Source organism: Streptomyces sp. NPDC007875, from assembly GCF_042868035.1.
GTDB lineage: Bacteria > Actinomycetota > Actinomycetes > Streptomycetales > Streptomycetaceae > Streptomyces > Streptomyces antimycoticus.
Map to the genome: position 1 here is coordinate 305417 of NZ_JBIADZ010000008.1, position 105206 is coordinate 410622.

Below are 105206 nucleotides of genomic sequence, written 5' to 3' on the forward strand. Positions count from 1 at the left end.
CCGGTGATGGTGACGGTGTTGCCGCCGGAGGTAGGCCCCGAGGCCGGACTGAGCGCGGTGAGCACCGGAGCCGCGACCGTCGTATAGGTGAAGAACACGTTCTGGGTGCTGGTCCCCGTCGGTCCCGTGACGGTCACCTTCACCGTGCCGCTTCCCGCTGGGGTTCTGGCAGTGATCTGCGTACTGCTCACGACGACCACATGGGTGGCCAGGTTGGAACCGAACCTGATCACGGTGGCGCCGGTGAAACCGGAACCGTTGATCGTGACGGGGGTGCCCCCCGATGGATTGCCCTGAGAGGGAGTCACGCTGGTCACTACGGGAGCCATGATGCTCGTTCTCCTTCTTATGGCGTGAGGACGACCGCGCCCTGACCGGCGGCTGTCGGCCAGGGCGCGGGGGATCGGCGCTCAGCGTGTGCCACGCGGCGTTGATCCGAGCGGGGACCGTGCGGGGTGTCGTTCCTACCCGGCCACGGTCGGTGGATCAGGTGACCGTGAAGGCGGCGGGGCCGGATGTGCCACCACACGTGGTGACCGTGAAGGCTCCGGCGCCCGCGGCCGCCGCGGCGGGCACCGCGGTGACGAGGGAGGTGTCGTCGATGGGCGTGAAGGGCAGGCCCGCGAAGACGGTGGCTGCCGAGTCGGTGAACGTGACGTCGGTGACGCCGATGAGGCAGGTGGCGTCGGAGATGGTGGTCTCGGTCCCCGCCGGGCCCGTGGCGGGGGCCAGTGTGGCGGCGGTCAGACTCGGCGCGTTGTAGTAGTCGATCAGGGCGGTGCCCGCGGTGCCTGTGCCGCCGGCCGTGGTGACCGTGACCTGCTGGGTGTCGAAGCAGCCGGCCGGGGTGTGGGCCGGAGCGGTGACGGTGACCTGGGCGTTGCTGCCGCCGGCGGCGAACGCGACCGGGGTGAGGGCGCCCACGTTGACAGTGCCCCCGGCCGCGAAGCCGGTACCGAAGACCGTGATGGCACCACCGGCGGCGGGCAGGCACGTCTCGCTCAGCCCCGTGGTCGTCGGCCTCACGATGACGAAGAACGGCACCGCGTTCGTCTTGGTCCCGTTCGACAGGTTGGTGCTGACCGAGACCTGACCCGAGCACGGTGCGCTGGAGGGAACCACGAAGGTGACCAGGGTGGCGGAGACCGACGTCGGGCTGACGACGGCGCCGCCGAAGTTCACCGAGACGGTGGTGCCCAGTGCCGTGCCGTTGATGTTGACGGTAGTGCCGACCGTGCCTTGGCTGGGGGTGAGGGAGGTGATGGGCATGAGCTTTCTCCTCTTTGATCGTCTTGATCTGGTGTGTGGGTGTGCCGGGAGCGGGAGGGATGGGCAACGCGACCGTTGACCGCACCGGGTTCCGCTGTGCAGAGGTGTGGGAGGGAGATGGGCCCCACGGCCCCGGGACGCCACGGCCCTCAGCGGAGAGGGCATGACCGGTGATGGCGACTTTGAGAGTGACTCGTGCCTGGGTGCCGGCCGTAGTAGGGCGAGTCGTGCAGAGAACTGGTCGGCGCCGAGATCTACTGCGGTGCCGAAACTCTCGCTCGATGCGAGTGAACCAAAAGAGCGATAGGTGCGGAAGGTGCGAAAAGGGCGCGTGTGAAGCTCATATGACCATATGTCAATGCTTCGCGGTCATTTCCTGTGAGCCGGAGTGCGCTCTCCGCCGCCGGATCGACGCCGGTACGTTGCCGTGCCTGCTGAGGCAGGAACACACAACGGCCCCGGCCGGATGCTCCCGGCCGGGGCCTGATGGTCGTACGCGCCGCGTCCGCTACGCCGCGGCCTCCTCGGGCCGCGCCTTCTCCTGCTCCGCCTCGACCTGCTGGTTCCACTCCCGCTTCGACGCCTGCCAGCCGTCCTCGTCATGGCCGCGCCGCCAGTAACCGGAGATGGACAGCCGCTCGCGCGGGATCTGGTGCTCGAGGCGCAGATGGCGGCGGATCTCCTTCACGAAGCCCGCCTCGCCGTGGACGAAGGCGTGCACCTGCCCGGGCGGGAACTCCAGCTCCCGGACGGCCGCCACCAGCGCCTCGCCGACCGGTGCGGTGCCCCGGTGCAGCCAGCTCACCCGGGCCCCCTCGGGCACGGTGAGCTTGAGCTCCTCCGCCTCGTCCGCCACCTCGATGAACGCGTGCACCGGCACTGCGGCCGCGCCGCCCGCCAGGCTGTCGGTGAGCCGCTCCAGTGCGGCGGCGATCGCGGGCAGCGCGCTCTCGTCCCCCGCGAGCAGATGCCAGTCGGCCTCGGCGCCCGGGGCGTAGGCGCCGCCCGGCCCCATGAAGTGGATCTCCTCGCCCGGCTGGACCTGCGAGGCCCACGGCCCGGCCAGCCCCTCGTCGCCATGGGTCACGAAGTCCACCGTCAGCTCGCGGGCCGCCGGATCCCAGGCCCGGACCGTGTACGTCCGCGTGACCGGCCACTGCTCGCGCGGGAAGTCGGCGCGGATCCGCTCCAGGTCGAACGGCTCGGGGTAGGTGGCGCCCCCGGTCGGGAAGAGCAGCTTGATGTAGTGATCGGTCCACTCGCCCGCGTGGAAGTCGGCGAGGCCGTCGCCGCCCAGGACGACCCGCACCATGTGCGGGGTCAGCCGGTCGGTGCGCACCACCTGTGCGCGATGCGGCGTGCGCGTCTTACGGGCCGGACGGTCCGCCATGGCGCCTCCCTGATCAATTAGAGTTAGGTATACCTAACCTAACAGCTCACCCCTCGAGAGTGGATAGCAATCTGCGCAAAGATCCGCCCAAGCCCCACCGTTCCGCCAGCGCCTCCACGGCCCCGGGGTCGCGCGGTGACCGCGGCAGCTCCGGGTCGAAGGTCGGCAGCGCCACATCCGGGGCGACCCGCACCACCTTCGGGGCGACCTCGACATACGGCCGCGCCTCGTCCAGCCGCTTGCGCTGGGTGGGGGTCAGCTTGGCGGCGGGGTCGTCGACCGCGGCCATGATCCCGGCCAGGTCGCCAAAGGCGGCCAGCAGCTTGGCGGCGGTCTTCTCGCCGACGCCGGGCACCCCCGGCAGCCCGTCGCTGGGGTCGCCGCGCAGCAGCGCCAGATCCGCGTACCCCCGGCCGTCGACCCCGTACTTCTCGCGTACGTAGGACTCGTCGACCAGCTGTAGCGTGCCCACGCCCTTGACGGGGTAGAGCACCCGCACCCCGCGCTCGTCGTCCACCAGCTGGAACAGATCGCGGTCGCCGGTGACGATGTCGACCGGGCCGCTCGCCCGGCCCGTGAGCGTGCCGATCACATCGTCGGCCTCGTAGTCCGCGGCGCCCACTCGCGCGATGCCGATCGCGTCGAGCACCTCGTCGATCACCGGGACCTGCGGGGAGAGGGTGTCCGGCACCTCCTCCTGGTCCACCCCGGCGCCCTCCGGGGCCTCCTCGGCGACCCGGTGGGCCTTGTACGTGGGGATCAGCGCGACCCGCCAGGCCGGGCGCCAGTCGAAGTCCATGCAGGCCACCAGGTCGTCCGGGTGGTGGTCCTGGACGAGCCGGGCGATGAAGTCGAGGAGCCCGCGCACGGCGTTCACCGGCGTGCCGTCGGGGGCCCGGACCGAATCCGGCACTCCGAAATAGGCTCGGAAGTAGAGGGAGGCGGTGTCGAGGAGCATCAGGCGTCGCGTCACACCCCCGATCATGCACTACCCGACGGGCGGAACTCCTGGGATAATGTGAGCTGGATCACCGTTTGGTTTACGCCAAACCGATCAGGGCAGGCGCGCCCCCGGAGCGAACCCGTTCAGTACTTCAACTATTGCGGCGGTCCCGCGGTCCGATGCCGTGCCGCTCCACGACCCGCCGGCGGGGGTGGCGGGTCGTTTTTTGGTGCGATCTGAGAGGTACATGTGGCCACATTGCGAGCCGAACGCCTGTACAAGGTGTTCGGCAGACGACCCGATGAGGCGGTGGCGCAGCTCGAGAGCGGCGCGGACCGTGAAGAGCTCCGCGCGAGCGGGACGACAGCAGCGGTCATCGATGCCTCCTTCACCGTCGAGGAGGGTCAGATCTTCGTCGTCATGGGTCTGTCCGGATCCGGTAAGTCCACGCTGCTGCGCATGCTGAACGGACTGCTGGAGCCGACCGCGGGACGCGTGCTGTTCGACGACGACGACCTGACCGTGCTCAGCCCCAAGGATCTGCGCGAGGTGCGGTCCCGCAAGATCAGCATGGTCTTCCAGCACTTCGCCCTCTTCCCGCACCGCAGCGTGCTGGAGAACGCCGCCTACGGCCTCGAGGTGCAGGGTGTGCCGCGCGAGGAGCGCGTCCGGCGCGCCACCGAGGCGCTGGAGATGGTGGGCCTGGCCGGCTGGGAGAAGTCCTGGCCCGATGAGCTCTCCGGTGGTATGCAGCAGCGCGTCGGGCTCGCCCGCGCCCTGGCCACCGACGCCGACATGCTGCTGATGGACGAGTCCTTCAGCGCGCTCGACCCGCTGATCCGGCGCGATATGCAGGACCAGCTGCTCCAGCTGCAGAAGCGGCTCAAGAAGACCATCGTCTTCATCACCCACGACCTGAACGAGGCCATGCGGCTCGGTGACCGTATCGCCGTGATGCGCGACGGCCAGATCGTCCAGATCGGCACCGCCGAGGACATCCTGGTCACCCCGGCCAACGACTACGTCGCCTCCTTCACCCAGGACGTCGACCGCAGCCGGGTGCTCACCGCCGGTGCGATCATGGCCGAACCGAGCGAGGCACTGGGCAGCAAGACCGACGACGGCACCACGCTCCGTACCGAGCAGGACGTGCTGGCGGCCGCCCCCGCTACCGTCCCCGAGTCCACGCCGATCATCGAGCTGTTCCGGCCCTGTTCGCGCAGCGGGGTCGCGGTCGCCGTCACCGACGACGACGGTGCGCTCGTCGGCGTCGTCACCCGCGCCCGGCTGCTCGCCGTCCTCGGCGAGCCGGAGTCCGGACCCGACGGCGCGCAGCCGCCGGCCGGTGACAGCCCGGATGCGCCCCAGGCCGCCAAGAAGGTGATCACCGGTGCCTAGGCTTCAGCTCGGCGACTGGATCAACTCCGGCGTCAACTGGCTCCGAGACAATCTGAGCTGGCTCTTCGACTTCATCTCCAGCGTCGTGCAGGGCATGTACGACGGGCTGAACACCGTGCTCAGCGGCCCCGAGCCGCTGCTGTTCGCGGGCATCCTGGCGCTGCTCGCCTGGTGGCTGCGCGGGCTGCTGCCCGCCGTGCTCGCCTTCCTGGGATTCGCCCTCATCGACTCGATCGAGTTGTGGGGCGAGGCGATGAACACCCTCGCACTGGTGCTGGTCGCCGGTGTGATCACCATCGTGTTCGCGGTGCCGCTGGGCATCTGGGCCTCGCGCAACCGCGCGGTGAGCGCCGTGATCCGTCCGGTGCTGGACTTCATGCAGACGATGCCCGCCTTCGTCTACCTGATCCCCGGCATCTTCTTCTTCGGCCTCGGGGTGGTCCCCGGCGTCGTCGCCACCGTCATCTTCTCGATGCCCCCGGGCGTCCGCATGACGGAACTGGGTATCCGGCAGGTGGATGCGGAGCTGGTCGAGGCAGCCGACGCCTTCGGCACCCATCCGCGCCGCACCCTCCTGCGCGTCCAGCTCCCGCTGGCCCTGCCCACCATCATGGCGGGCGTCAACCAGGTGATCATGCTGGCGCTGTCCATGGTCGTCATCGCCGGCATGGTCGGCGCCGAGGGTCTGGGCTCCACCGTCTTCCAGGCGATCAGCTCCGTCGACGTCGCCATGGGCTTCGAGGGCGGTATCGCGGTGGTCATCCTGGCCATGTACCTGGACCGGATGACCAGCGCGCTCAACCAGCGCGTCTCCCCGCTGGCCCGCCGTGCACTGGCCAAGGAGAAGGCCAAGGCGCTCAGCGGCCTCAAGGTGCTGCACTGGCGCCCGGCGACCTCCGTCGCCATGGTCGGCGTCGTCGTCCTGGCGCTGGTCGCCGGCGGCATGAGCATGTTCGGCGGCGACGAAAAGGGACCCGAGGTTTCCGCCAACGTCGGCAAGGGCCAGTCGGTCAACATCGGATACATCAACTGGGACGAGGGCGTTGCCTCCACCTTCCTGTGGAAGGAGCTTCTGGAGCAGCGCGGCTTCAAGCCCAAGGTCCAGTCGTACGACGTCGGCGCGCTGTACACCGGCATGGCCGCGGGCAACATCGACTTCGAGACGGACTCCTGGCTGCCCACCACCCACGCCTCGTACTGGGCGAAGTACAAGAACAAGCTGGAGAACCTCGGCTCCTGGTACGGCCCCACCTCCCTGGAGGTCGCGGTGCCCTCGTACGTCAAGGGCGTCAAGACCCTGGAGGACCTGGAGAAGAAGTCCAGCACCTTCAAGAAGAAGATCGTCGGCATCGAGCCCGGTGCCGGTGAGATGAAGCTGATGCAGGACAAGGTCATGCCGGGCTACGGCCTGAACAAGAACTTCTCCCTGGTCAAGGGCTCCACCGCGGCCATGCTCTCCCAGCTGGACCGCTCCTACGCCAAGAAGGAGCCGATCGCGGTCACCCTGTGGTCCCCGCACTGGGCGTACAACAAGTACGACCTCGTCAAGCTGAAGGACCCCAAGGGCGCCTTCGGCAAGGGCGACCGCATCGACTCCCTCGCGCGCAAGGGCTTCTCCAAGGACAACCCGCAGGTCGCCAAGTGGATCAAGAACTTCAAGCTGGACGAGAAGCAGCTCACCAGCCTGGAGGCGGCGATCCAGGACGCCGGTAAGGGCAAGGAGCAGGAGGGCGTTCGCGCCTGGCTCAAGAAGAACCCGGGCCTGGTCAACAAGCTTGCCCCGGTGCCCGGCGGCGAGCAGAAGGGCAAGGACGCGGGCGCCGCGCCGAAGATCGGCTACTTCCCGTGGGACGAGGACATCGCCACCACCTACCTGTGGAAGAACGTCCTCGAGCGGCGTGGCTACAAGCCGGAGATCAAGCAGTACGACGTCGGCTCGATGTTCACCGGCATGAGCACCGGACAGGTCGATGTCGAGTTCGACGGCTGGCTACCGGTCGCCCAGAAGCAGTACTGGGACAGATACAAGAAGAACCTGGTCGACGTCGGGTCGTGGTACGACAAGACCTCCCTGGAGATCGCGGTGCCGTCCTACGTCAAGGACGTGAAGTCGCTCGCCGACCTCAAGGGGAAGGCCGGCACCTTCGGCGGCAAGATCGTCGGTATCGAACCCGGGACCGGCGAGATGAAGATCCTGAAGGGCCAGGTGCTCAAGCAGTACGGACTGGACAAGGAGTACAAGGTCAGTGACGGCTCCTCGCCGGCGATGCTGGCGGAGCTGGAGCGCTCGTACGCCAAGAAGGAGCCCGTCGCGGTCGTCTTGTGGACCCCGCACTGGGCCTACAGCAAGTACAAGCTGACCAAGCTCGCCGACCCGAAGAAGGCGTTCGGGGCCAGCAACCAGCTCCACACGCTCGCCAACAAGTCCTTCCCGAAGAAGTTCCCCGAGTTCAACGGGTGGCTGAAGAAGTGGCACATGACCGAGAAGGAACTCGCGAGCCTGGAGGCGTCGATCCAGGACGCCGGTAAGGGCAACGAGGAGAAGGGTGTCCAGAAGTGGATGGACGCTCACCCCGGCATCGTCGACAAGATGGCGCCGGTGGCTTCCTGACCTGCCACCAGGTGGTCTGCTGACCCACCGCGGACACCACGCACACACCGCGGCCCGGAGCACCCGCTCCGGGCCGCGGTGTTGTGGTCTGCGTCCTCCGGGCGGAGAAAACCGGATGACGGCCGAGGAACCGGCCCCCTACTGTCGTATCCGTGAACGCACCTCCCGGTGCGAAGACGACGGTTACTTCGGTCGATTTGGGTTCGATTCCTGAAACACCCCGCCGGTGCGGGGTGGGAAACGTACCGTCGTCGACTCTGATCTCGGGAGGCGCGCGCACGGCATCGGAGCGCCTGGTGCGCGGGCCGCGGTTACTTCCATTCCCAGAGCAGTCCGCCGCCCACTTTCGACCTCAGGCGCTGCCGACGCACCGGTGCGCCGCCTCCCTCCTATGCCCACTCGGGGGAGAGGCATGACCGCATGACGAAGTTCAACCGCGCCATCCGGCGCGCCACGGCCACGGCGACCACCACGGCCCCGACGACCACCTATGAGGGCGGCGCCGCCGTCACCCGCGACAGCAAGTCCGAACTGGTGCTCCTGGCCGTGGTGAACATGGTCGGCGAGCAGACCTTCTACGAGTCCTCCGGCGACCGCGACGACCGCTTCCGCACCCTCGTCCGCACCGTCGCCGTCGAGGACGCCGACTGGACCGCGCGCTTCATCACCTGGCTGCGCGGCGAGGCACAGATGCGCACCGCCTCGCTGGTCGCCGCCGCCGAGGCCGTCGTGGCACGTCTCGCGGCCGGGCTGCACGGCGGCAACCGCCGCATCGTGGACGCCGCGTGTCTGCGCGCCGACGAGCCCGGTGAGTTCCTCGCCTACTGGACCGCCCACCACGGCCGCGCGCTGCCCAAGCCGGTCAAGCGCGGCCTCGCCGACGCCGCCCGCCGTCTCTACACCGAGCGCTCGCTGCTCAAGCACGACACCGAAGGCCACGGCTTCCGCTTCGCCGACGTCCTGGAGCTGGTGCACGCCGCTCCGGACCCCGAAAAGCCGTGGCAGAGCGAGCTGTTCCGGCACGCCATCGACCGCCGTCACCACCGGGACGCCGCGCCCCCGGTCTCGCTGCGCGCCCTGCGCGCCCGCGCCCGGCTGACCGCCCTGCCGCAGTGGGAGCGGCGCGCCGTGCTGGAGCGCCCGGACGCCGCCGAAGCGCTCCGCAGCGCCGGGATGACCTGGGAGGCGCTCGCGGGCTGGCTGCAGGGGCCGATGGACGCGGTGGCCTGGCAGGCCGTGCTGCCCTCGATGGGCTACATGGCGCTGCTGCGCAATCTGCGCAACCTCGACGAGGCCGGGCTGCCGGACGCGGTCGCCGAGCGGGTCGCGGCACGGCTGGCCGACCCGGCGGAGGTGGCCCGCTCCCGTCAGTTCCCGTACCGCTTCCTGTCCGCGTACCGGGCCGCGCCGTCGCTGCGCTGGGGCCACGCCCTGGACCGGGCGCTGACCGCGGCCACGGCGGCCGTCCCGGCGCTGCCGGGCCGCACCCTCGTGCTGGTCGACACCTCCGGCTCCATGCAGGCGCCGGTCTCGGGCCGCGCCCAGGTGCGCCATGTGGACATCGGCGCGCTCTTCGGCGTCGCGCTCGCGCACCGCGGCTGCCAGGTGGACCTGGTCGGCTTCGCCTCCGGGCACTTCGGCCACCGGCTGACCCCGGGGGGTTCGGTGCTCCGCGACATCGAGGGATTCTGCGCGCGGATCGGCGAGGTCGGGCATGGCACGGAGACGGGGGCGGCGCTGCGGGCGGCCTACCGCGGCCACGACCGGGTGGTGATCGTCTCGGACATGCAGGCGTTCGCCCCTGCGCGCGGGGGCCGGTCCGTGCCGGTCTCGGAGGCCGTTCCGGCGCGGGTGCCGGTGTTCGGCGTCAACACCACCGGCTACGCGGCCACGTCCATCGACACCGGTCGGCCGAACCGGTACGAGATCGGCGGCTTCAGCGACAAGCTGTTCACGATGGTCGGGCTGCTGTCGGAGGGCGACCGCGGCAGCGGCGGCCGGGCCGCCTGGCCGTGGGAGGCGCTGGGGGAGGCGGCCCAGTGCGGGCCTTACGGCTCGCATCCCGGCCTTACGGCTCATGCGGGGGCCCTACGGCCCGTATCCGGCATCGCGGAACCGCGAGACCGGTCGCGCCGTACGGTGGAGCGATGAGCTCTCGCACCCCCGTACGAAGCGTGGTGTCCCTCGTGCCCTCGCTCACCGAGGCCGTCGCCGCCGCCGCGCCGGAGCTGCTGGCCGGAGTGACCGACTGGTGCACCCATCCGCCCGGCCTGGCCGCCGAGCGCATCGGCGGCACCAAGAACCCCGACACCGCCCGGATCGCCGCCCTCGCACCGGATCTCGTGATCGCCAACGAGGAGGAGAACCGCCCCTCCGACCTCGCCGCGCTGCGCGCCGCCGGTCTCGAGGTCCTGGTGACCGAAGTGCGCACCCTGGACCAGGCGTTCACCGAGCTGGAGCGGGTCCTGGTGCGCGGCTGCGGACTGGCCCGGCCCGGCTGGCTGGACGCGGCCGAGGCCGCCTGGGCGGACGTACGGGCCAGTGGCCCGGCGCGGCAGGCCGTCGTACCGGTGTGGCGGCGTCCGTGGATGGTGCTGGGCCGCGACACCTTCGCCGGTGACATCCTGGCCCGGCTGGGCGTACGGCACCTCTACAGCACGCATCCCGAGCGCTATCCCCGCATCCCGATCGAGGAGCTGACGGCGCGGAACGCGGATCTGGTGGTGCTGCCCGACGAGCCGTATCGCTTCACGGCCGACGACGGCCCCGAGGCGTTCCCCGGCCTCCCGGCGGCCCTGGTCAGCGGCCGTCACCTCACCTGGTACGGCCCCTCGCTGGCGGAGGCGCCCGCCGCCCTTACGGCCGCGTTGAGGGCGGCGCGCTGACGGTGGCGCGTTGACCGACGCGCGGACGGCAGCGTGCCAGCAGGGCGAACGCCCGGGTGGCCTCCGCTTCGAGGACGCCGGACGCCTCGGTGAGAGCGGCGGCCAGGGCCTCCTCGTGCTGGTCGTGCAGAGTGATTTTCCCTACGGGAGTTGATCCCGGCCCTCGCGAGTCCGGACCACCCCACGACGGAGGACCCTTGCTGAACGTCATCGCCGTTCCCACGACGCCCGAGGCGGCCCGAGCGGTCCGGCACCGCGCCGACGCGCTGATCGCCGCCCCGCTCCCGGACGACGCCGAGGTGCGCGGCGACTGGGTCCGCGCGCCCGGCGCCCGGGGCGGCGCGGTGATCTATGTGCACGGTGGCGGGTTCGCCCACACCATGCCCGAGGCCGAGCGGGTGATGGCCTATCGGCTGTCGAAGGCGACCGGACGCCCCGCCCTGCGGGTGGACTACCGGCTGGCGCCCGAACACCCCTATCCCGCGGCGATCGAGGACGTTCTGGCCGCCTGGCGGAGGGTGCTGGACGAGGGCGTCCCCGCCGCCGAGGTCGTACTCGCGGGTGAGTCGGCCGGGGCCACGCTGGTGCTGTCCGCCCTGCTGGAGATCGGGCGGACCGGCGGTCCGCGGCCCGGCGCCGCGGTCGTGGTCTCACCCGTCACCGACTTCGCCCTTACCGGTGCGTCGCTTGCCGCCAACGACGGTAAGGACGTCATGAGCCGGGCCGCCCTCGGCTCCATACGCGCCCAGTACCTGGCCGGCGCGCCCGCCGACCAGGCTCCGCAGTCGCCGCTGTACGGGGATCCGCGCGGGCTGCCGCCACTGCTGATCGCCGTCGGCACGGATGAGGTGCTCCTGGACGACGCCCGCCGCTTCGCCCAGGCGGCCGACGCCGCCGGGGTGAGCGTGTGCCTGGAGGAGTACGAGGACATGCCACACGCCTTCCACCTGTCCGAGCCGGGCGAGGTGCTGCTGGACCGGATCGGCCGATGGCTCGCCGACCCGGTCCGCGTCTTCACCGTCAGCGAGCCGGACGCGGGGCCCTACGCGCTCACCGGAGGCCCCGACGGCGCCCTGTGGTTCACCCTGGCCCACCAGGGCGCGATCGGCCGCAGGGACGCGGACGGCAGGATCACCGTCCACCCCGTGGGAGCCAAGCCGACGGTGATCGCCCAAGGGCCCGACGGCGCCCTGTGGTTCAGCGAGTACGGCACCCACCGCATCGGCCGGATCACCGTGGACGGCACGGCCTCCTCCTACGAACCGCCGACCGCCGACGGCGGCCCTTTCGGGATCGCCGCGGGCCCGGACGGGGCCATGTGGTTCACGCTGTCGGGTGCCGACCGCATCGGGCGGATCGCCATGGACGGCGACATCACCGAGTACCCCGCGCCCGGAGCCTTCCCGTCCGCCCTGGCGGCCGGTCCCGACGGCGCGATGTGGTTCACCCTCAACCAGGGCAACGCCATCGGCCGGATCGCCATGGACGGCCTGACGACCGCCCACCCCCTGCCGACCGAGGCCGCCGCGCCGGTGGGCATCGCCCAAGGGCCGGACGGCGCCCTGTGGTTCACCGAGATCGGCGCGGGGCAGATCGGCCGCGTCACGGTGGACGGCACCGTCACCGAGTACCCGCTGCCCGACCGCGAGGCGCGGCCGCACGCCATCACCCACGGCCCCGACGGGGCGCTGTGGTTCACCGAATGGGGCCGCGGCGGGATCGGGCGCATCACCACCGACGGCCGGATCACGGCGTACGACCTGCCCCGGGCCGACTGCGAACCGCACGGCATCGCCCCGTACGGCGGCGCGCTGTGGTGCGCCCTGGAAACGGGCTCCCTGGCCAGGCTCGACGTCCCTCGGTGACCGTCTCGGCCCCCGGCTCCGATCCTCGGTCCGCCCGCCATCCGAACCCCCGACCAGAGGAACCCCCTTGGCCGGACTCCCTTTGAGTCCGGGGCCAATTCGACCGCCAGGTTCGCGTCCTGACCGACCCCGGCCATCCGGCGCTGTCCGGCCCGCAGTGCGGTGCCCCACGAGGCCCTGAAGGCCATCGCGGAACGGGACCGGACGCCACGGGCCAGGGCGAGGCGAGGCCGCAACCGGGGCGAGGCGGCCGGGAACCAGGCGGGGGCGGGGGTGGGGCGGGGACCGGAGCCCCCGCCCCACCCCCAGCGCCCTCAGCCCTCCACGGAGCAGCAGGAGTCGCGCCGCAACAGCCGCCCCACCTCCAGCCACTCATCCGCCGACCGCCCGTGCGGCGCCGCGGCACCGGCCCCCGGGAAGGACTCGACCAGCTCGCGCTGTTCGTACGGCACCCCGCCCCGCAGCACCGACACCGTCCTTACCAGCGTGTCGAAGTCCGTGAAGGGATCGCCGTCCACGACCGTCAGATCCGCCAGCTTCCCGACCTCCAGGGTCCCCAGGTCGCGATCGGCACCGAAGGCCCGCGCCGGCAGGATGGTCGCCGTCCGCAGCGCCTCCTGCGGTGACAGCCCGAACCGGTGCAGGGCGCGCAGGGCCAGATGCAGATGGAGGCCCACCGGCACCAGCGGCTGGTCCGTCCCCAGGGCCACCACCCCGCCCTCGGCCAGAATCCGCCGGTAGACCCCGATCTCGGTGCCCAGTGTGGTGAGTTGGTCCGACGTCGGCGGCGTCCCGGCCAGCTGCCGTACGAGCGCGGTGTCCCACGGCGGCATCAGCCGGGTGACCCGCTCGTCCTCCGCCAGCGAGGGGTCCGCGCCCACCAGGGGTGAGGCCGTGAACGGCGTGGCGATGAGCCGGAAGTCGGAGGTCGCGGTGTAGATCTCCGTCACGTCCTGCTGGGAGTGCCCGGACGCCGTCGTGGCGTGCCCGTACTCCAGCCGCTGAGTGGCCTGCAGATGTGTCGTCAGGTCCTGTCCGAGCTGTATGCCCGGTGAGCACAGATGGCTGCCGGTGCGCACACCGAGCCGCTCATGTGCGAACCGGGCCGCCTCCTCCATGATCCATCCCGGCGCGCGCACGTATGTCTTGACGAAGTCCCAGTCGAGCGCGGCACCGCGCTCCAAAGAGCGCCGCAGACCGTCCCGGGTGCGATGTGCCCGGCCCATGCTGTACGCGACGCGCGGTCCGTCCAGCAGCTCGCCGGTGGCCAGCAGCCGCGGCCCGGCCAGGGCGCCCGCCGCGACGGCCTCCCTGAGGCGCGCCTGCTCATAGGCGAACCCGCCGAGGGAAACGGCCGTGGTGATGCCGTAGGCGAGCTGCAGGGCGGTCTGACGGCCGCCATAGGTGTACTGCCAGGGGTGGGTATGGGCGTCCCACAGCCCCGGGATGACGGTGCGGTCGGACGCGTCGACACGCCGTTTCGCGGGCCGCCCGGCCCGGTGGGCCTCCACGGCCGCGATGCGTCCGCCGCGCACCACGAGGTCCACGTCCTCGCGGACCGTGCCGCCCTTACTGCCGTCACGACCGGCGTCGCCCTCACCCCCGGTGCCGTCCCAGAACCGACCGGCGTGGACGACCGTGTCCGCGGGTCGCGGCCGCCGGTGGTCCAGTGGGACGCGGACCGTCCGGGCGGTGCCGCGCTCGACGTCCAGCAGTCGCAGTCGGCCCGCCGACAGATACAGGACGTGGCGGGAGTCGCCGGACCAGGAGGGATGGTCGGCGGCCTCGTCGGTCAGCCGGCGCGGCGCGCCGTCGGGAGTGCCGTCCGCCCTCACCGGCAGCAGCCACAGGGCGGACTCGACGATGAGCGCCATATGGCGGCCATCGGGGGACCAGACGGGTCCGGAGTCATAGCGGTCGGAGAGGGAGGTGTGCGGTGCGACGGCATGCTGCCTGGCCGTACCGGTGTCGGTGTCGATCACCCGGATCAGGTTGTAGCCCTCGCGGAATCGCTGGTTCAGCCGGTTGCGATCGCACAGGGCGACATAGCGTCCGTCGGGCGACCAGCTCGGCCGGCCGGGCAGTCCGCCGGCGCCCATCGGCGCGGCGAGCACCCGTTCCGTACCGGCGCCGAGATCGCGCAGGACCAGGTTTCCCGACATGTCGACACTGACGAGCCGCTTGCCGTCAGGGGAGAGCGCCGGATGCACCCTGCCGCCGGAGGCCAGCACGGTCTCCTCGCCCGAGGCGAGGTCCCGGCGGCGCGCGGCCAGCAGCCCGTCGCGGTCGTCGGCGTAGACCAGGGCGCGTCCGTCGGGCGTCCAGGTGGGGGCCAGCAGATACCGGGTGGGGGCCGCCCGTACGACCCGGCGCGGGGCGCGGCCGCCGGAGACATCGGCGACCCAGAGGGAGTTGAGGGCGGCGAAGGCCACCTTACGGCCGTCAGGAGAGAGCGCGGGCAGATGCAGCCCGCGCACCGGCCGCACCCCGCCACCGTCGAAGTCGTACCGCTTGACGCGATACCGGGGCCGGTCCACCGGGAGGGTGGCGGAGAAGGGGATCTCCTCGTACGCGACGTCCTTACGGTCGGATTCCTCACCGTTTCCGGCCGCGCCGGACCGTACCGCCGGGGAGACCCGGAACACCCGGAACCGCCCGTCGACGGTGAGCAGCAGCTCCTCCCGTGACACCCAACGGGGCGGCACGGGCTGCACATCCCCCGTGATCGCCACCGGCTCCCCGGCCACGACCAGCGTGCAGGAGGCGGCCGGGGCGGCCGTGGTCCGCAGATAGGCGAGATGGCCGTCCGCCGACACGGACGGCGTCATCACCTGGGCGTCGGCGGTGGGATCGGTGTGCTCGGCCGTGACCGGACCGGTGCCGTCGGCCCGTACGGAGGCGACCGTACGGGCGTTCAGCGTCGTCCCCGCGAGCGCACCGCGCACGAACAGCACCCGCTCGCCGTCCGCGGACCAGGTGGGGTCGAAGTCCTCCCAGGCGCCGTCCTGGAGCGGCCCGTCCTGGCCGTCCACGCCCGTGAGCCGGGTGAGCTCACCGGTGGCCACCTCCAGCACCCAGATCCGGTACGGGCTGCCCGCCACGGGGTCGCCGCCGCGCTCGGAGGCGAAGGCGATCCGGGTGCCGTCGGGCGACCAGGCCGGACCGCGGTCGTCCCACGGACCATCCGTTCGCTGGCGCAAGCCGGAGCCGTCGGGGCGCAGCGTCCAGATATGGAATCCGCCGCCCCGGTAGGCACAGACGGCCAGCAGCTTTCCATCGGGGGAGTACACCGGCCGGGTGGGCTCCAGATCGGCCGGTGTGAGCGATATCGCCTCGCCGCCCTTACGGGCGACCGACCACAGGACGTTCTGGACCTCGGCGATCATGCGGTCGCCGGACGGGGAGAGGGTCGCGGCGCCGTTGGTGGCGGCGGTGAAGGAGAGCGAGCCCGGCCGGGCCGGTGCGGCGGCGGCCGTCTCGAAGGGCAGGGTGGCCGCGGTGGCAGCGGCGGTGCCCGCGGCGGCTGCCTGCAGAAAACGCCGCCGCGACAGGGCGGAGGCGGCTGCGGAGGCGGGGGAGAGCGAAGCGTCGTGGGTGTCCAACGGTCCTCCTGGAGCAAGGGAGTTGCATGGATCAGGAGTCGATACGCGGTACCAAGCCCTTGATCGTTACACCCCCCACGCCCCGGAGGACAAGAGCGCGTCGATGCCCTTGGCTTGCGGGCCCGGCAAAGGGAGAGTGGGCTTCCGTCGGCACCCCTGCACGCCAGACCGACTCACACCAGACCCACCGGACCGACTCGCACAGACCGACCAGCACGAGACCGATCAGCACGAGACCGATCAGCACGAGACCGATCAGCACGAGACCGATCAGCACGAGACCGATCAGCACAGACACAGACCGACCAGCACCAGATCGATGTGCACCAGATCGATGAGCACCAGGAGATGAGACGGAATGCCCGACGGCGGTATCACCCACCGCACCGACCATCTGCCCATGCCCGACGGTGTGCGGGTCGCGACCTACACCTGGCTGCCGGCGAACGGCGCCCCGCGCGCGATCGTCCAGATCGCCCATGGCGCCGCCGAACACGCCCGGCGCTACGACCGGTTCGCCCGCTTCCTCGCCGCGCACGGCTATGCGGTGGTCGCCTCGGACCACCGCGGCCACGGAGCCACCGCCGAGTCGACGGGCGGCTTCGGCGTCGTGGGTGAGGAGGGCGACAGCTGGCGGGCGATCGTCTCGGATCTGCGTGCCATCGGCGACCGCGCCCGGGCCGCGCACCCCCGCGCGCCGCTGGTCCTGCTCGGCCACAGCATGGGTTCGATGCTGGCCCGCGACTGCGCCCAGGAGTACGGCGAGGAACTGGCCGGGCTGATCCTCTCCGGGACCTTCCGCTCCCTGCCGGGGGCCGAGACCGAGGAGGCGCTGGAGGGCATCGCCCAAGAGATCGCGGAACGGGGCCGGACCGCCCCGTCCACCTTCACCCCGGCCCTCTTCGCCTCGTTCAACGACCCGTACGAGTCCCTTCAGGACCGGACGGGCTTCGAGTGGCTCTCGCGCGACGCGGCGGAGGTGGCCGCGTACGCGGCGGACGAGCGGTGCGGCTTCGCGTTCAGCGCCGGGCTGTCCCTGGACTGGGTCCATGGCGTCCGTAAGATCAACGACCCGCGCCACCAGGCCCGTATCCCGGCCGCGCTGCCGGTGCATCTGGCGGTGGGCACCGAGGATCCGTGCAACCAGGGGATGACGCTCGTCTACGAACTCCTGGAGGACTTCCGCTACGGCGGCACGCGGGAGCTGAGCTGGAAGGGATACCAGGGGGCCCGCCACGAGATCCTCAACGAGACCAACCGGGACGAGGTCCAGCAGGACCTGCTGACCTGGCTGGAAAAGCACCTCTGAACCGTGGGCCGCCCGGCCCCGGCGGAGCCACCGCCTCAGCGCAGGAAGTCGGAGATGCGCTCGCGCAACGACGCCGGGTCCAGCCCCTGACCCGCGAGATGCTCGTCGATCGTGCCGTAGCGGCGCAGCTCGCGCCGGAGGATGCCCAGGCCGAGCACCCGATGCGGACGATCGGCGAGCGCGTCGTTGACGGCGGCGGTCGAGGTGCCCGCGAGATACGGCTCGACAAGCACGACATCGACTGCCGCCCCGGCTCCCGCGCCCGCCCCGGCCGTCGCTCGCAACGTCCGCTCGTCGAAGGGCCGCACCGTAGTGGCGTACAACACGGTCACATCCAGCCCCTCGACGGCCGTGAGCACGCTGTCGAGCATCGGCCCGACCGCGATCACCACGCCGCCGCGCCCCTCCCGTACGGTCAGGAAACGGCCAGGGGCGATGTCCCGAGGGGCGGAGTTGGAGTGCGCCGACAGCCGGACGTACACCGAGTCGTCACCGGCCGCGACCGCGTCCCGCAGCAGGGTCTCGGCCTCGTTCGGATGGCCGGGCACATGGACGGTCCAGCCGTCGAGCGTGTCCAGCAGGGCCACATCGCCGGGGGCCATATGGGTATAGCCGCCCGCGGGCCAGTCGTACGAACCGGCCGCGCTCACCAGCACCCCGCCCACGCCCTGATGCCCGAAGTCCAGCTTGACCTGCTCAAAGGGCCGCTCGACCAGAAAACTGGCGAAGGTGTGCAGAATCGGCCGCATCCCGGTCAGGGCCAGTCCACCGCCGACGCCGACCAGCAACTGCTCGCGGATGCCGACATTGATCACCCGGTCGGGATGCGCCCGGGCCGCGTCGATGAAGCCGTCCTTACCGATCTCCGCCAGCACGACGGCCAGCCGGGGGTCGTCGTCGAGAAGACGGGAGGCGGTGGCGGCGAAACGCTCACGCATGGTGTCCATGAAGACAGTTCCTCTCACCCTGGAAACGCATCAGACCTTGGCCTCGACCCGGGCCACCACGGCATGCGGCCGCCCTGGGTGCGGCGCGGTGTACGCCTCGTACAGCGCCTGGTGATCACGCCCGTCCACGATCGCCGTGGACCACCCCGCGGCCTCGAAGCGCGCGGCGATGCCCCCGGGCCGGCCATGGGTGGCGGAGGCGTTGTCGACAACGACCGTGTGCAGCCGCTCCAGCCCGATGGCCCCCGCATACGCGATCGCCTCGTGATTGCTGCCCTCGTCCAGCTCGGCGTCGCCGACGAGCACCCACACCGCCGCCCCGGAGAGCCCCCGCGCCCGCAACCCGAGCGCACTCCCCACGGCCAACGGCAGCCCATGCCCGAGCGAGCCACTGCTGATCTCGGCACCCGGTACGAGCACCCGATCCGGATGGTGCCCCAGCGGCGACTCGTACGCCCCGAACCCCGGCAGCAGCGACTCGGGCAGGAACCCCTTGGCGGCGAGCACGGCGTAGTACGCCATTGGCCCGTGCCCCTTGGACAGCAGGAAGCGATCCCGGTTGGGAGCATCCACGGCCTCCGGCGAGACCCGCAGCACCCGGTCGTAGAGCACCCAGACCACGTCAAGCGTCGAGGTCGCGGCCGGCCCGTGCTTCTCGTCCCCGGTCATCAGACTCATCAGCCGAGGAAGATCGTCGTACCCATGTGCGGTGTGAACGTCGGTGAAAGTCATGGACCGAGCGTGCAACTTAAACCCAACTTCAGGTCAAGCCACCTCCCCGCCAACCCCGCCACCCACAGCCCCTGCTAACGCTGAGCAACCACCCCACCCCGCTGTGCGAACACCCCAGCTGGTCCCGCCGGACTCCCGATCTTCACCCGGGGGTGGCAGCGGCCACCCCCTGAGGTGCGGTATTGTTCTTCATGCGCGGTCGGCGAGGGGAAAGCCCAAGCCGAACGAGCATCGGGACGTGGCGCAGCTTGGTAGCGCACTTGACTGGGGGTCAAGGGGTCGCAGGTTCAAATCCTGTCGTCCCGACCAGCGTTTTCGCAGGTCGGAGGCCGTTTCCGCGGGTAGCGGAAGCGGCCTTAACCGTTTCCGGGCTGGGAGCAATGGGGAGCCCTCTGGGAGCCCTCGTGCTCCCAACTCGCAGACGTGTCAACGGTGCCCGGTTTGTCCGTCACCCGATCCGGTACACCTACAGCGCCGTACCGCGCCCCTGTGTGCCGTCGTCAACCGTAGGCCCCTGGGGTCACCCGGTCGATTCGGATGCTCTCTGCATCGAGAGGCATAAGGGCCCTTGTCGGCTTTCGACCTCCTTTCAGGGTGGGAGCACGGAGTCGCGCTCCCCATGCGACAGGGATGGGGGGACTGTCGGTGATGTCGCTGAGTCGGTTTTCGCGGGCAGGTCGCACGCGGGCGTCCTGGTCGTTGCGAGCGACCTGCGTCAAGGCGAGGCAAAGCCCCTTGGCGTCCGCCGGCAGATAGGTCACTCCCAGGGCGCGAGTGCCGTATCCGGCTCTGGAGCGCTGTGGCGAGACAGTCGGCGGGGGTTTCTCGGCGAAAAACAGTGTGCCAAGCGGACAAGCGCTTGCCTGTGGGTGCCGGAATCTGTGTCACGCTATGCGACCTGCGAGTATTCGTGGATAAGGCCGCCGAGTCGGTCGCGTCGACGAATGCGAGTGTTGTCCCTGGCGATGGGCGGCTCGGGGCTGGTGAGTTGGTCTGGTGGCCGTTGTCCGAGGGATCGGTGCGGCCGGTGTCTGTTGTGGTGCTTCGTGTACTCGCCGGTGACGAGGCGGAGGTGGCGTTCTCCGGTGATCAGGATGTGGTCGGTGGCCTTGCGTCGGCATGATCCGATCCAGCGTTCGGCGATGGCGTTCATCCGTGGCACAGCGGGCAGTGTGGGTATCACGCGTATGCCGGCCGTCTGGAAGGCGGTGTCGAAGCTGGCGGTGAAGTAGGCGCCGCGGTCCCGGATGAGGAATCCGATCGACTCTGCGCGGTCACCGAGGTCCATGAGGTAGTTCCGCGCTTGCTGGGTGATCCAGGGGCCGGTCGGGTGCCGGGTGACGCCGGCGATGTGCACGCGGCGGGTGCCGTGGTCGATGAAGAACAGCACGAACCAGCGACGCAGGAAGACCGTGTCGATGTGGAAGAGGTCGGTGGCCACGATGGCGGAGGCCTGGGCTTTGAGGAAGACGGGCCAGGGTGCGCTGGGGTGCGGGGTCGATCCCGGCCTTCTGCAAGATCTCCCAGACGGTCGAGGGGCCGACTTTGCGTCCCAGGTCGAGCAGTTCGCCGTGGATCCGTCGATATCCCCACCCCGGGTTCTCCCGTGCGAGGCGCAGGACCAGCTGCCGCAGTGCTTCCGGCGTCGGCGGTCGGCCTGGACGGCGGTGTGGATAGGTCCACTTCCGGGCGACGAGGCGTGCGTGCCAGCGCGGGACCGACCGTGGAGTGACCAGCAACGCCAGCCGTGCACGCTGGTGCTTGTTCACCATCCGGAGCAGCGCTGCCATGACAGCCCGATCGCTCCAGGAAAATTGAGGTCGTGGCTGGATGCGTTGCGCGACAGTGAGCTGGTGCCGGAGCATCAAGATCTCGACGTCTTTCGCCGCACTCGACCGGGCCAGCAGCGCAAGCCATCGGAAGAGCTGACACGCGAGCTGATAGATCAGACGTATCGCCACGACCCAGCATGATGCCGCACAGCACTCGCCGGCTTCCTGTGCTCTGGCAGATCCGAGCCCGCCGGTCACCTCGGGTGACACAGTTTCCGGCACCCACAGGGACATTGAGTAACTGCCTCCCGGTTGGACGGCAATCTCGGCGTGCCTCCAGACGCCCACGCGGTGCGATCCCGCCGAGCAGTCGGCCTGCGCTGGGGCCTGAGGAGCGGCACAGGCCAGAACGCGCCCTTGCGTCCGGTCAGGAAATGCGATCAGGAAATCGCTTTAGGTGCGATTTCGGGGAGAGATCGACCTGGCCTTGTAGGAGCTAAAGGGTGCAGGCTCCAAGAGGGAAGAGCCTCGCTCGCCAATATCGCGATGTCTGGTTCGCGATGCGGGTGCGTCCTGCGTCCCAAGAGTGCGAGAGAAGCATCAGTCGCCCGGAATCCGAACGGTCACGCTGAACGGTATGCGTCTGACTCTCGCGCGATTACTGCTGTCGCCCATCACTAGCAGCCGTGCCGCTTGGGCCATGGCCCGTAGCCGTGGCCAGCTCTCCTTCGATGCCGCTTGGCGCCGAGAACGCCTGGCCAGGCACCCTGATGAGTTGGTCTACCGGCTGCACGGGCATCTCCCGCCGCAGAGCCCAAGAGCCGGACATGACAAGGGACCTGTACACGGGAAACCGAGGGCGGAACCAGGCCGCGAATACGAGACGTGAAGTCATAAGCGTTCTCACTTAAGTGACTCCTGATACAGGAGAAACGTCTGTGACGGAGGGGGAATGGATGCCTTTCGGTCATATTTTCAAAGAGGTGATTTCGCCGTTGGTGTGCGAGTGAGAATTTCTGGCATGAATCGACGCGAGCCAGGGGGAGTTCATGTCTGACTTCAGTGCTCTATCCGCGTTGCTCGGTGCCGGGCTGCCGGCCACGTTCACGTTCCTCTACCAGCGTCTTGCGAACCTTCTGGACCGGCATGGCGCACCGGAGGCCGACTTGGCGGCATCCGTGCCGCTGCGGGGCGAGTTGACCCTGCCGCTGACCGTCGATGAGGAGCGACTCGCGACGCACCGGGGAGAGCTGGAGCTGCTGCGCGATGCTCTCGGCTCGTACCACCGCGGTGAGTCGCCCGTCGACGTGGGTAATCCCGAGCTGCTACGGGTGCTGGGGCGGCTGCGCGGCAGGCTAGAGGAGCTCTACGGACAGCGGCTGACGTTCCAGGGGGAGGGGGACCGGCAGCCTTCTGGTCCCTTTTCTCGGCAGAAGATCGACACCGTGCACGGCCACGTCACCGGCATGCATGCCGACGAAACCATCAGTGGATACGCGGAGACAGACCAGGACATCACCACTGTCGCCGAAGGGGCCACAGTCACCGGCATGCGTGCCCGGAACATCGGAAGCCCTGCCAGGCGATCCCAGGATTGAATCCTCACTTCCCGTGCCAGCCTCCAGAAGGACCTCCTGTGACCTCCAGCGCCGCCTCGCCGCAAACCCCGGACGCACCCCCGGCCACTTCCCCATCCCCTGCACCACACCCCCTCTCGGCGCCCGCTCCTGACCCAACCACGGCGTCGTCCAACGCATCCGAACCTGGCGAGCATGGAGTCTCCCCTGTCCCCGGCTTCCCCGAAGACGTCCCGACACCCCAAACCCGGGAGAAGCCGGACGCTCCCACGCAACAACGAACCCCTGAAGCCGACGGCAGCTTGGAAGACACCGACCTCCACGAGGAGATCACCGAACCCGGTTGGACCGGACAGGTCAGCCAGCGTATCGGCACAAACCGCGGCACCGTCATCGGCACTCTCATCGAGCAGGGATTCCGCCGGCTACGAGGCGTCACACTGCCCCCGGCAGAAGTCGCTGCACAGCTGAAGACCTACGTCCGCAACGAAGACGACGACCAGGCCATACACAAGATCCTGAACCAATGGCCGGTCGTCGTCCTGACGGGAGTACACGGCAGTGGCCGCTTCAGTACCGCCCTTGACGTACTGGGCCGTCGTGTTGGCGAGAACATCCGCCAAGTGCGCCGGGAACCAGATGCGCCGTTCGGCATGGCAGGACTGCAAGAGACCAAGACTGGATGGATCCTGGATCTGCGCGCGGAGCAGCCTTCCGCCGGCTTCGGCCGCGAACTGGTCGAGGACGCAGACCGGCTGCCCGAGGGATCCTGTCTCGTCGTCCTGATGAGCATCACGGCATGGGCCAAATGCGGTCAGGGAGCAACGGAAATCGCCAGCCCCCTGGAAGGGCCACCACGCAAGGACATCCTGCGCAAGCAGCTGAAACAGGCTCCATTCGCCATAAACATTGAGAAATGGCTCTCGCCCGAGCCCATCAGCAGGAGCCTCGACTCCCTTCTGCCGGCGCAAGTGGCCGCCTGGGCGAATGCCATCATCACCACCGAGGACATCGAACGCCGCAACGGCCGCCCGGCATCCGACGCGTCGCCCGACACCGACTACTTCAAGGGCTTGGTCCTGGAGGTGGTCAAGGCCGCTGAAGACTGGCGCACCGAGCTTCTCAACTGGCACAACACCCATAGCGACAGCGCCTACCGCAACTACCTCCTGGCGGCCGCTGTACTGGAGGGCGCGAGCTCGGACAAGATCTACGAGGCGTCCGCCAGCCTGGCCGCGGCACTCAAAGAGACGCCCGAGCCCCGCAGCGGCCAGCAGGGGCTGGGGGTCGTCGCACTGACACACACAGCCAACGCCGACCTGCAGCCCGACGGCACCATCCGCTTCCGGTACAACAACTACGCCGAAGCAGTCGTCGACTACTTCCTCGACGACCGCCCTCACCTTCTGGAGGAGTTCACCCGCTGGACCGCTGCCCAAGTCACCACGCTGGGCGAATCAGACCTGGCTGCACCACTGGCCCAGCGAGTCAGCCACTGGACCGTGCACTACACCGCGCGCCACCGCAGGACGAGCCTCCTGCGCTCGCTGGCCGAACAATGGTCCTCCTCCTACGACGACGCCGCATGCGACCTGCTGGTGCTCGCCGCAATCGACGACCACGCCGGCGCTCTGGCCCGCAGCGCCTACCGGAGATGGGCCAAAGAGACGGACGCTCTCAGCACCGACTTCAAAGTCGTCCTCATCCAGGCCTTCCAGAGACTTGCCACCATCTACCCGACCAGCATGCTGAGCAGAATCGCTGAACTGGCCACCCCCGCACACCAGGACACCGTCCACAGCGACAAGGCCACCGCAGCCATCAGTCAGGCGCTCAACGTCTTGTGGGACCAGGACGACCAACGAGCGGCCATCCATAAGCAGCTCACCCAGTGGGCTGGGGACCACCGCAAGCCCCAGCAGTCGGCGGCACAAAGCACCTTCGCCCACCTCGCCACCCGCCGCACGCCCAACGGGCCAGCCCTCCTGACAGACTCACAGATCACGACTGAGTGGCTGACCGACATGTGGCGCAGCGCCCTGCCCACGAATGCCTGGTCCCCGATCGTGGCCCAGGCATTCGCGTACTGGATGCAGACTGCACTGGACACACCCGACTTCAGCCCCACAATTCAGCAGATCTTCCTGCACGCCGTACACCGCCCCGCTGACCCCCACTACAGCGCACCACGCATGATCGCCATGCAGAACCTTCTCTACAGCTGGACCCCCGCACCGCCCTCGCAACAACCCAGCGACGCCACCCAGTTGCGCGACCAGCTGTTGACCCGCCTGAGGGCCGAAGACCCCGCCGCACCCCCTGACGCCCATGCGCCGCAACCGTAACCGAGCTGGCTGGCCCGCTCCCCGGGCCGGCCAGCTCACCAATAACAACATCACCTACGCGCTGCCCAGCAACGCCCCCGGCTACAACTTCCAGGCACACCTGACCGGACGATGGGAGGAAACACCCGCCGCCCGGCAACACCACGACCCCCGTGCGGCAGCCACCCACCACGCCCTAGAAACGGCCCGCACCGTGAGCGGCCTGTATCCCCTTACGGAACACCAGACTGCCCAAACCCACATCAACAGCCGACTGGGCAGCTCACACGACCTCGACGATGCTCCCGTCCGCCTCCTGTGGGCCCAGGTGCAACTGACAGTTGACAGCTCAGACATCGACGCGGTCGTCTGCCTCCAGCGCCGGATGCACGACGAGGCCCAGAACGAACATGCCAACCGTCAACGTCAGCACCAGGCAGAAGAACTGCACCGAGCCCTGTCCACGACGCCCACCCTGGCGCTCGCCTACTGGCTCATCCGCCAACCCGAAGCCGCCGACCGAAACACCATCGACGCCCTCAGTCAGCTGACACGAGAAATCACTGCCTACGCCCCACATACCGCTTGGGTCCAAGTCGCCCACCTGCTCCAGACCTTCGTGCAGGACCTCCCCACGCCCGCCCGAATGAACCTCGTCGACAGCCTCGCCCAGATCTTCACCCGCTACGACCAGCCAGAACTTGCCGCCCGTCTGCGTGCCCTCGCACCGCAGATCCAGTCCGCCAACGGACACCACCCAGACAGCCCGCCAGGCGGACCGCACCTCGGCGCGTGAGGTGCTCCACGAGTCACTGATGGGCGCCGGGGTGAGCGCGGAGCGCGGGTGCCACGACCACTGCGGTGTGCTCAGTCACCGCGCGCAGCCATCTTCGGATGGCGTTGCACAGTGTCCGCCAGCCTGTGCCGCTCGAAAAGTCGTCGCTGCACGTTATGCCGCATATCGGTACTCGTTGACGACGCCACCGAGGATCCGGGTGCGCAGGACTTTGCGGGGGCTGATGTCGTGCCCCGTGGCCGGTTGGTGGTCAGCGTCGGGCGGTAACTGGTTGCGGGCTTGATGGGGTCGGTGCTGGTTGTAGTGCCGCTCATAGGCTGCAAGGACATGGCGGGCGTGGGCCTCGTTCATGATCAAGAGGTGGTCGAGGACTTCGCGTCGGATGCTGCCGATGATGCGTTCGCAGTGTGCGTTCATACGGGGAGCTTGTGGCGCACTTTTGAGGATCTCCATGTCCTCGGCCTGGAAGACGGCGTCGAATGTCTCGCCGTACTTGCCATCGCGGTCGCGCAGCAAGAAGCGCAGGGAGCCGATACGTGGGCCCAGGTCGGAGGTGAGATTCCGCGCCTGCTGCACGGCCCAGTCCTGTGTCGGGTGGGCGGTGACGCCGGTGATGTGCAGTCGCCGGGTGCCGTGCTCGAGGAGCACCAGCGCGTACAGCCGCTTGCCGAGTGCGGTGTCGATGTGGAAGAAGTCTGCCGCGATGATGCCCTCGGCTTGCGCGGTCAGGAACTCGCGCCAGGTGGGGCCTGCGCGGCGCGGCGCCGGATCGACGCCCGCGGCATGCAGGATCTCCCAGACTGTCGACGCGGCGATCCGGTGCCCGAGTCGGGTCAGCTCCCCCTGGATCCGCCGGTGCCCCCACCTCGGATTCTCCCGGGCCAGCCGTAGGACGAGTTTCTTGATCGCTGCCGTGGTGGGTGGGCGTCCGGTGCGACGGCGCGCGGTGTAGTCCCACTTCGCGGCGAGGAACCTGCGATGCCAGGCGAGCAGGGTGCCGGGGGTGACAGGGAAGATCTCACGCCAGTGGCGCCGGGGTATCAGCGAGGACAGGGCGGTGAACCAGAGCCGGTCGGCGGGCTCGTAGCGCACCGGTCCGGCTAACTGGCGGCGCAGGACCGCGTTCTCGTGCCGCAGCACCAGCAGTTCCGCGTCCTTCGCTGTCCCGCGACGGAGGAGCACCGATGGAACAGTCAGCAGGCTTCGGGTCACCTTGTACAGCAAGGGCACGATCGCGGGGGACATGATCCCAGCGGACTGGCCGTACCACTCCCACCTGCGACGACGACTTTTCGAGCGGCACAAGATATGCGGCATGACGTGCAGCGATGACTTTTCGAGCGGCACAGGGTCCGACGAGCAGTCACGGTCGGCGTGACAGCAACGCAATGTGCCCAACCACGCTATGTTACTTTTCGGTTAATTCGAGCGCCGTGTGGATGATGTGTCAAAGTACGCAAGGGCTGCCCTATGTGTCGCATGGTGCAGGTGACCGATTTTATGGGTTCATGGATTAGCGGGGGTGCGTTAGTGAGCCAGGACAAGCCAAGAGCCGGAATGTATCTGCGGCAGCTCGGTATCAAGAATTTCCGGTCGTGCTACGACATCGAGGTCGACTTCCAACCTGGCATCACGTTGCTCGTGGGCGAGAACAACTCCGGTAAGTCCAACGTCATCGAAGCGCTCCGGCTGGCCACCACACCGCTGAACCGCCGGGCCACGCGTTGGTTCGACGAGGTCGACCTGTCCCATGGCCGCGAAGGCCAGGAGGCCCAGTTTCGCGCCACCTACGACGGCCTGTCGACAGCCCAACGGGCCCACTACATCACCGCGCTCGACGTGGAATCGAACCAGGCCGCGTACACGACGACGTACAAGCGGGACGAGGTCCGGCAACAGATGCGTCCGACCGTGACCGCGGGTCCGGTGGACGGGCCGGACGCCGAGCCCGACAAGCGCGACCAGATCGCGCACGTCTACCTGGCGCCGCTGAGGGACGCGCAGCGCGAGCTGGACTCATCGGACGGGAACCGGCTGCTGCGGATCATCCGCTACCTCACCGAGGAAGACGAACAGGAAGAGTTCCGGGCGCAGGCTAACGACTCGTTCACGGAGCTCAAGAAGCATCCCGTCCTGACCGCCACGACCAAGGAGATCCAGGGCCACCTGGGCGAGCTGACCGACTCCGTCCGCGGGCAGACGGTGGAAGTCACCTTCGCCGAGTACGAGCTGCATCGCCTGGCGCGCAGTCTGCGGGTGAAGATGGCCGAGGCCGGCATTCCGCCGGCCGACCTCGCCGAGTCGGGCCTGGGCTACGCCAACCTGCTGTTCATCGCGACGGTGATCCTGGAACTGCGCAACGCCCAGCACATGGAGCTGACGCTGTTCCTCGTCGAGGAGCCCGAGGCTCACCTCCACCCGCAGCTCCAGGCCGTCCTGCTGGATTACCTCCAGGAACAGGCCGAGGCTTCCCTCAAGGACGACACCCAGGGTCCGGCCGGCCGCATTCAGGTCATCGCCAGCACGCACTCGCCCAACCTGGCCAGCAGCGTCGGCATCGAGAACGTCGTGGCCCTGCGCACGCGGGTGGACCAGGAGACCGTCCGGGATGCGAAGGGCGAGGAAAAGGTGGTCCTGCGCCGGAAGACCCAGGCGCTCCCTCTGGCCAAGCTCGCCCTGACCGACGACGAGCGACGGAAGATCAACCAGTACTTGGATGCCACTCGGGCCGGCTTGCTTTTTGCCCGTCGCGTCATTCTGGTCGAAGGCATAGCCGAGGCCGTTCTGCTGCCGGTCATCGCCCGCCACTGCGTCTTTGGCGGCGAGGACCAGGCCAAGCAGCGCCGGGACTTCCAGGGTGTCACGATCATCAACGTGGGCAGCGTCGACTTCGCCCCGTACATCACGCTGCTGCTGTCGGAGGTCAACGGCTGCCGGCTGCTGGACAAGCTGACCGTCATCACCGATGGCGACCCGGACATCCCCAAGGAGAAGAAGGCCGAGGACGGGGAGACCGAGGACGGCCAGGGCGAGGCCCAGGAGCCGACGGTCGTCCCAGCCGAAGGTGACTCCGGCGACCAGGACGCCGAACCAGAAGAGGACGAGCCGGAAGACGACGATGACGACACCGCAGTGAACAACCGCAAGGACCGGCTGACTGCTCACGCCGAGTCCATCGGGGCCGCCGACCACCTCATCGTCGCCGAGGCTCCCCACACCCTTGAGGCTGACCTTCTTGGGCCCGAGGCCAATGAGCCGCTGCTCAAGGCGGCTTTCCTGAAGCAGAAGCCGCGATCCAAGAAGAAGTGGCAGGAGATCCTCGACAACGAGCGAGGGCCTGCTTGGGGCTTCTACCTGAAGCTCCGCAAGCACAAGAAGTTCATCGGCAAGGGCGAGTTCGCGCACGATGTAGCCCTGACGATCGCCAATGGAGGGACTTTCGAGGCCCCTCAATACCTGACTGACGCCGTCCGGGGCGTCCTGACGGACGCGTCGGGTGAGGCACGTTGAACGAGGTGAAGCTCACCGACGACCAGCAGGCGCTCGTCGACGCCGAAGACAGTCTGTTCGCGGCCGCCTGCCCTGGCGCCGGCAAGACGCGCGCCATGGTCGCCCGCTTCCTCAAGCGGACCGCAGAGGAGCCCCGACGTGGGATCGCTCTGATCTCCTTCACCAACGCAGCCGTGGACGAGGTCCGACGTCGCTGTGGCAACCAGGGGGAGGCCCTGCGGACGCCCCACTTCGTTGGCACGTTCGATACCTTTATCCACCGCTTCATCGTCACCCCGCTGTACCTGAAGGCCTACCGCCGGAAGCCGAACTATGTGCAGTCCTGGCATGACGTGGCCTGCACGAGCTTTCGCTTGCGGGACATGGGACGGACGAAGAACCTGGAGCTGAAGTGGTTCGACTTTGATCCAGATGGTCGGGCTCACCTGAACTTGAACCGGGTGCCGCAGGACTTCGGGGACGCTGGGGCGCACCGCATGTTGGCGCAGCGCAAGCAGGAAACGGAAGTCAGCGCTTCCCACATTTTTGGCCGGCTCCTCAGAGCCGGGACCATCACCTGCGAGGCGGCCCGCGTTCTGGCCACGTTCTGGCTGGGCAGCGCCGAAGAGCGGACGATCCTTGAAGGGCTGCTGCGAGCTCGTTTCGCCGAGGTCATCGTGGACGAGGCGCAGGACTGTGGCCGAGAAGAGCTTGGCATCCTGGAGTTCCTCCGGGACTGCGGCGTCCGTGTGGTCATGGTCGGCGACGTCGACCAGTCGATCTACGAGTTCCGGAACGCGACCCCGGCCGTCGTCCAGGAGTTCGCTGCCAGCCTGCCCGTCCAGCTCGCGCTCGAAGACAACTGGCGCAGCTCTCCCGCCATTGTCGCCTTCAACAGTGGGCTGAGGTCCGGCCAACTCCTCGAGAGCGCTCGCGGAGAGCACTCCGTAGTGCAGACCCCGGTCCACCTGATCGAGTTCTCGGCGCTCGACCAGATCGTGCCGGCGGCGCTGGACGTCGCTGAGCAGTACAAGCTGGTCGCGGATGAACTTGTAGTCCTGTCGCATGCCGAAGCCCACGGGATGAAGGCGGCTGGCGTGGTGAGTCTGGAGGGCGCCGGGAGCAACCGGGTTCTGGCCATCGCCAACGCCGGTTGCAAGCTTAGGTCACGGGAGACGGATCCCAAGGCTCGCAAGAAGGCTGTCGACCAGGTCCAGCGGGCCATCCTGGCGGCGCTGACCGTGGGACGGGAGACACAGCACCACAGCTTTGCCGCGGTCTGCGAAGAGGTTGGTGTCGAGCCTCGGTGGCTGGAGAGCTTCGCGGTGCGGCTCGCCCTGAGTCTGGATGCCGAAGGAAAGACCCGGAGTGACTTTGCCGCCTCGGTGCGCGACTCGTTGAAGACGGCCGACTGGGGCACCGTGCTGGCCCCGGCCTCCAGCGACCTGGGCAACCTGTTCAAGGCGCCATCTGAGGGAGCCTGGGCCGGCGTCGCCAGCTTCGGCAACAACCCCTCGATCCGTTACTCCACGGTCCACGGCGTCAAGGGTATGGAGTTCCCCGGAGTCGTGCTCGTGCTGCCGGACAGGCTACGAGTGGACAAGGTCACCGAGCGCACGGTCCTGGACGACTGGGAAGGCGACCACAATACCGAGGCCCGGCGCGTCCTCTACGTCGGCGGCTCCCGGGCACAGCAGCTGCTCGTGTGCGCGGTTCATCGCAAGCACACCGACCGAGTTGCCTCGCTGCTCGACGCCAAGGGCGTTCCGTACGTCAAGGCGTAGTTCGGGAGCTTCGTGGCTCTGGCGTGGTAAGTGAAACGGGCTCGATGCACTGTGGCATCGAGCCCGACTGAGGCGGCACTCTTTCGTGTTCCAAATGCGTGGCTCACCTGCATAAACGGGAGGGGGTGGCGGTACTGGTGTTGACGCGACGCCCGGTGTCGTCCGAAAAGTTGTGCGCACATGACGCTTGATGTCCGACAATCGCCTTCTGAACAGGGAGGCACGATGGTTTCGGACATGAAGTTTGAGGACGGTACGCTGCTGCGGCTGAGGTCGCCGGAGCCGGGAGGCGTGCCGCTCCTGTCCCTGATGCCGGGCCTTGGCGCACACCGCTTGGCGGTGCGGGTCGAGGTTGAACGGCTCGACGTCGCCGAAGCCGTCAACCAAGCCACGCTCTCAGGGGAGTTGCGGGCTGCGGGTGGCCTCGGCTGGATTGGGTCGTTCCTTCCAACGCCAGTGCCGCTGCGGACCAAGGCGGACCGGGTGTCCGTGGACTTGATCGTCCCGCTCATCTCCGAGCAGGTTCTGGAGCTCGAGAGGCACCGCAATGGCCAGGACATGGCAGTCCTGCTCGATGTGGAGGGTGCCTTGCCGCAGAGCTCCGGGCACCCGTTCGCCTGTGTCCAGGAGGAGCAGCGGGTCCCGGCCAGCGTCTGGGAGAACCAGATCGAGCAGCTGGGCCTCGCCGTGTCCTTCACTGTCACCGTGCCCTTGCCGATGAACGGCGGCCCGCTCGCCACCGCCGCGAAGCACTTGCGGACGGCGGACCGGCAGATTACGGCCGGCGAGTACCCGGACGCGATCCGGGAGACCCGGCTGGCCGTGGGCGCTATGCGCAAGCTGAACATCTGGCCGCAGAACGGCAGCAAGAAGCGCGACGACCAGGACCAGGACGACCGGTACGGCATCATCCTCGACCGGCTCGCAGACCAGGCTGACGCGTACGCCGACCTGGTTCAGGCTGTCTTCACCCAGGCCAGCGGCCCCCAGCACAACGACGGCGCGATCGGCACTGCCTCGTGGGTGCGATCGGACGCCATCACGCTTAACGGCATGGCGGCTTCACTCCTGCACCGGCTTGCTGAGACGGTCCGGACCGGCGGTGCCCGGTAGCCCGATCGCCCGTGCGAGGGCGCGGGGGCTCACCTGCCCATTCTGTCCTGCGCGGTCATTAGCGAGCAGGCCGACGTGGATTCGTCGCTGCCGGCACCGGGCAGGGAGGCCTGTCACACGGACGGATGGGAAAAGCACCGGCCACCGGGCTTCTCGCCGAATAGGGTGCCGGGATGGCATGTTCCTGGACTCGACTGCACGAGTACCTCGGTCACCCGCCGGGGCCCTTGACGTACGACATGGTTGCTGAAGCAGTACAGCGCAAGCTCGCAGAGAGCGACGACCTGGACTGGAAGGAGATGGTCCCAGAGGAGGCCAAGGTCAAGGGCGAGTGGAACGAGTTCTCCAAGGATGTCGCCGCCATGGCCAACACTGCCCTTGCCGGAAACTTCATCCGTGCAGGTCAAGCAGCATGCCGGTACTCGTGGAGGATGCCGCCGAGGCGATCGCGTCGACGTATGGCGAGGCGGGATAACGTGTCCGGATCGTCGATCGGCGGGGGCAAGGAGTACAGCGGTCTGGCGTTGGCGATGCCCTGGTGTGGTCGGTGTCCGTTGTAGAAGTGCTCGAACTCGCGCAGGGTGTGGAAGAGGTGTCGCTGGTTCCAGATCAACGTCCGGTCCAGCAGTTCGCGGCGACAGGTCTGTATCCACCTTTCAGGAATCGAGTTCATCCTTGGCATCTGGATGCCGCTGAGGACGACGTCGATCCCCGCGTCCTTGAGGACGGCATCGAACAGTTCGGGGAACTTCCCGTCTCTGTCTCGGATCATGAACCGTGCCCGGCAGCCGAGGTCTTCGAGGTCCATGACGAGGTTCTTCGCCGCTTGCGCTACCCAGGAGGCGGTCGGATGCGCGGTGGCGCCCAGGACGCGGATCCGGCGACTGCCGTGTTCGATCACGACGAGCACGTACATCCGCATCCCCGACAGGGTGACTGTTTCCATGAAGTCGCAGGCCAGCAGGGCATCAGCCTGGCCACGGAGGAAGGTGGCCCAGGTACTGGAGTTCCGCTCGGGCGCCGGGTCGATGCCGGCATCCTTCAAGATCTCCCAGACAGTGGACGCGCCCACCCTCACCCCCAGCACAAGCAGCTCGCCGTGCAGACGCCTGTACCCCCAACTCGGGTTCTCCTTCGCCAGCCGCAGTACCAGGATGCGGATCGAGCGCACGGTGCGTGGCCGCCCCGGGCGTTTGGGCCGGCAGGAGGAGGCATGGCGGCGTGCGACGAGGCTGCGGTGCCAACGCAGCACCGTGTCGGGGCGTACGAGTAGCCGTAACTGTCGCAGGACGTGCATCGGCAGCCGGTGCAACAGCGCCGCCAGGTACGCTCGATCGCTCGGCCTGAACCGGATCTTGTCTTTGCCAAGTTGTCGTTCCAGCACGGTGATCTGGTGGCGCAGGGCGAGGATCTCCGCATCCTTGTCCTGGTCGGTCATCGGCAGCAGGCGAAGCATCGCGAACGCGTTCGTCACACCCAGGTAAGCCAGTCGGAGCAGCACGATCGATGATCATCATGACGCGCTGACGGCAGCTGCGCGAGAGCGCCAACTCAAGTGACCGCGGCCAGATTTCGGGAAGCGCGATGCACCGGCTCCCACCAGGACGGATGAGGTTTCCAGCAAGGGCACAGTTTTCGCAGGCAGCTCGCGCGCGGGTGTCTTGGCCGCAGTGGAGGGCTTGTGTCAAGACGTGGCAAAGCCCCTTGGTGTCCGCCGGTAGATAGGGCACTCCCAGGGCGTGAGCGCCGTAGCAGGACCTGCGGCGCTGTAAAGGGACAGTCCGCAAGGGGTGTGGCCATGTAAATAGTGTGCCAAGCGGCTATTGTCCTGAGGCGTTGTGTCTCATTGCAGTGAGCAGGAGCAACAGGTGGGATGGCAGGCGTCGTGAAGGGTGTGGGTGTCGAAAACGGTGTCACCCTATGCGACCTGCGTGTATTCGTGAAAGAGGCCGCCGAGTCGATCGCGTCGAAGGACGCGAGTGTGGTCGGTGGCGGTAGGTGGTCCGGGTTCGGTGAGCCGGTCCGGCGCCCGTTGTCCGAGGGATTGGTGTGGCCGGTGTTGGTTGTAGTGCTTCGCGTACTCATCGACGACGAGGCGTAGGTGGCGCTCTCCCGTGATCAGGATGCGGTCGGTCGCCTCGCGTCGGCATGATCCGATCCAGCGTTCCGCGATGGCGTTCATCCGCGGCACCCGGGGCAGCGTCGGAAGGACGTGCGCGCCGATCGCCTCGAAGACGGCGCCGAAGCTGTCGGTGAAGTAGGCCCCGCGATCCCGGATGAGGAACTTGACCGACTCGGCATGGTCGCCGAGGTCCATGAGGTAGTTCCGTGCTTGCTGGGTGATCCAGGGGCCGGTCGGGTGTCGGGTGATGCCGGCGATGTGCACACGCCGGGTGCCGTGGTTGATGAAGAACAGCACGAACCAGCGCCGCAGGAAGACCGTATCGATGTGGAACGGGTCGGTGGCTACGATCGCGGAGGCCTGGGCTTTGAGGAAAGCGGCCCAGGAGCAGTCCACACGCCGCGGCGACGGGTCGATCCCTGCTTGCTTCAGAATGGACCAGACGGTGGAGGCCGCGACCTTGCGACCCAGGCGGAGGAGCTCACCGTGGATGCGGCGGTATCCCCATCCCGGGTTCTCCCGCGCCAGACGCACGACCAGTTGGCGCAGGGCCTCTGGTTTGGGTGGTCGGCCCGGACGACGGGAGGGGCAGGTTCACTTCCATGCGATGAGCCGTTGTGCCAGCGAAGGACCGATCGCGGAGTGACCAGCAAGGCCACCTGGGTACGCTGCTGCTTGGTGACGAGCCGGAGCAGTGCCGCCATGACGGCTCTGTCGCTCTAGGAGAAGCGGGGCCGTGGCTGGGCACGGCGTGCGATCGCCAGTTGATGCCGAAGCATCAAGATCTCCGCGTCCTTCGAGGCATCCGAACGGGCGAGCAGGGCAAGCCATCGGAAGGCTTGGCAGGCGAGCAGGTAGATCAGCCGTATCACCACGACCAGCACGCTGCCTCAAAACGGCTCGCCGCTCCTGAGATCTGGGCAGATCCGAAGCAGCGGGTCAGCCCGGGTGGCATAATTCCCGGCACCCACAGGGCCTCTACTCACGGTTGACCGGCGGACCCACCGCAGCGCTCGCCCGTCGTGACCAGCACGGATGAGGTTTCTGGCACGTACAGCGGTGAACTGGTTCCACAGGGGTTCGAGCAGGCAAGATGGCACCGCGGGCACCGGTCCTTTGTGTGATCACTGAGCGTAGAGAACTCCACGATCACGCTAGCCCGTGGCTGTTTCATGTCCTGCACCTTCCGTCGACAAGCGGCCCCAACCATTTGCCGGTTGGTCTTAGGCTGGCGCTGCAGCACCGGTGGTCGCGGTTTTCTTCGTGTAAGTGAGCCTGCTGCGCGGAGCGCGCTGTTCCCCGGACTTGGCAGCACGGTGCTGGCTTGTGCTACCGGAGTGCGGTCAGGCGCTATATATCACCTTGATCGGCGAACGACAAGTGTACCCGAACATCGTTGCGCAGGGTGTACTGTTGATCACCCCTGGGCTGCATATATGCTCTGGTTCTCAACCTATTACCGGATTCGAGGTCTTGGTGCGTCGCACGTTGAACAAAATCGCCGCTGCCGCTGCCGTTGCTGCGTTTGCCGTATGTGTCATCGCGTCGAGCGTGGACGGCGTGAGCTCGTCCAGTCAGTCGACGACGGTGCAGGCTAGCGCGGCGCAGTGGATGTGGTGACGCTGGTAGCACCGGTAATCGCGTGATTGGCTGACCCGGTCTCTCGGCATAGGCATACCGGCTCCTGCGAGGCTCAGGAGCCGGTCAATCCCTGGCCTGCAAGGAGAGATTGAACCCCCTCTGCCTCCGCGTCCGCTTCAAGGTTTCTATAGACAGTGATTGCCTGCTCGCCGTAGTGACGTGCCATTTCGAGATTGTTAGAAGATAGGGCGGTTTGTGCGAGTCCCGCGAGTGCCTGCGCGGAGCCGAGAGGGAAGCCAGCGTCCTGGGCCACATGCAATGCTTGCCTGAAAACTGTCAGCGCGCTGCCAAGCTGTCCCGATTCGCGCTGAATATTAGCTACACCTATCAGCGCCCGCTGTCTCTCGTAGGAGTTGTCGATGCTGCGGGCGACTTCTTCCGCCATGCTGAAGTGCAGTAGGGCCTCGCGCTTTCGTCCAGTTTCCGCGTAAGCCGTGCCCATGCTAATCAGTACATTTGCTTCTCCCAGAGAGTCACTGCCAGCCCGGTGGCTGTCGAGAGCTCGTTGCAAGCAGGCAAGTGCTCGAACCGTCTGACCAGTTGCTTGATAGACGGCACCCAAATTTGTGTCCAAGATGGCGAGTTCCTGGCGGCCGCCACAGCGCTGAGCGAGTGAAAGGGACCGTTCGTAGTAGCCACGGGCGTCCTCGTAGCGTCCTTGGCGATAGTAGAGCTCGCCCATATTATTTAGGGCCCGTACCTGGCCGGACTCATCCTGGAGTTCCTCATGAATGCTAAGCATGGCCCGGACCTTATGGGCTGCTTCCTTATAGCGGCCAGCGTAATGCAGTGCTGCTCCTTGAACATTAAGGCATTCTCCTTCTCCTAACCGATCACCAACCGTCTGGTACAGATCCAGTGCCTGATCGAGTGCGCTCAAGGCCATATCGCCATAGCCCCCCGCCAGGTGGGCGCGGCCTGACTGCAGGAGAGCGTCGGCGCAGCCGCTTGGATCGTTGAGCGCCTGAAAGAGAGCTAGGGCCTCGGTCGTGCAGCTCCGGGCCTCCTGGTGCTTTCTTTGGGCCAGAACCTCCGCGCGTTCCACCAGAGTTCGGGCCAGAGCTGCCTTGTCGCCCTCTATGCGGAGGGCGGGCATTGCTGCGTCATAGAGTTCGGCCGCGATGCTCCAGGTGCCCCACAACTTGAGTGACATGGCAAGTACGTGGGGGAAGAGTGCTGCGAATCTCGGAGCCTCAGCAGCTGATGTGCGGGCGGCGGCTAGGAGATTGGCGCGTTCCAAGGCGAGCCATACTGTCGATTCGTCTGCGTTGCCGAATTGGGGCGCGTATGAGGATTCCCGCTCCGACCCTAAGGGCAGGGTGCGACGGTGTGGGTGAGCGAGCTGATCGGCACGGTGTGCGGCGGTGAGATAGTAGCGGAGGAGCCGGTCGACCGCTTGTCGACGAGCCGACTCTGGTTCCGTCTGGGAACAGATCTGGAAGGCAAAGGCGCGGGTGAGGTCGTGGAACCTGTAGCGGTCTCGTATGGGCTCGTCGAGCATGTGGCTGTCCAAAAGCTCCTCCAAGTTCTTACGCAACTGCACACCCTTCAATCCTGTGAGTGCGATTGCCGCATGAAGGGTGATATCAGGGCCTGAGTGCAGCGCAAGGAAGCGGAACAGTTGTTGCGCTGGACCGCTCAGCTCTGTGTAGGAGAACCGGAAAGCCGATGCGACGGCATCGTCGAACTCGTCCAGCGGGTCAGCCGCCTGGGTGAGCCGATCGAGGAGATGATAAAGGTCCCAGGAGTCGCGATGCCGGAAGCGGCTAGCGAGCAGCTGAATGGCGAGGGGATGGCAAGCGCACGCAGCTACGATACGTCCTAAGGCTGCGGCGTCGACGGACAACCGAGCAGGACCTGCGATCCGGGTGAAGAGCGCGACTGCCTCTGCCTCGGACAGCACGTCCAGGAAGAGGGATGAGGCACCGTCCAGTCCTGCGAGTCGGTTCCGGCAGGTTACGATCACACGGCAGGTGGGGGCACCAGGCAGTAGAGGGATGACTTGAGCAGCATCACGGGCGTTGTCCAGGATCACCAGCACACGACGCCGAGCCGTCCACTGCCGCCATTTGGCCGCGCGCTCGTCGAGCGAATCGGGCAGGTCCCCTGACAATCCGGCTGCCTGGAGTAGGACCCCGAGTGCTTCTGCGGGGTCGTAGGACGTCTGGCTACTGTAGGCGTGTAAGTTCACGTAGAATTGGCCGTCAGGATAGGACATAAGTAGCCCGTGCGCGGCGCGAATGGCCAGGGCGGTCTTGCCGATGCCTGGCATACCATGGACGACGGTGAGCGGCAGGGGCGTTATTGTGCTGTCCGGTGAGGCCGGCTCTGCAAGCAAGATGCGGAGTTCGCTGGTACGTCCAGTGAAGTCTCGGGTTGTGCGAGGAAGGTTGTTGGGAGGCAGCGCGGTATCGGATTGGATCTCCACCAGTGTACGGTCTTGTTTGAGGATGCGCTGATGGAGTTCTCGAAGATCGGGTCCGGGCTCGATCCCTTGACTGTCCCGGAGGCGTTGGCGTGTGGTCCGGTAGAGGGCAAGTGCCTCATCGGGCCGTCCGGAGCGATGGAGCGCCAACATAAGGAAACGAATCAGCTTCTGAGCAAGCGGATTCTGCGAGGTGAGCTCATGCAGCTCACCTATGAGATCTGCGTGATGTCCTAACTCGAGCTCCACCCGGATCCGTTCTTCCCGAACACGACGGTATTCCTCGATCAGCCGGGTGCGCGTCGACATGGCCCAGGCACTGGAAAACTCTGCCAATGGTTCGCCTCGCCAGAGAGATTCGGCAGTACGCAGCAGACCAACGGCCAGATCCTTCTGACCGCACGCAGTTGCTGAGCCCGCGTCCGTGCGCAGCCGTTGGAAGCGCAGCAGGTCGATATCCTCCGGGTCGACCCGGAGCTGATACAGCCCGGGGGAGGGCCGTTCCACCTGAACCAGGTCTCCGACTGCCCTTCGTAGCCGTCTGCGTAGCCGGGACAGGTAGCTGTGCAGAGTGTCCAAGGCTGTCCGGGGCGGCTCGCCGTCCCAGATGCGATCCATCAAGGTCTCAACGCTGACCGGCTCGCCCCGGGCGTGGACCAGAACGGCTAGCACGCAGCGTTCTTTCACCGATCCGAGCTTGCATCGCTGATCGTGATGCCATAGTTCAAGGGATCCAAGAGCAAGAAGTTCCACCATCGCCCCCGATGGGTGTTCTACTTCCTGCCGCCTCCGGCAGCGCCCGCACATACGCGCGGCATCAATTTACTGTCGCTGCCTATCTAGGGTAGCGGGCAGAGGCGCATGGGAGCGCGACGGGCGCACATCTCGCCATGGTCATTTCCATCACGTGGAGTGCAGGATTCCTGCAAGTCATCCATCCACCCCTGGGGGCACCTCTGTGTCAGTGACAGCAAACCGTCGCTGTCGACTGGACCGAGTGACCGGTCCGGAGGAAGGAACCGGGGGATTGATGTCGATGAGCGTGGTAACGCAAGAAGCGCACGGGCCTCATGTGCCGGTGCGTCTGGATGTCGAGCGCTGGGCCACACGCCGGATCCGTAGAAGGGTCTTGGCTGTGGTGCACACTGTGACCGCCGGGCAGCGGCTGCTCGAGGCGGTTCGTCTCCTGGAGGGTGACTGCCGCGTACAACTGTTCTTCACGTCGGCGCCTGACGTGTTCAGTAACGGTGTAGCTGCCTTCCTGGAGGAGCTCAATGGGCTGGTGCTGCCGTGGAGCCAGGCCATACGGACAGAGTTCGACCTTGCGTTGGCGGCAGGCCACGGAAGCCTCCATGAACTGTACGCTCCCGTGATCGTGCTCCCGCACGGCGCCGGGCATAACAAGATCGTGCGTGGTGCGCGCCGGGGACACCTGGTGGCGGATCGAGGCGTGTATGGCCTCAGTAGGCAGCGGCTCATTCGGGACGGTGTACTGGTACCCGAGACGATCGTTCTGGCGCATCAGGAGGAGCTCACCCGGCTCGGTCGCGAATGCCCCGAGGCTCTGCGTGCCGCGGAGGTGGTGGGCGACCCCTGCTTCGACCGCATCACCGCCAGTCTGCCCTCGCGGGCGCTGTACCGGGAGGCCCTGCGCACCAGGGCCCACCAGCGACTGGTTCTGGCCTGCTCCACCTGGGGGCCTCATTCTCTGCTGGGACAGAGGTGGGAGCTACTGGAGCGGCTGGTCAGCGAGCTGCCTCGGGAAGAGTATCGCGTTGCTGTGCTCTTGCATCCGCACGTGTGGAACGCCCACGGCGAATGGCAGATTCGTAGCTGGCTGGCCGAGCTTGCCCGCTGGGGGCTCACGGTGGTCAGCCAGTACACCGACTGGGTCGGGGCGCTTGTTGCTGCAGACTACATAGTGGGTGACCACGGCTCCGTCACGCTCTATGGGGCAATGACCGGTGCTCCTGTGCTGATGGCAAGTCTCCCCGACGCTGATGTGGATTCCGCTTCGCCAATGGCTGAGTTGAGCTCCTTCGCGCCTCGACTGCTGGACGACCGCCCGCTTCGTCGGCAGCTCAACCGCAGCTCCGCGGCATACCAGTCACATCGCTATGAGCGGGTCGCCGCTCGGATCAGCTCGGAGCCGGGCCAGTTTGCTCGCAAGATGCGTGTGCTGATGTACCGGAAGCTGCGGCTGCGGGCACCCGCCGTCCGGCCTATCACGGAGCCTGCGCGATTGCCGTCCATGGTGCGCTACGACGAGCCTGGCAGCGTCGTGTCATGACGGCGCTGACCGTTGTCCTGTCCGAGGGAGTCGTTGGGCAAGGGCCAGCGCGTCGTACTCGGGTCGTGCTGGAGCACCCGACCTCAGGTGCCATGGTCGTGGACGAGCATCTGCGTGTCGAGCTTCCCGCCCCGGACACATGGTCACTGCTCGCCGATGTGCTGTTAGCTACGGGCAGGGGGCAGCAGGACATCGCCAAGCTGCGTGCACGCAATCCGGGCGCGTTGGTGATTGCGGTACAGCGCGGCCCCAGGTGTTGGATGCGGCTTGGACCTGGCGGCCTCACACTAACCCTCCGAGCACGATCGTTATCGCCGGTTCCGCCATGGGGCATCTGGGCCTCGCTGGCCCACACCTGGCTGGTGGCCGGGCTACCGGCCAAAGCTATGGAACTGGCGGCGGTACGGCTACTGCGGCTTCAATCCACAGCATGGCCCTCCAACCGTGCGAGCTGGGCCCGCACCGCCTCGGCATCCGCCGATTCGGAACGGCTTACCGAGGAATGCAGCTCAAGCGCTTCCCGGTAGTAGTCCCGGGCGAGGCCCTGCTGTCCGCGCCGCTCGGCGAGTACGGCCAGGCTCTCCAGGGTGCGGGCCGTTTCATAGTCGGCGGCCATGCCGCGCAACGTGCTCAGCGCCGTGGAGAGCAGGTCCTCCACCGGGTCGAGGTGGTCCCGCGCGAGATACGCGCGGCCAAGTAAAGTGGCCGCGCGCGCGGCGTTGTACATGTCACCCGCTTCCCGGAGCGTGGTGTAGGCGGCATCGGCGTCCGTGGTCGCCTGCTCGAGGAGGCCCCTCGCGAGTGCGACATCGGCGAGATTCAGCCGAGCCAGTCCGCCGGCCCGTCGGTCGCCGCATGCGGGTAACTCTGTGGCGGCACGAGTGAAGAGCTTGGCCGCCTTGTCCAGCCGACCGAGTCTTTGATGTGCCAGTCCCTGATAGTTGAGCGTGCGGGCGTAGCCGAGGGCGTTTCCGCTGGTGCAAAACGTGCGTGCCGCGCGCTCGAACATCTCAAGGGCGCGCTCGTGGCTTCCCAAACCGAGTTCACCCACACCGCCGGAGGTGAGCATCCGGCACTGGGCAGCCGTGTCCCCTAACTCCTCGGCTGCCGTCAGTCCTTCCTTGTGCACGGCGCGCCACTGGTCGTAGAACTTGCGCCGCAGGAAAAGGGGCCACAGGGCGTCTGCAAGCTGCCAGGCGACGGCCGGGAAACCTGCGGGGCGTGCGCGATGTATCACGGCCATCAGGTTGGGTAGCTCAAGCTCCAGCCAGTCCAGTGCACCCTCGGCATCATCACCGAGGTCCGCCATGATCACCGGTTCAGCACCGTAGCTGCGCGGCATCGTACGATGCTGAGGATCGACGATCTCCTCGGCGCGCGTGGCAGTGGCGAGGTAGTGGTCGACCATGCGGCGCAATGCCGCGACGCGCTCCTGGGGTAATTCCTCCTCCTCGGCCTTCGAGGCGGCATGCAGCCGTACGAGATCATGGAATCGGTAGCGTTCCTCCCCAGCATCGACGAGCAGATTCGCGTCGTGGAGCAGGTCGAGTACGTCTGCCGCATCACTTGCCAGTGTTGCTCTGACCACCGGAGTTCCGAATTCCGATCCCGGGTGCAAGCCCATGAGACGGTAAAGGCGAGCGGCCTCGGGCGGCAGCCCTTGGTACGACAGGTCCAATGCCGCCCGTACATTGTGGTCGCCTTGGATGGCCAATGCCTCCAAACGGCCGCGCTCCTCGGTCAGCGCGCGCACCATGGTAGTGATCTCACGCCGTGGGCGCGCCGCAAGTCGAGCACCGGCGACACGTACCGCCAGTGGCAGCCCTGCGCACAGCTTGACCAAGGCGCGAGCTTCCTCAGGCTGGGCGGCCACGCGGCCATCGGCGAGGGTAATCTCCAGTAGCTCGACCGCCGCCTCCGTGGCGAGAGGTTCAAGATGCAGCGCGTAGCAGCCGTCTACGATCAGGCCCGGCATCCGCCAGCGGCTGGTCACGGCGGTCACGTTCTGACCGCCTGGCAGTAGCGGCCGGACCTGGGCTGCAGTGGCAGCGTCATCGAGCAGCACCACAAGCCGCCTGCTCGCCGTCAACGAACGGTACAGTGCTGCTCGATCAGCAAGGGCCGAAGGCATCTGCTTGGCCGATACGCCCAGGGTACGTAGAAAACGGCCAACCACCTCGTCGGGAGCTGCCGGTCCGTTTGGAGACTGTGCGCCCAGGTCTGCGTAGAGTTGGCCACCGGGAAAGTGAGGGCTCAGTGCGTGCAGTCAGGTCAGCGCGACTGCCGTCTTGCCAACCCCACCCAGACCGCTGACCGCGGCCAGCGCGGGATAGCCTTCGTGAGCGGTGCGCGCGCGATGCCGCTCCAGTGCGTCCAACTCCACTGTGCGGTCGGTGATGCGAACCAACGGCGGTAACTGCCATGGAATTTGCCGAATCTGCTCTTCGGCCCCAGTCTCGACGCGGTAGTGGATGCCGCCGTACACCGTTCCAGCCTGTACAGCAGCTCCGTGCACCGTGCCGCTCAACTCGTTGTGACCGTGCCCTTGCCCCCGCACCGGTTCCCCCTCCGAAGGCGTAAGTGAAGGTTCCCGTAGGACATCCTTTCCTTATATACAACCGATATCCGTCGCTCTGGGGCGATCTATCTCTTCGGCTCGATCCATGGGGTCTCAGGTGGTAGGTGTCGAAAGACGGTCGAGGCGTTCGATGAGGGGGCGATTCAGCAGGAAAATAGTATGCCAAGCAGCGGAATCGGTCAGGGCTCGTCCCTGGTAAGGCTCTGTACGGGAGCAATGCTCATGACCTGTGGATCGGAGCTCGGGGAGCACGCGAAGGGCGTACCTTCCCGAGTGATCGATTGAAGGTCACCGAGTAGGCCCGCGTTCGCAGCGCGGGTCGGGAGGGCGCGCCCGTGCTCAGCGTAGTCAATGCCGACTACGCTGTGCTGGAATCCGTGCAGGTGCCTCGCACCGGTGCCGGGCGGCCGTGGCGCAGACCCGAAACGGTCATCGCGGACAAGGCGTAGCGAGTTCGGTGCGGCTTTCGATTCCGGCTTCGAGATGAGCCATTTCGTGATCAGCGAGAGCCTTGAGCCCGGCAAGGACCCGTGCTCGGGCCAGGGCGGGGAGAGCTGCGGTGGCTTGCGCGGTCGGGAGCATCAGCAAGTCCGCTCGTCCGTCGAGGTAGGTGAGACAAGCTGCGTCGGCGCGCGTGAGGGGGTTGGTGGCTACGACATAGGTGAAGATCTGTCGGCGCCGCATCTGCACCCAGTCAACGGCGACCGGTCGAAGGACGGGTATGCCGCTTGGCGCTCCCAGGAGGATATTTTGGGCGGCTCGCTCTGGGGCCTGCCCGTTGTGGGCAGGGCCGCAGGGCACGAGCAGGTCGCTGCGGAGCTCGGCGAGGAGTAGGTGGCTGGTCTCGACGGGCACGAGTAAGGACACTGCTACCAGTGGCGGCCGCCAGTTCTCGTAGGGAGCTGTTTTCCGCATGTGCCGCTGTCGGTCAGCCGGAGTCGCGGTGGTCGGCGTGGGTGTTCGCGTCATAACCGGGCGCCTGTCACGACGGTGACGAGTTGGCGGAGGTGTTCGGGAGAGCTGGTGCTGGGGATGGGTGCGACGTGGTTCCCGAGGTGGAGCAGCCAGTTGAGAGCTGCGTCGGTATGCCCGTGCCGTGCGAGAGTGCCGGCGTCGAGGGGCCGGTACGGCACGTAGGGGATGGAGAGGTCGCGGCAGAGTTCGAGTGCCGGGTCGTGCCGGTCCCTGTTCATGTTGAGGACGTTTTGCACGGCGGCGACGGTGGTGTCGTTGGTGACGGTACGGATCTGCTGGGGCGTGACCTTCGACAGGCCGATGTGCCCGATCTTGCCCTCGTCTTTGAGGGCTTGGAGTGTGCCGATCTGGTCCGCGACGGGCACTTGGGGGTCGATGCGGTGGAGGTAGCAGAGTTCGAGCCTGTCCGTGCCCAGTCGCCGTAGGCTCGCTTCGACGCATGCGCGCAGGTAGACGGGGTGGCCGTGCGGGACCCAGGTGTCCGGGGCGGGGCGTGCCAGGCCCACTTTGGTCGCGATCAGGACGTGCTCGGGGTAGGGGTGTAAGGCATCGTGGATGAGGTGTTCGACGGTGTGGGGCCCGTAGGCGTCTGCGGTGTCGATGTGGGTGATGCCGTAGGTGTGGACGGCTTGGCGGAGCACGGTGAGTGCGGTGGCGCGGTCGGCTGGGTCGCCCCAGATGCCGGGGCCGGTCAGGCGCATCGTGCCGAAGCCGAGCCGGGAGACGGTCTTCCCGGCGAGGGTGATGGTGCCCGCGGGCGGCGTGATGGTCATACGGCGGCCTCCTGGAGGCGGAGCTGAAGGGCGCGTTCGATGGCGCGGGCCTGGCTTTCGTGGTCGCTGGTGACGCGATGGTGCGGGATCCCGTCGTCCGCCAGAAGGTCGTGGACGTGGCGGTCGACCAGGGGGCGGTAGCGGTGGTCGTAGTCGTGGCTCGGGTCGACGGGTACGTCCGGGTCGAGCACGGTCGCGAGAAGGAGGTCGTACTTCGGTGCCTGCGTCGAGGCGAGGAGTCGCAGGCGTTCCCTCTCCAGCCGGTGGGCGTGCTCGCCGCGGTGCTCAAGGGCGGCGTGGTAGTACGCGAGGGCGTCGAAGGAGGCGCGGTCGACGAGGACGACGTCGGCGCCTTGTGCTGCGGCGGCGATGTCGTCGGCGATGCCCTGCGTGATGATCCACTCGGTGGAGGCCGCGGTGTGGTGCTGCATTTTCGGCAGGCCGATGGCCGCGGCCCTTTTGGCGAGTCGGCCTGTGCGGGCCACGGTGAGCCCGTGGCCGCGCAGTTCCATCTGGATCCGCTTGAGCAGTGTCGTCTTGCCGGTGGAGTGGGTGCCGAGCACGCCGATACGGATGGGCGTCTGCTGGTGGGTCACCACAGGGTGGGGTCCTCTTCTGGCTCGGGGGCGCCTGGCAGGCCGGGCGGCACGGCCGCGGCGACGAGCTGGTCCCAGGTGTCGTAGTGGCTGGCCATGGCGATGAGGAGCTGCGCGGTGGCGTAGGCGTCGTAGGTGGCACGGTGCCGTTGGGCGGGAGCGGCGGTGAGGTCCGGCGCGGTGTGCTTGATCAGGGAGTCGAGGGTGTAGCGGGGCAGGTCCTTGTAGGTGGCCTTGGCCAGGCGGAGGGTGTCGAGGACTCCGGCCGGTTCCCAGTTGGGCAGGTGGGCCTTGAGGACTCGGTAGTCCGTGTGGGCGTTGTGGGCGCAGATCCACGCCGTGCCCAGGAGCGCGTGAACCTGGTCGGTAAGCTCTCCCCATGCGGGGGATTGCGCCAGGAGTCCGTTGGTCAGGCCGTGGATCCCGGCGGCGCGGGGGGTGACGGGACGGGGTGGGCGGATGAGCCACGCTCCGGCCGTGCTGGTGTCTGGCCCGCCGTCGCGTACGGGAAGGGCGGCCACCTCGACCAGATCGGGCGGGTTGGCGCCGTTGCCTTCGACGTCTACGACGAACAGGGTGGGCCAGGGGTCGAAGTTCATGGTGCGGGGGTTCCGTTCTCCATCGGCCAGCCGATGGGGGCGCGGCCGTGCTGGCGGTAGTGGTGAGGCTTCTCGCGGTCGTGGCACTGGTAGCCGTAGCCGTGCTGGAGGTAGTAGCGCGGCGGCTCGTCCAGGCCCTCCACGATGATGGCCCTGTCTGTGATCTCAACGGGCCCGGTCGCGCCAAGGGTTCGGGCGCTTTCGGTGACGTCCGCGAGGTCGGGTTTGTCCCAGGCCGCGTGGCACAGCGCGAGCTGCTTTTCCGGACAGATGTCGCACAGCTCGCGGACGCCGTAGTGGCCGTTGTAGTCGGCCTCTCCGTGGGCGTAGGCCACGCCGCAGCTCGTCTTGCGGAACAACGCTCCCCACGGGGCGGAGACGTCCTCGAGGCTGCGGAAGGCATCGAGCACCCGTCGCTCGGCCACTTCGGGAAGGATCTTGCGCCGGGCGGTGTCCTCGTACGGCGTGGGCAGACCGTGCGCCTGGTAGTAGGCGGCGATCTCCTGGCGGTAGAACAGGCCGGTGAAGACGGTGGCGTGCGCGTGTCGGGACAGCTCGCGCGCCCGCTCCAGATGGGCGTCGGAGTCGTTGAGACCGGGGACGATCGGCCGCCAGTACAGGATGGTGCGGTACAGCTCGGCGTGCTCGTAGAGGGTGCGCAGGCTCTCGGCGGCGATCTGGGAGTCCACCGGCTCGATGGCCTCGTGGTCGATGCCGGAGTGGGTGACTAGCACGGTCAGGCGCAGGTTCTCGTAGCTGTTGAGGGCCGCGCAGTCCTCCGGGAAAACGCGCCAGCGGGTGATGACCAGGACATGGTTGGTCAAGCCCCGCTCGTCCAGGCGCCGCAGCACAGTGAACAGGTGCGGCTTGACGGCCGGCAGCATGGGGTCGGTCGCCCGGTTCAAGAGCTGGATCGGCGTGGTGTGCGGCCGGAAGTACGGATGCTCCACGAGCGCGGTGACCGCCTCTTCGTCACTCACCAGCCGACGGGGGACCTTCATCTCGAAATTGCCGAAGGTGTGCCGGATGCAGTAACCACAGTCCAGCGGGCAGCCGACGATCCAGTTCAAGGAGAGCCCGGACTTGCGGTACTCGATCACATCCGCCAGAGCAGGCTTCAACTCCCCGATCTTTTCCGTGGGGAGGATTGGTAAGGGGCGTTGCTGGTACGGCTCGCTCATGATGCCTCCAGTTCGAGGGAATGGCGTCAGGTGTTGGCAGACGTGCGCTGGCGCGGGGGACTCGGTGGGGAGAGCAGGGCGCGGCGATGGGCGCCGTACCAGGTGCCGAAGTCGCGACGGGCAGCGTCCGGATCATCGCTGGTGTGCACGAGGTTGCGGACCAGGCGCCGCTCGGCGAGCGCCGCGGCCAGACTGTCGTCCCCGAGGTCACCGCGGATGGTGCCGGGCGCGGCCCGGGTGGGGTCGAAGTGCCCCAGGAGCTGACGAAGACGGTGGTGCACGCCCGGATTTCCATGGGCCAGTGCCACCGTGACGGGGCGGTCGGCGTACTCCGCGTCCAGGCAAGCGGGGATGTCGCGGTCAGGGAACCAGTCGGCGTCCACCAGCAGATCCCAGTAGTGCACATGTGCCTGCCACGCCTGAACGGTCAGGTCGAGCCGACCCGACACCGCGACCTGGGCTGCGCCGATCCGGTCCAGGATGGCGTCCACCAGGTCGCGCTCGACCGCGTCGGGCTTGCACAGGATGACCGAGCACCGCTCGAAGTCGGGATCGGCGGGGCGACGGCCGTCCCCGAACCAGGTGCCGAAGTCGCGACGGGCAGCATCCGGATCATCGCTGGTGTGCACGAGGTTGCGGACCAGGCGCCGCTCGGCGAGCGCAACGCTCAGACTGTCGTTTCCGAGGTCGCCGCGGATCGTCCCGGCCACGGCCAGGGTGGGGTCTGTGTGCCCGACGAGTTGCCGCAGACGGGAGTGGATACCGGGCTCACCGTGGGCGAGTGCCACGGACACCGGGCGGTCGGCGAACGCCTCATCGAGGTAGGTCGGCAGATCACGGGGAGCACGCTTGGCATCTGCGAGCAGATCGCGGTACACGACGTGGGCCTGCCACGGCTGCGCCACAAGGTCCATGCCGTCCGTGACCGCGACACCACAGGCGCGGATCATGTCAAGCACGCGCGCGACCAGGCCGCGTTCCACGCAGTCCGGCTTGCACAGGATGACCGCCCACCGGTCGAAATCGATGCCGTCGACCACGGCGCCGCTCGGTGGCTTCCGGCTCACTCCTCGCCTCCGCTCAGGGCGCCAGCGCAGGCAGACCAGCGGTGGCCCACGAGCCACCGCAAGCCCGGATCCATAGCGGTGAGAACCTCCGGGTTCACCGTGTCCACGTGTTCGTGCTCGATCTGCCGGTAGACCTCAAACAGCAGCACAGCCTGCTGCCAATAGGGATCGAGGTCCGAACTCGTGATGTGTGCCGCGCTGTAGTGGGCCTTGTTCGTGCGCAGCACCTCCTCGTGCTCAAGGACGCGCGCCACGGTCGCTGCGGTGGTGCTCGGTGGCATCGCCGGGAACGGGAACTGGATCGGCGCCGACCGGGTGACGGCTTCCACAAGGACTCGGTGGACGCGCTCGGCGTTGCGGTCGCAGATGTGGGCCGAGCCGATGAAGTGGGTGTACGAGCCCATCTCAAGGCCGAGCTGGACGGCTGCGAACTCCTGAAGCATGGTGAAGCTGAAGACGTCCGAAAGCAGGCCACAGTCGAGATCGTTGGCCCGCATGTAGCACACCATGTGCAGCCGTTCATCCCGCACCAGGAAGTGCAGCCCGGCGAGGCACGCCATATCCGGGTTGTCACTGATTGCCAGCTCGTCAGCGGCGAAGACGGGAATGTAGCCCCGCTTGCTGTCCCGCTCGCCGCGGAGCAGCTCCAGGACGCGGTCAAAGGGCGACACCGTGTCGCCGTCGGCCGGGCTGAAGATCGTGTGGCCGTATGCGGAACCACCCACGTGGATGCCGTCCCGGGAGCTGGAGCGCATGGACGGCGCGTAGTAGCCGATCATTCCAAGGTCCCTGCGGCCAGCCAGGTACCAGAGTGCTTCGGCGAAGTGGAAGACCGGATTCGCCTTACGCGCTGCCAGGAAGGGCAGTCGCTGGCGCGGGTCCGACAAGCGGAAGCTCGCGCCGATCACCTCATGGGCGTCGTTTCCACGGGCGGAGATGTGGTGATCGTGATCCTCGGATACCAGCCTCAATAAGGCCAGGTATGCCTCTTCGAGGCCGGGGAGGCTGAGGGGTGTGAGCATGATTCTCCTTGGAGGGGCAGTCGTGGCCGCGGCCGGTCGGGCGGGGATGCTGAGCCCGGCTGCCCTTGTATCCCCAAGGGCGGCAGTCGAGGGCTGCCATGGACCGAGCGCCAGCCCGGCCGTACCGGTTCGCGGTAGCACGGGGCATTTTGGTCAGGTGGCCATCGCGTCCACAGCCACCATGGCAGCGTGCTCGTCAGCCATGATCGCGTTGAAGGTGCGGTCGATGCGGTCCACGGCCTCCTCCTCACGGAAGCCCCCGAGCGTCGCCCAGTACGTCCGGCCGGCCTCGCGTGCCATCACCCATCGCGCCTGGACCCGCAAGGAGGCCGTATCGAGCAGTCCGGCCCGGAACTTGGCCGACAGGAAAGAGATCAGCCGGTTGCAATGCAGGATCTGCGTGTACTCCTCGTCGGGCAGCTTGCCCGGGGCGGTCCACATCGCCCGCAGCGCGGGGTTGGACAGCGCCTCGGTGATCAGCTCCTGGTGTATCTCCTCGGCATGAAGGGCGAGCCGCTGCCGGTTCTGCCTCTCGGACTGCACAAGATGGGCAATACCGACTGCGGCAGCGGTGAGAACGACGTATGAGGTCTTCATCCCACACCTTTCGTGGTGATCGGTTCCTTCGTGAGCCCGGTACGAAACGTCGTGCCACGGTTTCGCGCCGGGAGATTGTTTCCGCTCGGGGCACCGGGACCGGTGTCGACCGATGCCCCGAGCGGGGCCTATTCGACAGACCCCGGTCCGACTTGCCGGACGCGGTACTCCAGATCCTTGACTCGACTGGTTGCCCCCTGGGCACAGAGGCTGCTGGAGATACGGGCGGCAGCCTTCACCGCGCCCTTGATCACCTCGCAGCCGTACGAGCCTCCACGGCGTGTCCTCTGCGAGGGGCTGGAGAGCGACAGGACAGCCGCCAGCTCCCCATCGCGGCCGCACACCGCCACCGCCAGAACCAGGCCGCCCTCGTCGACGCCCTGCACCCAGCCCCGATGCCGTATACGGGAGCAAGCAAGAGCATCGTCCCCGGTCCCGTGGCCCCGGCTGAAGCCCCGCCATGCGAATACACCGACGCTGCTCGGCACCATACTCGAAGCAGTAATCGTCATCACTCCCTTAACAGGATCGCCAGATGGAGCGCGCGTAGTGGGCCCGGCGTCGTGCGGTCTCGACTTGCCGATAGGCAGTTGCCCGGACTGGTCCCGTCGGGAGATTCACCCAAGGCCCCGACAATCGAGGAGCTGGTTGCGTCACGCCGTGTCGGCCCGAGAAGACCGAACTCCCAGCCACAGTAAATGAGATGTGTCTGTGTTTGGGCGCCCAGCAGTGTCATCAGCTCACGCACTACTCTGCGCACGACGTCCGCACGGACCCCGATATTCGCAGCAATCCACCCCAGATCCTGGCCACCAGCCAAGCCGCGGAGCACTCCGTGCTGTCCTGCGCTGAGCACGATGTCCGCATCGTCGATTGACTCGGACGGGGAGATTTCCTCGAGCCTGTAGGCCCGATGCACGGCACCCGGCCTTTCGGGTGAGTGGAGCTTCGCCGAGGCATATCTCAAACAGCGGTTCACCCTGGAGGTACACACCCCCATTTCCGTGGCCGCTTCTGCCGGAGTCATACCGCTCGCTATGAGCTGGAGGGCTTCACGCTCGCGAGCAGACAGCCTCAAAGGACCAGGCAGTTGGCTAGTCACAATGGCCCTTTCCAGTTGCGATACCTATTGGTGCGATGGCACGGGGAGGCTCAGGCGGTGGTCTGTTCGGCCAGGTCATCAAAGCCCACGACCGTGCAGCCGTGGAGCGCGACGACTTCGCGGCAGGCGAGCGTCCAAGGGATTCGCGGGTCGCCATACGCCACGAGCGTGAACTGCACGCCGGCGCTGGGCACCGGTTTGAGGGGCTCGGGCGCATACACGATCCCAGCCACACCCCAGACTGTGACGTCCTCCGCCAGCACCGCCACACACCCCCGCCGCAACGGAGCGCGGCCCCGTACTGCTTCAGGGACACAGCTACCGCACACAGGCGGCGTAGAGGTCCTCTCGCCATCCGTGATCAACCTGCCAGTCACGGCGGGGAGCAAGAAGACATACCGGCCATCGGATCGATCATCAGCGGGTCGGCCGCAGTACTGGCACAGTATGTGAGTCATCGCCTGCCGCTGGCGCAAGGCGTGAACACGGTCAAGCAGTGGCCCTCCAGCCCCGGGCTTGACCGGGACCCTGATCCACAGCGCGCCCCGCCGACGGTCGGCAATGCCGTACTCATCCGCGTAACCGATCCCCATGCCGTTGCGGCCGTGCCGCGTCGTGATCGCGGGGCGGGGCGGCACGTTTTCACCTGTCCATGGAGCGATGTACGGCACGCGAACGTTGCCCGCGAAGTACTGACGCGGTCGTGGACGCCGAAGCCGAAGGGGGGCACTGGGGCAGTCCGGCGGCAGCCCGCCGGTGGTGGACGGGCACTCGTCCCGACGCATGTTCAGTCCTTTCGGATGTGTGCTCTTCGCAGGTAAAGCCCCTCTTCGGCGGCCTTGAGACCCCGCGGGGGGAACGGAAAGGAAAGCACCGAAGAGGGAGTAGCGGGTTCGCGTCACGCCTGGTGTAGCCGCCGCCCCTCCCTTCCTGGCAGTTGGAGCTGGGGCGGCGGCCGACCCTCACCAGACATGAGGGGGTCCAGTTGGCACGGTCATGAAATGACATCGATGTGCCCGGTAGGGGAAGGTCCTCCATCAGTTGTCGGCTTCCTGGACGCTCACCGTCGGAGCCACCGCCATCACGGTCTGATCCCTGTCTCACGGCGCGGGTAGAGGCGCAGCGCCTCTTCCAGACAGGAGAGAAGGTCGATCGCGCTGGGCATCTTTAGTGGAGCTCGTTCGGTGAGGTGCCACGGCGGAGTGTCCCAGCGGACCCCGTGTGTCGGCGGCAGAGTGATCCGTGCGTCAGCGCCAGACATGACCTGAACTCCAGCGAGTGGGGAGACATGAACTCCGCTGCCGCGAGCGACCAGGAACGTGCCCGTTTCGCCGCACAAGAGGCATGGCAGGGCCGTACCTCTCCGATCGAGCCGGACAAGCGCAGCTGTGGCGGCTTTGCGTGAGGTGGTCACCGCGTCGAACTTGGTGCAGGCGGCCAACAAGACGGTGCTGGAGTTGCGAGCGAAGGCATGTTGCACCTGTTCTACGTTCATCGGCTGCGCGTCGATAAACAGGGGCCAGCCGAGTAGGTCCGCATCCGCATATGTGGCCGCTAGCGCGTCCCGGCTTCTCGGGGGCCACACAGAGGTCGTCATCAACGGGCCCCCCGAGGGCTGCGCATCGCTCCGACGCGGGAGTCAACCTCCGGAGCCAGTGGTTCCCCCGACCCGCCTGCGGCGATCTGGAGGCTGGTCACCACCAGGTCGCGATCGCATGGCTTCCCGCTGGGCACCGCGTCACCAGTGCGCTCACTACTCTGTTGCCAGACCGACATCAGCGACGACGGAGCGTGGAAGCCCTGGAGGTGGATGTTGGCGCTCATTGCCGCCCTCTCTGCCAGCGGTCTCGCTTCTCATACCTCATGCACCCACGGACTCTCTGGCACTGCTCATTAGTAGGGCGCATACGTGGTCACCACCTGAGTAGTCGCTTGATCGCTCACCGCTATTAAGCTGGACAAGGTATGCGTTGGGTCACCGGCTGTGGATGAACTTACTGTGACCAAGCGGGCAAAAAAACTGACACAGAGTACGAGTTGCACACGCCGAACCACGTGGGAGCACGGCATGGCACCACAGAAGCGATCGCGCTCCAAGACAGGAACACTGACTGCCGGTCAGGGTTCCCGAGCCCGCGCTGCGGGTGGCATCGTCTGCGGCCATCTACTCAAGATCATCCGGGAGCGCATTCCGCTGACTCAGTCCCGGCTGGCCGAAGAACTCGGCATCGACACGACGACCGTCCAGAGCTGGGAATCAGGCCGGCGTTCCCTAGCGGCCGTCTCTTCCGCGCAATTCCTGCGCTTGAAGCGATGCCTGCTAGGACGCGGTGCGCAGCCAATGCTTCTGCCTCTCCTGGATCTCGCAGTCGAGGCCGACTCCGTGATCGAGTACTCACTCGATGACACGCTCAACAGTGATGACTTCACCCAGCACCCGCTGCACAGCTGGGTCTTTACCCGAGCATCGACTCACATGATCACCTGGGCCCTGACCGGTGAGCAGCCCACGGTTCTCCCCAACGCCCCCGCGTCGACTCCCCGGCGGAGGGGCCCCACGCCTGGCTCACCGCTCCTGCCAACCCCTCAGCGGGACAAGCTGTTCGCCAATCTCCGCCGCACAGCGGAGATCGCGGACCGGGCGGGGGAAGACGGCTCGCTTCTGCGCCGACAGGCGCTCTACCTGTGTGCGTACGACACCAGCGTCGACACCCACTCCTGGCTCGCTGACATGCGGGAACGCCGTCCAACTCCGCTGCGTCACGCATCGTGGACACCGGCCTGGTCCGACGCCAGGTCGGTGGCAACGTCCCTGACCCGCTATGGAGATATCGAGACGCTGCAGGCATTCATCGAGCGGGGCATGGGAGAAGACGCTAGCGAGATGGCCAACCTCAATTATTGGGCGCACTGGCTGGGCCTCGACCCGGTGCCCCGTGCAAGCGACGCGTTCATGAGCGACGTCGACGGCCGGTCCTGGGAGGCACTCCCGCTCCTTCGCAACCTTGCCGACCGGCTTGATCCGTCACGGGGCGCGGTGGATTTGAACATCCACTCGGTGTGGGCGCTGATCAGCTCGAAGCCCGGTGTTCTGTCAGCTGACCTGGAACTGCACCGCGACTTGAGCGCCCGAGTCGGCCGCCTGCTCGACAGCGATGTGATCTCACGCCAGGCCAGGCGTGAGTTGGAGAATGTGCATTACGGTCTGAGACTGAGTAGCCGGTGATCCGCTTGAAGGGGACGATCTGCATGACTGATGACCAGGCTGACAAGGGAACTGTCGGCTACCTGTTTGAGATGGGTGCCCTCAAGCGGGGAAAGAGGAGTGGCTGGTGGATCGCCGGCATCAAGGACCCCGAGACCATCGCCGAGCACTCGTTCCGCACCGCGATCATCGGCGCGGTGCTGGCGATGATGGAAGGCGCTGACCCAGCGAAGGTCGCCCTTTTGTGCACCTTCCACGACACCCAGGAGACCCGTGTCGGGGACATCCCGTGGATCGGGCGCCGCTACCTGGATGCCGCGTCGAACGAGAAGGTTACTGCCGATCAGGTCTCGAAGACGCCTCCGGCCGTAGCGGAGGGGATCAAGGCCGTGGTCCACGAGTATGAGAACGGCGACTCATTGGAGGTTCTCGTGGCACACGACGCTGACAGGCTTGAATGCATGCTTCAAGGCATGGAGTACCTGGAGCAGGGTTACCGCAATGCCCAGGAATGGGTGGACACTACGCGGGCGAAGTTGAAGACGCCCTCCGCGCTCGCGCTCGCTGAAGCGGCGCAAGGCATGTCGTCCGCCGAGTGGAAGCACATCTACCTGAGCTGACCAGCACGACGCATCCGGGCATACAGAACTATTGCGGACGCCGTCGCCACTCATCTATCGGCGCACTAGAAGCCTCGGAGTTCCAAGGCTCGGAATGCCTATTCGTCGACGATCACGCCGAGAACCTGCCGTCAGTCGAAGTCTTGGGCATCCGCGCTATCCACCACGCCACGGACCCCGCGACGACGGCCGCACTGCTCGACTCCCTACTCCTGGACGACGCCCCGACCTCACAACCAACCTTCCAGGCAGCTGTCGACCTCGGGCGTTGTGCGCGTGATCCGCACAGGGCTGTCCTGGCGTGACCTGTCAGACCGCTACGGGCGGTGGAAGACGGTCTATACACGTTTTCGCCGCTATGCGCTCTACGGGGTCTTCACTCGTGCCCTGCAGGAGGACCAGGCTTGGGCGGATGCAGCCGGGGATATCGACTGGCTGGTGCAGATCGACTCCACCATCGTCCGTGCCCATCAGCACGCCGCTGCCACAGGCCGAAAAAGGGGTCCTTCCGGCCGGACGAACCGGGCGATCACGCTCTCGACCGATCCCGAGGCGGACTGACCGCCAAGATCCACCTCGGCTGCGACGGCCGGGGCCCCTTTCGGAGACCGACTCGCCGGAGATCCTCGGCAGGAGATGTGGCGCCGAAGCGGACGACGCCCTGCTTTTCTACTACAGCCGCCATGGGCGTAGCCCCAGCCAGGGGCTGCGCCTACGCGCGAGCAATGCCCAGACGTGTCGGCTGTAGTGCCCGATTCACCCAGTCAAAGCTGCTTGGATGTTGATGTGTGAGGGCTCAGGACTTGCTTGACGTTCCGTCCTCATGACTCTTTTGACGGGGTTCTCGTGATTGCTGGCTTGGCCATGCTTTGATCCGGGTGACGGGTGCGCTGCTGGTGCGGGGGTAGACGGCCAATTCCTCGCCTTCGTGGACGACGCGGAAGTGTGTGTCCTCCACGATGACGTTCACGATCTTGCCGCGGTGCGGATAGCCGATGAGTAGCGATTGGCGGGCAACCATCACGCGACCTGTCTTGTTGACCAGCCGCTGAACGGTCAGCGGTCTGGCCGGTCTGGCGGGTGGCAGGGTGCCTGCGGCAGCTCGAACACCTTGGAGCAGTGGGAGCCTGCCTGCAGGGATGGGCAGCGGCATGGTCTTCACGACACGGCCGTTGCTGATGGAGTGGAGGAGGTGCTCGTCCATCCGTAGCAGCACACGGCTTGTGCCGTTCAGAAACCCGTCGCGGCTAGTCAGGCCGCGTGTCTGTACTCGTTGATCAGGCCGCCGAGGACGCGAGTCTGGAGTAGTCGTCGCGGAGTGCTCGAGTCGGTCAATGGTGCGGTCCGGCTGTCGGTAAGGGCGGACGTTGCGTTCGGGCCTGATGGGGGCCATGGCCGTTGTAGTGCCGGGTGTAGACGTCGAGGACGTGGCGATGATGGGGCTATTTGAATCTCCTCACCTGCTGCTCAGCCGTGGGGCAAACCTGCTCTGTTGATCTCCCCACCCTTCGGGCGACCTTGTTCGGTCCTTTCGCGTGATGTTGCCCGGCGTGTCGATTGGCCCTGGGTGTGTCGTGGAGAGCCTGCGTGAGTTACGAGTTCGGCCTGGTCGGGGGCCTGAATGCTCACGCGGGAGGAAGACGTGGACGCTCATGCTCTGCGTCGCCAGGGATGGACGATCTCGGCGATCGCGCGGCACCTGGGCCGGGACCGCAAGACGATCCGCGCCTATCTGAACGGTGAGCGAGTCCCCGGGCAGCGGCGTCAGACGCCGGATGCGTTCGTGCCGTTTCTGCCGTATTGCAGGCAGCGGCTCGCAGACGACCCCCACTTGTGGGCCTCGACGCTGTTCGACGAGGTGACCGCGCTCGGCTATCAGGGTGCGTATTCGACGTTCACGCGGGCGCTTCGCCGTTGTCAGGTCCGGCCTCATTGCGAGCCCTGCCACGCTTCCACCGGCCGCAACGTCGCGGTGATCGCGCACCCGCCGGGCGAGGAGATCCAGTTCGACTGGCTGGAGCTACCGGAGGCCCCGGAGGGGTGGGGAGTGGGTGAGCATGCCCATCTTCTGGTCGGGGCGCTCGCGCACTCGGGCCGGTGGCGGGCGGTGCTGTCGGAGTCCGAGGACTTCCCGCACCTGGTCCAGTCCCTGGACGAGGTGATGCGCAAGCTCGGCGGGACCACTCGGCGATGGCGGTTCGACCGGATGGCGACAGTCTGTTATCCCTCCAGCGGGCAGATGACCGCAGCGTTCGCCGCGGTCGCGAAGTACTACGGGGCCGGGGTGGACATCTGCCCACCTCGCCGCGGCAACCGCAAAGGCGTGGTGGAGAAGGTCAACCACTCGGCCGCTCAGCGCTGGTGGCGCACGGTTCCCGACGGGCTGACCGTGGTCCAGGCCCAGTCCGGCGTCGACAAGCTCGCTGTCCGGATGGACGAGCGGCGCCGCCGCATTGACGGTGTCGTGACCACGGTCGGTGAACTCGGCGCCGCTGAACCTCTGCTGGACATGCCGGTGAGGCCCTTCCCGGCCGAGCTGGAGGTGGAGCGAACGGTCAGCCCGCAGAGTCTGGTGCAGTTCGACGGCAACTTCTACTCCGTGCCTCCCGGACTGCCCGGGGTCCAGGTCAAGGTTCTGCACCGCCTGGGCGAGGACGACCTGCGGATCGCGACGGCGGGCCGGGCAGTGATCGCCCAGCACCGCCGGGCCCCGCGGGGCGCCGGGCAGATCGTCCGTGACGACGGTCACGTCATCGCGCTGGAGCGGGCGGTGCTGGCGTCGTTCTCCGACCGGGCGCCGTGCAAGAACAAGGTCCGCAAGCCGCCTTCGGCGGCAGCTCTCGTGGAAGCCGAGCGTCTGCGCGGGCAGACCGCGGCCGGCGATCCGGCCGAGCGGGTCGTGATCGACCTGTCCCACTATGCCGCCGTGGCCGACCGGCTGCGGAGTGTTCCCCCACCGACGAAGGAGGAGAACCCGGAGTGGGTACGTCGCCCATGCAGATGAGCGAAGCACGCCGCTTCCAGCAGCTGCGAGGCCACCTGTCCTACCTCAAACTCAACGACGCCGCCGAGGCGTTGAACCGGGTCCTGGACCAGGCCCGCGCCGAACGGATGTCGCTGACCGCGGCTCTGGAGAGGCTGCTGGAGATCGAGGTCGAGGCCACTGAAGCCCGCCGGTTGGCCGCCCGGCTCCGTTTCGCCTGCCTGCCCGAACCGTGGACACTCAACGACTTCGACTTCGCCGCTCAGCCGGGCGTCGACGAGAAACTCATCCGTGACCTGGCCACTTTGCGCTTCCTCGACGACGCCTCCAACGTGCTGTTCGTCGGCCCGCCGGGCGTCGGAAAGACCATGCTCGCGGTCGCCCTGGCCCGGGCTGCGGTCGAGGCCGGACACCGTGTCTACTTCACCACCGCAGCCGAGTTGGCCGCCAAGTGCCACAAAGCCGCACTCGAAGGCCGCTGGAAGACCTGCATGAACTTCTTCGCCGGACCGAAACTCCTGGTCATCGACGAACTCGGCTACCTCCCGCTGCCTGAAGACGGGGCCTCCGCCCTGTTCCAGGTGATCAATCAGAGGTATCTGAAATCCTCGACGATCTTGACGACGAACGTCGGGATCGCCGACTGGGCCGGCGCCTTCGGCGACGCCACGGTCGCCGCCGCGATGCTCGACCGGCTCCTGCACCGGGCCGCGGTCGCCGGTATCGACGGTCCCTCCTACCGGCTCCGCGGCCACCAGAACCAGGCCGAGGCCATCCGAGCCGGGGTGAACGCCCGTGTCTCCTGACAACATCCCCGACACCACCGAGGTCACGTCCGAGATGGCCCGTTGCTGCCCGGTCTGCACGACCGTCTTCACCGTCGCCACCGCCACCAGCCGCCAGGTCTTCTGCTCACCCACCTGCAAGGAGACCAACCGCCAGAGCAAACCCGTCCAGCAGACCTGCCCGACCTGCCAGACCGCATTCACCACCACGGTCGGCCAACGCCGGATCTACTGCTCGGACGAGTGCCGGACCACCTCCCGCACCAGCGAGGACGCCCGGGAGAAACGAACCTGCCCCGTCTGCGAGGGCCCCTTCGATGCCCTCAGGACCGTCCGCCAGATCTACTGTTCGCCGGCCTGCCGCAAAGACGCCGAACGCAGACGAGACCAAGCCCGGGACGAAGACCGGGCCCGGCGCCTCGGTGAGACACCGACACCGTCGCCACTACCGGAGTTGCCACCGCAGCCCAAACCGGTCGGCCGAGCGTCATCACGCCAACCGACCCTGGAACGCGCCCCTTGGAGCCGACCGCGACCCGGAACTGTCCGCACTGTCAGCAGCCGATCACCATCGTCGCGCTGCTTGCGACCCCGGAAGCCGCCCGCCCCTCTGTCCCCACAGCCATCCCCGACATCGTTCCGCTGCGAAGGACTCCATGACCATCCACTGACCGTCACCGCTCACCGGGCCCGCCGACCTGACGGTCGGCGGGCCCGCACCGTCAGACCGTCGAATGCAACCGGTCCAATTCGCCGCTGACCGCATCCCGCAGCACGTCATGCTGCGGACCGAGCCTGAACCGCTCATCACTCCACCGCTCATGCGGATACAGCCACACAGGCTTTCCCACCAGCTCGGCCGGCTCCCACTCGAACCGCGGCCAGACGTGGGCATGCAAGAACGGGTCCGTGTTACCGAGGATCTCCAGGTTGACCCGGCGGAAATCGGGATCCAGCCGCCGACAGGCCCGCTCAACCGCTTCCCCGAGCTGGTCCATGTCGGACAGAAACGCCAGCCGCTTTGCCTTCGGCAGGTCAGACAGCCGTTGAACACCGGGTTCGTCCACGAGGAGGACCGAGTAACCTGGCAAGAACTGAACGTCGCCGATCACCGCGAATCCCGACTCAAGCCGCCGCAGCACGGTCGGGTTCTCCCCTCGCAGAGCAGCCCCGATCCGATCAATCCGCCAGTCACCAGTCATGGCCAGAACCTACCCACAGGTGACCAAGCCCCGATCCTCGCTCCCCACCTTCCCCACACACATCAAGGACCAACCAAGTGAGGCGAGGAGCGACCACGGCCCTTTTCAGGAATCGCCATCAGCGAGCGTGGGTGTCGTTCCAGATCAGCACGTGATCGAGGAGTTCACGCCGCAGTGTCCCGATGACTCTCTCGCAGTGCGCGTTCATCCGCGGGGACCGCGGGGCGGTCTTCAGGGTTTCGATGCCCTCGGCTTCGAAGACCGCGTCGAAGGATTCGGTGTACTTGCTGTCCCGGTCGCGGATCACAAAGCGCAGCGACTCGAGGCGCACGCCCACCTCAAGAGCAAGGTTGCGGGCCTGCTGGGCCGTCCACTGCGCAGTCGGATGAGGTGACGCCGGCGATGTGGAGGCGGCGCGTGCCGTGCTCGAGGAAGACCAGCGCGTAGACCCGGCGAAGGCTTGCCAGGTCGATGTGCAGGAAGTCGCAGGCAATGATGGCCTCGGACTGGGATGTCAGGAACTCGCGCCATGTCGGCCCGCTGCGGCGGGGAGCCGGGTCGACACCGGCTGCCGTCAAGATCTTCCAGACTGTGGAGGCTCCGATCTTGACGGCAGCCGGGCGAGTTCCCCTTGGATCCTGCGGCAGCCACGCGGGTTCTCGCGTGCCAGCCGTAGCACCAGCTCCTTCACGGCTTCCGCTGTCGCCGGCCGGCCCGGCCTGGTCCGGCACTCGCTGTAGTCCCACTTGCGTGCAACGAGACGCCGATGCCAGCGGAGCAACGTCCCTGGTGTCACAGGGGGAACGCCTGCGCCCAGCGACGCCGGGGTATCAGCGAGGACAGTGCCGCTAACCACAACCGGTCCGTCCACTGGTACCGCACCGGACTCGCAAGTTGCCTGCGGAGCACCGCGTTCTCGTGCCGGAGCACGAGCAATTCGGCGTCTCTGGCCGTCTGCCGACGCAGCAACACCGCTGGGACCGAGAGCAGCTTCCGTGTGACCTGATACACCAGTGAGACGATCACCTGGACATGGTCCCAGCGCGTCCGCAGACCCCGCCAGACCACCTACGACCTGCAGCGACGCATTCCTGAACGGCACACGCTCCCACCGAGAACACCCATGACCACCAACGCTGTCCACGTAATATTCCGCATGGCCGTTTCAACATCCCCAACTCGCTGAAGGAAACGCCCACTGCCACGTTATTGCCCGAACGAGTGGCATCCCGCAGTTCTTTCACGCGCAGCAAAATGGGGTGTCCAGTTGATATCAACCCGCCGAAAATAAGGGACTGTTCGTCACTGAGGCAAGTGACAAAGGCGGCGTGTTTTGTCTCTAAATTTGGGAAGTCTCCATGTGTCATTGGAGTCGTCGATCTCGAATGCTGATTCACCTGTAGGCGGCACTCATGGTCAGAAAAATAATCCAGCGGTAGGGTAGTTCCGCTCTCGACGAGTTCACGGTGTCGTGGTCGGGTCCCAAACGCGATCAATCCGGAGGTCGTCCGCATGGCATTCATCCTCTTCAGTGCCGCATCCGTTCTTCCATTCGTCGCCCATACTGCACCGTTCGTACTCCATGAGGCGAGTGCCTCCCTGCGCTCTGGCCGTGGTCGCCATCGCCGTGTCCAGCATGGCCGACATGCTGCGCGAGGCACAGAGCGATGACCTTGGAGCGTGGTCGCCAGGAGACTGTTTGGCGCTGGAATAGTTCCACGCCTGATGCTGCAGCTCATGCTCGTGCGGCGCTCCGGCGTACCCTGGCCCAACTAGACCTGCCAGGCGAGGCAATCAGTGACGCGGTGCTCGCTGCTTCCGAACTCGTCGCTAACGCCATCGAACATGCCTGTGGTCCGTACGAAATGCGCCTATGTCGCACCGATGCCGGGCTCACCTGCGAGATCCAGGATGGTGACCCGCGCATCCCGGAGATTACCGTTTCCCCCGCAGTTGTGCCCCTAGGTTCAGAGCCTCAAGGTCCTGGCGGCGGACTCGATAACCTGACTGAATCGTTGCACGAACGAGGTAGGGGTATGTGCATCGTTAACCAACTTACCTCTGGGCGCTGGGGGTTTCGGCCTTTGGGGCCTGGGGCGAAGGTCGCATGGATGGGGATCGTCGGCTCGGGAAGCGGCTGATTCCAGACAACAAATGAATCAACGAGGGTGGTCTGTGTGGCCAGATTGACCGTCCCGTGTCCGTCAATGTACTTACGGACACGCGAAGGTCGCCAGCGTGGATGACATGCGGATGCTGCGTCCGTAGAGTCGCGGCAGTTCTGGTGCAATGGAAGGACTGGCGTGGTGAGTGATCCTCAGCGCCCTCGGGCTGTTGTGATTGTCGGAATAGTGAGAACGTGGCGATGTTTCATCTCCCGTGGGATTGGGGGCCGCAGGATGAGGGAAGCTGCCACGGTAAGTGGAGATCAGTATTCCGCTGTCGGATGTGCTTGAAAGAGGAAGGCGGAGATGGTGCGCAGATTTGGCTCTTTGAGGGCGGGCGGGCTCTCTGCAACCATCTTGGTGGTCGGAGTGTTCCTGGTTGGCTGCTCGAAGACAAATTCGAGTGCCGAGTCGCCGATCGGACATGAGGGAGAGTCATTGCCGACACTGTCTCCGAGTATGAGTGAAAGAAAAGAAGACCCTGCCTTGGCGGCTTACCGTGCGATGTGGCGTGACCTAACCGCCGCGTCGCTTACCTCCAATGCGGCCTCCCCGTCGCTGGATGACCATGCCAGGGATGGTGCTCTTGAAGTGATGAAGTACGGCTTAAAGAAGGCCAAGAAGGAAAAATTGGTTAGCAAGGGGGCGCCACTTGTAGACCCGGAGGTCGTGTCAGCGATCGATAGCGAGGTCGAGCTTCGTGACTGTGTGGATGACAGGAACTGGCTTCAGTACAAGCTCGATGGCGAATTGAAGAACAATGTTCCTGGAGGGCATTTTAGAACTGACGCAACGGTGAACCGGGTCGGCGGTGTATGGAAAGTCTCCTACCTCTACATGCACGAGGCCGGGTCGTGTTGATCGAGCATAGGGTGGCAGCACGGCTCTTGGCTGCCACCGGGTGCTTGATGATCGGAGCGACGGTGGCCCCCGTTGCATGGGCAGATGGTTCAGGCGGCCACTTTGGCGGGGTGACGTGCGCTCTTGGTGGATGCGAGGTGCGTGCTGAAGTTCGTGGCAGACGTGCCACAGGCGTTGGCCGACAACGCAGTGTTCATTCTCGGCGAGGTCTATCATCCCGTGGCAGGAGCGCTCCCTCCGGGCGACCGACGATCGCGTCGGATGGTTGGGAGCTCGATCTCGGTGAGGGTATGGGGATTCTGCCTCGCTTCGATGGCGAGAAGCCGAAGAAGTCCAGACTTAAGCATCAGCAGAAGGTGCCGGTCGAGGTTGTTGTTCGACAGGCTGTGGAGAAGTTGCGGTTGCCGAAGCCAGTGATTCGTACGAGTCCGGACGAGGATGATGTACAGGTGGTGGGGGTCCCGACATGGATGTGGGTTCAGCACAGCACTTGGACACCAGTTACTCAGACGGCTGAGGTCCCGGGGCTGAGGGTGACCGCGACAGCCAGTCCGCGCAAGGCGGTGTGGTCGATGGGGGAGGGCGGCGTGGTGACGTGCTCCGGACCCGGGACCTCGTATTCGCGCAAGTTCAGTCCGGAAAAGCCGTCACCGGATTGCGGCTACACCTACCGGACGTCGTCGTTGGCTGAGGCGGACCGGAAATTCAAGGTCTCGGTGCAGGTTGCATGGGATGTTGAGTGGCATGGCGGTGGGCAGGCTGGGCGGGTGCCAGGGTTGGTGATAACCGCCGAGAGGCCGCTTGCGGTCGATGAGGTGCAAGCAGTCGTCGTGCATTGAGAATCCGCAACAGTACGCGGTTCGGTGAGATGCCGGCTGGACCTGATCAGCGAATTCTTCTTTCCTCTGGAGCGGATTGTGGGTACCTCCATCTCGTCTCTGCGGCCGAAGCGTACGGGCACCGGGCTGCCGGGGGCGCGGCGGCCCGAAATGCAGCAGCGGCCGTCGGCGGCGACGGGCGGGGTGCGGCGCAGACCAGGATGGATCTGGGCTGGTGCGGGAACGGTAGTTGTCTCGGCCGTCGGCTTCGCACTTGTCGCCTCGTCAGTGGGCGAGCGACGAGATGCGTTGGTGCTGGCGCGAGATCTGCCGTCCGGTCATGTTCTTACGGCCGGTGACCTGCGTCGGACGGAGGTCGCTTCCGCTACTGGCGTTGTGTTTGCAGAGGACCAGGCGGAGGTGCTGGGGCGGCTGACGAGGGTGCCGCTGCTAGCTGGGTCGCTATTGGCGCCAGGGGAGTTCGGCGGGAGGAGAGCCTTTCCGCCCAAGGGCCAGTCGGAGGTGGCCTTCGCTGTTGAGGCGGGCAGCGTGTCGCCGGGCGTGGCGCGTGGTAACCGCGTCGCGGTACTGGAGGGACCCGGCGGCACGGGGGGTGGGGTCAGCGATAGGGAGGCGGCTTCGGCTGTTGTCGTGGGGACGGTGACGGGGGCAAAGGCTCCTGAGTCTCCGGGCGCTGCTCGTGTGGTGACGGTGCTGGTGGAGACGGGAGCGGTGCGTCGGGCCGCGGGCATGGAGCATCCGCGTGTGGTGGTGCTCCCTGCTGAAGGGCGGGAGGCGCCGTGAGGCGGTTGATCACAGTGGGGTCACTCAAGGGCGCGCCCGGGGTGACCACAACCGTGTTGGCCCTTGCGGCGGCTTGGCCGGACCGGGCTGATGACGGGGTGCGGCCCGTGGTCGTGGAAGCCGATGTTTCGGGTGGGGATCTCGCGGTCCGGTTCGGCTGTCCGCATACGCCGGGGTTGTTGGATGTAGCCACTGCGGCCAGGAAGGACCATCCGGGCTCGCTGCTGGGAGCGACGGCTGAACTCCAGCTCGGCGTGCGGGTGGTGGTCTCGCCGGCGGGAGGAAGGGCATGTGCTGAGGCGGTTCGTCTCGTTGCTGAGTTTGGGCAGCAGGTGCTGCTGGGCGAGGTAGGTGATCAGGGCACGGTCGTGCTGGATGTAGGCCGTCTCGGTGCGGGTGCCGAGGGGCTGCTGGACGCGGCTGAGACGGTGGTGCTGGTGTCGCGTGGTGGGGCGGATGCGCTGGCGCACGTGTATGCGTACCTGACGGAGGTCGGGCCGTTGGCGCAGCGATATGTGCTGGTTGTGATCGGCCCGTGCCCGTACGGGCCGGGCGAGATCAGCGCGACGCTCGGAGTGACGCGGGTCGTCTTCTTGCCATGGGATCCGAAGGCAGCCGCAGTCCTGGCCGGCGACTCCCATGCGGCATTGCGCATCAGCAGGTGGAAGGGGCTGCGGCTGATGACGGCGGCGCGTGAGGTGGCATGGCAGCTGAACGGGTCCGGTGAGGCGGCGCTCTCCGGACTGAGTGCCGATCTCGCGGGGCTGGGCGCCATGCCAGCTCAAGGCGGCCCTGCTCAGCATGGCCTGGCAGGGCTGGCGGCGAAGGAGGCCGACTCGTGAGCGCGATCGTGCAACGTGCTGTGTGTGGCGCTGGTGACCGGCAGCTGGCGGAGACGGTACGGCAGCGGGTAGTGGCTCGTTTGGCGGCGTATGCCGATGAGCGGGAAGCCGCTGGGCTGCCGCCCGAAGGCGAGGCTCAGCGCAGGGCAACGACGCAGCGACTGGTGGAGGAGGAACTGGCTGCGCGGGCTCGGGCAGCATTGGCCCAGGGCAGTATCGCGTTCGACCGAGCAGCGGAAGAGCGAATCGCGCAGACGGTCATCGACGCACTGTTCGGCACCGGCGCTCTGGAGCGGCTGCTGGCCGATGAGTCGGTCGAGAACATCTGCGTCAACGGGTGCGACACCGTATGGGTCCGCAGCTCGGATGGAACATGGAGCTCAGGGCCCGCGGTAGCGGCCTCGGACGCCGAGCTGGTGGAGATGGTCCGCACGCTTGCAACGAGCGTGGAGGGCGAGGAGCGCCGTTTCGACCGCGGCGTGCCCCGGCTGAATATGCAGATGCCGGACGGCTCGAGGCTGTTCGCGGTGATGGCCGTCACCGGGCGGGTGTCACTGTCGGTGCGCCGTCACCGGTTCCCTGCCGCCTCGATGGAGGATCTGGTGCGGCTCGGCGTGTGCGATGAGCCCATGGCCGCTCTTCTGTCGGCGCTGGTACGAGCGCGGAAGAACATCATCATCGGCGGCGGCACCAATGTTGGGAAGACCACCGTGCTACGCGCGTTCGCGTCCCAGATTCCTTCGACCGAGCGGCTGATCACGATCGAGGACACCTTCGAACTCGGCCTCGACGCGGATCAGGGTGCTCACCCGAATGTGGTGGCGATGCAGGCCCGGGAGCCCAACATCGAGGGCCAGGGCGCCATCGATCAGGCGGAGCTGGTGCGCTGGGGACTGCGCATGTCACCTGACCGTGTCATCGTGGGCGAGATCCGCGGCAGCGAGGTCATCCCGATGTGCAACGCGATGAGTCAGGGCAACGACGGCTCGCTGTCCACGATCCACGCTTCCACGTCCCGAGGGGTGTTCACCAAGCTCGCGGCCTACGCCGCTCAAGCCCCTGAGCGCCTGTCGTTGGAGGCGACCAACCTGCTGGTGGCCTCCGCTGTCCACTTCGTGGTGCATCTGGGGTGGGACGCCGAGGGGAAACGGGTGATCGACTCGGTACGTGAGGTCGTCGACGCCGACGGGCCGCAGCTGGTCTCGAACGAGATCTACCGTCCCGGGCCGGACGGCAGGGCTGTCCCGGCCACACCCCTGCGCGCTGAAACACTCCAGGACCTGATCGGGGCCGGGCTGCACGCCGAAGCGGCGGGCTTCACCTGGTGGGGAGCAGACCGATGACCACGGAACGGCTGGGCGAGGCAACCAGCGTCCTCGCCGCGATCCTCGGTGCCGCCTTCGGCACCGGCCTCCTGCTGATCATTATCGGTGCGCTACGCCGCCCCGTCCTCCACGACGCAGCAGCCGACGGGTGGCGGCAGCGGATGGCCAGCCGCCTCCCAGCCGCGTGGAACAGGCGCCGCCTCACCATCGCCCTGACAGCCGGAGTGGCGACGGGGGCGTTGACCAGGTGGCCTGTGGCCGCCGTGCTGACCACTGCGGCCATGCTCACCCTGCCCGGTCTCCTCGGACCGGACCGGGCCACCGCTCGGCGGACCGAGCGGCTGGAAGCCCTCGCGCTGTGGACAGAGATGATGCGCGACACCCTCTCCGCCGCTGCCGGACTGGAACAGGCTGTCCTGACCACCGCCGCCATCGCCCCCGCACCGCTGCAACGAGAACTGCATCGCTTGGCCGCATCGATCCGATCCTCCCAGCCGCTGCCCGCCGCTTTGCGGACGTTCGCCGACGAGGTGGACGACCCGCTCGCCGACGTCGTGGTCGCCGCCTTGGTGACGGCCGCTGAACGGCAGGCCAGCCAACTCGCCGCGCTCCTGGGGGAACTGGCCGACTCGGTCCGCGAACAGGTCGCCATGCGCCAGCGCATCGACGCCGGCCGCGCCAGCATCCGCACCGGCGTCAGAGTCACCGTGACCGTCACCCTCGGCATGGCCGTCGGCCTGACCGTCTTCAACCGGCCCTACCTGGACCCCTTCAACTCCCTCACGGGCCAGCTGGTCCTGGCCGTCGTCGGCGCCTTGTTCGCAGCCTCCTTCACCTGGCTCACTGCTATCGGACGTCTCCACGAACCGGTACGTCTTATCGGCCACAGCCCTGCCAAAGCTCCAGTCACTGAAGGGAGGACACGGTGATCACCGTCGTGCTGGGCGCTGCATTCGGCGCCGGACTGGTCGCCCTTGCCTACGGGCTGCGCCCACCGCGGCCCGCACTCGCCGACGTGATCGCCTCCCTCGACGCCACACCACCTTCGGCCGAGACGGGAGCACCGCATGAGGAGGCGGAATGGGCAACGCGTCTGGGCCGCAGGGCCGTGCCGCTGGTGCGGGCCCTCGGCTTTCCGACCGTGTCCCTGCGCGCAGACCTCGCCGTCTGCGGGACAGATGTGGAAAAGCACCTGGCTGGCAAAGCAACCTGCGCCGCCGCGGGACTGCTGACGCCCTGGATTGCGCTCGCTCTGGTCCGCTTCGGTGCGGGCATTGACATCGGCTGGTGGATGCCGCTGTCCGGCTCCCTGGTCCTGGCAGCCGTGCTGTTCTTCCTCCCGGACATCAGCGTGCGCAAGCAGGCAGCCGAACGCCGACAACAGATGCGGCACACGCTCACCCTCATCCTCGACCTGACCGTGATCGCTCTGGCCGGTGGAGCCGGTATCCAGCAGGCCCTGACCGACGCCGTCCAGAGCCCCCGTGGCTGGGCCGCATCCAAACTCCGCCACTCCCTGCACGTCGCCCAGCTCACCCGGACCAGCCCCTGGCAGCACCTGGGCGACCTCGGACAACACCTAGGCGTCAGCGACCTGACGGAACTCGCCGCCACACTCAACCTGGCCGGCACCGAGGGCGCCAAAGTACGCGCATCACTCGCCGCGAAGGCCCGCGCCATGCGGCGCCGCCGCCTGGCCGAGGTCGACGGAGCAGCTCAAGCGGCCACCGAGCAGATGTCCCTTCCTGTGGTGCTCCTCTTCACCGCCTTCCTCTTCCTCATCGGCTATCCAGCCCTCGCCCACGTTCTCGCAGTGACCTGACCAGCCGATACGACTGCCGAAACACCGATACCGGAGAACGATTCCTATGCTCCACCCACACCTGTGGGCACTCGCCGTGGCCCTGCGTGACCACGCCGTCCGCGTGAGGCGGCGCGCTCACGGCGACGCCGGCTACACCACCGAGACCGTGGTTGTCACCGCCCTGCTGGCCGTCCTGGCCATCACCGTGGTCGGCATCATCGTCGGCAAGGTGCTCGGCAAGGCCCACTCCATCGACCTGGGATAAGCCGGTGGACCACCTGCTGCACGGAAGGCGCGGAGCTCGCAGTGACCGGGGTTCCGCGACCACTCAGCTAGTCATCGTCGTCCCCGCGCTGCTGATGATGGCCCTGCTGGTCGTGCAGTTCGCGCTGGCCTGGCACGCCCGGCACATCGCCCAGTACGCAGCCGAACGCGCCCTTGCCGCCGCTCGAGTCCAGCACGGCAGTGCAGCCGACGGCCGCGGACGAGGCGTACGCGCCCTCGCCCAGCTCGGCAGCCGCGTCCTCACCTCGCCCTCCGTCACCGTCCGCCGCACCTCTACACGGGCGACGGTGCGTGTCCAGGGGGCGGTGATGCCGGTGGTGCCCGGGCTGCACCTGACCGCGAGCGGCACCGCATCGGGAGCGGTCGAGCGCGTCACCACCCCAGCCGGAGACGCCTCGTGAACGCGGGAAGGAGCCCCGCCTCGACGTCGGCGGACCACGGTTCGGCAGCCGTGGAGCTCGTCCTGATCACCCCGCTGCTGGTGCTCGTCCTGATGACGGTCGTCGCCTTGGGACGTCTGGCCGACGCCCGGCTCATTGTCGCCGATGCCGCCCACCAGACCGCCCGGGCTGCCTCCCTCGCCCGCACCGAAACCGGGGCCCGCGCCACCGCCCGGGACACCGCGCACGCAGCACTGCACCAGGCAGGGGCCGCATGCTCCCGGTCCCAGGTGACTCTCACCACGCGCGGGCTCCAGCCGGGCAGCGCCGTGACCGCGCACCTCACCTGCACCGTCGCGCTGGGAGACCTCACCCACACCGGCTTCCCGGGACGGGTGACCCTCACCAGCACCGCCGTTTCTCCCATCGACGTGCACCGGAGCACCCCGTGACACACCCGATGACCGTGAAGAACGCCGACGGCGGTCAGGCCACCGCGTTCATGGTCGGTGTCGCTGCCGCGCTGTGGCTGTTCGCCGGAATCGTCGTCGACGGCGGACTGGCCCTGGCCGGCAAAGCCCGCGCGCTGGATGTCGCGCAGGAGGCCGCCCGCACCGGCGCCCAGCAACTCGACATCGCCCGCCTGCGCACCGCCGACGACGTCCGGCTCCTGCACGGCAAGGCGGCCCAGGCCGCTGCCTCCTACATCACGGCGACCGGCGATACCGGCACAGCCACGGTCCGGGGCGATGAGGTCACGGTGTATGTCACCCACCACCAGCGCGCCCAGATCCTGCAACTGGTCGGTGTCCGCACCCTGACCGTCACCGCTCACGCCACCGTGCGCGCCGAACGCACCACCGAATAGGGCAACCTGCGACGCCGAAGAGGAGCGCACCCCGCATATGGCTCACCGATCCTCATCGCGCGAGCGGCTGCGCGCCATCCTCACCGTCACCGCGACGGCCACCGTCGTCCTCACTCTGCTGGGCGGCATGCCGTACGTGCTCTGGCAGGCGACCGCCGTGCCCTGGCCCGACCGCATCGCCTCCTGGCGCGAGCTCGGCGACCACCTCACGCAGCCCATCACCGACCCGGCGATGGTCGAACTCCTCGCGATGGTCGGCTGGGTGTGCTGGGCAGCCTTCGCCCTCTCCCTCCTCACAGAAGCCGCCTGGTACGCGGCACACCTCCCGCAGTTGCTGCGTGACCGTACGGCTCACACAGCACATCTGCAGACACTGCCCGTACAGCGCGCACTGGCCGCCCTGTGTATCGGCACACTCGCCCTCGCTCTGATCAGTCTCTGGCGACCCGCCGCCGCGCACGCCTACCAGCACGCTTCCGCAGACGCACTGCGCTCCCACATCGCCGCGACGGCCCCCGCCCACCCTGGACTGGCTCAGGCCAACCATCACCTGCCGCATGCGGCAGAGAAACCATCGTCGACGCGCTGTGTGGAGTACACGGTGGTGGACGGCGACACCCTGTGGACCATTGCCGAGGCACATCTCGGTGATGCGCTGAAGTGGCCACGGATCTACGCGCTGAACAAAACCCGTGTCCAGGCCGATGGCAAACGACTCACGGATCCGGACCTGATCACCCCCGGCTGGCGGCTGACCATCTCTCTCGCCTCATCCGCCTCCACACCGCGCCACCTCATCCCATCCGCGCCCTCTGCGACGTCGGGGGAACGGTCCACTCCGCATGCGCACACCGGTCCATTGCTCAACGAACGAACCGGAGGACGCAGCGAAGAAAGAGTCACTGACCACCGAGCCACCAGCGACCATGTGGCGAGCCACGCGCGGTCCGGGCCTGTCGCGATCAGCGTCGGCACAGCGGGCGTCATCGGGATCACCACTGCGGCCGGGCTCCTGGCCGCCTTGCGTTTCTACCGCTTCTACCAAAACCGCTCCCGCCGCCTCAGCCTCGATGTACAACCACCGCGGCTGAGCCCTGTAGTGGAACAAGCCGTGCTGACCGCCCGCGAAGCCGCCCTGCCGAGTGCCACCACCCCAGACCCAGGCCTGCTGGTTACCCGGCGTACCCCTCCCCAACGTGCCCAGCCTGCTCCCACGGTGACCATCGGCACCGAAAACGCAGCCGAAGTCCCACTTGAGGTTCTCGCCCTGACCGGAGGCTGCGCATGGACCGGCCCCGGCAGTGAGGCAGCTGCTCGCGCACTGCTGATCGGGATTCTCACCGCAGCCGAACGCCTCCGCCCTGGAACACCCCATGTCAGGGGACTTCTCACCCAAGATCTGGCTGACCGGCTTCTGCTAGGCATGCCGACCGTCTTCAGTGCCCTGACGCTGGCCGTGGACCTGGACCAGGCGCTGTGCCGAGCGGAAGAGCATCTCCTCGCACACGCCCATTACCGACAGGACACGCAGGAAGCCGAAATCACACCGCACCAGGCAATGGACGAGGACACGGAGGAGAACTCCGGACCCGAGATCCTCGTTCTTCTCGCCCAGCCGGACACCGCACATACCGAGCACCTCGCGGCACTGGCCAACCGGTCCACCCACAGCGCCCTCATCGTCCTCGCCCTCGGCGACCTGCCCGGCGCCGCCTCCTGGCACATCGCAGCAGACGGTGCCGTCACCGAGGAACAGGAAAGCCGCCACCGCGTCCGGGACCTGCGCCTGTTCCACCTCACCGCCCCGGCCGGCCGCGATGTCCTGGACGTCCTCCTCACAGCGCACGGCAAGCGCCCCCAGCTCCGTGTCGTTCCCGGAGCCCGAGCAACTGCCGACCCACCGCAAGATGCGGCTGCGAACGCCGGGCAGGAGCCGGAAGACGAGGTACCCGACGCCCGATCAGAACCGGCAGAGCCCGGCACACCCGGCCAGGCGCGCCAGGCCAAACCAGTCCGCCTGAACGTCCTGGGCCCCATCACCCTCTACGTGGCAGGGAACCCCGAACCCGTCGGCTCGGGGCTACGCGACGAAGTACGGGAATTCCTCGCCCTTCTCGCCGCCCACCCACGAGGACTGATCGCCGACGACATCGCACGCCACCTCCGCCTTCACGAAGACCCCGAGCAATCGGCGAAAGACCTCAAGAACCTCCGCCGCGCCGTCAGGCGCGCACTTCGCTCTGCCAGCGGCCACAGCAAAGCGGAATTCATCCAGCTCCATGGAGAATTGCATAAACTCCACCCGGCGCTGGTGGAAACCGACCTCGCCGCCTTCACTCAAAGCGTCCAGCAGGCCGCGGCCGCCACTGAAGAAACCGACCGGCTGTCCGCCCTGCGCAACGCGGTGGACCTCTACCACGGCCCTTTCGCTCACGGCGGCGACTACCCCTGGTGCGACAGTCTCCGCGAATCGCTCGCCGGCAAGGCCACTGACGCCGTCGCGCACATCGCCCACCACGCCGAGCACACCGGCGCCCAGCACGACACCGATACCGCGCTTGCCCTGCTGGAGAAGATCACCGCTCTCCACCCCACCCACGAGCTGCTCTACCAGCACGCCATCCGCCTCCACCAAACCGCCGGGCGACACGACACCGCCCGCCGTACCTTCGCCCTCCTGACGGACCATCTCAACGAACTCGGCCTCGAGCCGGATCCGGCTACCCGCGCGCTGGTGACCAGCAGCACACGCAGCTCTCCCGCCACGGATGACCAGGCGGCACATCAGGGTGGAAAGCGGCGAAGGGGCCTGGATGTCCAAGGTGGGTCGCGCGAACGGCTCAGATGAGCCGATGGCGTTTCCCCCGTCGTTTCCATCGTCGTTTCCCCCGGCGTTTCCGGGGCCGTCCTTGGACGCGACGCCTCCGCGCGGGGCATCACGGCAGGCCCGGCCGCACACGAGCCACCTGCTGGCGAGGGCGACTGTATATCGGTACAGCACAGCATCCCGATCTACCTGACCCGGCGGCCCCGGCCACCACAACTCACCCTGCAACCGCTGCCCGCTCACCTGCCCGCAACGCGTGCCCCGCTCTCAACCACCTTCCATTCCTTAACCCCACACGCTCCTCGCCGGCCGGCACATTGCAGTCGGCCGACGCCTCGAGGTGAGGCGCGGCGCACCCAGGCGCAGCCGAGGGTGGCCGCGCCGGGTGGCCGCGCCGGGTGGCCGCGCCGGGTGGCCGCGCCGGGTGGCCGCGCCGGGTGGCCGCGCCGGGTGGCCGCGCCGGGTGGCCTGGGGAAGCGTCGTCCACCCCGCCGTGCACGACGCAAAGCGTCGTGCACCCGCGAATTGCCATAAATTCCCGTCGTGAATTCGCGAGAATTCCAGCAATTCCCAGCCCGGATTGATATCGAAGCAACCCGCGAGTCGAGCTATATTGGTCGTGTTCCCGGAAATTACGGGAAAGAAATCCAGGCCAACAGGGTCCGCCTGAATACGTATTGCAGGTGGAGTATGCCCGAAAGGCTCCGGGGCTGCGAAAAGGAAAGACTGCGATGACCAGTGCCGCTCAGTTGTCTCCGACGCCCAACTCGGCCACACCGAACCCTCCGGCAGGCCCGTCGGCCTCCACAGCCCCCGTGAACGGGAAGGCGCGCCCGGGCGAGTTGCGGGCCCGTATCGCGAAGGCCCTGGTCGGAGGCCCGCCGGGGGCGCAATTCAGTGTCACGGAGCTGGTCAACATGCTGGGGCATTCCGGCGGTGCGATCGGTAACGCGTGTGAAACCCTCGTGCGCCGGGGTGAAGCGGTGCGAGTCGGTTTCAACCCCCGTATGTACCGGGCGACAGCGACCACCGCCGCAGCCGCCGCACAGGCCACGGCATCCGGGCCATCCGCCCCGGCGTGTACGCCCCCGGCCTCGCCATCCAGTGCTCGGTCGACGCCTGCCGTTGGCCCGCCGGGTGGGCGGCCCGGGCCGGTGACCCGCCCGAACGGGCAGCAGTATCACCCACGGGTGCTGGCCAACCTTCCTGATGTCGAGGCGTTGCGGCGGCTGCGCGAGGCGGGTGTGCCGGTGTTGCTCTACGGTCCGCCGGGGACGGGCAAGACCTCTCTGATCGAGGCTGCCTTTCCGGACCTGATCACGGTTGCCGGGGACGGTGACACGACGGTCGGTGACCTGATCGGGGAGTACACCCAGGATCAGCGCGGTGGTTATGAGTTCATCTACGGGCCGTTGGTGGCGGCCATGCAGGAGGGGCGGGCCCTTCTGCTGGACGATGCGACCCTGATCTCCCCGAAGGTGCTGGCGGCGCTGTATCCGGCGATGGACGGGCGGCGCCAGATCCAGGTCAAGGCGCACAAGGGTGAGACGATCACCGCCGCCGAGGGCTTCTACGTCATCGCGGGCCACAACCCTGGGGTTCACGGAGCGGTGCTGACCGAGGCCCTGGCCAGCCGGTTCTCGGTACAGGTCCAGGTGGGGTCGGACTACGACCTGGCGACCGCCTTGAAGATCAACAGGACGGCGGTACGGATCGCCCGGAACCTCGCCACCTGCCAGCAGGCCGGTGAGGTCGGCTGGGCGCCGCAACTACGCGAGTTGATTGCGTTTCAGAAGATCGCCGATGTCCTCGGTGCCGAGGCGGCGTTCGCCAATCTGGTCGGCATCGCCCCGCTCGAAGACCGCGACACGGTCGCCGAAATCGTCACCAAAGCCCTGGGTAAGCCGGTGAGCGCCCTGTCCCTGGGCCGCCAACTCTGACCCGGGTCTCCGGCTCATCGGCCACCACCCCACGCACCCCCGATGCCCGCAGAAAGGGACCGATCCGCCATGCCCGCGCAGACCACAGTCCACGTACAGCATCAGCCGCCCGCACTGTCTGAGGCCGAATGGGCCCAGGCGAGGTGGGAGGACGATGGCGGCCCGCCGTTCGAACCCGGTCCGGCCGCGCAGGCCGGGCAATGGATGCGGATCGCCGCAGCTCTGACCGGACGGCTCCCCGAACTGGCGGACCGGAAGGACGTGATTGTCACTTGCCAGCACGGCACCCGCTCCGGCGCCCCGGGCGCCTTCTACCCCACCACGGCCGAGCTGGAGATCGATGCCGCCCTCTTCGGCCCGCTGTCACCGGCCACCATCAACCCCGATCGACGCGGTGATGAGGAACGCTACCCGGTCGCCTGGGGAGTCCTGGTCCATGAGGCCGCGCACGCCGCGCACAGTATCTGGACCACCCCGCCCAATCTGCGCGGGACCGCGCTGGACAGGGCGGCACAGCTGTTGGAGGAGTCCCGCGCCGAACATGCTCATCTCACCCGCCGCCCCGCCGACCGCCCGTTCCTGCGATCGGCTGTCAACACCCTCATCCTCGCCGACATCACCGCCCAGACCCCTAGCAACCGCTGGCAGGCCGCCCAGGCGGCCGGTCTGATCCTCGCCCGTAGGGATGCCGGAATTCTCGACCCGGACGAAACCGAACCCCTTGAACAGGCCGTGACCAGCATCCTTGGTCCCGACCTGCTGGACACCCTCACCCAGATCTGGACGGCGGCCCACGCCACCGCCGACGACGACGCGCCCGGCATGCTGGATCACGCGCATGCCTGGTGCCAAGCCCTCGGCACACCAGCCACCGGACCCGAACCCACCGGTGGCGGACCAGGGGGCGAAATCGCCGAGGCCATCGGGAAAGTGACGGTACGGGTGCAGGCGAACGAAGCCGCGCAGGCCGCCGCGCAGGCGCGGGTCGCCGCCGCCCGGGCCGCCCGGGCCGAGGCGAAAGCCGCGCAGGCTGCCCACGAACGGCAAGCGGTCAAAACGGCGGAACGGGTCTTCTCGCCCGGAGCGCGACCGTTCACACCCGGCAAACCCCGCAAGGGCAACACCCCGTCCCCGGTGACCGGCACCCGGCTGCCGACCGCAGGTGAGAAGGCCGCCGCCGGACAGCTCGCCAGGGCCCTGCGCGCCGCCGCCTACCGCGAACGCACCACCACCCATACCGCCTCGGCCGCCCCGCCCGGTCGCCTCAACATGCGCCAAGCACTCGCCCGGGAGGCCCAGAAGGCGGCCGGAGCCACCCCCACGGCCACACCCTGGACCCGGACCCTGCGCCGCCCCAACCCCACACCGCCACTGCGCGTGGGGATCGCGGTCGACGTGTCCGGATCCATGAACGCCGCAGCAGACCCGATCGCCTCGGCCGCCTGGATCCTGGCCAAAGCCACCGCACTGACCGACCCCGACTCACGCACCGCCACCGTGGCCTACGACCGGGCCCTGACCGCCATCACCGCACCCGGCCGTGCCCCCACCAAGGTCACCCGCTTCGAGGCCAGAGGGCTGGGACACCGCCTCGCCGAGGCTATCGACGCCCTGTGCGCCGGGCTCGCCCTCACCCAGCCCGGAACGGGCCGCCTGCTGGTCATCGCCTCCGACGGCTACTACCACCCCGACGAAGCCAACCGCGCCGCCCAACGCATCACCACCCTGAAGGACGCTGGATGCGCGGTGCTATGGCTCGCCTTCGCCCCCGACCCGTGCCCGCTGCCGGGCGCCACGCCGCTGGAACTGACCCACCCCGCCCAGGCCATCACCGCGATCGCCAAAGCCGCGACCACCGCCCTCACCACCACCCGATAACCACCCCACCGCGCCACCCGCACCGGACCCCACACGCCCCCGGCCCACCCGGGCCGGGGCGCCGCCCCCACCCGGAACCTCGCGCCCGTTGCCTGACCGGTCGAACCCGGCACTCGCCGGACGCCGCACACCCGACGACACTATGCGTCACCCAGCCATGGAATACCCCTCGGATACGGTCGTGAATTCGCGATAATTCCAGCAATTCGCAGCCGCCATCAATGTCGACCCATTCCGAGTATCGAGCTACATTGGTCGCATTCCCGGCAATGATCGGAATCGGAAATCTGCAGAGAATTAACTCGAAGAAGCCGCTACGGGTGACATGTGCCCATGAGGCTGGGCGGTGGGAGGTGCGGCCGAATGCGGATTCAGAGGCCGTATCAAAAGCAGCCGCAAGCTAAGTGTCACCTGACGTGCCCAGCAGCCCTGGCAGAGGTCCCAACCGAAGGCCTGCTGCTCCGCCCCGACGACCGGATGACAACACGCCGCCCCCGATTTCCCTATTCCATTCACAAGGAGCGACAGCTCATGTCACATCACCATCACGCCACATGCCGCGACGCATTCCGAAGTCGACGCCACCAGCGATCGGCGCAGAACAGTGCCATTCCGGTGACCGGAGCGGCGGGACCCCGAATACCTCACAGCCCGTAACGACGCCGACAGCACAGATCCCCCACCCGATACCCCGCCAGGAGTTCATCATGCAGAATCGGAATCGCCCCAGCACACCGCGCTATCTGATCTCGCCCCGTTACCTCGCAGGGCCCGACCCCGCCGCCGTGACCACAGCTGACGACGTGCTCCTGGCAGCCGGATGGAAGGCCACCCGCGAGCCGTGCCACACCGACTACCGCGACCCCAGCGGACAGCGCCACGCGCGCCATCTCCACAGCCGGGCCGAGCACCCCGGGAAGCCTTTGATGGCCTGGGAGTTCACGGCCAGTCCCTGCCCCACCGCACGTGTGACCTGGACAGCGTGGTTCTCCCACGACACCCCACCCGAAATCACCGCCGCATTCGCCGCCGCCGTGGCCGACGACACCCCCGGGCCCACCCCCGAAGACGGTCCGCGCTACCTCCTGTTGTCGCAATCCCCGCACAAGGCCACCGAGGCACTCGCCACAGCCGGATGGATCCGCGACATCGGCCACCAAGACGACTCCTGGTACTCCCCCAACGAGCAGGCCGTCGTCATCACCGCCACCGTCCCCACCACCACCGGGAAGAGCGGAGCGAACTGGCTGTGCGCCGCCCGCCGCGCCGCCGACGCCATGGTGCTGTGGGTCGCCCTAGCCTCCCCGGCCACCCCAACCCACCTGATGGCCGCCCTATGCCGCGCCCTCACCGACCCGACACCAGTCCCGCGCCACACCCTCCCCGACCCCGAGGTCGGCGCACTGACCGTCACCCGATGCCTCTGAACACCTGCATCCCCCCAACCTGACCACCACCCACGCGAACCACCTCCCGGCAACACACCAAGCCGCCACCGCCAGCACCGGGCCACAAGGAGAACACCACCCATGACCTTCATCGCCGAACAAGCCCAGGCAGCCTCCGCATTCATCCAACAGACCGCCGCCGCCAGTGAGTACGGACCCCACCGCGGTGCCGACCACGCCCGCACCGCCGTGCGCCTCGCCAGCACCCTCGGCCTCAGCCTCCAGCACATCACCATCACCCCGGACAGCAAGCGCCGCACCACACCCGGCGAACCCCTCCTGGCCATCGCCACCTGCCCGACCACCCGTACCCAATACACCTTCCTCGCCCGCTACCCCCTCTACGAGGACGAGCCCTTCGAACTCCTCGGCCCCTGTCCCGTGTGCGCCGCACCCGTACCGCTGGCCACCGTCCGCCACCTCGCCGACCTCGGCACCCACCTGGCCACCGGACCAGCCCCACTCAGCAACGGCCCGACCCCGGCCACCTACCCCGACACTTTCGACACCGACGAAGGACACGCCCCGACCTGCCGCTACGGCGGCGCGTAGGGAAACCGGTCGAAAGGGCACCCCCATGGACAGTCCTCTCAGCAGCCCCCGGTCCCACACCAGCCCCTCCACCTTCACCGGTCCTGGCGAGACCGCCCTGCGCACCGCCTTGGGCAACGACGGCTACGCAACGCTGCGCCGCCACCGCCGCCTCACCGACACCGCGCTGGGGCCCCTGGCCGAACTGCTCTGGACCACCGCACAAGAAGCCGACCGCCTCCACGCCGAACTGCGCTACTACGCCAGGAACACCTGCGACCACGTACGCCACGTCCCAGCCCACGCGAACCAGACCGACGCCGTCCCGCTCGGATTCCTGCAACACACCAGTCGCGCCATCGACGTGAACGCCACCCGCTACGGACAACAGATGAACCAGCTCAACCTGGTCATCGAGGCCTACAAACTCGCCCTCCTCGCCGTGTAACAGGCATCTACCCGGCACTCGCCGCCTCCCGCAGGGCACCGCTGTACCCCGAGCCGCCACGGCCCACGAACAGTCCGCCGGGCACCCGCGCCCCGACGCGACTGCCGGGGCCATCTGTGCCAATCCGCAGCTCGCATCCCCGCACCACCGCCATGCGCTGCCGCGCGCACGCGCCGGACAGCACCAGATACCAGGTGAAAGGAACCGCCTCCATGGCGACGCCCGACCTCCACCACCACCGCGCCCTGGTCCACAAGATCCTCACCCAAAGCCAACGCCTCCTCATGCGCGACGCCGTCAGCGCACGATCCGCACTCGCGAGCGTGCTGAACACCGCAACCGAACACGTCTGCAACAAGCACGCCACCCGCGTCTCACCCCACCACGCCGCATGGCTCGAAGCAGAAGCCGCCTCCCACCTGATCAACGCCGCCGGATGGCAGCTCACCGGCCTGACCGACCCCACCCTCCCGCACTACTTGACCCGCCTCGACCAACGCCCCCACCCGGCACGGCTGCGCCTGCTGGACACCGCAGCCCACCGCGCCAACCCCGACCGCCCCACCACACCGCCCACCGTCTCCCTGCCCCAGCAGCGCACCGACGCCCCCACCGCAAGCCGCAGACGGGTAAACCCCTGCCCGTGCGCGTGCAACAGCGGCGGCTCCTGCGGCGGCTGCGGACACGCCGGATGCGGTGGCCGGTAACGCGATCACATGAGGAGCTCTGTCAGCGGCTTGCACGACGGCCGCTGACAGGGCCTTTCCATGCGTGCCATTGGGAGAGTCAACGGGTCGGGTCTTGCCGTGGATGATCTCGACGAGCTGTTCCAGGATTTCTGCGGCGCGTCCAGCGGTCTCGGGGTCTTCCACGGCAGATGCGGCGTGGGCGGCGGCCCGGCTGACCAAGGCGTTTGGAACCCGTTGCCGGGTTGCGGGCCGTTAGCCTGTCGGTATGTCAGAGCGTGTCATGCCCGGTCGCACGGACGGCCTGATCACCCTGGGTGCCGCGGACGCTCTGTGGGTCGATTTGACGGCCGACAGTGCTGTGCCGACGGCTTCTGGGGCATTCACCTGCTCTCCTGCCCATGCCGCGGTGGGGTACGTCCTGCTCGGCGGCCGTGTAGTGGCGACGGTGAGGGCGAGCGGCGGTCAGTGGAGTGTTTTGGAGGTTGAGGTGCGCCGGGCGGCCGCGGAACTGAACGCGGTTGGGATGGATCGGCAGGACATGGTCCGCATCGGTCCGTTTCGTGGGACGCCGAGACAGGAGTGCGACGAGGAAACGCAGCTGCGTTGGCGCCGGCGCATCACGGGGGAGCTGCAGGAGCTGGGCGGCCCCGAGCGGGCAGCACGACGTGAGGTCGGCCGGCCGTGCCATCTGGCGGGGATCGACTGGCGACAGATACTCGTGGAGCGGACCCGCGACGGGACGCAGCGGACGTGGTGGCTGCCGCGTGCTGTGGTCAGGCTGCTCGACGCGGCCGAGCACGCCGAAACGCAGTGGGTGCAAGCCGCGCGGACCCGCCAGGCAAGCACAGCCGTCACCGAGCCGCCCTCCCACCTCCGGCAGGCCCGAGACTCTGGCGGTCGGCAGACGACGAGCCCGGAGGGCTCCACCGCCTCACTGCGTCCGTACAATGCGGAGCTGGAAGGCCAGCTGTACTCGGTGCTCAGCAGGAAGCCCAGTACCTCCCGCAGAGTGGCCGGTTGGGCGTGCGCCGTCTGCCGCACCGCGCCCGCCACCGTGCTCGACCACTGCCACGAACACGGCTACGTCCGCGCCCCTGTCTGCCAGTCCTGCAACACACAGGAACGCCCCGACCACCTGTACAGCAACGACATCCGCGTGGCGAACCGCTACACACGCCTCTTCCACACCGACGCCGACGACTGGCTTCGCCACTGGCACCGCTGCCCCGGCTGCCGCGCACGCACCACCCTGCCCCTGCCGCACCTCGCCGCATGGACCGCCCACATAGCCTGCCGATCGCTGCGCCCGACCCACCGCGCCCCCGGCGGACGCGAGCCCTGCGGTGTCCTGCGCGTGTCCTGGACGGGCAGTCAGAACGCGCCCCGTTCCTGCCTGCTCACTGTCGCCGTCGATTTCTGCCCCTCCGGCGAGCACCGTGTCCTGGCGCGAGTCCCCTACCGCGAAGCCGCCGAGCGGTTTCGTCTCTGGTTGGCCGAGACGGCCCCTGCCGTGGCCGCCGCGGCCGGTCCTGACCGCTTGGACGGACTCCCCGCCCAGTTCCGGCCAGTCATCGCGGACACCAACGGCGAGGGCCTGGCACTGTTTTGAGCGGGCACAAGGAGACCTGACACCCCAACGTCACCTCGCAGCTGCCGGCCCCCGACACGGTCACCCCCCACGCTCCAGCGAAATGCGCAGCAGAGTGGGTAAGGGTAGGCGATGCGCCCCAAGGAGCTGGCCTGTTCGATGCGTCAGAACGCACTGGTAGCAGTCGGGCCCGCGCAGCCTCACAGCCGGGATCTCAGCACGCCAACCTCACAGCCCGGCGCGGTCGGGTCGAAGCCGTGCTCGACCAGTCAGCGAACCGCCAGCAGGCTTCGCAACGACCACCACGCGCGGATCACGTCGAGGTCGACGTCGGTGCCATAGCCGACGCCGACGTCGCCGAGGTGTTCCTCGTGTCCGAGCGTCAAGGTGGGTGAGTGATCTTCAGGTCGCCGTGCGTGAACACCGGAGTCCACGGCCGGAGCGCGGCATCGGCGACCTGGCGGTTGCGGGTGACCAGGTCGGCGGGCAGGACGCCGTTCGTCACGAGCCACTCGCACTCGCACTCGCCCTCGAGATCCGCCGCCAACTCGTCAAGGCCCCGGCCGGGCCACGGTGGCAACGGCGCGTCGTGCAACTTCCGGATGGCGGCACCCGCCGTGGCCCCCACGCCGCCGGCGACGCGATCGACGGCTCGCCGAGGCGGCAGAGCGCCGTCCCCGGGACCGCGGCGATCGCGAGTACGGGCGGCTTGCGCCACAGGACCTCCGGGGTCGGGACCGGCGCCAGGGCCATCGCCTCGGCCTCGACGTCGATGCGTGCCTGATCGGCGTCCACCTTCAGGAACACGTCGCCGACGCGCAGGGTCGCGCGCTCGGAGTGGGCGACGACCTTGACCTCATCCATGGCGGCCAGTGTCCCGGGATGACCGTCGACGTCGCCGGGTTTATCGCGACGCGTTCCGAACTGGCTTCTGATGACTCCAAGCTGCTCGTCCCATCACCTGAAAGCCAACAGCGAACGATCGAACACGATACGGATGGACGGTAGGTGCCGGGTACCGTCCTGACTGAGTGGCGGTACCCGGCCGCTGGTCCGTTCGTGCCGGTCTATGCCTCGCTGCTCCTGGTTGCTGCCGTGGTGATGCGGTAGGTGCGTGGGCGTTCGGTGACCTGTTCGGTGATGCCTTGCTTGGTCAGGGTGACCAGGGCGTTGGCGATGGCGCCGGAACTTTTCTCGATGATCCGGCTGATGCGTGTGGCGGTGAATGCTTCGTCGGGGTGGGCGGTGAGGTGGCCGATGACCATCTGGCGCAGGGCGCCAGGGGCGAGGCGGGTCCGGTGGCCGCTCTGGCTGGCGGTCGGCTGGGTCTCTTCCGTCTTTGTGTCCTCCGAGGCCGCCTCGCTTGTCGGAGGCTCGGACGCGGGCGTCGGCGCCGGCGCATCGTCGTTTTCTACTCCCTGCGAGGGTTCGGTCACGGAACTTCGCTCCCCGTCTTCATCAGCATCGCCGTGTTCTGATGCGTCGTCCTCGGATGCGGGGGACTCTGCAGTGGGCGCGGGGCGGTCGTGATGCTCGTTGGGCGACTCGTGGCTGTCGTCCTCAGCGGTCGGCGGCTCGTCGGTCGTGTCCGGTGAGGTGCTGGTGTCAGGGTCGGGTGTGGGTGTGGGTGTGGGTGTGGGGTACCAGTAGTTGGCGGGGCGGCCGGTGCCATCGGGGGCGGCGCTTTCTCGGTGGGCGAGGCCGGTCTGTTCGAGGTGGCGGAGGGCCTTGGTCGTGGTGGACCGGCCGACACCGGCAGCCTGGGCAAGGGCGGTGCTGGTGGTGCCGGGCTGGTTGTTCAGTGCGGCCCATACGGCGGCGGTGGCGCCGGTTAGCTGAGCGGGGTGGGGTTGGTTGGGGGTGGTTGTGGTGTTGTCGGTTTTGGTGGTGGTTGGCATGGTGGGGTCTCCCGCGTGGGGTGGTGGGTGGTTGTGGAGAGAGCCCCGGCCGGGGTTGCTCGCGGCGCGTGGCCTACGCGGTGGTCCGCGGCGACGACTATGAACGCTCTGTGGCGGCCGACTAGTCAAGCCGCTCCCGTCACCCCCGCGGGTGCTTCTTGGGGTGACCCGCCGCCGGGTGCGGGGTGAGGTGCGGGTGCTCCCGGGGTGCGCTCGGTGTCGAGCCGGGTGCGAAGTGCTCGGGCGCGGTGTTGGCCCAGGTGCAGGTGGCGGCGGAGCTGGCGGATGCTGACCGGCTGACCGGTGTGCTGGCGGGCCGCCAGATCCAGTGCGAGAGCCCGCGCGTACACATCGGCGTCTGCGTGGCTGTGTTCATCGGGCTGGTCCACGGGTCCATCGGGGGTGGGTTCGTGGCTGTCGTGGCGTGTGGTGGCCGCTGTCGGGTCCCCGTCTTCCTCATCGGTGCGCGCAGTCGGTGGTGGAGTGGGGGGTGCGGGTGCTCCCGGGGTGTTCCTGGGGTGCTCCTCGCGGTGGTGGTCGTGGGGTGCGGTGGTGGGGTGCGGGTGTGTCTGGGAGGTGCAGCGGCGGTAGGCGGCGACGGTTTCGGTCAGGCCGATGAGGAGCAGGGGTGGTACTGCGTGGAGGAGCACTCCGGCGGGGTCGGCGTGGCGGGGCCAGCCGATGTGGTCGTCGGGCCAGAGGGAGGTCCAGGTGTTCATCACGGTGGCGGCCAGGCCGGCGGACCAGCGCAGGGTGGTGGACCAGCGTGGTGGGGGGGATGTTCCAGGCGGCGAGTCGTGCGTCGGCGTAGAGGACGGTGGCGAGGGTGAGGGCGACCATCGGGTCGAGGAGGAGGGCGATGGGCCAGGGGATGTGGTGGTCGACTGCGAAGAGGGTGACGTTGACGGCGGTGAAGATGAGGGCGAGGGCGGCGATGCCGGCCAGGATGCGGACGAGCGTGCGCATCAAGGTGTCGACCTCGGCGGGGGTGGGGTGCGTGCTCACCGTGCACCGCGCGGGCTCGGGCGGGTCGCGCCTTGGTAGGTGCGGCTGGTCAGGTCTACGGGGGCTTCCCGGACGGTGGCGCCGGGGTGGGGTGCGTCGATCATGTGGTGGTGGCCGCTGTAGATGCCGACGTGCGTGACAGCGCGTGGACTGGTGCCGAAGAACAGGAGGTCGCCTGGTAGGAGGGGTGTTCCGACGGGGAGGTGGGGGTCGGCGTCGTACTGGGCTTGTGCCACGCGGGGGAGGTTGATGTTGATGGTGGCGTAGGCGGCTTTGGTGAGGCCGGAGCAGTCGAAGCCGCCTTCGGCGGGGCCGTCGCCGCCCCAGACGTAGGGGGTGCCGAGTTGGCGGCGGGCGAAGGCCACCACCTCCCGGCCGGCAGCGGAGGTTGTGGGGAGGGCGGCATAGCGTCGCGCGATCCGTAGAACGTCTGTCACGTATGCGTGGGAGGGGTTGTAGGCGTAGATCGCCCGCTCGATGTTCTTGTTGTGTCGGGCACCGTGTGTGCACAGCAGGCGGGCTGCGGCGAACACCGCGTCGACCGGGTCCCACGGCGTCGGCGGTCTGCGCCCACCGGCGGGTACCGGATGTGCGTAGAGCTTGAAGGTGGACGGTAGGAATTGCATGGGGCCCACGGCTCCTGCGGAGGATCGCATGGTGGGGTGGCGTCCGTGGTCGGTCTCGGCCTTGCCGATGCCAGCGAGGATCGTCCAGGACAGGCCCGGGCACTCGGGGGCGGCCCGCTGATACAGCGCCAGCATGCTCGCAGGGATGTCCTGCAGCGCGTTCCTGCCCGGGGCGGTGGTGGTGCCGCTGGTGCCGGGGATGAGGGAGCTGAGGAGTGCGGTGATCGCGATGGCGGCGAGCAGGGGAAGGGCGATGAGGGCGCAGCCGATCCCGGTGGTGGTCTTGGCGAGCAGGCTCATCGGCCGTCCGGCGTCGTGGGTGGCCGGGGTGGGATGGGGAGGGTGAGGGCGGTGTCGGCGTCGGTGGGGTCGATGCTGGCGGGGGTGAGGTGGGGCCAGTGGGTGGTGAGGCCGGTGAGGGTGGTGCGGCGGGCTGCGGGGTGGAGGGGTGTCCACCAGGGGCCCCAGGGGGTGTGGGTGGTGAAGTCCGCGGAGGAGGTTGCGACGTACAGGCCGAGGTCGTGCGCGGGTTGGGCGAGGCGGTGGCGGAGGGCGCGGTCGCGGGAGGCGGTGCGGGTGTGGATGAGGAGGGCGGGGCGGGTGTTGGTGGAGGTGGTGAAGGCGGCGTAGCCGGCGAGTTTGGCTTCGACGCGGGGCAGGGGCTGGGAGCCGGTGTCGTATTCGAGGAAGAACGGCAGCAGGACCGGGTTGTCCGCGTCGGGGGTGGTGGGGTCGTGCCAGTGGGCGTAGGCGTCGGGGCGGATCATGTCGTCCCAGCGTCTGGCGCAGGACCGTTCGGACAGCCATAGCGTCAGGTGGCCGTGGGTGGTGTTTGGGGTGGGGGCGGCGAGGTGGGTGAGGAGTTCGTTGACGCCGATGTCGTGGCCGAGGGATGGGGAGTAGGCGATGCGGCCGGTGGTGGTGGGGCGCCAGCCGAGGGCGGCGGGTTCGCATGCGGCGTGGGCGGCGATGACGCTGGCGCCGGTGGGGCCGAGGGTGTAGTGCTCGGGTGCGGAGCCGGTCTGGGTCAGGGGGCGGAAGGAGTCCAGGACGGCGTGGTGGTGGAGGACGCGCAGGCGCCGTTGGGCGGAGCGTTGGCTGGTGAAGGCGATGCGGGCGATCTGTGTACTGGTCAGGACGCGGTGTTCGTGGACCATGGCGGTGATCCACAGGTCGCGGGCGGTGAGGCTGCGGGTGAGGGCAGCAGGGTCCGTGCGGTGCCGTGCTGGTGTGGGCCGGGGCCGGGTGAGTGCGGCGCGCGCGGTGTAACGCGATCCGGGTCCGGAGGCGGGGCGGGGCAGAGCGGGCACGACGGTTCACCACCAGGGCATCGGCCGGGAGAAGGCCGGGTGAGCGGAAGAGGGGGCGTGGGCGGCGGATGCGGTGGTCAGGGGCGGGTGGTGCGGGTGTGGGTGCGGGCTGCTGCGGCGGTGCGGAGATCGGTGGCGCGGCCGGGGACGGGGGGTGGGAGGGGCCGGGTGGTGAGGGTGAAGGCCGGGGATTCGGCGCCGGCGGTGAGCAGGTGGGCGGCGGCTTGGTAGGGGCCGAGGTGGGCGAGGTCGTGGGCGGTGAGGGTGGGGAGGGTGTGGCGTTCCAGGGCCGAAGCGTCTTCGGGGGAGGTGTTGAAGAAGATTTTGTTGCGGGCGTTGGCGGAGATGCCTTCGCGCAGGTCGCGGGGGAGCTGGGCGAGGTGCTGGTGGGCCAGTGCCATGGACAGCCGGTAGCCGCGGGCTTCGGCGAGCATGTCCTCCAGCGGGTAGGGCAGGGTGAGGAAGTTGTGCGCCTCGTCCACGTACAGGGACGCGTCGATGCGCTGGTGTTCGGGGGTGCGGGCGCGGGCTGAGGCCGCTTGCCAGGTTCCGGCGACGATGAAGGAGCCCAGCAGCCGTGCGGTCTCCTCACCGAGAGCGCCTTTGGGGAGACGGGCGAGGAGGATGCCGCCGTCGAGGACCTGGGTGAGGTCGAAGGTGGAGGGGCCGGCGGAGATGGCGCGGCGGGCGAAGTCGCGCAGCAGGAAGGCGCGCAGCTTGTTCATTACCGGGCCGACCACGGCGGCGCGGGAGGGTTCGGACATGGACTCGTACCAGGCCCAGAAGCCGCGGAGGACGGGGTCTTTGATGGTGGGGATCAGGCGCAGGCGGTAGGCGGGCTCGCCCAGGAGCCGGGGGACGTCGGCGAGGGTGACGAGCTGACCTGTGTGGACGCGGTGTCTGAGCAGGGTCAGGCAGGCGGCACGCATGACGTCGTCGGTCCTCGGGCCCCAGAAGGCGGTGAAAATGCGGCGGAAGATGCCGGTGAGGTTATCGACGACCACGTCAATGTCGGCCCCGTCCAGCACGTTCAGGCATGGCGGGGCGTGGGAGTCATCCGGGTCGATGAGGACCAGGCGGTCGGCACAGGTGTCGGGCAGCCGGTGCAGGAGGTCGGTGACGAGGTCGCCCTTGGGATCGATGACGATCGCGCCCCGATGATTGCGGACATCGTCGAGAACGAGGTGGGCGACCAGGGTGGATTTACCGGAGCCGGTGGCGCCCATCAGATGGATGTGGTGGCGGACGTCCGCGACCGCGAGACCGACCGGGCGGCGGGCGCCGGTGTCGGAGCGGCCAAGCGGCTTGACCCCGGCGCCGGGGGTGGGCTCGGGGACCGTGGGGGGTGGGAGGACCGAACGGGCCCCCGCACGCCGCACGCCAGGGGCGTCCGCGTCGACGGGAAGATGGGCCAGGGCCGCCAGTTCCGGGACCGACAGCAGCGCCGCACGCTGCGGGAAGACCCGCCCTTCCAGCCATCGTTCGGGGCGGGCGAGCCGGGTGCGGGCGAGCCAGTTGAGTTCCGCGTACAGGCCGAACGCGGAGGCCAGCGCATGCGCACGCCCCCGCACCACATCCCGCGCACGCTCCTCCTCACCTGTGCAGGTGGCGGCGTAGGTGATGGACGTGTGCCATTGCGGGCCGGTGAGTTTCGCGGCGGACTGGCGGACCGCGGCACCGTGCTCGACATCCTGCCGCCGGGCCAGTGAGGGCTGTGGCCGGTGCAGCAGGAGCGCGCCGAGCGCGGGCAGCCGCGGGGTGGAGTACCCGGCTTTCAACCGCCGCGCGGAGCGGCGGGCCCGCCGCACAGCGGCGCCGGTTGCCGGGCGGACGAGGATCTGTACGAGCGCGGTCTCTCCCTCGCTCATGCCGGTGGCCGCCTGCAGCAGCGCCCGGAGCGGGTCGGCCGCGTGCTCGGTGCGCAGCGGCAGCACCTCTGGCCGGGCCGGGCGCAACCGCCCCGCCGTCACCACATGGCCAGGCGGGATGAGCTCCGGTGGTTCCTGGACGCGAGTGTGGGCTCCGGGCCAGGCCGCCTCCACCGCCCGCCGCACCAGCCCCAGCGGCACCGTCCCCGGCACCCACAGCCGGATCCCCAGCCCCGTCGGCGACCACGCGTACTCGAACCCCAGATGCGGCTGGCCATCGGTAAGGCGCCGCCACCACGGCCGCAGCAAACCCGCCAGCTGCGCCCACAGCACGTCACCCCCTTTGGCGGGGATCTGGGGCGGAGCGAGGATTTCGACGCAGTGTGCGTCGTCGGCGAAGCGCCGCTGGCGACTGCGCCGGATCCGGCCGCAGGCGGTGGTGACACATACGACGGCCGCCGTTGCGACCGGTACGAGCACGGGCATGTACGGGACGGCCCAGCCGAGAACGGTTCGGGCAGTGGAGGCCCAGAAGGCAGCGGGGTCGGTGAGGAAGTCCACCACCGGGCCACGGGGTACCGGGCCGGTGACGGGCGCGGTGACGGTCACTGGTTCCACGTCTCTTCGCCGAGATCGTGGTCGAGGGCGGCGTCGGGATCGGTGTCCTCGGTCCAGTGCTGGGCGGCGAGTTCTCCGGGGTCGGTGGTAATGATCTCGTGCTCCCCCGGGGCGGCCACGGAGATCAGCGCGACCTTGCGGCGTTCCCCGGCCAGCAGCAACGCCTCGCCTCTCCCGGCGGACAGCAGGAACTCCCGCTCACCGTGGGAGAGCCGGAACGAGGCGCTGATGGTGTCGATCGCTTGTGGGGCCTGCCGGAGCAGAATCTGGGTCGCCGCGTTCGCGACCACCGCCCTGCCCAGCGGCGAGGCGAGGACGTCATCTGCGTCCTGGGTGATGACGGCCAGCCCGGTCCAGTTTTTGCGAGCGGCCTTGGCCATCCGGAACAGAAAGCGTGCCCCGGCCTCGTCACGCATCAGCAGCCACGCCTCGTCCACGATCACCAGATGCTTGCCGCCCCTGGCCTGATCGGTGACCTGGCGCCAGATCGCATCCAGCGCCAGCAGCATCGCCGGAGCCTTGACCTCCTCCGGCAGCTGCCGCAGCGCGAAGACCACCAGATGGCCCGCGGTGCTCGCCGTGCTTGGGCCGTTGAAGACGCAGGCATGCGAACCGGTGACATACGGCGCCAGCCGCTCCACCAGCCCCGCAGCCACCTCACTCCCATCCTCATCCAGAACCTCCGCGAGGTCGGCAAGGACCGGCGGGGTCCGCGTCCAGGTCCGCGCATCCGCCGTGATCCCCGCCCGGGCGTAGGTGGCCAGGAGCGCCCGGTCGAGCACAGCTTCCTCCGCGCCCTTCACCTCGGCGCCGAAGAGCACAGCCAGGAAGCGGTGCAGGAACAGCACGCGCAGCGTCAGGACGTCCTCGACCTCCGCCTCGCCGTGACAAGGGAGGTCGAAGGGGTTGAGGCGTACGCCGTCGGCACCGAGCGCGACGACGTTGCCGCCGACGGTCTCGGCCAGGCGTACGTACTCGTTTTCCGGGTCGACCACGGAGGCGGTCACCCCGGTGAACAGCAGCCGCAACAGCTCCAGCTTGGCCAGATACGACTTGCCGGCCCCGGAACGGGCGAGGGTGACCGAGTTGTAGTTGTCGCATCCGAAGCGGTCCCACAACACCGGCGCGCCGGAGACGGCGTTCAGCCCGTACAGCACCTGCGACCCCGCTCCGGCCTCGCCCGCAGGGGCGGGTAGGTCGGGGCTGGCGAAGGGAAAGCAGGCGGCGAGCGCCGCGGTGTCGAAGGTGCGGCGGATCTTCAGCGTATCGATGCCCAAAGGCAGGGTGGCCAGCCAGCCGGGCAACGCCCGGTAGGTCGTCGGTGCGACCGTCAACAGCAGAGACTCCGCGACCGCTTTGACGGCGGCGACCTGCTCGGCCAAGGTCTCCTCGTCCGCGGCGTGGACGGTCATGTACAGGCCCACGTGGAAGAGCTTTCCCTCACCGCGGGCGATCCGGTAGGCGAGATCGGCCGCATCCGCGGCGGCGGCCTCGACCTCCGGATTGTCCAAGTGCCCCTTGTCGAACGCGCCGCGCCGTCCGGATTCCAGCCGGGCACGCTGCTTCTTCAGACCGGCCGCCGCCACGAGGTTGGGGACCGGTTCGATGTGGAGCGCGATGTCCAAGTGCCCGGGGAAGGCGAGGAGGGGCGCCAGCCAGCCCGGGCCGACTTCAGCCGGGTACCCGGTCACGACCAGGGTGGAGGCCAGGTGGCCCCCGATCGCGAGGGTGCGGGCATGCACCTCAAGAGCCTCCGGACCCACAGGCTGCAACAGCTCTCCGGCCCGGACGACCTCATGGTCCGCACGGCGCCGGTTTCGGGGACGTCGGATCACGTCTCGTCTCCTTGCGCTTCCGTATCGAGCGGCGGTGTAGGGGGATCGGGGTTGCAGGCGGTGTTGATCAGCGCCGTGGTCTGCTCAGGGTCGAGTGGGGTGACGCTGATACGGGCGGGAGCGAGCCCGCGAACCGCCTCCTGGAGACGCTGGATGGCCCGTCTGCTGCAGGCAGAAGGCCGGGCTCGGCGCGGCGGTGTCTCTTCCCGTGCGACAAGGACGATCTGGCGGGTCAGCAGGTCCCTGGTCCCGGCGAGATGGGCAAGGTAGTCGGCGTGCGCGCGGGCCGCCCGCTCCAGCGCCGGGTGCGGCAGAGCCGGGGCACCGTGGTGGAGCTGGTCCACCAGAGGCGCGAGATCGGTGCGGTGACAGCGCAGCAGGAGCTGGGTCGGGCCGGTCAGCGAGTTGAGCCAGCGCCCGAACCCTGCGACCAGACCCTGCTGCTCGGCACCGCTGTGCAGGTCGAAGTTGACCGGCGAGCAGACGCCCAGCGCTGCCTGCCCCTGCTCGGCCAGATCCAGCGTGCCCACCGGGCCGACACCGCGATACGGCATCCGCACCGGCACTGGCATCGGCCCGGCTGCCTTGCCCATCTCCTTGTTCACGATCTCGGGCAGCGCGGGCACGCCTTCCGGAGCGTGTACTCGCCGTTTGGGGATGCGGGCGTGAGCGAGGGCGGCGAGGAGGAACCGGTCCAGGCCGATGCCTTCCCGGGCGCCCACCGCGACCGCGGTGACCGCTCCGGCCACGGGCACCACCATCACCAGATACGCCAGCGGCGGCATGAACGGCCGCGCGAGCCAGTACCCGCCGTACAGCACCAGTACGCACCCGGCCAGGATGGCGGTCTGCCGCGCGGTGAGCGGGCCCAGCACCCGGTCAGGGCGCGCGATATCCGCCGGAATCCGGGTCGTAGCAACACCATCGTCGTACACATCTGTCATGAACACTCACCTCCGGGGCGGTTCAAGAGGAAGCCGCAACTGCACCGGGCGTACAGGCCGGACACGCACCCGCACGGCCGGAATCCGCAGCACCATCTGCCGCGAGGCCATCCGCGGAACGGACTGGCCGGCCGACGGTCGCGCGGACGAGGGCGAGGCCGAGCCGCTGGTGGTGTGTGGTCGCGGGACGCGGTCGGCCCTGATCGGCAACCAGGTCTGGACCGAGCGCGGCGGACGGGTGGAGACGCGCTGCGCGGCCACGGGCAACGTCAGCTGCCGCTTGCGCCGTGCCTGTGCGGGATGGACCACGGTGCGTGGACCCTTCTGCTGAGAAGTACCGGGTGAGGCCATTCGCGAGCCGGTGCTCAGGCGGCCCGCCGGTCCCCTCGGGAGCGTGGGCGCCGTTGTCGAGCTGGCCGCCGGGGCTCCGGCTCGGGCCGGGCCCGTGCCCGCAGGCCCGGAAGGGCTGCCGGGCGTAGGAGAGCCATTGGCTGTTCCGGGTCCCGAACCGGGCGCTCTGCTCGCCGCGGAAGCCGGGCCAGTGCCGAGCCACCTGCGGAACAGTGGCAAGCCTGGCTGTGGCCCCGGCCCTGGCGGACCTCCGCCGCCACGGCCGGGACGTCCACCCCCGCCACCGGGCCGACCACCTCCGCCAGGGCCGCGGCGCAGCAGGGATGTGCCGGGGAGGTAGCGGTCCATGAGCCTGTACAGGGCCAGGGTCCGCAGGAGGCGTACGGCGGTGGGGGCGTGGGGGTTGTGGATCGGGCTGGCGCGGAAGACGACCTGCATCGTCCAGCCGGGGATCTTGAACAACACCCAGAACAAGGCGAGCCCGGCCAGCATCGTGCCCAGCTGGTCCGAGTACGGAATCCCCAGCGCGGTGGCGCCGGGGGCGAAGAACAGCTTGAGCGCAACGATGAACGTCATCGACTGCGCGACCTGAATGACCAGGCACCCGGCGAGACCACGCCACCACAGCCGGGCCACCGGGTCGGTGAGCGGGTGGGCATGGCAGGCCAGCGCCAAAGGACCGGAGACGGCAAGCAGAGCCATGACCGCGACCCGTACGACAAAGCCGATCAGCACAGCCAGGATCAGCACGATCATGACGATCGACACGATCAGCAGATAGATCTTGAGCCCCGGGGCGCCGAACAAGGAGAAGGGAAGGGCTCGCTCGACCAGCCCCTGCCCGGCGTCAGCCGTATCGATGCCCACGATCGCGTGGGAGAGCACGTTGCCCAGGGCGATGGCCTTGCCCATCACGGTCAGCGACATCGCCGAGGCGATCATCCCGATCAGCAGGCGCGGGGCGATCTGTTTGAGCGCATACCGGGTCTGGACGGTCTCGTATCCCATCACCGTGATCCCGCCCGCGGTCACGAACAGCACGTAGATCCCGGCTGTGATGCCCATCGACCCGGCCCATAGCCGCTTCAGGTCGGCGTGCCGGGTGACGTCGGGCGTGGCGAGGAGGGTGTCGGCGAGCAGCTCCCGCAGAGGCTTCATGATCTGCTCGACGATCATCCCCAGGAACGAAGTGATCGCGTTCACGATCATCCCCGGGATGTCGAGGAAACCGTCCAGGCCCCAGCCCGCCGGGGAGCAGTCACCGCTGGTGACCTTGCAGGCAGGTGGTGTCAGCCCGGGAGCCGGTTCCAGCCTCGGCCGCTGTGAGGGTTTATGAGACGGACGGCCAGGAGCCGGACTCGGCCCGGGCGTGGCCTCGGGCCGAGTGGGACCCGCTCGGGGTTCGGGAGCGCTTGTCGCGGGCCCGGGATGGGGATGCGGTTCTGGATCGGCCGGTACGGCACGTGCCGGGAAGACCGCCGTGGAGAGCGCGACTGCCTGCGCGGGCGACCCGGTGAACGGCCCGGCTACGATGAGGAGGGCAGCGGGCGTCAGGAGCAGGACAGAGAGAAGACGGCGGCGGGTGCTGGTCATTGCCCGCCGCCGTCGTCGACGCCCACGATCTGCTTCAACAAGGCCACCAGCACCGGGGCGAGGATCGCCAGCCCGTAGCCGATCGCCGCGGCCTTCAGCGCCCGCTTGGACGCTTCAACCTCTCCCGGGTCACCCCCGGCCATGAGGTAGCGCAGGCCGCCGAAGGTGAGGAAGAGCGTGGCAAGCCCGGCGAGGAGGCCGACAACCTCATCCCGCAGATTGGAGATGACCTCCGGGATCGTGGCCACCGCCCAGACCACGGGCGGATCCGCCAACAGCAAAACGACGGTCACAGGGGTGGTGAACACCAGCCGGAGCCCACAGCGCATCAGCTGACGTGCGGTGGCCGGTCGCGGACGGAAGCGGCTGAGCATGACAGGGCACCTCCATCAGGCACGAGAACAGACAGAAAACGCGCGTACGACAGGCATGGGCGGGGTGAGCCGGATCCTTCGCCCGGGGCCGGCCTCCTTCGGCGGCTACCGGATGGCTCTCGGGGTGTCAGCACGAGACGGAGCGCCCACCCCACCCAACAACACGGCCTGACAGCGCAGGAGCGATTCACAAACAGCTCCTGCCAGGCCCGGGGCTCCTGCCGATCCAGGAGAATCGGAAGAAGCCCTCGTCTGCCCATCGATAGAGATTCCGGGGCCGGAGCGTTGACGCCCCGGCCCCGGACGTCCCCCGCATGGCTCCCTACCGGCCCTGATGACGCAGGTGAGAAGCCAGGCGCTGTTCGGCGGCAGTGCGATGCCGGTACAGCTGACGCGTACTCACCCCACGCTCACCGGCAAGCGCCCCCATCGACTCGCCCTGCAGCCGCGTGCGGGCGATCAGCTGCGCCTCGGCCACGTCCACCACCCGGGCCCGCACCGCACGAGCCAACACCTGGTACTCATCCGACACCGTCAAGCCCTCCAGGTCCTCGACGGTTGCGCGGGCACGCAGCCGTCCCAGATGGACCATCGGCTCACCCGCCTCCCGCTCCCCGCGGCGACGAGCCGCGTAGACCAGGCGGTGAACCGCGCGGTCCGCAGCCGCGAACAGCTCCCGGTCCACCCCCGGATCACCCGCATCCACCCCCGCAAGGGCGACCGCTACCGCGGCGAGAGCTTCCTGCTCGACTTCCTGACGCTCCAGATGAGCTGGGCGGGCCAGGCGGGACAGCATCCGGCGCAACACCGGAACCGTCATGGCCACGGCCACCACCGGCCACGGCTCACCGAGCTCGTGCGCGCGGCGCACGACCTCGCTCCATGTGCGTGCCCGCAGCTCGGGCCGGGTGCTGGGGTGAGCCAGCCGGACACGGATCCGGTCGACCGGCCACACCTCCTCCGACGGGTCGTCACACGCCAGGTGTGCGGGCATGGTCAGTGGCGTGGCGGTACGGGCGAGCGCGAGGAAGGACTGCTCCAGCTCCTCCAGCGGCGAGAGCCGGGCAGTGTGCGGACGGTGTACGGGGCGGTGATGCATGGCGCGACTCCTGCGAGAAGAGTTTCGGACAACTTCCGCCGCCAGCCCTTTCACCCCATCGCGCCACCACCGCCCCACCCGCGCACCACCACCGGACAACACACCGCCCCATGGACCGCCATGTGCGATGGCCCACCTCCGGCTCGGCAGCAGTGAACAGGACCAAAGCCCGTACAGAGCCGACAAGAATCGAACATGAAGAATCTTGAAATCGGCGTCCGTGCTCGGGATCTGCAGGTACTTGGCCGCTTGCGTGGATCAGCGATCTTTGAGGAGAAGGTGCAGCAGCGTCACTACGCCCACTCCGACCAAGAGGGCCGTACCGAACGAAGGATGCTCAAAGGCGACGTACACAGTGACGCTGCCCGTCAGCAACAACAGCGCCATGCGCTGATCCATCTGACCGTGCATGAGTAGAGGCCCCTTCCGAGGTGACGGCACGCCCGCGCTTTCGACGGCGCTTGGTGACGAGAGAGGCCGCGACATCGGAGCCATTACGCGGGTTCACAACAGGACCCGCGTGTTGTGCGTCACACCTGACGCGCGGGAGTGGCACCAGTCCTGGCCACAGATGGGCACAAAGGGTGGTTGCCCGTCGTCGGCATGCGCTCGAACTTCACCAGCGACCCTCCATACGCGGGCCCGCCCATGGCTCGCTCATGGCTCGCGACCGGCTCGCACCCGCGCCCACCTGCGGAATCAGAGAACCGTTCGGCCATGTCGCGTTCGATCCGTTCGGAACAGCTGGCACGCACGGCAGAAGTTGAGTGCGTAGACAGTGACAAAGGCCAGCAGCCTGAATCTCTATTGATCACGTCAGCACCAGACGGCCGGATCCCCGTACCCGGGCGCCACCAGCCGATGACGAAGTCCGACCACCAGCGCACCACCACCAGCCGCCCCGGCGCATCCCGCCCTCTGCCGACCACCGTCTGGACCCCGGCCCTGAATGACCCGAGCAAGGACGCCGCCCCCGGCGGGGTACTGCCTGGCTGGGCGTTGGACAAGATCCGCGCCGAGTTCACTCACCGACCCGGCCACCCGCCCGCGCGCCTGATCAAGATCCACATTCGCGACACCGAACCAGGCATGGACGCCCGCGCCCGCGTCACCTACCTGGCTCCCCACGAGGACCACAGCAGCGCCCGCACGGCCCCGGTACTGCTCGCGGAACTGCACCCCGACACCCTCCCCGCCCAAGACGAGCCGAACCCCGCCTGTGACCAGATGCCAGGCGCATCGGAGAACAGCTGGTCCGGATTCTTCCACCGAACTCATCGGCTCCTGCCCCGTGACGGCATCTTGCTGCTCGCCACCAGACAGCGCCGCGACGCCGGACGCCTGGCCGACCCGCTCGGATCCCTCATCGCCTCCGCCCGCACCGCCGGCTTCCGCTACCTCCAGCACATCGTCATCATCCACGGACACCCCGGCGGCGACCGCATCACGCCCACCCCGCCCGAGGGCGCACCGCCCGGACTCATCCACTCCGACCTGCTCGTGCTGTCCGCGATCACCAGCGCCTGACCGAAGGGGCACGACGCCATGTCCGACCGTGAATCGGTGTGGAACACCGCACCCACCTCCGCCCCCGCCCAGCGCGCCGACCGCTACGTGTCCGGCTCGAACGCGCACCCCGCCAAGATGCTGCCTGCGATCGCCGCCCACGCCATCCGCACCTACACCAAACCGGGTGAGCTGGTCCTGGACCCGATGTGCGGCATCGGCACCACCTTGGTCGAGGCCATTCGCCTCCACCGCCACGCCCTCGGGGTCGAGTATGAGTCCCGTTGGACCCGGATCGCCCGGGCCAACGTCGCCCAGACCATCCGGCATGTTGAGCAGGGCAGCGGCCGGGTGGTGTGCGGCGATGCCCGACAACTCACTCAGTTCATCAATGCCGATCTTCACGGCAAGGTCGCGCTGGTGGTCACCTCACCGCCATACGGACGATCGGCCCATGGCCGGGTCCACTGCACGAGCGAAACCGGCGAGCGCGGCGTGGTGAAAACGGACTACCGATACGGCCGCGACCCGCACAACCTCGCCCACGTCTCCACCGACCAACTCCTGGACGGCTTCTCCAAAATCCTCACCCAATGCCGGGCGGTACTGCGCCCGGGCGGCACCGTCGTCGTCACCACCCGGCCCTGGCGCACCCACGGCGAACTCATCGACCTGCCCTCCGGAGTCCTGGCCACCGGACAAGCCGCCGGGCTCGTCCCGGCGGAGCGCTGTGTCGCTCTCCTCGCGGGCATCCGCGACGGCCGGCTCATCGATCGTCCTTCGTTCTTCCAGCTGAAGAACGTCCGCGACGCCCGCCGCCAAGGAATCCCCCTTCACCTCGTACAGCACGAGGACGTTCTCGTCTTCACCCGCCCCGAGAAGCCCTCAGCCGCCTCCCGGCCGCTGTGCACTAATCGCCAGCCGTCCCTCAGGCCCGAGCGCTGCAATTACCGCGAAACTGGTCACGGGACCAGACAGTGAATCGGCCACAGCATCCCAACACCGCACGGCCTTGACGCCTTGCGGAGCCGGAGTGTGTGCCCGGGAGCTGGCACGCCAAGACCGGCGGCGAGGGTTCGTGTCCCGGCTCGGCACCGGCCACCCGTGCCCAACCTCGGCGATATGAGCGCCGTCGAGTGGGGCCGTGCGGAGCCCGTTTGTGTCCAAACCACCAGCGGGAACTCACCCCAACGGCCGCCCGAGCAGAGCCGGGGCGACAAGCAGAGGCGAGCGCTAACTGGGCCAGCCGGTCGTCGTTGCCCTTCCCAGAGCCGTGCATCCTGCGCTGAGCACTCACCCCGGACATCCCGACCACAGTAGGCATGCCGCTGCCGGTGAACCGGAACGGCAACCCCAGACCCGCGCACCTACCCCACTTCCAGCGGTCTCAGCCCACATGAGCCCGGAGCAGGACGGCCTACGCACCAAGATGACGCCCCGAGCTCACAGCCCCACGTGTACCGGCACCCTCACACACCCTGGAGATGCACTCCGAGGAACACCATGAAGAAACCGCACACCACAGGCGGCTCCAACAGGATGCGCCCCCCGCTGCTGACGGACCAGCCAGCCAGCACCTCCCACATCACGTCCCCTCAATCCGCACACTGCACGGCATCGACTGCTATCGCCCCGTCCCACCAACCAGACGACGAGTCAGTCACGACTTCCAGGACGGAGCCCCATCAGCCCCAGCATGGCCCGAGCCGCTTGCTCAACACCGCGGAACAGGCCGCCGCGCTGCTCCAGGTCCCAGCCTCCTGGCTGCGAAAGAAAGCGTCAGCGGACCAGATCCCCTACACCAAGATCGGACGTCATCTCAGGTTCTCCACAGATGACCTGAACGCGATCATCCGCGACGGCGCGCGAGGCCCCCGCCGCCACACCCCTTCCTAGCGGTAATCACCCGACTGGGTGGCTCCGCTCTGCCACCCCACGGAGCGTCCATGGACACCCGGCGTCAGACGGGACGCCCGAACTCATCACGTCACGAGGAGTCTGCCATGGCATGGGTCGAACGACGCGGCAGCAAATGGCGCGTGCGGTACTGGAAGCCCGACGGCAGAGCGGGCAGCATCCCCGGGTCCTTCGACACCGAACAAGCCGCCCGCAGCCATGCCGAACAACTGACCACCATCCCTGAAATCGCCGCACCTCCTGAGACCAGCCAGCCGGTACCGCCACCCACCACACCGGCCACCCGGCCCCGACCGGGAACCCAAACCACTGACCCCGAGCCTGCGGTAAGGGTGTCCGAATGGGCCGAGATCTGGTGGCAGACCGTAGACGTCGGAGCCAACACCGAAGCCTTCTACCGCAGCCTGCTCACCCGCCACATCCTGCCTCGTTGGGGCACCACCCCCGTCGACCAGATCACCCCCGCCGACATCCAGATCTGGCTCAACCGACTCCGCGACACCTACTCCGTCAGCACCATCACCAGCCTCCGCAAACTTTTCGCCATGCTCATGGCCGACGCGGTCGACAACCAACTCCTGACCACCAACCCGGTACGCCCCCGCAAACGAGGAAGAGGCCGAGTCGAACCACGGCACGAGCGTGCCTGGGCTGACGAACACCAAGTCCTGACCATCGCCCACCGGATCCTGCGCCTGGCCTCCCGAAACCAATGCTTGCTGGTGATCACCGCCGCCTACACCGGCATGCGCTGGGGGGAACTCGCCGGCCTCCACCGCGACAACCTCGACTTCACACACGGCCGCATCCACATCACCGCCGACGCCGGCGCTCTTCACGAAGTCAACGGCCACCTCACCCTCGGTCACCCCAAGACCCACGCCAGCGTCCGTACCATCACCCTCCCACCCTTCCTCACCCAACTCCTCGCCACAGACCTCGCCGCCTCCGCCAGACCCTTCGTTTTCACCACACTACGCGGCAAACACCTCCGCCGTTCCGGCTTCCAACGTCGCCTCTGGACCCCAGCGGTATGCGGCGGGCGCTATCGCGGCGAGACGTGGGACCCCGTCCAGCAGGGACTGACATTCCATGGCCTGCGACACTCCCACAAAACCTGGCTGATCGAAGACGGCGTCCCTCAAGTCGCCCAGGCACGCAGACTCGGCCACATCATGGAAGGCAAGATCGACGACATCTACTCCCACGTCACCGCAAGCATCGACGCCCGGCTCATCGCCGGTCTCGAGACCCGCTGGCACCGTGCGCTGGAACGCTATCGCCGCAACCTCGGCCCTCAAGAACCCCAGTCCATTACGTCCTGACCACGTGCGGCCGTAACTCACATCCAGCACCGCCTCGCCCGCGCGCTACACCACCGGCTCCTACGGGGTCCAGTTCACACACAGGGCCACTGTCGTGACGTCCGAGCAGAACGAACACCGGCACACTCCCCGCCCGCTGCAGCCGACAGACGGCACACGCTGTGAACCGGCCGGACTGACCGAGAGCCGAACTGCACCTGGCTTCCACCGTGCTACTGGCGGGCATGGCGAGTTCTGTCCGGCAGATTCGGCACCGGGCCTCCACGGCTAGCAGGCCACCGGGCTGGTCGGTTCCACGGTCGTCACCCACGTCCGGGCGCTCGGTGCTGGATAGAACCGGAAGCGTCCCCCGGTGTTCACACACCGGGGGACAGCGGGGCGGCAAGCCGGACGCTCCCCCGATAGAAGGGGGAGGAGACTACGAACCTGTTTGCCGCATACCTTTGGAATGGTGTACCCCACCCAATGGCACGTGCCGACCTTGCGACATCAGGTCGCCCGGACAGAACCAATGTGATCAACTGGGCAAGGCCTGCCCGAGGCCCGACCCGGCGCAGAGCTCAACGGTGGATCTTCGCACATGGGGCGACGTCGGTCTTGTTGAACTCGATGCACAACCAGGTGCCGTTCGCGAATTTACGCCCTTCGAACTTCCAGTTCACGTTCGAGAACTTCGTCATTCCTGCAGATGTGGGGGTTGCGCCCTTCCACCGAGTGACATCAGTTCGTACCCCCTTGTATACGCTGTACAGCCGTGCCTTGACACCAGTGCCGTGACCATCCATCCAGCCACCAGCCTGCTTCACCGAGAGCTTCTTGCCCTTAACTACCAATCCCACCTTGCCTTTCTTTACGGTGGCGTCGGCGTGCGCGGGCCAGGCGCCGCCGCCCAAAAGGAATCCTGTCGCAGCGACTGCACAGATCATCTTCTTCATGGTCGGCTCAACGGAACTGTTGTCAGGAGATTACGGCAGTTGACTTCTTATCACTCCATAGGCTGACTGGAGGCCTTCGCTACTGGCCTGGCAGTCTCACGATCGCTGAGCGGGTGCACGCGACAGCACCGCTCGCAAGGTCGACGATTCAGACTGAGGACAGCCGGAGCGGCAATCGGGATTGGATCAGACCCCCGAGCGGTGCCTTTCCTATCCTCACAGTCCGGGATGTCCACGTGCTGGATGATAAGCCGCACATCTGGGTGATCTTGCGTCCGTATCAGCATGAACAGCGGCAGCTTCGGTATGCCCATGCCACCCCTACTGAAGGAGTGGCATGGGAAAGATCAGGGCGGTTGCCCTTGCGGTCGCTGTCGGCGCAGCGCTGGGCCTCTCAGCGACACCAGCCTCGGCGGTGTCCGCGGCGCCGGGCGACACGGTGACGAGGACGCTCATGCAGGCGATCGCGGAACTGCCGGTCGCGGACGAGTCCCGGGCCGGGTACGAGCGCACCAAGTTCCGGCACTGGGTGGACACGGACCGGAACGGCTGTAATACACGCGCCGAGGTCCTGCTCGCCGAGGCGATCGAGCCACCCATGGTCAGCGGCCGGTGCACCATCAGCGGCGGCATCTGGCACTCGTACTACGACAACATTGACGTGCAAGGCGCCCGTGCCCTGGATATCGACCACATGGTGCCACTCGCAGAAGCCTGGGACAGCGGCGCCTCCACCTGGTCGGCGCAGGAACGCCAGGACTACGCCAACGACCTCGGCGACGCCAGATCCCTGGCGGCGGTAAGTGCTCGGGAGAACCGTTCCAAGGCCGATCAGGACCCCAGCCAGTGGCTTCCCGCTAATCCAGGAGCCCGCTGCCGGTACATCGAGGAGTGGACCGTGGTGAAGTCCCGCTGGGGCTTGTCGGCGGACCCGCGCGAAGTGACCGCGCTCACCGATCTCGCGGACAGTTGCCACGACGCCAGCATCACCTACGCACTTGCCCGCTGAAGTCAGTAGCCACGTAGTCATCGCGTAGGGGTAGGGACTGCAGCAGAGTTGGGTGACACCTGACCTGGCTTGCTGAGAGGCGGCCTGGAAGGATGTTGCAGTGCCCAAGCCGTATCCGAAGGAGTTCCGCGAAGACGTCGTGCGGGTCGCGCGCAATCGCGAGCCCGGTGTCACCCTGGAACAGATCGCCGCCGACTTCGGCGTCCACCCGATCACGCTCTCGAAGTGGCTGCGCCGCGCCGACACCGACGAGGACGCCAGGCCCGCAACGGTGTCAGGTGAGTCGGCCGAGCTGCGCGAGGCCCGCAAACGGATCCGGCTGCTGGAGCAGGAGAACGAGGTGCTCAGGAGGGCCGCGGCGTATCTGTCTCAGGCGAACCTGCCGGCAAAATGATGTACCCGCTCGTCCGCGAGCTGGCCGCCGCCGATGCCCCCCGCAGGGTGCCGGTGGCGGTGACGTCCCGGGTGCTCGGGCTGGCCCGTCAGCCCTACTACCGGTGGCTGGCCTCTCCGGTGACGGACGCGGAGCTGACCGAGGCCCACCGGGCCAACGCCCTCCGCGACGCGCACCGCGACGATCCCGAGTTCGGTCACCGCTTCCTCCTCGACGAAGCCCGCGCGGCCGGTGAGACGATGGCCGAGCGGACCGCCTGGCGGATCTGCCGGGACAACGGCTGGTGGAGCGTCTTCGGCAAGCGAAGGGGCCGCGGCAAGAACGCCAAGGCCGGACCGCCGGTCCACGACGACCGGGTGCGCCGCAACTTCACTGCCGACGGGCCGAACCGGCTGTGGCTCACGGACATTACCGAGCACGCGACCGGCGAGGGCAAGCTGTATCTGTGCGCGGTCAAGGACGTGTACTCCGGCCGCATCGTGGGCTATTCCATCGACGCCCGGATAAAGTCCCGCCTCGCGGTGGCCGCGCTGGAGTCGGCCGTTGCCCGACGCGGCCCCGCTGCAGGGTGCATTGTGCACTCCGACCGAGGATCGCAATTCCGGTCCCGGAAGGTAGCTGCCGTACTCACTCGGCACGGCCTGGTCGGCTCGATGGGCCGGGTCGGGGCCGCCGGCGACAACGCCGCGATGGAGGGCTTCTTCGCCCTGCTGCAGAACAACGTTCTCGACCGCCGTACCTGGGCCACCCGGCAGGAGCTGCGGATCGCGATCGTCACCTGGATCGAGCGGACCTACCACCGACGCCGGCGCCAGAAGCGCCTGGGCCGATTGACCCCCGTCGAGTACGAGACCATCATGACCCCACCCGCAGCCCTAGCTGCATAAACCCCGCTGTCACCCGATCATGTAGCAGTCCCGTACCTGAAGGGTGTCTTTATTGCCGTACCGTGGTTGACCTGGGGCTTTGCGATCGTCCGAGTATGGGCATGATCTCTGATCGTGGGCATGCGACTTCTCTACCTGATCTTCTGCCGCCTGCTGGGCTGCCTCCTATTGCTGGGCCGGTCGGCCGCCGCGAACAACGCCGAGATCCTCGCACTTCGCCATGAGGTCGCCGTGCTTCGTCGGCAGATCGAGCGGCCGCAGCTTTCATGGGCTGACCGTGCCGTGCTCTCCGCTCTCGCCCGGCACCTGCCACCCGCCTTGCGCCGCCATCGCCTGGTCACTCCGGGCACCCTGCTGACCTGGCACCGCCGTCTGGTGCGCTGGAAATGGCGACAGGCACCAGCCAGGCCCGGCCGTCCGCCGTTGCCGGAAGGGACCGTCGCGCTCATCCAGCGCCTGGCGAGAGAGAACCCGACCTGGGGATACGTCAGGATCCAGGGCGAACTGCGACGGCTTGGCCATCTGGTCGCCGCCGCCACCATCCGGCGCGTCCTGCGCCGCTCCGGCCTGCCGCCCGCACCGCAGCGCGCATCCCAGCGGACCTGGCGCACCTTCCTCCGCACCCAAGCCCACACGCTGCTCGCCTGCGACTTCATGCACGTGGACACCGTCTTCCTCCGACGTCTCTATGTCTTCTTCGTCATGGAGATCGCCACCCGGCGCGTCCGTGTCCTGGGCGTCACCGCCCACCCGACCAGCGCATGGGTCACCCAACTCGCCCGCAACCTGCTCATGGACCTCGAGGAGAGGGCTGGGTGCTTCCGGTTCCTCATCCGCGACCGGGACAGCAAGTTCACCGCCGCGTTCGACGCCGTCTTCGCCTGCAACGGCACAGCCGTCATCCCGACCCCGCCGCAGAGCCCACGGTCAAACGCGTTCGCCGAACGATGGATACGCACAGCCCGCGCAGAATGCACCGACCGAATCCTCATCACCGGCGAACGACACCTACGCACAGTCCTCAACCAGTACGCCGAGCACTACAGCGCGGCACGGGCCCACCGCAGCCTCGGCCTACGAGCACCCGACGACGACCCGAACGTCATCCCCCTGCCTGCTGCCACGGTCAGGCGCCGACAGGTACTTGGCGGACTGCTCAACGAGTACCACCCCACGCCATCCCGAACCGCCTCACTATCCACACGAAAGGCCCAGCTCAGCAGCCTAAATGGAATATTGACACCCTTCAGGCTTGTCCGACGAGTCGCGGCCCGGTGTTCCGCGGAAGATCACTGATGCCGATGTCGAGCGTGTGATCGTCAAGACGCTGGAAGAGACTCCGAAGAACGCAACCCACTGGTCCACCAGGTCGATGGCCGCGGCCACGGGGATGTCGCAGTCGGCCGTCTCGCGGATCTGGCGGGCGTTCGCCCTGGCCCCGCACCGCACGCAGACGTTCAAGCTGTCCACGGACCCGCTGTTCATCGACAAGGTCCGCGACGTGGTCGGGCTCTACCTCGACCCGCCGGAGAAGGCCCTGGTCCTGTGTGTGGACGAGAAGTCGCAGATCCAGGCGCTGGACCGCTCCCAGCCGGTCCTGCCGATGATGCCCGGCGTTCCCGAACGCCGCAGCCACGACTATGTCCGGGCCGGCACCACCACCTTGTTCGCCGCTTTGGAAGTGGCGACCGGGAAGGTCATCGGCTCCCTGCACCGCCGGCACCGGGCGGTGGAGTTCAAGAAGTTCCTGGCCAGGCTCGACAAGGAGATTCCGGCGGATCTCGGCGTGCACCTGATCCTGGACAACTACGCGACCCACAAGACGCCCGAGGTCAAGAAGTGGCTGCTGGCACACCCGCGCTTCCACCTGCACTTCACACCCACGAGTTCATCCTGGCTGAACCTGGTCGAGCGGTGGTTCGCCGAACTTACGCAGAAGAAGCTCAGGCGCGGCGTCCACCGCTCCGTCCAGGCTCTCGAACGCGACATTCGAGCATGGCTGACCGACTGGAACGAGCACCCACGACCGTTCATCTGGACGAAGACAGCCGACGAGATCCTCGACAAAGTCGCCGCCTACTGCCACCGAATCTCTGACTCACGTCACTAGGGTCCGTCTGCAAAGATCATCCGGGTAGATCATGGTGTCGTGGTACGTCGTCACGAACTCACTGACCAGGAGCGGGAGTTACTCGCTCCACTGATACCGCGCGCCGCTACCGGTCGGCCGCGTGTGTCGGACCGGCAGGTCATCAACGGGATGGTCTACAAGATTCGCACCGGGATCTCCTGGCGTGACCTGCCGGAACGCTACGGCCTCTGGCAGACGGTCTACACCCGCTTCCGCCGCTACGCCCTCGCCGGGGTGTTCACTCGGGCCCTGCAGCAGATCCAGACCCAGGCCGACGCGGCCGGCGACATCGACTGGCTGGTCCAGATCGACTCCACTATCGTCCGCGCCCACCAGCACGCCGCCGCCACCGGCCGAAAAGGGGGCGGCACCGGCAGGACGAACCGGACGAGCACGCCCTCGGTCGATCCCGAGGCGGGCTGTGTCCGCGTCGTTTGTAGTGACTGACACGGGCCTGGTGCTGGCGTCGGCGGCGCCATGTCGACCAGTGCAGGATGTGGTCGACCGGGGT

At 67.8% G+C, this 105206-nt stretch carries 85 protein-coding genes, 1 tRNA gene and 5 pseudogenes; 51 read left to right on the forward strand and 40 right to left on the reverse strand.

The window, feature by feature from the left end; all coding sequences use genetic code 11:
• The 4 genes from ACFYOY_RS19305 to ACFYOY_RS19320 all read right to left on the reverse strand — a co-directional run.
• Positions 1-329 (reverse strand): IPT/TIG domain-containing protein (locus ACFYOY_RS19305; protein WP_388588233.1); only part of this gene is annotated, 329 nt, incomplete at its 3' end.
• 157 nt (positions 330-486) lie between these two features.
• Positions 487-1269 carry an IPT/TIG domain-containing protein gene (locus ACFYOY_RS19310; RefSeq protein ID WP_351885761.1) on the reverse strand — a complete coding sequence of 261 codons (783 nt, stop codon included), beginning with the start codon at positions 1267-1269 and terminating at the stop codon, positions 487-489.
• A 508-nt stretch (positions 1270-1777) separates the two neighbouring features.
• Positions 1778-2659, reverse strand: coding sequence for a siderophore-interacting protein (locus tag ACFYOY_RS19315; RefSeq protein ID WP_351885758.1), 882 nt, complete (start codon positions 2657-2659; stop codon positions 1778-1780).
• Positions 2660-2705: 46 nt separating this feature from the next.
• On the reverse strand, positions 2706-3617 hold the full coding sequence (locus tag ACFYOY_RS19320; protein ID WP_388588376.1) for a 5'-3' exonuclease H3TH domain-containing protein: 912 nt from the start codon (positions 3615-3617) through the stop codon (positions 2706-2708).
• Between the two features lie 234 nt (positions 3618-3851).
• Between ACFYOY_RS19320 and ACFYOY_RS19325 the strand changes: the two genes are divergently transcribed.
• From ACFYOY_RS19325 to ACFYOY_RS19350, 6 genes and pseudogenes are all read left to right on the forward strand, one after another.
• Positions 3852-5000, forward strand: a complete 1149-nt coding sequence (locus ACFYOY_RS19325) for a glycine betaine/L-proline ABC transporter ATP-binding protein (protein WP_351885755.1) — start codon at positions 3852-3854, stop codon at positions 4998-5000.
• Complete coding sequence (locus ACFYOY_RS19330) at positions 4993-7611, forward strand: ABC transporter permease/substrate binding protein (protein WP_388588238.1); 2619 nt, start codon at positions 4993-4995, stop codon at positions 7609-7611. Before ACFYOY_RS19325 ends, ACFYOY_RS19330 begins: the two co-directional genes overlap by 8 nt.
• Before the next feature lie 420 nt (positions 7612-8031).
• Positions 8032-9762: a TROVE domain-containing protein gene (locus ACFYOY_RS19335; protein WP_351885749.1), complete on the forward strand. Its 1731-nt coding sequence runs from the start codon at positions 8032-8034 to the stop codon at positions 9760-9762.
• Entirely contained in the window at positions 9759-10496 is a 738-nt protein-coding gene (locus ACFYOY_RS19340; protein ID WP_388588241.1) for a helical backbone metal receptor, read from the forward strand. The genes ACFYOY_RS19335 and ACFYOY_RS19340 overlap by 4 nt, the downstream gene beginning before the upstream one ends.
• 353 nt (positions 10497-10849) lie before the next feature.
• Positions 10850-11431 (forward strand): annotated as a pseudogene (locus ACFYOY_RS19345) (alpha/beta hydrolase); the annotation flags it as partial.
• Positions 11432-11464: 33 nt separating this feature from the next.
• Positions 11465-12361 (forward strand): virginiamycin B lyase, encoded by an 897-nt coding sequence (locus ACFYOY_RS19350; protein WP_388588379.1) that lies wholly within the window; start codon positions 11465-11467, stop codon positions 12359-12361.
• Between the two features lie 314 nt (positions 12362-12675).
• Here the strand turns inward: ACFYOY_RS19350 and ACFYOY_RS19355 are convergent, their stop codons facing one another.
• Positions 12676-15963: an amidohydrolase family protein gene (locus ACFYOY_RS19355; RefSeq protein WP_388588244.1), complete on the reverse strand. Its 3288-nt coding sequence runs from the start codon at positions 15961-15963 to the stop codon at positions 12676-12678.
• Between the two features lie 31 nt (positions 15964-15994).
• Positions 15995-16261, reverse strand: a complete 267-nt coding sequence (locus ACFYOY_RS19360; RefSeq protein WP_388588247.1) for a hypothetical protein — start codon at positions 16259-16261, stop codon at positions 15995-15997.
• Positions 16262-16321: 60 nt separating this feature from the next.
• On the opposite strand from ACFYOY_RS19360, the gene ACFYOY_RS19365 reads away from it, so the two are divergent.
• Positions 16322-17272, forward strand: coding sequence for an alpha/beta hydrolase (locus tag ACFYOY_RS19365; protein ID WP_351885735.1), 951 nt, complete (start codon positions 16322-16324; stop codon positions 17270-17272).
• A 35-nt stretch (positions 17273-17307) separates the two neighbouring features.
• Here the strand turns inward: ACFYOY_RS19365 and ACFYOY_RS19370 are convergent, their stop codons facing one another.
• Positions 17308-18219 carry a transketolase gene (locus tag ACFYOY_RS19370; RefSeq protein ID WP_351885733.1) on the reverse strand — a complete coding sequence of 304 codons (912 nt, stop codon included), beginning with the start codon at positions 18217-18219 and terminating at the stop codon, positions 17308-17310.
• 30 nt (positions 18220-18249) lie between these two features.
• Positions 18250-18951: a transketolase gene (locus tag ACFYOY_RS19375; protein ID WP_388588251.1), complete on the reverse strand. Its 702-nt coding sequence runs from the start codon at positions 18949-18951 to the stop codon at positions 18250-18252.
• A 232-nt stretch (positions 18952-19183) separates the two neighbouring features.
• On the opposite strand from ACFYOY_RS19375, the gene ACFYOY_RS19380 reads away from it, so the two are divergent.
• Positions 19184-19260: transfer RNA gene (locus tag ACFYOY_RS19380), tRNA-Pro, on the forward strand.
• Between the two features lie 580 nt (positions 19261-19840).
• On the opposite strand, the gene ACFYOY_RS19385 is transcribed toward ACFYOY_RS19380, so the two are convergent.
• Complete coding sequence (locus tag ACFYOY_RS19385) at positions 19841-20341, reverse strand: integrase core domain-containing protein (protein ID WP_388588254.1); 501 nt, start codon at positions 20339-20341, stop codon at positions 19841-19843.
• Positions 20226-21017 (reverse strand): helix-turn-helix domain-containing protein, encoded by a 792-nt coding sequence (locus ACFYOY_RS19390; protein ID WP_388588257.1) that lies wholly within the window; start codon positions 21015-21017, stop codon positions 20226-20228. Before ACFYOY_RS19390 ends, ACFYOY_RS19385 begins: the two co-directional genes overlap by 116 nt.
• A 755-nt stretch (positions 21018-21772) precedes the next feature.
• Between ACFYOY_RS19390 and ACFYOY_RS19395 the strand changes: the two genes are divergently transcribed.
• The 3 genes from ACFYOY_RS19395 (at position 21773) to ACFYOY_RS19405 (ending at position 25420) form a co-directional block, all read left to right on the forward strand.
• Positions 21773-22321 carry a hypothetical protein gene (locus ACFYOY_RS19395; protein ID WP_208522029.1) on the forward strand — a complete coding sequence of 183 codons (549 nt, stop codon included), beginning with the start codon at positions 21773-21775 and terminating at the stop codon, positions 22319-22321.
• Positions 22322-22602: 281 nt separating this feature from the next.
• Complete coding sequence (locus ACFYOY_RS19400) at positions 22603-24645, forward strand: hypothetical protein (protein WP_388588260.1); 2043 nt, start codon at positions 22603-22605, stop codon at positions 24643-24645.
• Positions 24629-25420: a hypothetical protein gene (locus tag ACFYOY_RS19405; protein ID WP_330816570.1), complete on the forward strand. Its 792-nt coding sequence runs from the start codon at positions 24629-24631 to the stop codon at positions 25418-25420. The genes ACFYOY_RS19400 and ACFYOY_RS19405 overlap by 17 nt, the downstream gene beginning before the upstream one ends.
• Positions 25421-25573: 153 nt before the next feature.
• Here ACFYOY_RS19405 and ACFYOY_RS19410 read toward each other — a convergent pair whose 3' ends face one another.
• Entirely contained in the window at positions 25574-26665 is a 1092-nt protein-coding gene (locus ACFYOY_RS19410) for an integrase core domain-containing protein (protein ID WP_330816569.1), read from the reverse strand.
• Positions 26666-26899: 234 nt separating this feature from the next.
• On the opposite strand from ACFYOY_RS19410, the gene ACFYOY_RS19415 reads away from it, so the two are divergent.
• The 3 genes from ACFYOY_RS19415 (at position 26900) to ACFYOY_RS19425 (ending at position 31806) form a co-directional block, all read left to right on the forward strand.
• Positions 26900-28930, forward strand: a complete 2031-nt coding sequence (locus tag ACFYOY_RS19415; RefSeq protein ID WP_388588264.1) for an ATP-dependent endonuclease — start codon at positions 26900-26902, stop codon at positions 28928-28930.
• Between the two features lie 5 nt (positions 28931-28935).
• The gene (locus ACFYOY_RS19420; protein ID WP_351885714.1) at positions 28936-30693 is read left to right on the forward strand and encodes a UvrD-helicase domain-containing protein; all 1758 of its coding nucleotides are present in this window, start codon (positions 28936-28938) and stop codon (positions 30691-30693) included.
• 225 nt (positions 30694-30918) lie between these two features.
• Entirely contained in the window at positions 30919-31806 is an 888-nt protein-coding gene (locus ACFYOY_RS19425; RefSeq protein WP_351885711.1) for a hypothetical protein, read from the forward strand.
• 403 nt (positions 31807-32209) lie between these two features.
• Here ACFYOY_RS19425 and ACFYOY_RS19430 read toward each other — a convergent pair whose 3' ends face one another.
• From ACFYOY_RS19430 to ACFYOY_RS19440, 3 genes are all read right to left on the reverse strand, one after another.
• Complete coding sequence (locus ACFYOY_RS19430; protein ID WP_351885708.1) at positions 32210-33307, reverse strand: integrase core domain-containing protein; 1098 nt, start codon at positions 33305-33307, stop codon at positions 32210-32212.
• Positions 33308-33724: 417 nt separating this feature from the next.
• Entirely contained in the window at positions 33725-34462 is a 738-nt protein-coding gene (locus tag ACFYOY_RS19435) for an integrase core domain-containing protein (protein ID WP_330816564.1), read from the reverse strand.
• A 1159-nt stretch (positions 34463-35621) separates the two neighbouring features.
• A complete protein-coding gene (locus ACFYOY_RS19440; protein ID WP_388588269.1) occupies positions 35622-38681 on the reverse strand; it encodes a tetratricopeptide repeat protein in 3060 nt (1019 codons plus the stop codon).
• A gap of 349 nt (positions 38682-39030) precedes the next feature.
• Between ACFYOY_RS19440 and ACFYOY_RS19445 the strand changes: the two genes are divergently transcribed.
• On the forward strand, positions 39031-40284 hold the full coding sequence (locus ACFYOY_RS19445) for a hypothetical protein (protein WP_330816574.1): 1254 nt from the start codon (positions 39031-39033) through the stop codon (positions 40282-40284).
• Between the two features lie 418 nt (positions 40285-40702).
• On the opposite strand, the gene ACFYOY_RS19450 is transcribed toward ACFYOY_RS19445, so the two are convergent.
• The gene (locus tag ACFYOY_RS19450; protein ID WP_388588272.1) at positions 40703-42349 is read right to left on the reverse strand and encodes a tetratricopeptide repeat protein; all 1647 of its coding nucleotides are present in this window, start codon (positions 42347-42349) and stop codon (positions 40703-40705) included.
• Between the two features lie 201 nt (positions 42350-42550).
• Positions 42551-42769, reverse strand: coding sequence for a hypothetical protein (locus tag ACFYOY_RS19455; RefSeq protein WP_388588275.1), 219 nt, complete (start codon positions 42767-42769; stop codon positions 42551-42553).
• 588 nt (positions 42770-43357) lie between these two features.
• On the opposite strand from ACFYOY_RS19455, the gene ACFYOY_RS19460 reads away from it, so the two are divergent.
• Positions 43358-43696, forward strand: coding sequence for a hypothetical protein (locus ACFYOY_RS19460; RefSeq protein ID WP_330816558.1), 339 nt, complete (start codon positions 43358-43360; stop codon positions 43694-43696).
• A 131-nt stretch (positions 43697-43827) separates the two neighbouring features.
• Here the strand turns inward: ACFYOY_RS19460 and ACFYOY_RS19465 are convergent, their stop codons facing one another.
• From ACFYOY_RS19465 to ACFYOY_RS19500, 8 genes are all read right to left on the reverse strand, one after another.
• Complete coding sequence (locus ACFYOY_RS19465) at positions 43828-44610, reverse strand: aldo/keto reductase (RefSeq protein ID WP_351885698.1); 783 nt, start codon at positions 44608-44610, stop codon at positions 43828-43830.
• Complete coding sequence (locus ACFYOY_RS19470) at positions 44607-45206, reverse strand: AAA family ATPase (protein WP_388588279.1); 600 nt, start codon at positions 45204-45206, stop codon at positions 44607-44609. Before ACFYOY_RS19470 ends, ACFYOY_RS19465 begins: the two co-directional genes overlap by 4 nt.
• Positions 45203-45805, reverse strand: coding sequence for a 3'-5' exonuclease (locus ACFYOY_RS19475; RefSeq protein WP_351885695.1), 603 nt, complete (start codon positions 45803-45805; stop codon positions 45203-45205). Before ACFYOY_RS19475 ends, ACFYOY_RS19470 begins: the two co-directional genes overlap by 4 nt.
• On the reverse strand, positions 45802-46986 hold the full coding sequence (locus tag ACFYOY_RS19480; RefSeq protein WP_388588282.1) for a radical SAM protein: 1185 nt from the start codon (positions 46984-46986) through the stop codon (positions 45802-45804). The genes ACFYOY_RS19475 and ACFYOY_RS19480 overlap by 4 nt, the downstream gene beginning before the upstream one ends.
• Before the next feature lie 26 nt (positions 46987-47012).
• On the reverse strand, positions 47013-48053 hold the full coding sequence (locus ACFYOY_RS19485; RefSeq protein ID WP_351885689.1) for a nucleoside-diphosphate kinase: 1041 nt from the start codon (positions 48051-48053) through the stop codon (positions 47013-47015).
• Positions 48050-49075, reverse strand: a complete 1026-nt coding sequence (locus ACFYOY_RS19490; RefSeq protein WP_330806229.1) for a thymidylate synthase — start codon at positions 49073-49075, stop codon at positions 48050-48052. The genes ACFYOY_RS19485 and ACFYOY_RS19490 overlap by 4 nt, the downstream gene beginning before the upstream one ends.
• Positions 49076-49228: 153 nt before the next feature.
• Positions 49229-49672: a DUF6082 family protein gene (locus tag ACFYOY_RS19495; protein WP_330806228.1), complete on the reverse strand. Its 444-nt coding sequence runs from the start codon at positions 49670-49672 to the stop codon at positions 49229-49231.
• A gap of 1152 nt (positions 49673-50824) precedes the next feature.
• Positions 50825-51007 (reverse strand): hypothetical protein, encoded by a 183-nt coding sequence (locus ACFYOY_RS19500; RefSeq protein ID WP_330806226.1) that lies wholly within the window; start codon positions 51005-51007, stop codon positions 50825-50827.
• A gap of 1835 nt (positions 51008-52842) precedes the next feature.
• Here ACFYOY_RS19500 and ACFYOY_RS19505 point away from each other — a divergent pair.
• The 3 genes from ACFYOY_RS19505 (at position 52843) to ACFYOY_RS19515 (ending at position 55160) form a co-directional block, all read left to right on the forward strand.
• On the forward strand, positions 52843-54000 hold the full coding sequence (locus tag ACFYOY_RS19505) for a helix-turn-helix transcriptional regulator (RefSeq protein WP_351885681.1): 1158 nt from the start codon (positions 52843-52845) through the stop codon (positions 53998-54000).
• A 23-nt stretch (positions 54001-54023) separates the two neighbouring features.
• Positions 54024-54599 (forward strand): HD domain-containing protein, encoded by a 576-nt coding sequence (locus ACFYOY_RS19510; protein WP_330806223.1) that lies wholly within the window; start codon positions 54024-54026, stop codon positions 54597-54599.
• A 270-nt stretch (positions 54600-54869) separates the two neighbouring features.
• On the forward strand, positions 54870-55160 hold the full coding sequence (locus tag ACFYOY_RS19515; protein WP_388588290.1) for a transposase: 291 nt from the start codon (positions 54870-54872) through the stop codon (positions 55158-55160).
• Between the two features lie 235 nt (positions 55161-55395).
• On the opposite strand, the gene ACFYOY_RS19520 is transcribed toward ACFYOY_RS19515, so the two are convergent.
• Positions 55396-55803 carry a hypothetical protein gene (locus ACFYOY_RS19520; protein ID WP_330806222.1) on the reverse strand — a complete coding sequence of 136 codons (408 nt, stop codon included), beginning with the start codon at positions 55801-55803 and terminating at the stop codon, positions 55396-55398.
• A gap of 438 nt (positions 55804-56241) precedes the next feature.
• Here ACFYOY_RS19520 and ACFYOY_RS19525 point away from each other — a divergent pair, with 438 nt between their 5' ends.
• Entirely contained in the window at positions 56242-57603 is a 1362-nt protein-coding gene (locus ACFYOY_RS19525) for an IS21 family transposase (protein WP_388588293.1), read from the forward strand.
• On the forward strand, positions 57579-58388 hold the full coding sequence (gene istB / locus ACFYOY_RS19530; protein ID WP_388588296.1) for an IS21-like element helper ATPase IstB: 810 nt from the start codon (positions 57579-57581) through the stop codon (positions 58386-58388). Before ACFYOY_RS19525 ends, istB begins: the two co-directional genes overlap by 25 nt.
• A gap of 701 nt (positions 58389-59089) precedes the next feature.
• On the opposite strand, the gene ACFYOY_RS19535 is transcribed toward istB, so the two are convergent.
• Together ACFYOY_RS19535 and ACFYOY_RS19540 are read right to left on the reverse strand one after the other, a co-directional pair.
• Entirely contained in the window at positions 59090-59569 is a 480-nt protein-coding gene (locus ACFYOY_RS19535) for a diadenosine tetraphosphate hydrolase (protein WP_351885660.1), read from the reverse strand.
• A 121-nt stretch (positions 59570-59690) separates the two neighbouring features.
• Positions 59691-60595 (reverse strand): annotated as a pseudogene (locus tag ACFYOY_RS19540) (integrase); the annotation flags it as partial.
• Between the two features lie 641 nt (positions 60596-61236).
• Here ACFYOY_RS19540 and ACFYOY_RS19545 point away from each other — a divergent pair.
• The 18 genes from ACFYOY_RS19545 (at position 61237) to ACFYOY_RS19630 (ending at position 78793) form a co-directional block, all read left to right on the forward strand.
• Entirely contained in the window at positions 61237-61710 is a 474-nt protein-coding gene (locus tag ACFYOY_RS19545; RefSeq protein ID WP_351885657.1) for an ATP-binding protein, read from the forward strand.
• Positions 61711-62193: 483 nt separating this feature from the next.
• Positions 62194-62595 carry a hypothetical protein gene (locus tag ACFYOY_RS19550; protein WP_330806220.1) on the forward strand — a complete coding sequence of 134 codons (402 nt, stop codon included), beginning with the start codon at positions 62194-62196 and terminating at the stop codon, positions 62593-62595.
• A 290-nt stretch (positions 62596-62885) separates the two neighbouring features.
• Positions 62886-63434: a hypothetical protein gene (locus tag ACFYOY_RS19555; protein WP_330806219.1), complete on the forward strand. Its 549-nt coding sequence runs from the start codon at positions 62886-62888 to the stop codon at positions 63432-63434.
• A gap of 150 nt (positions 63435-63584) precedes the next feature.
• Positions 63585-64217: an SAF domain-containing protein gene (locus ACFYOY_RS19560; RefSeq protein WP_330806259.1), complete on the forward strand. Its 633-nt coding sequence runs from the start codon at positions 63585-63587 to the stop codon at positions 64215-64217.
• Positions 64218-64258: 41 nt separating this feature from the next.
• Positions 64259-65059, forward strand: a complete 801-nt coding sequence (locus tag ACFYOY_RS19565) for a hypothetical protein (RefSeq protein WP_330806218.1) — start codon at positions 64259-64261, stop codon at positions 65057-65059.
• On the forward strand, positions 65056-66402 hold the full coding sequence (locus ACFYOY_RS19570) for an ATPase, T2SS/T4P/T4SS family (RefSeq protein WP_351885652.1): 1347 nt from the start codon (positions 65056-65058) through the stop codon (positions 66400-66402). The genes ACFYOY_RS19565 and ACFYOY_RS19570 overlap by 4 nt, the downstream gene beginning before the upstream one ends.
• Positions 66399-67313: a type II secretion system F family protein gene (locus ACFYOY_RS19575; protein WP_388588302.1), complete on the forward strand. Its 915-nt coding sequence runs from the start codon at positions 66399-66401 to the stop codon at positions 67311-67313. The genes ACFYOY_RS19570 and ACFYOY_RS19575 overlap by 4 nt, the downstream gene beginning before the upstream one ends.
• Positions 67310-68206, forward strand: coding sequence for a type II secretion system F family protein (locus ACFYOY_RS19580; protein ID WP_351885646.1), 897 nt, complete (start codon positions 67310-67312; stop codon positions 68204-68206). Before ACFYOY_RS19575 ends, ACFYOY_RS19580 begins: the two co-directional genes overlap by 4 nt.
• Positions 68207-68252: 46 nt before the next feature.
• A complete protein-coding gene (locus ACFYOY_RS19585) occupies positions 68253-68453 on the forward strand; it encodes a hypothetical protein (RefSeq protein ID WP_351885644.1) in 201 nt (66 codons plus the stop codon).
• A 4-nt stretch (positions 68454-68457) separates the two neighbouring features.
• A complete protein-coding gene (locus tag ACFYOY_RS19590) occupies positions 68458-68874 on the forward strand; it encodes a TadE family protein (protein WP_351885641.1) in 417 nt (138 codons plus the stop codon).
• The gene (locus tag ACFYOY_RS19595) at positions 68871-69305 is read left to right on the forward strand and encodes a TadE/TadG family type IV pilus assembly protein (protein ID WP_351885638.1); all 435 of its coding nucleotides are present in this window, start codon (positions 68871-68873) and stop codon (positions 69303-69305) included. Before ACFYOY_RS19590 ends, ACFYOY_RS19595 begins: the two co-directional genes overlap by 4 nt.
• Positions 69302-69721, forward strand: coding sequence for a pilus assembly protein TadG-related protein (locus ACFYOY_RS19600; RefSeq protein ID WP_388588306.1), 420 nt, complete (start codon positions 69302-69304; stop codon positions 69719-69721). The genes ACFYOY_RS19595 and ACFYOY_RS19600 overlap by 4 nt, the downstream gene beginning before the upstream one ends.
• A 37-nt stretch (positions 69722-69758) precedes the next feature.
• Positions 69759-72569 carry a BTAD domain-containing putative transcriptional regulator gene (locus ACFYOY_RS19605; RefSeq protein WP_388588308.1) on the forward strand — a complete coding sequence of 937 codons (2811 nt, stop codon included), beginning with the start codon at positions 69759-69761 and terminating at the stop codon, positions 72567-72569.
• Between the two features lie 896 nt (positions 72570-73465).
• Positions 73466-74488 (forward strand): AAA family ATPase, encoded by a 1023-nt coding sequence (locus ACFYOY_RS19610; RefSeq protein ID WP_388588382.1) that lies wholly within the window; start codon positions 73466-73468, stop codon positions 74486-74488.
• Positions 74489-74557: 69 nt separating this feature from the next.
• On the forward strand, positions 74558-76366 hold the full coding sequence (locus ACFYOY_RS19615) for a VWA domain-containing protein (RefSeq protein WP_388588311.1): 1809 nt from the start codon (positions 74558-74560) through the stop codon (positions 76364-76366).
• A 707-nt stretch (positions 76367-77073) separates the two neighbouring features.
• On the forward strand, positions 77074-77793 hold the full coding sequence (locus tag ACFYOY_RS19620) for a DUF317 domain-containing protein (protein WP_351904358.1): 720 nt from the start codon (positions 77074-77076) through the stop codon (positions 77791-77793).
• Between the two features lie 102 nt (positions 77794-77895).
• The gene (locus tag ACFYOY_RS19625) at positions 77896-78366 is read left to right on the forward strand and encodes a hypothetical protein (RefSeq protein WP_388588313.1); all 471 of its coding nucleotides are present in this window, start codon (positions 77896-77898) and stop codon (positions 78364-78366) included.
• A 25-nt stretch (positions 78367-78391) separates the two neighbouring features.
• A complete protein-coding gene (locus ACFYOY_RS19630) occupies positions 78392-78793 on the forward strand; it encodes a hypothetical protein (RefSeq protein ID WP_330816530.1) in 402 nt (133 codons plus the stop codon).
• 7 nt (positions 78794-78800) lie between these two features.
• Here ACFYOY_RS19630 and ACFYOY_RS19635 read toward each other — a convergent pair whose 3' ends face one another.
• Complete coding sequence (locus ACFYOY_RS19635) at positions 78801-79007, reverse strand: hypothetical protein (protein ID WP_351904363.1); 207 nt, start codon at positions 79005-79007, stop codon at positions 78801-78803.
• Here ACFYOY_RS19635 and ACFYOY_RS19640 point away from each other — a divergent pair.
• Together ACFYOY_RS19640 and ACFYOY_RS19645 are read left to right on the forward strand one after the other, a co-directional pair.
• Positions 79006-79500, forward strand: coding sequence for a hypothetical protein (locus tag ACFYOY_RS19640; protein ID WP_351904366.1), 495 nt, complete (start codon positions 79006-79008; stop codon positions 79498-79500). The two genes, ACFYOY_RS19635 and ACFYOY_RS19640, sit on opposite strands and share 2 nt — an antisense overlap.
• A gap of 247 nt (positions 79501-79747) precedes the next feature.
• Positions 79748-81091, forward strand: coding sequence for an endonuclease domain-containing protein (locus ACFYOY_RS19645; RefSeq protein ID WP_388588317.1), 1344 nt, complete (start codon positions 79748-79750; stop codon positions 81089-81091).
• Positions 81092-81270: 179 nt separating this feature from the next.
• On the opposite strand, the pseudogene ACFYOY_RS19650 reads toward ACFYOY_RS19645, so the two are convergent.
• From ACFYOY_RS19650 to ACFYOY_RS19700, 11 genes and pseudogenes are all read right to left on the reverse strand, one after another.
• Positions 81271-81934, reverse strand: a pseudogene (locus tag ACFYOY_RS19650) (phosphotransferase).
• A 203-nt stretch (positions 81935-82137) separates the two neighbouring features.
• Positions 82138-82968, reverse strand: coding sequence for a MarR family transcriptional regulator (locus ACFYOY_RS19655; RefSeq protein ID WP_388588320.1), 831 nt, complete (start codon positions 82966-82968; stop codon positions 82138-82140).
• Between the two features lie 125 nt (positions 82969-83093).
• On the reverse strand, positions 83094-83687 hold the full coding sequence (locus tag ACFYOY_RS19660) for a hypothetical protein (protein WP_388588322.1): 594 nt from the start codon (positions 83685-83687) through the stop codon (positions 83094-83096).
• Positions 83688-83969: 282 nt separating this feature from the next.
• Positions 83970-84899, reverse strand: coding sequence for an NlpC/P60 family protein (locus ACFYOY_RS19665; RefSeq protein ID WP_388588324.1), 930 nt, complete (start codon positions 84897-84899; stop codon positions 83970-83972).
• Positions 84896-85909, reverse strand: a complete 1014-nt coding sequence (locus tag ACFYOY_RS19670; RefSeq protein WP_388588327.1) for a replication-relaxation family protein — start codon at positions 85907-85909, stop codon at positions 84896-84898. The genes ACFYOY_RS19665 and ACFYOY_RS19670 overlap by 4 nt, the downstream gene beginning before the upstream one ends.
• Before the next feature lie 77 nt (positions 85910-85986).
• Complete coding sequence (locus tag ACFYOY_RS19675) at positions 85987-88395, reverse strand: type IV secretory system conjugative DNA transfer family protein (RefSeq protein WP_388588329.1); 2409 nt, start codon at positions 88393-88395, stop codon at positions 85987-85989.
• Positions 88383-90230 carry a VirB4 family type IV secretion system protein gene (locus ACFYOY_RS19680; RefSeq protein WP_388588331.1) on the reverse strand — a complete coding sequence of 616 codons (1848 nt, stop codon included), beginning with the start codon at positions 90228-90230 and terminating at the stop codon, positions 88383-88385. Before ACFYOY_RS19680 ends, ACFYOY_RS19675 begins: the two co-directional genes overlap by 13 nt.
• Complete coding sequence (locus ACFYOY_RS19685; RefSeq protein WP_388588334.1) at positions 90227-91174, reverse strand: PrgI family protein; 948 nt, start codon at positions 91172-91174, stop codon at positions 90227-90229. Before ACFYOY_RS19685 ends, ACFYOY_RS19680 begins: the two co-directional genes overlap by 4 nt.
• Positions 91175-91180: 6 nt before the next feature.
• Positions 91181-92734, reverse strand: a complete 1554-nt coding sequence (locus tag ACFYOY_RS19690; protein WP_388588336.1) for a hypothetical protein — start codon at positions 92732-92734, stop codon at positions 91181-91183.
• A 380-nt stretch (positions 92735-93114) separates the two neighbouring features.
• Positions 93115-93492 carry a pilin gene (locus tag ACFYOY_RS19695; RefSeq protein ID WP_330816540.1) on the reverse strand — a complete coding sequence of 126 codons (378 nt, stop codon included), beginning with the start codon at positions 93490-93492 and terminating at the stop codon, positions 93115-93117.
• Between the two features lie 322 nt (positions 93493-93814).
• The gene (locus ACFYOY_RS19700) at positions 93815-94591 is read right to left on the reverse strand and encodes a hypothetical protein (protein WP_388588339.1); all 777 of its coding nucleotides are present in this window, start codon (positions 94589-94591) and stop codon (positions 93815-93817) included.
• 195 nt (positions 94592-94786) lie between these two features.
• On the opposite strand from ACFYOY_RS19700, the gene ACFYOY_RS19705 reads away from it, so the two are divergent.
• From ACFYOY_RS19705 to ACFYOY_RS19725, 5 genes are all read left to right on the forward strand, one after another.
• Positions 94787-95008, forward strand: coding sequence for a hypothetical protein (locus tag ACFYOY_RS19705; RefSeq protein ID WP_330816542.1), 222 nt, complete (start codon positions 94787-94789; stop codon positions 95006-95008).
• Between the two features lie 444 nt (positions 95009-95452).
• Positions 95453-96118 (forward strand): hypothetical protein, encoded by a 666-nt coding sequence (locus ACFYOY_RS19710; protein WP_351904401.1) that lies wholly within the window; start codon positions 95453-95455, stop codon positions 96116-96118.
• A gap of 18 nt (positions 96119-96136) precedes the next feature.
• Positions 96137-97078, forward strand: coding sequence for a TRM11 family SAM-dependent methyltransferase (locus ACFYOY_RS19715; RefSeq protein ID WP_388588342.1), 942 nt, complete (start codon positions 96137-96139; stop codon positions 97076-97078).
• A 558-nt stretch (positions 97079-97636) separates the two neighbouring features.
• Positions 97637-97993: a helix-turn-helix domain-containing protein gene (locus tag ACFYOY_RS19720; RefSeq protein ID WP_351904420.1), complete on the forward strand. Its 357-nt coding sequence runs from the start codon at positions 97637-97639 to the stop codon at positions 97991-97993.
• A gap of 107 nt (positions 97994-98100) precedes the next feature.
• Positions 98101-99339, forward strand: a complete 1239-nt coding sequence (locus ACFYOY_RS19725) for a site-specific integrase (RefSeq protein ID WP_330816545.1) — start codon at positions 98101-98103, stop codon at positions 99337-99339.
• Positions 99340-99899: 560 nt separating this feature from the next.
• On the opposite strand, the gene ACFYOY_RS19730 is transcribed toward ACFYOY_RS19725, so the two are convergent.
• Positions 99900-100274: a hypothetical protein gene (locus ACFYOY_RS19730; RefSeq protein WP_330816546.1), complete on the reverse strand. Its 375-nt coding sequence runs from the start codon at positions 100272-100274 to the stop codon at positions 99900-99902.
• Positions 100275-100728: 454 nt separating this feature from the next.
• Between ACFYOY_RS19730 and ACFYOY_RS19735 the strand changes: the two genes are divergently transcribed.
• From ACFYOY_RS19735 to ACFYOY_RS19755, 5 genes and pseudogenes are all read left to right on the forward strand, one after another.
• A complete protein-coding gene (locus tag ACFYOY_RS19735) occupies positions 100729-101283 on the forward strand; it encodes an HNH endonuclease family protein (protein WP_351904406.1) in 555 nt (184 codons plus the stop codon).
• Positions 101284-101383: 100 nt separating this feature from the next.
• Positions 101384-102564 (forward strand): IS3 family transposase gene (locus ACFYOY_RS19740; protein ID WP_330816548.1). Its coding sequence is split into 2 segments (ribosomal slippage): positions 101384-101668 and positions 101671-102564, totalling 1179 coding nucleotides; the frame shifts between segments, so codons are not numbered across the junction.
• Between the two features lie 114 nt (positions 102565-102678).
• A pseudogene (locus ACFYOY_RS19745) lies at positions 102679-103792 on the forward strand (integrase core domain-containing protein).
• Positions 103793-103813: 21 nt separating this feature from the next.
• Positions 103814-104674: pseudogene (locus ACFYOY_RS19750) on the forward strand (IS630 family transposase); the annotation flags it as partial.
• Positions 104675-104713: 39 nt separating this feature from the next.
• Positions 104714-105142, forward strand: a complete 429-nt coding sequence (locus ACFYOY_RS19755) for an IS5 family transposase (protein WP_330816549.1) — start codon at positions 104714-104716, stop codon at positions 105140-105142.
• Positions 105143-105206 lie beyond the last annotated feature (64 nt).

Excerpts from the sequence above, each read along its gene's own strand:
- ACFYOY_RS19310 (WP_351885761.1), bottom strand. The coding sequence starts at position 1,269 with ATGCCCATCACCTCCCTCACCCCCAGCCAAGGCACGGTCGGCACTACC.
- ACFYOY_RS19315 (WP_351885758.1), bottom strand. The coding sequence starts at position 2,659 with ATGGCGGACCGTCCGGCCCGTAAGACGCGCACGCCGCATCGCGCACAG.
- ACFYOY_RS19320 (WP_388588376.1), bottom strand. The coding sequence starts at position 3,617 with ATGCTCCTCGACACCGCCTCCCTCTACTTCCGAGCCTATTTCGGAGTG.
- ACFYOY_RS19335 (WP_351885749.1), top strand. The coding sequence starts at position 8,032 with ATGACGAAGTTCAACCGCGCCATCCGGCGCGCCACGGCCACGGCGACC.
- ACFYOY_RS19340 (WP_388588241.1), top strand. The coding sequence starts at position 9,759 with ATGAGCTCTCGCACCCCCGTACGAAGCGTGGTGTCCCTCGTGCCCTCG.
- ACFYOY_RS19365 (WP_351885735.1), top strand. The coding sequence starts at position 16,322 with ATGCCCGACGGCGGTATCACCCACCGCACCGACCATCTGCCCATGCCC.
- ACFYOY_RS19370 (WP_351885733.1), bottom strand. The coding sequence starts at position 18,219 with ATGGACACCATGCGTGAGCGTTTCGCCGCCACCGCCTCCCGTCTTCTC.
- ACFYOY_RS19375 (WP_388588251.1), bottom strand. The coding sequence starts at position 18,951 with ATGACTTTCACCGACGTTCACACCGCACATGGGTACGACGATCTTCCT.
- ACFYOY_RS19390 (WP_388588257.1), bottom strand. The coding sequence starts at position 21,017 with ATGTCCCTGTGGGTGCCGGAAACTGTGTCACCCGAGGTGACCGGCGGG.
- ACFYOY_RS19395 (WP_208522029.1), top strand. The coding sequence starts at position 21,773 with ATGTCTGACTTCAGTGCTCTATCCGCGTTGCTCGGTGCCGGGCTGCCG.
- ACFYOY_RS19405 (WP_330816570.1), top strand. The coding sequence starts at position 24,629 with ATGCGCCGCAACCGTAACCGAGCTGGCTGGCCCGCTCCCCGGGCCGGC.
- ACFYOY_RS19410 (WP_330816569.1), bottom strand. The coding sequence starts at position 26,665 with ATGTCCCCCGCGATCGTGCCCTTGCTGTACAAGGTGACCCGAAGCCTG.
- ACFYOY_RS19415 (WP_388588264.1), top strand. The coding sequence starts at position 26,900 with ATGGTGCAGGTGACCGATTTTATGGGTTCATGGATTAGCGGGGGTGCG.
- ACFYOY_RS19425 (WP_351885711.1), top strand. The coding sequence starts at position 30,919 with ATGGTTTCGGACATGAAGTTTGAGGACGGTACGCTGCTGCGGCTGAGG.
- ACFYOY_RS19445 (WP_330816574.1), top strand. The coding sequence starts at position 39,031 with ATGAGCGTGGTAACGCAAGAAGCGCACGGGCCTCATGTGCCGGTGCGT.
- ACFYOY_RS19465 (WP_351885698.1), bottom strand. The coding sequence starts at position 44,610 with ATGACCATCACGCCGCCCGCGGGCACCATCACCCTCGCCGGGAAGACC.
- ACFYOY_RS19475 (WP_351885695.1), bottom strand. The coding sequence starts at position 45,805 with ATGAACTTCGACCCCTGGCCCACCCTGTTCGTCGTAGACGTCGAAGGC.
- ACFYOY_RS19480 (WP_388588282.1), bottom strand. The coding sequence starts at position 46,986 with ATGAGCGAGCCGTACCAGCAACGCCCCTTACCAATCCTCCCCACGGAA.
- ACFYOY_RS19490 (WP_330806229.1), bottom strand. The coding sequence starts at position 49,075 with ATGCTCACACCCCTCAGCCTCCCCGGCCTCGAAGAGGCATACCTGGCC.
- ACFYOY_RS19495 (WP_330806228.1), bottom strand. The coding sequence starts at position 49,672 with ATGAAGACCTCATACGTCGTTCTCACCGCTGCCGCAGTCGGTATTGCC.
- ACFYOY_RS19505 (WP_351885681.1), top strand. The coding sequence starts at position 52,843 with ATGGCACCACAGAAGCGATCGCGCTCCAAGACAGGAACACTGACTGCC.
- ACFYOY_RS19510 (WP_330806223.1), top strand. The coding sequence starts at position 54,024 with ATGACTGATGACCAGGCTGACAAGGGAACTGTCGGCTACCTGTTTGAG.
- ACFYOY_RS19520 (WP_330806222.1), bottom strand. The coding sequence starts at position 55,803 with ATGGACGAGCACCTCCTCCACTCCATCAGCAACGGCCGTGTCGTGAAG.
- ACFYOY_RS19535 (WP_351885660.1), bottom strand. The coding sequence starts at position 59,569 with ATGACTGGTGACTGGCGGATTGATCGGATCGGGGCTGCTCTGCGAGGG.
- ACFYOY_RS19545 (WP_351885657.1), top strand. The coding sequence starts at position 61,237 with ATGACCTTGGAGCGTGGTCGCCAGGAGACTGTTTGGCGCTGGAATAGT.
- ACFYOY_RS19550 (WP_330806220.1), top strand. The coding sequence starts at position 62,194 with ATGAGTGAAAGAAAAGAAGACCCTGCCTTGGCGGCTTACCGTGCGATG.
- ACFYOY_RS19555 (WP_330806219.1), top strand. The coding sequence starts at position 62,886 with ATGGGGATTCTGCCTCGCTTCGATGGCGAGAAGCCGAAGAAGTCCAGA.
- ACFYOY_RS19560 (WP_330806259.1), top strand. The coding sequence starts at position 63,585 with ATGCAGCAGCGGCCGTCGGCGGCGACGGGCGGGGTGCGGCGCAGACCA.
- ACFYOY_RS19575 (WP_388588302.1), top strand. The coding sequence starts at position 66,399 with ATGACCACGGAACGGCTGGGCGAGGCAACCAGCGTCCTCGCCGCGATC.
- ACFYOY_RS19585 (WP_351885644.1), top strand. The coding sequence starts at position 68,253 with ATGCTCCACCCACACCTGTGGGCACTCGCCGTGGCCCTGCGTGACCAC.
- ACFYOY_RS19605 (WP_388588308.1), top strand. The coding sequence starts at position 69,759 with ATGGCTCACCGATCCTCATCGCGCGAGCGGCTGCGCGCCATCCTCACC.
- ACFYOY_RS19610 (WP_388588382.1), top strand. The coding sequence starts at position 73,466 with ATGCTGGGGCATTCCGGCGGTGCGATCGGTAACGCGTGTGAAACCCTC.
- ACFYOY_RS19615 (WP_388588311.1), top strand. The coding sequence starts at position 74,558 with ATGCCCGCGCAGACCACAGTCCACGTACAGCATCAGCCGCCCGCACTG.
- ACFYOY_RS19620 (WP_351904358.1), top strand. The coding sequence starts at position 77,074 with ATGCAGAATCGGAATCGCCCCAGCACACCGCGCTATCTGATCTCGCCC.
- ACFYOY_RS19625 (WP_388588313.1), top strand. The coding sequence starts at position 77,896 with ATGACCTTCATCGCCGAACAAGCCCAGGCAGCCTCCGCATTCATCCAA.
- ACFYOY_RS19630 (WP_330816530.1), top strand. The coding sequence starts at position 78,392 with ATGGACAGTCCTCTCAGCAGCCCCCGGTCCCACACCAGCCCCTCCACC.
- ACFYOY_RS19640 (WP_351904366.1), top strand. The coding sequence starts at position 79,006 with ATGGCGACGCCCGACCTCCACCACCACCGCGCCCTGGTCCACAAGATC.
- ACFYOY_RS19635 (WP_351904363.1), bottom strand. The coding sequence starts at position 79,007 with ATGGAGGCGGTTCCTTTCACCTGGTATCTGGTGCTGTCCGGCGCGTGC.
- ACFYOY_RS19645 (WP_388588317.1), top strand. The coding sequence starts at position 79,748 with ATGTCAGAGCGTGTCATGCCCGGTCGCACGGACGGCCTGATCACCCTG.
- ACFYOY_RS19655 (WP_388588320.1), bottom strand. The coding sequence starts at position 82,968 with ATGCCAACCACCACCAAAACCGACAACACCACAACCACCCCCAACCAA.
- ACFYOY_RS19660 (WP_388588322.1), bottom strand. The coding sequence starts at position 83,687 with ATGAACACCTGGACCTCCCTCTGGCCCGACGACCACATCGGCTGGCCC.
- ACFYOY_RS19665 (WP_388588324.1), bottom strand. The coding sequence starts at position 84,899 with ATGAGCCTGCTCGCCAAGACCACCACCGGGATCGGCTGCGCCCTCATC.
- ACFYOY_RS19685 (WP_388588334.1), bottom strand. The coding sequence starts at position 91,174 with ATGACAGATGTGTACGACGATGGTGTTGCTACGACCCGGATTCCGGCG.
- ACFYOY_RS19690 (WP_388588336.1), bottom strand. The coding sequence starts at position 92,734 with ATGATCGTGAACGCGATCACTTCGTTCCTGGGGATGATCGTCGAGCAG.
- ACFYOY_RS19695 (WP_330816540.1), bottom strand. The coding sequence starts at position 93,492 with ATGCTCAGCCGCTTCCGTCCGCGACCGGCCACCGCACGTCAGCTGATG.
- ACFYOY_RS19700 (WP_388588339.1), bottom strand. The coding sequence starts at position 94,591 with ATGCATCACCGCCCCGTACACCGTCCGCACACTGCCCGGCTCTCGCCG.
- ACFYOY_RS19705 (WP_330816542.1), top strand. The coding sequence starts at position 94,787 with ATGAAGAATCTTGAAATCGGCGTCCGTGCTCGGGATCTGCAGGTACTT.
- ACFYOY_RS19710 (WP_351904401.1), top strand. The coding sequence starts at position 95,453 with ATGACGAAGTCCGACCACCAGCGCACCACCACCAGCCGCCCCGGCGCA.
- ACFYOY_RS19715 (WP_388588342.1), top strand. The coding sequence starts at position 96,137 with ATGTCCGACCGTGAATCGGTGTGGAACACCGCACCCACCTCCGCCCCC.
- ACFYOY_RS19720 (WP_351904420.1), top strand. The coding sequence starts at position 97,637 with ATGCGCCCCCCGCTGCTGACGGACCAGCCAGCCAGCACCTCCCACATC.
- ACFYOY_RS19725 (WP_330816545.1), top strand. The coding sequence starts at position 98,101 with ATGGCATGGGTCGAACGACGCGGCAGCAAATGGCGCGTGCGGTACTGG.
- ACFYOY_RS19730 (WP_330816546.1), bottom strand. The coding sequence starts at position 100,274 with ATGAAGAAGATGATCTGTGCAGTCGCTGCGACAGGATTCCTTTTGGGC.
- ACFYOY_RS19735 (WP_351904406.1), top strand. The coding sequence starts at position 100,729 with ATGCAGGCGATCGCGGAACTGCCGGTCGCGGACGAGTCCCGGGCCGGG.